80 protein-coding genes, 1 tRNA gene and 2 pseudogenes are annotated in these 105,558 nt (G+C 57.7%); 31 read left to right on the top strand and 52 right to left on the bottom strand.

Annotation, left to right across the window (positions count from 1 at the left end; translation table 11 throughout):
- Both JQ641_RS29055 and JQ641_RS29050 read left to right on the top strand, forming a co-directional pair.
- On the top strand, positions 1 to 962 hold a 962-nt coding region (locus tag JQ641_RS29055), incomplete at its 5' end, for a hypothetical protein (RefSeq protein ID WP_211999294.1).
- 9 nt (positions 963 to 971) lie between these two features.
- Positions 972 to 1,136 (top strand): annotated as a pseudogene (locus JQ641_RS29050) (IS3 family transposase); the annotation flags it as partial.
- A 303-nt stretch (positions 1,137 to 1,439) separates the two neighbouring features.
- Here the strand turns inward: JQ641_RS29050 and JQ641_RS29045 are convergent.
- From JQ641_RS29045 to JQ641_RS38920, 28 genes and pseudogenes are all read right to left on the bottom strand, one after another.
- On the bottom strand, positions 1,440 to 2,975 hold the full coding sequence (locus tag JQ641_RS29045) for a ComEC/Rec2 family competence protein (protein ID WP_211999293.1): 1,536 nt from the start codon (positions 2,973 to 2,975) through the stop codon (positions 1,440 to 1,442).
- 487 nt (positions 2,976 to 3,462) lie between these two features.
- Positions 3,463 to 3,744 carry a hypothetical protein gene (locus tag JQ641_RS29040; RefSeq protein ID WP_211999292.1) on the bottom strand — a complete coding sequence of 94 codons (282 nt, stop codon included), beginning with the start codon at positions 3,742 to 3,744 and terminating at the stop codon, positions 3,463 to 3,465.
- 1,102 nt (positions 3,745 to 4,846) lie between these two features.
- A pseudogene (locus JQ641_RS38165) lies at positions 4,847 to 5,021 on the bottom strand (integrase core domain-containing protein); the annotation flags it as partial.
- A gap of 74 nt (positions 5,022 to 5,095) precedes the next feature.
- Complete coding sequence (locus tag JQ641_RS29030; protein ID WP_211999290.1) at positions 5,096 to 5,422, bottom strand: hypothetical protein; 327 nt, start codon at positions 5,420 to 5,422, stop codon at positions 5,096 to 5,098.
- A 510-nt stretch (positions 5,423 to 5,932) separates the two neighbouring features.
- Complete coding sequence (locus JQ641_RS29025) at positions 5,933 to 6,679, bottom strand: SLOG cluster 4 domain-containing protein (RefSeq protein ID WP_211999289.1); 747 nt, start codon at positions 6,677 to 6,679, stop codon at positions 5,933 to 5,935.
- A gap of 200 nt (positions 6,680 to 6,879) precedes the next feature.
- Positions 6,880 to 8,121 (bottom strand): DUF6519 domain-containing protein, encoded by a 1,242-nt coding sequence (locus tag JQ641_RS29020; RefSeq protein WP_211999288.1) that lies wholly within the window; start codon positions 8,119 to 8,121, stop codon positions 6,880 to 6,882.
- Positions 8,122 to 8,135: 14 nt separating this feature from the next.
- Positions 8,136 to 9,311: a hypothetical protein gene (locus JQ641_RS29015; protein WP_211999287.1), complete on the bottom strand. Its 1,176-nt coding sequence runs from the start codon at positions 9,309 to 9,311 to the stop codon at positions 8,136 to 8,138.
- Positions 9,308 to 12,031, bottom strand: a complete 2,724-nt coding sequence (locus JQ641_RS29010) for a baseplate J/gp47 family protein (protein WP_211999286.1) — start codon at positions 12,029 to 12,031, stop codon at positions 9,308 to 9,310. Before JQ641_RS29010 ends, JQ641_RS29015 begins: the two co-directional genes overlap by 4 nt.
- The gene (locus tag JQ641_RS38770; protein ID WP_211999285.1) at positions 12,028 to 13,953 is read right to left on the bottom strand and encodes a putative baseplate assembly protein; all 1,926 of its coding nucleotides are present in this window, start codon (positions 13,951 to 13,953) and stop codon (positions 12,028 to 12,030) included. Before JQ641_RS38770 ends, JQ641_RS29010 begins: the two co-directional genes overlap by 4 nt.
- Positions 13,954 to 13,992: 39 nt before the next feature.
- Positions 13,993 to 14,352, bottom strand: a complete 360-nt coding sequence (locus JQ641_RS29000; RefSeq protein ID WP_211999284.1) for a GPW/gp25 family protein — start codon at positions 14,350 to 14,352, stop codon at positions 13,993 to 13,995.
- Between the two features lie 10 nt (positions 14,353 to 14,362).
- Positions 14,363 to 14,623, bottom strand: a complete 261-nt coding sequence (locus JQ641_RS28995) for a hypothetical protein (RefSeq protein WP_211999283.1) — start codon at positions 14,621 to 14,623, stop codon at positions 14,363 to 14,365.
- A gap of 86 nt (positions 14,624 to 14,709) precedes the next feature.
- Complete coding sequence (locus JQ641_RS28990; protein WP_211999282.1) at positions 14,710 to 15,222, bottom strand: phage baseplate assembly protein V; 513 nt, start codon at positions 15,220 to 15,222, stop codon at positions 14,710 to 14,712.
- Complete coding sequence (locus JQ641_RS28985; protein WP_211999281.1) at positions 15,219 to 16,295, bottom strand: hypothetical protein; 1,077 nt, start codon at positions 16,293 to 16,295, stop codon at positions 15,219 to 15,221. The genes JQ641_RS28990 and JQ641_RS28985 overlap by 4 nt, the downstream gene beginning before the upstream one ends.
- An 88-nt stretch (positions 16,296 to 16,383) precedes the next feature.
- Positions 16,384 to 16,683: a hypothetical protein gene (locus JQ641_RS28980; RefSeq protein WP_211999280.1), complete on the bottom strand. Its 300-nt coding sequence runs from the start codon at positions 16,681 to 16,683 to the stop codon at positions 16,384 to 16,386.
- Positions 16,684 to 16,693: 10 nt separating this feature from the next.
- On the bottom strand, positions 16,694 to 17,350 hold the full coding sequence (locus JQ641_RS28975) for a CIS tube protein (RefSeq protein ID WP_211999279.1): 657 nt from the start codon (positions 17,348 to 17,350) through the stop codon (positions 16,694 to 16,696).
- A gap of 69 nt (positions 17,351 to 17,419) precedes the next feature.
- Entirely contained in the window at positions 17,420 to 18,829 is a 1,410-nt protein-coding gene (locus tag JQ641_RS28970) for an eCIS core domain-containing protein (RefSeq protein ID WP_211999278.1), read from the bottom strand.
- Positions 18,826 to 19,080, bottom strand: coding sequence for a hypothetical protein (locus JQ641_RS28965; RefSeq protein WP_211999277.1), 255 nt, complete (start codon positions 19,078 to 19,080; stop codon positions 18,826 to 18,828). Before JQ641_RS28965 ends, JQ641_RS28970 begins: the two co-directional genes overlap by 4 nt.
- Positions 19,077 to 21,092 carry an ATP-binding protein gene (locus JQ641_RS28960; protein WP_502755006.1) on the bottom strand — a complete coding sequence of 672 codons (2,016 nt, stop codon included), beginning with the start codon at positions 21,090 to 21,092 and terminating at the stop codon, positions 19,077 to 19,079. Before JQ641_RS28960 ends, JQ641_RS28965 begins: the two co-directional genes overlap by 4 nt.
- A 2-nt stretch (positions 21,093 to 21,094) precedes the next feature.
- On the bottom strand, positions 21,095 to 22,339 hold the full coding sequence (locus JQ641_RS28955; protein WP_211999275.1) for a Pvc16 family protein: 1,245 nt from the start codon (positions 22,337 to 22,339) through the stop codon (positions 21,095 to 21,097).
- On the bottom strand, positions 22,336 to 23,544 hold the full coding sequence (locus tag JQ641_RS28950) for a hypothetical protein (protein WP_211999274.1): 1,209 nt from the start codon (positions 23,542 to 23,544) through the stop codon (positions 22,336 to 22,338). The genes JQ641_RS28955 and JQ641_RS28950 overlap by 4 nt, the downstream gene beginning before the upstream one ends.
- Complete coding sequence (locus JQ641_RS28945) at positions 23,541 to 24,272, bottom strand: T4 family baseplate hub assembly chaperone (RefSeq protein WP_211999273.1); 732 nt, start codon at positions 24,270 to 24,272, stop codon at positions 23,541 to 23,543. Before JQ641_RS28945 ends, JQ641_RS28950 begins: the two co-directional genes overlap by 4 nt.
- A gap of 14 nt (positions 24,273 to 24,286) precedes the next feature.
- Positions 24,287 to 24,802, bottom strand: coding sequence for a phage tail protein (locus JQ641_RS28940; RefSeq protein ID WP_211999272.1), 516 nt, complete (start codon positions 24,800 to 24,802; stop codon positions 24,287 to 24,289).
- Positions 24,803 to 24,815: 13 nt separating this feature from the next.
- Positions 24,816 to 27,155: a phage tail sheath family protein gene (locus JQ641_RS38155; protein WP_249150789.1), complete on the bottom strand. Its 2,340-nt coding sequence runs from the start codon at positions 27,153 to 27,155 to the stop codon at positions 24,816 to 24,818.
- Positions 27,156 to 27,275: 120 nt separating this feature from the next.
- Complete coding sequence (locus JQ641_RS28930; RefSeq protein ID WP_211999271.1) at positions 27,276 to 27,917, bottom strand: N-acetylmuramoyl-L-alanine amidase; 642 nt, start codon at positions 27,915 to 27,917, stop codon at positions 27,276 to 27,278.
- Positions 27,914 to 28,417 (bottom strand): hypothetical protein, encoded by a 504-nt coding sequence (locus JQ641_RS28925; RefSeq protein WP_211999270.1) that lies wholly within the window; start codon positions 28,415 to 28,417, stop codon positions 27,914 to 27,916. Before JQ641_RS28925 ends, JQ641_RS28930 begins: the two co-directional genes overlap by 4 nt.
- Positions 28,414 to 29,493, bottom strand: a complete 1,080-nt coding sequence (locus JQ641_RS28920) for a hypothetical protein (RefSeq protein WP_211999269.1) — start codon at positions 29,491 to 29,493, stop codon at positions 28,414 to 28,416. Before JQ641_RS28920 ends, JQ641_RS28925 begins: the two co-directional genes overlap by 4 nt.
- Positions 29,490 to 29,819, bottom strand: coding sequence for a hypothetical protein (locus JQ641_RS28915; RefSeq protein WP_211999268.1), 330 nt, complete (start codon positions 29,817 to 29,819; stop codon positions 29,490 to 29,492). The genes JQ641_RS28920 and JQ641_RS28915 overlap by 4 nt, the downstream gene beginning before the upstream one ends.
- Positions 29,820 to 30,163: 344 nt before the next feature.
- The gene (locus JQ641_RS38920) at positions 30,164 to 30,877 is read right to left on the bottom strand and encodes an AfsR/SARP family transcriptional regulator (RefSeq protein ID WP_502755009.1); all 714 of its coding nucleotides are present in this window, start codon (positions 30,875 to 30,877) and stop codon (positions 30,164 to 30,166) included.
- Between the two features lie 710 nt (positions 30,878 to 31,587).
- Between JQ641_RS38920 and JQ641_RS28905 the strand changes: the two genes are divergently transcribed.
- From JQ641_RS28905 to JQ641_RS28875, 7 genes are all read left to right on the top strand, one after another.
- On the top strand, positions 31,588 to 32,784 hold the full coding sequence (locus JQ641_RS28905; RefSeq protein ID WP_211999266.1) for a hypothetical protein: 1,197 nt from the start codon (positions 31,588 to 31,590) through the stop codon (positions 32,782 to 32,784).
- Between the two features lie 430 nt (positions 32,785 to 33,214).
- A complete protein-coding gene (locus JQ641_RS28900) occupies positions 33,215 to 33,505 on the top strand; it encodes a hypothetical protein (protein ID WP_211999265.1) in 291 nt (96 codons plus the stop codon).
- Positions 33,506 to 33,750: 245 nt separating this feature from the next.
- On the top strand, positions 33,751 to 34,683 hold the full coding sequence (locus tag JQ641_RS28895; protein WP_211999264.1) for a DUF4357 domain-containing protein: 933 nt from the start codon (positions 33,751 to 33,753) through the stop codon (positions 34,681 to 34,683).
- Between the two features lie 11 nt (positions 34,684 to 34,694).
- Entirely contained in the window at positions 34,695 to 35,315 is a 621-nt protein-coding gene (locus JQ641_RS28890; RefSeq protein WP_211999263.1) for a hypothetical protein, read from the top strand.
- Positions 35,312 to 35,452: a hypothetical protein gene (locus tag JQ641_RS28885; RefSeq protein ID WP_211999262.1), complete on the top strand. Its 141-nt coding sequence runs from the start codon at positions 35,312 to 35,314 to the stop codon at positions 35,450 to 35,452. Before JQ641_RS28890 ends, JQ641_RS28885 begins: the two co-directional genes overlap by 4 nt.
- Positions 35,449 to 37,026, top strand: coding sequence for an AAA family ATPase (locus JQ641_RS28880; protein WP_211999261.1), 1,578 nt, complete (start codon positions 35,449 to 35,451; stop codon positions 37,024 to 37,026). The genes JQ641_RS28885 and JQ641_RS28880 overlap by 4 nt, the downstream gene beginning before the upstream one ends.
- Before the next feature lie 154 nt (positions 37,027 to 37,180).
- A complete protein-coding gene (locus JQ641_RS28875) occupies positions 37,181 to 38,455 on the top strand; it encodes a DUF2130 domain-containing protein (RefSeq protein ID WP_211999260.1) in 1,275 nt (424 codons plus the stop codon).
- Between the two features lie 208 nt (positions 38,456 to 38,663).
- Here JQ641_RS28875 and JQ641_RS28870 read toward each other — a convergent pair whose 3' ends face one another.
- From JQ641_RS28870 to JQ641_RS28860, 3 genes are all read right to left on the bottom strand, one after another.
- Positions 38,664 to 39,974: an McrC family protein gene (locus tag JQ641_RS28870; protein WP_211999259.1), complete on the bottom strand. Its 1,311-nt coding sequence runs from the start codon at positions 39,972 to 39,974 to the stop codon at positions 38,664 to 38,666.
- Positions 39,971 to 42,844 carry a DUF8426 domain-containing protein gene (locus JQ641_RS38145; RefSeq protein ID WP_249150787.1) on the bottom strand — a complete coding sequence of 958 codons (2,874 nt, stop codon included), beginning with the start codon at positions 42,842 to 42,844 and terminating at the stop codon, positions 39,971 to 39,973. The genes JQ641_RS28870 and JQ641_RS38145 overlap by 4 nt, the downstream gene beginning before the upstream one ends.
- A gap of 740 nt (positions 42,845 to 43,584) precedes the next feature.
- A complete protein-coding gene (locus JQ641_RS28860) occupies positions 43,585 to 46,977 on the bottom strand; it encodes a TM0106 family RecB-like putative nuclease (protein ID WP_349628641.1) in 3,393 nt (1,130 codons plus the stop codon).
- Between the two features lie 71 nt (positions 46,978 to 47,048).
- Here JQ641_RS28860 and JQ641_RS28855 point away from each other — a divergent pair, with 71 nt between their 5' ends.
- The 4 genes from JQ641_RS28855 to JQ641_RS28840 all read left to right on the top strand — a co-directional run bounded on the left by JQ641_RS28855 (position 47,049) and on the right by JQ641_RS28840 (position 54,803).
- Positions 47,049 to 48,044 (top strand): helix-turn-helix transcriptional regulator, encoded by a 996-nt coding sequence (locus JQ641_RS28855; protein WP_211999258.1) that lies wholly within the window; start codon positions 47,049 to 47,051, stop codon positions 48,042 to 48,044.
- Between the two features lie 397 nt (positions 48,045 to 48,441).
- Positions 48,442 to 50,349, top strand: coding sequence for a hypothetical protein (locus JQ641_RS28850; RefSeq protein WP_211999257.1), 1,908 nt, complete (start codon positions 48,442 to 48,444; stop codon positions 50,347 to 50,349).
- On the top strand, positions 50,339 to 52,384 hold the full coding sequence (locus JQ641_RS28845) for a phospholipase D-like domain-containing protein (protein ID WP_211999256.1): 2,046 nt from the start codon (positions 50,339 to 50,341) through the stop codon (positions 52,382 to 52,384). Before JQ641_RS28850 ends, JQ641_RS28845 begins: the two co-directional genes overlap by 11 nt.
- A complete protein-coding gene (locus JQ641_RS28840) occupies positions 52,374 to 54,803 on the top strand; it encodes an SNF2-related protein (protein ID WP_211999255.1) in 2,430 nt (809 codons plus the stop codon). The genes JQ641_RS28845 and JQ641_RS28840 overlap by 11 nt, the downstream gene beginning before the upstream one ends.
- A 186-nt stretch (positions 54,804 to 54,989) precedes the next feature.
- Here JQ641_RS28840 and JQ641_RS28835 read toward each other — a convergent pair whose 3' ends face one another.
- Positions 54,990 to 55,325, bottom strand: coding sequence for a hypothetical protein (locus tag JQ641_RS28835; RefSeq protein WP_211999254.1), 336 nt, complete (start codon positions 55,323 to 55,325; stop codon positions 54,990 to 54,992).
- 499 nt (positions 55,326 to 55,824) lie between these two features.
- Between JQ641_RS28835 and JQ641_RS28830 the strand changes: the two genes are divergently transcribed.
- A complete protein-coding gene (locus JQ641_RS28830; RefSeq protein ID WP_211999253.1) occupies positions 55,825 to 56,610 on the top strand; it encodes a hypothetical protein in 786 nt (261 codons plus the stop codon).
- On the opposite strand, the gene JQ641_RS28825 is transcribed toward JQ641_RS28830, so the two are convergent.
- Both JQ641_RS28825 and JQ641_RS28820 read right to left on the bottom strand, forming a co-directional pair.
- Entirely contained in the window at positions 56,607 to 57,701 is a 1,095-nt protein-coding gene (locus JQ641_RS28825; RefSeq protein WP_211999252.1) for a hypothetical protein, read from the bottom strand. The two genes, JQ641_RS28830 and JQ641_RS28825, sit on opposite strands and share 4 nt — an antisense overlap.
- Before the next feature lie 22 nt (positions 57,702 to 57,723).
- Positions 57,724 to 58,056 (bottom strand): S1 domain-containing protein, encoded by a 333-nt coding sequence (locus tag JQ641_RS28820; protein WP_211999251.1) that lies wholly within the window; start codon positions 58,054 to 58,056, stop codon positions 57,724 to 57,726.
- A gap of 542 nt (positions 58,057 to 58,598) precedes the next feature.
- Here JQ641_RS28820 and JQ641_RS28815 point away from each other — a divergent pair.
- Positions 58,599 to 59,132 (top strand): hypothetical protein, encoded by a 534-nt coding sequence (locus JQ641_RS28815; protein ID WP_211999250.1) that lies wholly within the window; start codon positions 58,599 to 58,601, stop codon positions 59,130 to 59,132.
- On the opposite strand, the gene JQ641_RS28810 is transcribed toward JQ641_RS28815, so the two are convergent.
- From JQ641_RS28810 to JQ641_RS28800, 3 genes are all read right to left on the bottom strand, one after another.
- On the bottom strand, positions 59,113 to 59,346 hold the full coding sequence (locus tag JQ641_RS28810) for a hypothetical protein (RefSeq protein WP_211999249.1): 234 nt from the start codon (positions 59,344 to 59,346) through the stop codon (positions 59,113 to 59,115). The genes JQ641_RS28815 and JQ641_RS28810 overlap by 20 nt on opposite strands.
- Complete coding sequence (locus tag JQ641_RS28805; protein ID WP_211999248.1) at positions 59,333 to 59,518, bottom strand: hypothetical protein; 186 nt, start codon at positions 59,516 to 59,518, stop codon at positions 59,333 to 59,335. The genes JQ641_RS28810 and JQ641_RS28805 overlap by 14 nt, the downstream gene beginning before the upstream one ends.
- Positions 59,519 to 59,584: 66 nt before the next feature.
- Positions 59,585 to 59,749 carry a hypothetical protein gene (locus JQ641_RS28800; RefSeq protein WP_211999247.1) on the bottom strand — a complete coding sequence of 55 codons (165 nt, stop codon included), beginning with the start codon at positions 59,747 to 59,749 and terminating at the stop codon, positions 59,585 to 59,587.
- 447 nt (positions 59,750 to 60,196) lie between these two features.
- Here JQ641_RS28800 and JQ641_RS28795 point away from each other — a divergent pair, with 447 nt between their 5' ends.
- Complete coding sequence (locus tag JQ641_RS28795) at positions 60,197 to 60,388, top strand: hypothetical protein (protein WP_211999246.1); 192 nt, start codon at positions 60,197 to 60,199, stop codon at positions 60,386 to 60,388.
- Positions 60,389 to 61,087: 699 nt separating this feature from the next.
- Here JQ641_RS28795 and JQ641_RS28790 read toward each other — a convergent pair.
- The 6 genes from JQ641_RS28790 to JQ641_RS28765 all read right to left on the bottom strand — a co-directional run bounded on the left by JQ641_RS28790 (position 61,088) and on the right by JQ641_RS28765 (position 72,795).
- Positions 61,088 to 63,496 carry a hypothetical protein gene (locus tag JQ641_RS28790; RefSeq protein ID WP_211999245.1) on the bottom strand — a complete coding sequence of 803 codons (2,409 nt, stop codon included), beginning with the start codon at positions 63,494 to 63,496 and terminating at the stop codon, positions 61,088 to 61,090.
- On the bottom strand, positions 63,493 to 65,067 hold the full coding sequence (locus JQ641_RS28785) for a DUF2357 domain-containing protein (RefSeq protein WP_211999244.1): 1,575 nt from the start codon (positions 65,065 to 65,067) through the stop codon (positions 63,493 to 63,495). The genes JQ641_RS28790 and JQ641_RS28785 overlap by 4 nt, the downstream gene beginning before the upstream one ends.
- Positions 65,068 to 65,072: 5 nt before the next feature.
- Positions 65,073 to 67,025 carry an McrB family protein gene (locus tag JQ641_RS38545; protein ID WP_211999243.1) on the bottom strand — a complete coding sequence of 651 codons (1,953 nt, stop codon included), beginning with the start codon at positions 67,023 to 67,025 and terminating at the stop codon, positions 65,073 to 65,075.
- A gap of 17 nt (positions 67,026 to 67,042) precedes the next feature.
- On the bottom strand, positions 67,043 to 68,404 hold the full coding sequence (locus JQ641_RS28775; RefSeq protein WP_211999242.1) for a coiled-coil domain-containing protein: 1,362 nt from the start codon (positions 68,402 to 68,404) through the stop codon (positions 67,043 to 67,045).
- A complete protein-coding gene (locus JQ641_RS28770; RefSeq protein ID WP_211999241.1) occupies positions 68,370 to 71,537 on the bottom strand; it encodes an AAA domain-containing protein in 3,168 nt (1,055 codons plus the stop codon). The genes JQ641_RS28775 and JQ641_RS28770 overlap by 35 nt, the downstream gene beginning before the upstream one ends.
- 427 nt (positions 71,538 to 71,964) lie before the next feature.
- Complete coding sequence (locus JQ641_RS28765; RefSeq protein ID WP_211999240.1) at positions 71,965 to 72,795, bottom strand: hypothetical protein; 831 nt, start codon at positions 72,793 to 72,795, stop codon at positions 71,965 to 71,967.
- Positions 72,796 to 72,975: 180 nt separating this feature from the next.
- Here JQ641_RS28765 and JQ641_RS28760 point away from each other — a divergent pair, with 180 nt between their 5' ends.
- The 7 genes from JQ641_RS28760 (at position 72,976) to drmC (ending at position 90,699) form a co-directional block, all read left to right on the top strand.
- On the top strand, positions 72,976 to 74,559 hold the full coding sequence (locus tag JQ641_RS28760) for a hypothetical protein (protein WP_211999239.1): 1,584 nt from the start codon (positions 72,976 to 72,978) through the stop codon (positions 74,557 to 74,559).
- Positions 74,556 to 77,027 (top strand): phospholipase D-like domain-containing protein, encoded by a 2,472-nt coding sequence (locus JQ641_RS28755; protein ID WP_211999238.1) that lies wholly within the window; start codon positions 74,556 to 74,558, stop codon positions 77,025 to 77,027. Before JQ641_RS28760 ends, JQ641_RS28755 begins: the two co-directional genes overlap by 4 nt.
- A gap of 220 nt (positions 77,028 to 77,247) precedes the next feature.
- On the top strand, positions 77,248 to 80,412 hold the full coding sequence (gene drmD, locus JQ641_RS28750; RefSeq protein WP_211999237.1) for a DISARM system SNF2-like helicase DrmD: 3,165 nt from the start codon (positions 77,248 to 77,250) through the stop codon (positions 80,410 to 80,412).
- Positions 80,409 to 84,494, top strand: a complete 4,086-nt coding sequence (locus JQ641_RS28745; protein ID WP_211999236.1) for an Eco57I restriction-modification methylase domain-containing protein — start codon at positions 80,409 to 80,411, stop codon at positions 84,492 to 84,494. The genes drmD and JQ641_RS28745 overlap by 4 nt, the downstream gene beginning before the upstream one ends.
- A gap of 13 nt (positions 84,495 to 84,507) precedes the next feature.
- Positions 84,508 to 88,035: a DISARM system helicase DrmA gene (gene drmA / locus JQ641_RS28740; RefSeq protein WP_211999235.1), complete on the top strand. Its 3,528-nt coding sequence runs from the start codon at positions 84,508 to 84,510 to the stop codon at positions 88,033 to 88,035.
- A gap of 10 nt (positions 88,036 to 88,045) precedes the next feature.
- Positions 88,046 to 89,887: an MrfA Zn-binding domain-containing protein gene (gene drmB, locus JQ641_RS28735; protein WP_211999234.1), complete on the top strand. Its 1,842-nt coding sequence runs from the start codon at positions 88,046 to 88,048 to the stop codon at positions 89,885 to 89,887.
- Positions 89,888 to 89,892: 5 nt separating this feature from the next.
- Positions 89,893 to 90,699, top strand: a complete 807-nt coding sequence (drmC, locus tag JQ641_RS28730; protein ID WP_211999233.1) for a DISARM system phospholipase D-like protein DrmC — start codon at positions 89,893 to 89,895, stop codon at positions 90,697 to 90,699.
- A 149-nt stretch (positions 90,700 to 90,848) separates the two neighbouring features.
- Here the strand turns inward: drmC and JQ641_RS28725 are convergent, their stop codons facing one another.
- Positions 90,849 to 91,667, bottom strand: coding sequence for a DUF429 domain-containing protein (locus tag JQ641_RS28725; protein ID WP_249150785.1), 819 nt, complete (start codon positions 91,665 to 91,667; stop codon positions 90,849 to 90,851).
- 58 nt (positions 91,668 to 91,725) lie between these two features.
- A complete protein-coding gene (locus JQ641_RS28720) occupies positions 91,726 to 93,021 on the bottom strand; it encodes a transposase (protein WP_211999231.1) in 1,296 nt (431 codons plus the stop codon).
- A gap of 135 nt (positions 93,022 to 93,156) precedes the next feature.
- On the opposite strand from JQ641_RS28720, the gene JQ641_RS28715 reads away from it, so the two are divergent.
- The 3 genes from JQ641_RS28715 (at position 93,157) to JQ641_RS28705 (ending at position 95,039) form a co-directional block, all read left to right on the top strand.
- The gene (locus JQ641_RS28715; RefSeq protein WP_211999230.1) at positions 93,157 to 93,480 is read left to right on the top strand and encodes a hypothetical protein; all 324 of its coding nucleotides are present in this window, start codon (positions 93,157 to 93,159) and stop codon (positions 93,478 to 93,480) included.
- 105 nt (positions 93,481 to 93,585) lie between these two features.
- A complete protein-coding gene (locus JQ641_RS28710) occupies positions 93,586 to 94,413 on the top strand; it encodes a hypothetical protein (protein ID WP_211999229.1) in 828 nt (275 codons plus the stop codon).
- 80 nt (positions 94,414 to 94,493) lie between these two features.
- Positions 94,494 to 95,039 carry a hypothetical protein gene (locus tag JQ641_RS28705; RefSeq protein WP_211999228.1) on the top strand — a complete coding sequence of 182 codons (546 nt, stop codon included), beginning with the start codon at positions 94,494 to 94,496 and terminating at the stop codon, positions 95,037 to 95,039.
- Between the two features lie 160 nt (positions 95,040 to 95,199).
- Here JQ641_RS28705 and JQ641_RS28700 read toward each other — a convergent pair whose 3' ends face one another.
- From JQ641_RS28700 to JQ641_RS28680, 5 genes are all read right to left on the bottom strand, one after another.
- Positions 95,200 to 96,393 carry a hypothetical protein gene (locus JQ641_RS28700; RefSeq protein WP_211999227.1) on the bottom strand — a complete coding sequence of 398 codons (1,194 nt, stop codon included), beginning with the start codon at positions 96,391 to 96,393 and terminating at the stop codon, positions 95,200 to 95,202.
- Positions 96,394 to 96,398: 5 nt separating this feature from the next.
- A complete protein-coding gene (locus JQ641_RS28695) occupies positions 96,399 to 96,653 on the bottom strand; it encodes a ribbon-helix-helix domain-containing protein (RefSeq protein ID WP_211999226.1) in 255 nt (84 codons plus the stop codon).
- Positions 96,640 to 97,359 carry a nucleotide-binding protein gene (locus JQ641_RS28690; protein WP_211999225.1) on the bottom strand — a complete coding sequence of 240 codons (720 nt, stop codon included), beginning with the start codon at positions 97,357 to 97,359 and terminating at the stop codon, positions 96,640 to 96,642. Before JQ641_RS28690 ends, JQ641_RS28695 begins: the two co-directional genes overlap by 14 nt.
- Position 97,360: 1 nt before the next feature.
- Positions 97,361 to 98,974 carry a site-specific integrase gene (locus JQ641_RS28685; RefSeq protein WP_211999224.1) on the bottom strand — a complete coding sequence of 538 codons (1,614 nt, stop codon included), beginning with the start codon at positions 98,972 to 98,974 and terminating at the stop codon, positions 97,361 to 97,363.
- A gap of 274 nt (positions 98,975 to 99,248) precedes the next feature.
- A tRNA-Ser gene (locus tag JQ641_RS28680) sits at positions 99,249 to 99,338 on the bottom strand.
- A gap of 141 nt (positions 99,339 to 99,479) precedes the next feature.
- On the opposite strand from JQ641_RS28680, the gene JQ641_RS28675 reads away from it, so the two are divergent.
- Complete coding sequence (locus tag JQ641_RS28675) at positions 99,480 to 100,340, top strand: alpha/beta fold hydrolase (protein ID WP_211999223.1); 861 nt, start codon at positions 99,480 to 99,482, stop codon at positions 100,338 to 100,340.
- Positions 100,341 to 100,708: 368 nt separating this feature from the next.
- Here JQ641_RS28675 and JQ641_RS28670 read toward each other — a convergent pair whose 3' ends face one another.
- A complete protein-coding gene (locus JQ641_RS28670) occupies positions 100,709 to 101,845 on the bottom strand; it encodes an ROK family protein (protein ID WP_211999222.1) in 1,137 nt (378 codons plus the stop codon).
- A gap of 364 nt (positions 101,846 to 102,209) precedes the next feature.
- On the opposite strand from JQ641_RS28670, the gene rplU reads away from it, so the two are divergent.
- The 3 genes from rplU (at position 102,210) to JQ641_RS28655 (ending at position 103,734) form a co-directional block, all read left to right on the top strand.
- Positions 102,210 to 102,656: a 50S ribosomal protein L21 gene (gene rplU, locus JQ641_RS28665; RefSeq protein WP_211999221.1), complete on the top strand. Its 447-nt coding sequence runs from the start codon at positions 102,210 to 102,212 to the stop codon at positions 102,654 to 102,656.
- A gap of 90 nt (positions 102,657 to 102,746) precedes the next feature.
- Positions 102,747 to 103,016: a 50S ribosomal protein L27 gene (rpmA, locus tag JQ641_RS28660; protein WP_192739055.1), complete on the top strand. Its 270-nt coding sequence runs from the start codon at positions 102,747 to 102,749 to the stop codon at positions 103,014 to 103,016.
- A 124-nt stretch (positions 103,017 to 103,140) separates the two neighbouring features.
- Positions 103,141 to 103,734, top strand: a complete 594-nt coding sequence (locus JQ641_RS28655) for a GNAT family N-acetyltransferase (RefSeq protein WP_211999220.1) — start codon at positions 103,141 to 103,143, stop codon at positions 103,732 to 103,734.
- A 142-nt stretch (positions 103,735 to 103,876) separates the two neighbouring features.
- Here JQ641_RS28655 and JQ641_RS28650 read toward each other — a convergent pair whose 3' ends face one another.
- Positions 103,877 to 104,791, bottom strand: a complete 915-nt coding sequence (locus tag JQ641_RS28650) for a DMT family transporter (protein WP_211999219.1) — start codon at positions 104,789 to 104,791, stop codon at positions 103,877 to 103,879.
- Between the two features lie 267 nt (positions 104,792 to 105,058).
- Here JQ641_RS28650 and JQ641_RS28645 point away from each other — a divergent pair, with 267 nt between their 5' ends.
- On the top strand, positions 105,059 to 105,538 hold the full coding sequence (locus JQ641_RS28645; protein WP_192739052.1) for a MaoC family dehydratase: 480 nt from the start codon (positions 105,059 to 105,061) through the stop codon (positions 105,536 to 105,538).
- The last annotated feature ends 20 nt before the right edge of the window (positions 105,539 to 105,558 follow it).

The following is a 105,558-nucleotide window of genomic DNA, read 5'->3' as shown; positions in this document are numbered from 1 at the left end:
ACATGGACCGTACGACCTCGATGAGCTGGTTTGTGAAGGCGAGCGCTGCATGTGCCGCAGTATTGGCAATGTGCTGGGTAGCTCCTCGGCTCTTCAATGACATCCCGGACTTTCCCTCGACCACGACGGATGAAGTGCAATCCAGGATTGCCGATCGTTATCTCAAAAGTCCGGTTGCTCCGATCGCGTTAACGGGCAGTTCGTTCACGGTGGGCCTGCGCGAAGAGTTTTTTCATAAACTTTACGTTCGAAATCTGGCTCTGCCTGGTGGATCCCCGTTGACCGGGGCAGCAATGATTGAGGCGGCGACCGCTGTTCGGCCGCGGCTCATAGCTATCGAGACCAATACTGTTGCTCGCGGTATCGACCAGGCAATGGTCGAGAGGGTCCGCACGAGTAATGCGGAGCCTGCGCGCGTACCAATGAATTTCAGGCCCCTTCGCACATTAGCCGCGTTGTACCAGCGAAAGCTCGACGATCGGCAGCGCCTTGAAAGAGACGAAAAATCCGTGCGTCTTCAGCAATCGGCTTTAGAAGAGGCAATTCTACGAAAGCCGCCAGCCCCCGAATACAACCCGGTTGTGCTCACTGATATCCTGGCTGAGTGGAATAGTCCGGATCACGATCAGATCATCCGTCGAAATGTAGCCGAACTGAAGCACATCGTGGAAACGCTCGAGAGGCAAAGCATTTCGGTGTTCTTTTACGAACTTCCTCTAGGCCCCGCATTCGCGCGGTCCCGACATATGACGATGGGCCGGTCTGCGATGGCAGAGGTCTTTGGGCACGACCACGGCAAATGGTTATCATTGGACTATCCATCCAACGAGGTCCGATGGACCGATGGAGCACATCTTGACGAACGATCGGCTATCATCGTGGCACGCTCTCTGGAGAGAGCGATCGAGCGGAAAATGGGTAGCGAGGTGGTAAAGCGGACATCCTCAGACCTTACCCGCTAGGTTGGAGTCACCATGAAAACCGAACGCACCGAGCGCAAAACCTATCGCACCAGGAACGAGGCCAGAGCAGATGTGTTCGATCGCATCGAGCGATCCTATAACGCCGTCCGGCGTCATTCGACGATCGGATACATCAGCTCCGTCCAGCTCGAGCGCAAGGTGGGATTAGCTTAACCGGGTGGCCGTCAAACCGGCAGCAGCTCATTCCACCGATTTCAGGTGCTAGTTTCGCGACCGTTCAGTCTGTCGCTTAAGGTAAGCTACTCTTTGATGCGGTTGGCAGCTCGTTAAGCTTTACTGATAAGCCAACCATGTACTGATCCACCTTATCGCCGGTTTCTTCGAGACGGCCACGTCGATACGTTGCCGAGAGTACGGTACTTGCTGGCGAAGAATGCGATGACGTTGTTTTTGATCCAGATGACGGAGTTGGATTCATCAGCCATAGTGTGCCTCCAATGCGCCGGCTTGTTTAAATTAGGCGCGTACAACTACGGCGGGGTCGAGCAAGCCGAGATCGTTGAGGGCATACGCGTATGCCTCCTTCATCTTGACGTTGCCGCTGTCGGTGTAGACCAGAAGCCTTTCGCCGTCGGTCCGTGTCTTGACCATGCCGAAGGCAGTGCGGCTGAACGAGAAAAACTCGCCACGTTTCTTGTCTTTTGCCTTGTCGGTCACCCGCGCCCAGCCCTCGACGTTGAAGAAAGCGACGAGCTCGGTAACGAACACCAACGGTTCAGGCACGCGTGACCACTTGCCGAGCGCCCCCACAAGTGTTGCGCGGGGATGGATATACTCCTTCCGCGCATTTTCATCGCCGCTCGAGACCACGCTGACGATGGGGGCGACCGACTGGATGAAGGCACCCGAGAAATCGGCCGAACCGTGATGAGGTACTTTGAAAACCTCGGCCTTGAGGTTGATTGTGCCTTGGTTGTGTTCGCGCGTCAGGATGCGACCTGCTTCGTCGTTCAAATCGCCGGAAAAGAGGTAGCTGATCTTCCCGTAGGTCATCCGAAAGACGATGGAGTGGCCATTGATGGTATGGGACGCGGAGGCTCCCGTCGAGTTGAGCTCGCCGACGTCCAGTGACTCATGCCCGATACGCGGGCCCTTTGGAGGCGTGCCCAAAAACTTCAGTGCGGGTTTGCCGAAGATCTTCTCGGTAAGCGGACCGAGGACTTCGATCTTGATCTCCTCGTCATCCAAGAAGGAGAAGGCCTTGTCGTCGCCCATCTCCAGTCGTTTGAATGAGACTTTCTTGCGCTTGTTGTATTCCTTGAGTGCATTCTTCCATTTCAAGAAAAACTGGTTCATCTCCTTGTCAGGGACCTTGAGCAAATCATCTTCGAGTCCCGTTATATAGAGTTTCCCATCTTTTTTCTTGGTGGCGCCGAGAAGCTCGGCGTCAGGTCGCTTCTTTTTGTTTGGCTTGGCAGACGGCCTCTTAATGATGCCGTTGTGATAGACGCGCTTGGGCGCGATGAAGAGCCGCTTCTGTGGGTTCGGATTTGATTCCGACTCATGAATCTCGGGAAGTCCCGCGAAATGGTCCGCGTCACCGTGAGTCACGAGAATGCATTCGATTTCCTTGGGCTTGGCTTTCGTTGTTCCGCGGAATCGCGAGGCGAGGTATCGCGCGAAGAGCTGGTTGTCGCCGCCATCAACAAGGATGACCTTGCCCTGCGGTGATTCGATAACAGAGCCGTCACCCTGCTGAACGTCGACGAAGTTGACCTTGAGGACCTTGTTCTTGTTCTTCGGTATGAGGATGTCGCTGATCTTCAGCTTGCTGCTCTTGCGAGGTTCGATGAAGGCTGTGCGTTTGCGGGGAAGGATGCTCCCGTCTTTCTGCTCGTAGAATTCAACTGCGTTTATCTCCGCATAGGTTCCCGTTTGCTTGACGACGCTCACCTCATCGCCCCAGGCCAAGGTGCGAATTAGTTCGCCCTTGCGCTCACGCTTCTCCCAGATGTCAACGAGGTCGACATTGACGGTGCACTTTGTGGGCATAATCGGTTTCCTCAAATGCTCAGAGTTTTTGCCGTATGAATTCCTCAATTCGCAAGCGAGCGGGACCGGCGGAACATCTCGTCTCTGTCTTGCGTTGGCTTCTTAGCCACCGCGTACGGCAGTCGCTGCACAAAGAGTTCTGCTTCGAGAGACTCAATGCGAGCTTCCAGCGGAGGGAGCCCCAGCTTGGCCGCCGAGCGGACGGCCTCGATTTCTTTCGGCAGCCCCATCACGCGATACTAACCCCATGCCTGATACAGAGCCTATCCGCCAAAATATTCCTGTTCAACCCTTAATTGTGCCGATAGTTTTATGCCCGGGCAGGGGAATTTTCCCTCGGGCAACAGCGCGCGAACGCATCGCCGCCGACATGTACGAATCGGACTGACGGCGGCGACGCGTTCGCTCGGTTTTCTGACCAACGCATGTTCGCGTTGGAGAAAACCGGCGAGTGCGCCAAGGGAGACCCCTTGCGTGCGAGTGTGGATCACGCATGGGTCATGGGAGCCGACGTCAGCACCATGGCGCGCAGAATATCGCGGTGGAGTACCCGGGCTTCCTCGACAATGTTGGCGAGATCCTCGAAGCCGATGAAGGCAAAGAAGGTGAGCAACCCGCCCAAGGCGATGCCGGACAGCGCGGTTGCGTTGATCGACGGCAGCGCCGTAACCGCCGCCATGAAGGACAGGTCGCTATAGACCGTGCGTTTGCAGACGAACCAGATTTTGAAGCGGGCAAACTTGACCGCGAAGAATTCGACCAGAATCACGGCGCGTGGTTCCCGTCAAAATCAACGGCACGTACCTCTCCCCATACTTTACGCGGCGGAAGATTCTGCTCGTGGCGAGAATCTATTTCTCGCCTTCCAAAAATTATTAAAAAATATCAAATAGTTATGCGGACTTTACTGGCGGAGAGGGAGGGACTCTGCGCCAATTATCTTCCGTACCCCAATTTCGCAGGCGTTTCGTGCAGATGGCAACGCCGCTGGTACGAATGCTGGTACAATGGCTGGTACTTCGGCGAAACGCAAGCCCTCGCCGCACTCGGCTTCGTGAACCGGCCCAAGCCCGCGGCAACCGGCGCCTTGCCGGGCCCGGCCGGCGGCGGCCCGGTCGGGCCGATGACCGTCGGCGGCCGGCCAGGCCGGGCAATGCTCGCCACGCGGCAGGCACGACCCCGGTCGCGGCGCCGGCTACTATCTTGGTGGATTGCTAGCTTGTCAGCTTGCTAACAAGCTGACTTGCGAGCTTGCTCATCTGCTCGCTTGGTAGCTTGCTCGCTCACTGGCTTGCCCGCTCGATAGCTCGTCAGCTTGATCGCTTCCTAGCTTGAAGACTTGTTCACTCGGTAGCTTGCTAGTGGCGCCGATACTCGCCGGCGCCCACGGCGGCGCCGCGCCAGACCGGCCCGCCGGCGTTCTGACCGCCTTGCATCAAGCCAGCGCAGACGCGCCGTCGCCTCAAGCGCCGCTGCCGGCTACCCCCATCGAACCAGCACACACGAGCCAGCGACATGCCCGACGCAGAAGGAAGGAAGCCCGTCACGCTCGGCCGCGAGTACCTGTATGCGCAGTCTGGGCAACTCCGATGAGTCGCCTGGGAGCTCCAATACGACTCCTCCGCACGACCTCGCCAAGATCTGTCGGCGTCGTGTGACGTGCCATATCCTCTACGAGGCCAATGGGCCCGTGAGGCGGCGGGCAAGAAGCTCATCCAGGCGCGCTGGCCGGCGCCCAACCCGGACACGCTCGCGCAGATGACGATCACGCCTACACCCGGCCATGGATCATTGCCGACTCTCTCATGCCGATCGTCTTGCGCGTGTCGAGATGACAAACCGCTTTTGGGGCTGCACAACTGAAGACATAGCAAAGTCTCGTTCAACCGCTCGTCACGTAGTCGTCCATTGAAGCGTTCCACAAAGGCGTTTTGGTGAGGCTCGCCCGGGCGCGATGTGGCGCCACTCGATCGGGGCGAGCCGGGACGAATGCAGGATGGCCATGCTCGTAAGCTAAGTCCCGTCGTCGCCGATGACCATCGTTGGAAGTGGCATTGACAGGCTCGTCAAGAGTCATCGCGTTCTGGAGATCGTCTTTCTTCAGCGAACGGTCTCGTCACCTACGTCGAAGGATGCTTCGCCCGAGAATCCAGTTCTTCCAATAACGCGACGATCCGATACCTAGCACTCAACGCGCACGTATACGGGTCGACTTCTTTGCAGAGTTCCTCCCCGTGAAGATCCCAGGCAACTTGGTAGCGCGCGAAGGTATCAGGTCCGAAGGACGACTGAATCTTCTGCTCTATTGTCTCCCGCCAAGTATCGTCTTCCTTCCTAGGCACCCGCCGGTGTGAAGGCAGGGCGTCTCGCTCTGACTGGGTGAGGCGACTCTCGGCTTCGAGGCGACGAATCATGTCGCGTCCCCATGCAATCTGCTCTTCGAACATGCGCTTCCATCTCCTCCCCATGCGCCGAATCGTACTGCCCCCTAGCCGACGACTTTACTTCAGAGAATGCGACCATTACACACTCAGGCGCCTTGGGTCAGGCACCGCAACCTGAGGCCCCCGGTCGCAGGAAACGATCGCGCCCCCTACCTACCAGCATCGCTGGTACATCAGATGCTACCCGTACTTGTGCTGTGCCCTTGCCACCACCCATAGGCTGACCGCCGACCTCAAGGTACCCGAAGGCTTCAGCACCAGCACCGGATCGTCGCCAGTTAGGTCGAGCGCGCGAGCAAGACGACCGCCATTTTTGGAGCCGCGACGACCAGCCGAGACAATGGAACGCAACCGGCTTCGTCTCCGGGGCACGTTGCACATCGCGATCGCGAAACACCGCGTCACAACGAAAATGGACGACCGCGGACGGTTTGCCGATGCAAACCGACAGGGAGCCTATTTCGCCCCGATGCTGATCCATTGGCACGTCCTTTCTTGGATCGATCCGTCACCTTAGTCTAATGGACTCGATATGCGTTTGATAACCGCTTCAAATAGAGGTTTCGTCTCGGGATGGTCAGGCAATCCTGGAAACCCCGTTGGGCCGCGCGCTGCGTCCTTAGCCGCAGCAATACATGCCTTCACGAGCTCGTCAGGTGCAATAGCTGTGGGCGCAGTCTTCAAGAAATTATCCAGTCCGCTTTTCAAATCATCGACGGAAAGCGAACGCTTCCACGCATCGTGATAGGCCTGTAAGGGCGATCGAAGATACAAATCAACATCAGTACTGCTGTTCTCGCCGTCGACGAAATACTTGCTGAAATTTTTAATCAACCTGTCGCGGCTGGCCGGCAGATCACAAAAAAACATCGGCTTGTTTGCAGCCACTGCAAATGCAGTCTCCGCCAGAGTACCTCTACCGCCACCAAAGACCACGAGCGCGTCTGGCGTAAGACCATTGATTACATTTCTGACGTTGTGTTCTAAGCCAGTATCCAGAAACAGGCGCCTGCTAGTTGCGACCCAAAGCTCTTTGTTCTTCTCACTCGGCAGTATGCCGACGAGCCGCGCTGCCGCACCTGTGGCCTCGGCGATACTCGCACCATACATGGCAGCGTCCTTGACTTCACCGCTTTCCCGAAGCTTTCCCCCAGTAAGCAGAATGCAACCATGTTCTGCTACCGCCTTGCCCAACACCATCGCGGCGTCCTTGTGCCTGTCTCCCCCGATCGCGCCTATCACAATGCGACGCTGAGCCATAACTACACCTGATCTTTTGCAATTGTCGCAATAAGCCTTGGCATCTACTCGAGAGGCCAACCGCACATGAGCCCGCATGAGGCCGGACGCATGATTTCTCCACCAGACAAGGTTCTCGCGCAAACCCCCGAACAGCTCCATTACAATCGATCGCAGCGATAGTTGGTCCGAGTGACAATCCTCAAAATGCCCGCGAAATGCTAGTTCGGTAGGTCTATATCTTCATCGATTTCGCGCCAGGGAACGCCCATGATTCGCTGGAAGCGCTGTATCACCTTAGGAATGCGGTTCTCATTCGTACTAACCAATGCCAGCGGCGCAAACACACGAGAAGGTCTTTTCAGATTGGCCGTATCGATTGTTGACGCTCCTTCGCGGCCGGAAAACTGCCAGTAGTCGCCGGGTTCGGCGCCTTGAGGGTTAGTTATCTCGAACATATCGTTCCAAACTCGTACAAATGCGAACTTTGCGATGTCGTTGACAGGCTTCTCGAATTCTATCGTTCTGCCATCAACGGTATCGACATTGCCGTGGCTTGTTTCGACAACGTCCTTCACGGCCAACAGCAGGCCGGGTTCATTGAATTTTACATTCTCGTGCGAGAGAAGCTCAACAAAGTCGGATTTGACCGGAATCCAACTTTCGAGAGCTCCGAGCCGGATCGTAATCTCGTTCGATGACGTCTGCGTTTGCCCCGGCAGATTCGCGATCCTAAACAACACGAATGCATTGTCGGTCGAAACTTTCCAGGTGCTTTTTGACCAACCCTCAGCTGAATTCCACTCGACTGAATGGCACTCGACGCGCAACAGCTGGTTTGGGTTCTTCCTGGCCAACTCCTTCAATTCATGCTTATGCTTAGCCTTCCCTGCCAGATTCTTGTCCTCCGGAAACGTGATCCCGGGGGACTCCTGTATCTTGCATTTCTCCTTAAGCCACGAGTTCACCATCTCGTTCACACCGCTGCACCCGGTATTATCGTTCACCCATTCCGACCAATCAAAATGATGCACCCGCCCCATCACTTGACCGCGGGCCGCCACGTCGATCCCCGGAAGAGCAGAATCCAGCAGGCTTTCTTGTTCGGCTGCCGTTACTTCTCTTTCAATGGCTTCAAGATAGACTAGATAGGTCTTTTTTGCTTCCAGAGTGGCCATGTATCCTGGGCCGGAAGGGCAAATTAGCATCAGCCCGTCGATCGTGTACCAACCGCTCCTGAGACCGAGCTGTTTTTCACCATCGATCGGGATGAACCCGCACTCGCCGCCGGCAGGCCCGCCGTGCCGGCCGTAAATCGAACGGGTGACCGCACGCAGGCGATCCAGCACAATCGCCGTTTGTTCGTTCCAGTCGCGATCGAGGATCGGTCGGCCCTGCTGCAGCAGGACGCGCGTGTATCCCTGAACCAAGTTGAAGCTGTCACTCGATATATCTATTCGCATTGGTATGACCTCTACTATGAACGGTGAACAACGCCCGTTCGCGCCTCCATCGGGACATGCTCATTCAGCCTGGTTCTCACGGCGCCTTCAATCTCGGCACTCGCGCTGCTGTTGCAGGCAACGTAGCACCTGAGAAAAACCGGATCGCGGTTGCCATGAGGCGGCTGAATCCAGCCGCGCTCGGGGTCGATAACCCAACCTCCGGCGATGGTCGTATCCGCTACGTTGCCAAACGTTACCAACGCGGCGTCAATTGCGACGGGCGTACCGGGCACCGCTGCCGGGCTCCCCACGGGCGCTGACTGATAAAGACAGATGGCCCGGTCCGTCCCATACAACCGTTCCTTGAGTGCAATCTTCTTTTCTTCAAAGCAGGCCTTGTCGCTCCCCACGAAATCGCTCAGGTAGACGGCCCGCGCAGATTCCAGGATACGCGTCGCGTCCGCGAATTCGTTCGCGGGCGCGTAAAGCTTCTGTTTGTGTCCGTTTTCGCGCACGGCGAGATAGCTCTTGCCGGCGATGGCATGGAGCCTCCAATTTTCGTTAAGTCTCGCACGTTGCGACCGGGCTTCCACCACCACATCGAGCGGATGCCACCGGCCGCGCGCGCCATTGGCATCGACGCGCCGGAGCGTCGCAACTCGCGGAATCAATCCCGGTCCCTGGTCCCTGTGATTGCGGCCAACCAGTTTGCGAAGATCCGGCGTTCCCTGCGACCTCGGCGCGCCATCGGAGCGGACTGACGGCGTCGTAACGACTTCCCTGTTGTTCTCGAACACCGCAGTGTGCCAGCCGGTTATGAAGCTGACGATGGAGCCTAGGACCTCAGGTGTTCCCTTGCGCCGTCGCGCCCAGATCGTCTTTGCGACATCCCTTCGCAAACTCAGCTTCGGAGGAGGATCGGGCGGCGGCACTATCTTCGGTTGGCTGGCATCCTCCTTGGGCTGCAATGGCAGGATTGGCCGATAGCCGATCAGGTCCGCGATGTAGGGCAATGCCTGCGGATCGCAGGTTTCGACGAAGAAGTTAGCGTTGGCTTCCTCAATTTTCTTTTCCAGCAAATCGGCCTGCTGGCCGAACTGCTTCAGCACCTTCTCCAGCGGCTTGCCGTCGATCTGCGAATCTCGATGCCGAACGACAGCCGGCAACAGGCCGTACAAAGCGCCTTTCTCGAAACGAGCTTTGGTCATGATAATTCCTCCGGCACAAGCGTGATGCTGCCTGGGATATGGGGCTGGACAAGCAGAAGCTCTGCGCCCACGAGGCGACTGTCCTCGCAAACTCCCTCGGAGGCCTCGATGCAGGACTGACGCTGCCGGCGCGTCACCGGATCCGGATCATACCGTTGGAAACAGTCAATTGTAGCGAACTCCACGGTCTTGACCGATTGGATTGCGGCAAGCGCCGCGCTCGCATGGGCAGGTTGAGCAAGCTCTCGACGCTGGAACCCGAAAACGTCGATGAGCGCCGCGCGAACCATCGCCTCGGTGTCGTCCCACGATACGCCGGGCCGCGTCTTGACCCTGGCCACAATCGAGATCGGGCACAGAACGCCCGGCACCACAAACACCGCGGTGGCGCCGTCCTGGTGGTTTGTCATCGCGGCCTGTAACGCCTTGCAGGGCGTGCTGTTCGCTTCGAGCGGGACAACACCATCGCTGAGAATGCTGACGACGACGATCGTGCGAGAACGAACGGATAGGTAGCTGACCTTGGCCTTGACGATGCCTGGATAGACCCGCGCCATATGGAGGAAATCACCCTGCGAGACCAGCCTATCGAGGGCAACTGTCGAAAGCGGTGTATTGGACCTGACGAGACTGATCGGCTCGCGGTCGGACCCGCCGGAAGCCCGGGTATTGGATACCTCCTGGACACCGAGCGGGTGATCGACCGCAAGCTTCAGCCTTTTTGGCGCAATGTTGCCTGCTCGGCCAACGCCGATGCGATAGGTGGCCTCGACGTTTTCCCGGCCTGTCGGCAACCGTGCTCCGGCAACTCCGTTGCCGAAATATACGCGTGCGGTAGCCATATCGTCGATCCAAAGAGAGAAAACCCGCTCCCCATGGCTGGAACGAGCGAGTGTATCCACGCACGTCCATTCCTCGTCGCCCACGGTCACACTCAGTTCAGGCCTGGCTCCGGGAAACGTCTGAACCGGAAGCTGCGTCAGCGGACTTCTGGTCAAGCCAAACGACTGGTGCTCGCGCGAGCCGGCGCCGCTGCCGAGCACCTCCCTGTAGGTCTCGCCGTGCGTCGCCTCGACGACGTTGCCGTAGATTCTGATCGATCCCGGGGCGTATGAATATTTCAGTTTCTCCTTGAACGTCAGCGTTGTGCGCTTCGACCGGGCGCCCTGGTGCGCTGCTTCCTTTCGGACATCGCCATAGGGATAGGGCGGATGGGATACACTCAAAACCGTCAGGAGCTCCGGCTCCTGGCCTTCCGCAGGCTCGTTTCCCTCCGGTGGATCACCGACCAGAATCACCCGCCGTCCCGGATTGATCCCAGGATATATGCCGTCCAGTTCGATAGCGTTGTCAGGTCGGGCTCGCTGCTCCATCTCGGGCGAAGCAGCCATCTTGACGAATTTCGGTTTAACCCCGATCCAGTCGATCGGCTTCTTGCCGATGTGCAAGTCTGCATCATCGAGGTGAACGATCGCGCGTTGAACGACCTCTTCATAAATCTGTCGGGGATCAAGTTTCTCGCTCAGAACGGCCGGCTTCCACGGACGATCCAGTTTGACCCGCGTAATGTCGCCGGTCATTCCATAGGCAGTACGCGACGTCAGTTGCACCGCGGACACACTGTAGAACTCCAGATCCTCTCCATGAACCGACCGGCCGGGAATCTCGATGCACAGCCGGCTCGACGGCACGACGCTTGGCTGGTGCCCCTCGAGATCAATGACATCCAATTGCGTTTTGTCCTCGTCATCGATGGCCCAAGGCTTGTCCCCTTGTTCGGGACGGCGCGGGTCGATCGGGCGGCGCGGAGCGCTGTGCCCGAACACCATGATCCGCCTTCGAAATCCGATGACCTTGATCGGCTCGTCAACCGCATCGGCCGCAAACCCGGACGCGAGCGCCTTCAAGGCATTCCCTTCGATCCACGACTGGCCCTTCATCTGCATCTGATAGTAAGCGTCTGTGCTGCTCGCCCCGATCGCCGGCGGTGGCGGGCTCAGGGGCTCTGTCTGCGTTTCTTTCTTTTTTTCAGACACCGGAAACGCACCCATCTGGCCGTAGCGCAAGGTGACGGATGCCGTCGTTTGGTCCGCCTCCCGGTTCACGTCGATTTTGCTAACCAGGAAATAGATGTCGCGCTCACTTTGCGTAGTCAGCATCAGATCACCGGGCTTGAGGCCGGTCATGGTCCCGCGAAGATAGAGGGTCAAAGTCGCAGGAGAGACTGGAAAGTCTGTGGTGGTCGCAGCGCGGATTGCATTCCAGCTCGACCGGGCAATCAGGTCCTTGCTGGTCTCGAAGGTCTGCGGTTCCTCGTCGGGCTGGGGAATAGCCCTGATCTTGCTGCGGGCCGGGATGCGAACGTCGCGCATCACGCTTTCATCGATGGTGTAGTAGACGTAGCAATTGGCGGCGAGACCCCAATCGGGCGCATAGCCTACCATTCGGGCAAGTTCGAATACCGACCGGTCCTCGACGGCTGTTCCAATATAGCTCTCGTTGATCAGCCGCTCCTGATAAAAGCCGAGCACGTCGGCAACAGTCTTCCAGGCCTGCAACAACGCCTTGGTTGGATCGGAGATGACCAAACTATCGGTACTGATTTCTGCGGCTTCAGAAGGGGGTCCTTGATCGACGATTTGCGGCCGCACCGGCGCCAGCATGGTCCCGATCACCCGAGGAGGCTGCAGCGGTTCACTCTCGTTTGCGAAGGTGCTCATGGCCCAACCGTCTCAATTGGGGTGACGTCAAGATCTGACGGCTTCAGCACAGCAATTTCCTTCGGTCCGATTTCGATCTTGTCCGTCGGCGAAGGCGTTGCGTCGTTCCGTGGCAAGCGATCCTTTCGCGCGAATTCGACCTGCTCAACGCTTGCGATCCCCGGGATCGCATGGAGAAGCGAAGCGACCTGGCTCCAATAGATCGACTGCCCGAATGTCAGCTTGTCCGGATCAAAGAACGATTTTCCTTTATCATCAATGAACTCTCGCTTGACTTGGGCCACGACGGTATCCTTCAGGTAGCTCGGCAGTAGTGTCACCTTCAAGCGGATCGTCAGGTCGACATAATCGGGAGCAGCCACGATGACATCGTGATTGATGCGGCGGACCCCCCCCAGCCGCTGCAATACGCGCTCTTTGAGCGCCTTCCATCGAGCCCACGCTTTGGGGTCTGAAGTTTGATTCGGTGCCTGTTCGCCCTTTGGATCGATGGCCACGCGGACGACTCGGCGAGTGCCCTCTTGCATGATTGTGGCAACAGCGTTTGCAACACCGCTCACACCGCGCGCAAACTCTGCATAATCGTCAGCGGATATCGCTCGATGCTGATGAACCCGCATATCCCCCGGCGCGAGCAGACGTGCGGTCGCCGTCGACTCCGGTTCAGTTCCGCCGACGGCGCTCATCGGGTTGGTCACCGCGATGTTGTTGATGCCACTGGAGGCCGCTCCGTTCTTCAGGATCACCCGCCTGATTGCGCCCGCCGAAACGTTTCCGGCTGCGCCGTTTCCAATGCGATACGTCGCTACGAAATTCGTACCGTCCGGTGGACTTTCTCCGACACCGGCGCCATCGCCAAAGCGAATCCATGCTCGTCCGCCATCATCGACCTCAACGCAAAAATGCCGATCGGTCGGCAAACTCTCCAGCAAATCTGCTTTGACCCGCCCCCAGGGTTCCTCCTCAATCGCCAGTGCAACCGCCGGCATCGCCTCGTGCGGATTTTGGACGACCATCGCAGCCGCACTGTTCGCCGTCGTCTGCGGCGGCACGCGATGCGTCAGACCGCGCCGCGACAGCGGTCCTGCCGCACCGGCCTTCACGGTCAGGTTCGGACCGCCTTCCGATACGGAACGACCATGGTCCACGAGGACAATGTTGCCCAACGCGACAAATTTGTTGAGACCGGCCATGGAGGCGGGAATGGCGTCGTCGATATCCCACGTGATCGAATGGGTGGCTGATTTTCCCCTGGCGGCCCTGCATCCCGTGAGCGCGACGGCATGGTAGCGAGCGTCAGACGAATTCCCACCTGCGCCAGCGGTTGTTCCCTTCAGGATAAGCACAGTTCCCGGCTTCAGAACCAGACCGTCCGCCAGCGTCACCTCTCCGTCCGTAGCGCCTTCTTCGAACTTGCCGGTGATCGCAATCTCGTTGAGACCGGAATCCAGACTGATCTTCTCGCTGCCCACGGGCTGAAAGATCTCGAAGCTGGTCTCCGGCAGGACCGTCAAATCGCTCTCGGTGAGAAGCGGCAACTCCGCGCCGGCGCGATCCCCGATCGCCACGAACATCACGCCGTGAGGATCGAGGCTGACTTTTCCACCGCCCTGCACCTCGCAATGAATCCATGCGCGCGCATTGCAGCCCTCGTGGAGAACGTAATCCAGTAACCGCGCGTGCCGGCGGACGGAAATCCGCTGACGCGCGGTGCCAAGATAGGCTTCGGTAGCGACCGCATCCTGATAGTAGCTGAGATAATCGGCGACATAGGCGAGCGCCTCGACCAGCGCAATCCCGAGGTCAGGCGCATGTCTCTCTTGCCAGCCAGGCAGCGTGGCGGAGAGCCGATCCAGCATCAATCGCCGGAAGCTCTCATAGTCCTTCGCCATGTAATCGATCAAGGGCTGCTGTTCTGCCACTCTACCTTCTCCACCCATTCCGCACAGGTCGAATTCGCTTTAGACGGCGGTCCGGTCGAAACGCTCGGTCCTCACCACGGTGTCGCGTGACAATTGGTACTCCACCAGCACGCGAAGCGTCGCATCTTCGGCCGTCACTTCGAGTCTTCGCAGCGATATGACGTCCCCCATCCATCGATGGATTTCCGATTCAACCAATGCCTGCAGCGTAGCCACCACTTCCGTACTCTGCGGCGCGAACACCATCCGCTGGATGCCGCACCCGAAATCGGGACGGTTGACCCGTTCGAAGGGCATCGTGAACAACAACTGCTCCAGCATCTGCCGCACATGCGCGGGTTCATCCGCCAGGCCCGTCACCTGATTAGTGTCGAATACATAAGGGAAAGCTATTTGCATGACTTCTGTCCTATGTTCCGGTGGCGCGGATCTGGGTCCGGAAAATCTGCAACGGTGTCCCGTTCGGCGTGCACTGGGATTGGCTGTTGACCAGCACTACATTGTCACCACCGGCAAACAATCGGGTTGCGGCCATCGTCCAGCTCGCGGTCGAACACGGTGGAGAACCTCCGAGCGTCCAGGCCGGAAACTGGCAGCCCGTAACGCTGAAGGTGTTCGATCGAATGACGATCGGATTTCCGCCAACGCTAACACGCGGATAGGTCATCATGGGCTGCGCCGGCCCGAGATGCATGCACTTCACGTCGGCTCCTTGATGCAATATGTAACCCGGCATCTCAGTCCACTCCTTCCTGTTCAACGCACGACCAGTCCATCGCTGTTGATCTTCACTTCGGACGAAGAAATTTCGATCGACATCTTCGGCCCGCACGAGATCTTGATCGAAGATTCCGTCATCACGATTCGCGGACCTTGCTCGCGGCTCGCCGTCTCAATCACCACGGGGTCTCCACCGCTGCCGGCCAGAACCATTCTGTGCCCGCCCGTCGAGTGCATGATCACGGGCAATGATAAAAGTGATGTGCCGCCGCCGAGTGCGCCGCTGAGTTCACCGTCTTTCCACCAGCAACCCGTCCATATCGGCTTGTCGACATCTCCTTCCGCGAATTCGACCCATACTCCGGATCCGACGGGCGGAATTGCATAGAAGCCGTTCTTGCTGCCGGCATACGGGACACAGGCTTCGGCCCAAACCTCCACCGCCGATCCACCCAATGTAATCTGGACCATCAGTCGACCGGCATTTTTCGTATCGGCGGTAGAGACTACCTTGCCCTTGATCTTGCCGTAGTGAGCGCGACCGGTCATATCGCCACCTGTTGCGCCGCTGCGCCCAGACTTTCCCGGGTCAATGTACAGCGCTGCGTATAGTCACCGCGCCGGATCGAATGCGTCGCACGCTTGACATAATAGATGCCGTCCAGCTGCCGTCCCGCACCGCGCACTCCGACGAGACGGCGCGGACGAAGCACATGGCCGTACTCGGCCACATCGATATCCGCGGTGGCTGTCAGCGCGTCTTCCGATCGCTGTGCCGCGGCATTTCCTCCGTCCAGCACGTCCATGATGTCGCCGCCGGTCCGATAGCGCGCCAGCGTCTTGCGGACGATGCCGCGCTGGAAGTCGCGTGCCGGTTGGCGAGCGAGCGTACGGCCGATGTCCAGCAGGGCGCTGACCGGTTGCAAGGTGCGGGACCTCGGATCCATCGCCGTTCCGGCGGAGGTCTCGAGCTTGAGCGCGTCGTAACTGAAATGAATTCTGGCGTTGGAATCGGGGCCCATGTTGACGGTCAGTGCAGGCTGCGGCGTGGAGATCTTTGGCGGCGGCCCCCAATAGGCGGCGTTTATGTTCGGAGCCGCGCCCGGCTCGACATAGAAGACGTGCGCGTAATCCTCCGCCAGCTTCCGCAAATACTGAAGATCCGTTCCGTTCTGAACGGGTATCCGCTCGAGCGGCGACGGCGCCCGGCTGTTGCGCGCCGGACGAATGACGGGCGGGCCGCCAAGAAATCGCTGATATTGGGAGAGAATCCTGAACACCCGCATCTCCGGGCTGAGCCCGACGTGGCTGACGGTCCGCTCTTCGATGTCCATCATCACGCGGATGTCTTCGCCGGTGACGGTCAAGGCTGCACTGCCCGGTTCGCTTCCCGGAGATGCCTGGCGATGGGTGATGAAGCCGTCGATCAACACTTCGTACTGCGCCCCGAATGAGATCTGGACGATCACGCGCGAAAACGGCGTCAACAGAGGATGGGCGAATACCGGGCTGTCCGTCGTCAGTATCCCGGCCTTGCGGCCGGCACCGAACGTAAGCTGGAATCCATCATTGCCCTCGTCTCCCAGCTCGATCTGCACATCCTGCAACGCCTCGGTCAGCATCGCGGGAGCAGGCACGGCGATCGTTTCGCCCAGAAAGAGATTGAGGCGAATACCGAGCAGCCTTGACGGATTCCAGCTCATGTCGAACTCATGACGTTTGCTGTCCCGGCATCGGTATCTTGACGACTCGGCCGACGCTGGACATCAGGTCGAACGGATTGAGGCCGTCGTTGGCGTCACAGATCTGCCAAAACAGTTCCGGCGCTCCGAGCGTCGTCGCGGCGATCGTATCGAGCCGCAGACCATCGGTGAGTTGCACCTCGGCGAGCGTGGCGATGTTGTCGCGGGAGGGTACTATCCGCCGGGCCACGTACGAAATGACCCGTCCGTCCGGCCGCCGGTACTGAAGTTTCTTTTGGTTATAATATCGACTGGTGTGCTCGAACATAGCCGCCTCCCTAGACCAACCGTACGCCGCCACCGAGAACGTTTGCCGCATTGACCACGCCGCGCATCGTCGCCAGGCCTTCCTTGGCGACCTGATGGGCAATGAAGGCGTAGTAGCCGGGGCCGCCGTTCGGCAGATCGTTGTAACTCAACACCCTCAATCCGAGACTGACCTTGGCGCGAATCGGATTGAGGTTCGGATCGTGCTGTTCTTCCGTGACCGAGAATTCGGTGAGCCTTACCGGGATGACGCGCTTGAGGCCCCAGACCAGGAACGTCATTGGTGCTGCGGGCGGCAGAATTTCCAGGCTTCCGGCGTTGATCTGCAGGTTGTTCCAGCTCACCAGCGAGCTTTTCGGATAGAGCAGCAGCTCGAGCTGGGCAAGTTGCGGATGAATGCCGACCTGATGCGACACCGCATCCCCCGATGCGAGATAGTCGGTGGCATCGATCTCGATGTCGAGGCGCATGGTCTCGATCGGCGCGCCCTTCAGCCGCGCATAGTCGGTGGTGTCACCCGCGCCCTCCGCCATGAACTGCGGCTGCAGCGTGCGCGTCATGCTTTCCGGATTGTATTGAAACACGATTGCGCTGGAGGCCGAATTCTGCAGCTCCATCACCACGAGCGCGGCCTTGCGGAGTTTTGGGGATGCGGAGAGGCCGGTCATTTGCAACTTTCTCGTTGGGCGCACATCGTTCATATGCATCAAGTGCTACGCAGGTCGATCAAAAATCCACTAGGTCTTCCCAGAGAAGTGAGTGGCTCGATAGTTTTTTCCATCCTTTCCTTTTCTGTCACAACATTCGCACTCAAAGACAGATACATCCGGCTCTACAACCTTCGGCTTGCCGCCCAATGATTGGATCCGTACTTGCCGATGCCACGCCTTGCCTCCTGCTCCTTCGCAGTCAGAAATGCCCAGACGCGAATCTAAATTCTTTGGAGTGTACTTTTCCCAATGCCCTACGGCCTTAGCCCCCGGTCCATACCTCCTGATCAGGAAATCGCTAACCACTTTCTCGCGGTCCGATAAATCCGCGTAACAGTTCATCGGCACTAAATCGTATTTGCTTTTGCATTCTTTGCGCTCAGGCGTTTCTTCATCCTCATCAACGCTGGGACTTTCCGTAGGCAGCGCGCTTTCCTCGCGCTCAACGCCTTGTTCCTCTTGGGAGGATTCTTCTCTCAAGGCGGCAGCTTCCTCGACAAGCGAATCCCACACCTGGATCATGTCCCACACCATCCAAGCTGCGAAGCCGAGCTCCAAGAGCTGACCAATAAGCGGCACCGTATTGGTCACCAATGAGGACGCAATCACAACTCCGTATCGCTTCGAGAGCACCTTCAGTAGGGACTTCAAAGCCGCACTCTCAACACGTTTCGCGGCCGCCTTCTCGGTTACCTTTGCGACGAGCCGCAGCTCTGCCCCTGCGCCTCTGGCAACCGTGCGTAATTCAGGCGCCGCACTCCCCGAAACAAGGCGTAATCCCGATCTACCACTAGCACCCACCTGCATTCTCGAGCTGGCAGAAAGCAGATCTGTAGCCGCTTGACGAAGCGTGAATGCACCTCCGGTTATCCTCGCTCGAGTCCGAAAATCGTCTCCAATTGAAACATTTTCAGCCGCTGCTCTCGCCTCATCTTCCGCTTCACGCGTTCGCGCACCATCGATCACGAGGCTCTCGGTCGCCAAATCGTCGTGATTGTATTGCGTGACGTGCGCGAGCTCATGAGCCAGAAGGCGGCGCCCTTCGAATCCGATGGGCTCATATGCGCTTTCAGAGAATGCAATGTGCCCCCCCACCGTGTACGCCCGCGCATTCACCGCCCGCGCCGATTCCGCCGCGCGGGCGTCCGTGTGCACGCGCACCGTACTGAAATCATGGTTAAAGCGCTGCTCCATGAACTCCCGCGTGCCGCGGTCAAGCGGCTGGCCGGGGGACTTCAGGACGTCGTAGACGATATCGGGCACCTCCGCCGGAGCGTGCTCCTGCACCGCCGCGCGCTGCAGCACGCCCGCTTTCTTTGTGCACTCCTTGCATTCGCACGCGGACTTCACCGCGGAACGCTGCAACGCGCGCGCTCCCAGTTGGTGCGAGGAGGTCGTCGGCTTGCGCGCCATCGCGCTTTGGGCACATGCGCTCATCGTTTCATCGCCTCGTAAATTCGCTTTGCCACATCGCGCGCCAGGCGCGCCTCCTTGCTCGCGCTGCCGCTCGCCGCGTAACCGCTGGAGGTCAGCATCCTGGCAGGTGCGCCCGGAAAAGTCCGGGTGCCGCCGCCTTCGATCATCGCTGAAAGCTGACGTTCAACGGCAGCCCTCAGTGTCGCCGGGTTGATGCGCTGTCCGGCCGCCGCGTCGATCACCAGGCGGTCGATGCTCAGTTTCACCGTCATGTCTGATGCTCCGATTCCAGACGAAAGTCGGCCTCGTTGATCGGTAGGCCGAGTTTAATGAGTTCGTTGCGAGCGCAGCGGAGGATCATTTGCATGTCCACCTTCCTGTTGCCGCTGGCGGCAGCGCAAAAGGCCGCGTTCAGCGCCACCGACTGAATGTTACCGCCGGACAAGGCCAATCGTCCGAGACGTTTCGTGTCGAGTTCCGCCTTGGGCGTAGCGGTCGGAAATACGTCTTTCCAGATTGCAGCCCGCTCCTCGGTGCCCGGATAGGGAAATTCGACGATGAAGCGAAGCCGGCGCATGAATGCCGAATCCAGCGCCGCCCTGCGATTGGTCGCCAGAATCACCAGTCCGCGATAGGACTCGATGCGCTGCAGCAGATAGTTGATCTCGATGTTGGCGTAGCGGTCGTGGCTGTCCTTTACCTCGCTGCGCTTGCCGAACAGAGCGTCAGCTTCATCGAAGAACAGGATTGCTCCGCCGTCCTCGAAGGCGTCGAACACACGGCGCAGATTCTTTTCGGTCTCGCCGATATATTTGTTGACCACGGAGGCGAGGTCGATGCGGTACAGATCGAGCCCGACAAGCTGCGCCACGACTTCCGCGGCCATGTTCTTGCCAGTGCCGCTGCCGCCGCAAAACATCGCGCTGATTCCGAGACCGCGATTGGCCCGATCGGCAAAGCCCCACTCCCGGTAGACCGTCCACTGGTGCCGGATCTGCTCTGCCAGTTCTTCGAGCAGCCTTTTCTGCTGTGGCGGAAGCATGAGATCCTTCAACGTCGCCTTGGCGTCGATCCGCTCAGCCAATCCCGAAACCCGCGGCCGCGCCGCCTCGCGCGCGCCGCGCCAAAGCCCCAGGTCGCTGTCAGCCCCTGCCGCGCTCCGCAACTTCGCCTGTGCCACAACGCGTTCGATTGTGACGAGATCGAGGTCGAACTGGCCGGCGAGGCGATTGGCTTCGTCGCGCCGTTTTGCCCCGATCAGACGGATCCAGGCCGTGCGCTGCTCGGACGTGGTGGGCTTGCCGACGAGTTCATATAGACTCGCCTGGTCGATACCGTGCACCGGCTCTGCCGTCGCCAGAAAGACAAGCACATCGTCGAGCCGGTCGAGGAAACGCGTCAGCGACGCCGGCATCGGCGGCCGGTGCTCGGCGAGTTCATCGTCATTGTCAACATACACGGCAGCACCGACAAGAATCGATTCCCGGAGCAACAATCGGCAGAAAAGGTCCTGTTCGCTTCCGAGCTCGGATACCGAGATCGCGGAAATGCGCCACAGTCCGTAACCGAGATTTCTCGATACTTCGGCTGCGATTTGCTTCTTGGCCGAAAGGGGAGAGCCCAGCAGCTGAACCAACGGCCGTCCTGGCGTATTCTCCTCTGCAACCACGAACGAGTGCATTCGATCGCATATTTCCCTGTGCGAAGGCGCAAGCTCACCGGCAGAGCCAGGCGCAACAGGCCTGATCCAGTTCGCCACCCGATCGTCGAGATGGTTGAGACCTTTGAGATAATTGACGATCCTCTCGTCGGCCCTCAAGGCGCTGCTGATCAGCGGCTCGTTTGCGGCCTGGTGAATCTCAATTAGACGCCAGTAACGGAGTGCACCGGACGGCGCGAGCGCCTCCCAGGCCGGGTTGTCGAACACGCGCATGGCGAGGGCGAAGGTCGGATAGGGCTTGCCTTCGCCGCTGGCAGCCGCACACAACGCGCCCATCCCTGCATCGAGCGCGCTCGCCGCGCACAGCAGAAGGACGTCCTGCTCGAACGGAGACAAGTTCAGCTTTCGAGCAAGTTGGACCAACGCCGGAACATTTTGGGTTTTCCTTGCTCTCTTCTCCAGTGCAATGCGCGGGTCGGATGCGACGGCGGCCCTCGCCTTCGCAGCACCTTTCGACCGACCCCCGTCCGCTGGAGCCAGCGCAACCAGTCGTCCGCGCACCCAGGCAACAGCGCTGGCGAGAAAGGCGGTGTTTTCGGCTTGCCAGGTTGTGACGTCGGGCATGATTACGTCACCGTAATCACGTTGAGGAATGGTTGTTCGAGGTTGGGAGATCCGTCCTCCGCATTTGAATTCACGCCGAAACTATCGACGCCATCGACGCGAAGCCGGATCGGAAGCGGTCCCTTTGGCGGCTTCAGGCCCTCCAACCTGAAGATCAAGGAAGAAACGCCTTCCGCGGGTTTTGTCGTCGGGAGAAGCTGTCGTTCGCCGAAAATCAACGCGACCACCTGATTGCCGACGAGGGGTGGATCGAATGTAACACTAACATCATCGGGAATCGTGATGCTTTTGGTGGACGAGATTATTTTTGGCGCCACCGAGAACGGAACCGCGTTCGTTAGATAGGTTTGACTATCTTTCCGCTTGATTCTGAGCGCAATGCTGCATGGCCCGGCTGGTATCTTCACTGGCTTATCGCCGGATTTCGTTTCCGATAAATCCACAACTAATGCGCCACGGTCGTTAGTGGTGAATTTGTCTATCACCATAGGTTTTTCAGTATCCGGCACCGGATGCCGCAGTGACTCGATAACCACGGCATCGACCTTGGACAGCCCCTGCCCATAAATAAAGATGGTATCGTCTATCTCCGCGGCGGCTCGGCCGGGTCGCGAACCGCGTCTGAGCCATTCGTCGAACTTCTTTTTTCCAATTTCGATGCGCTCAATCTCCGGCAACGATTGCAGGTTCGGCTGGACCGCTATCGAGTCCGGGCTCCCGGTACCGCGCCTGAGCACCGGCGACGCCGAGCGGACCGGCCGTTCGCTTTCAATGAGCACAACCGAGACTTCGTAGGCGACGGAGAGCTTACGCGGCTTCAGCACCCCGGCCCACAGTTTCTCCATTTCATCGAGTGAAAGCGGATGCATCGTGATACGTGCTCGCTCAAATGGGGCAACTGCGCCTTCACCGGGATCAAGAAATGGATCATCGTGCAACGCCCGCATCCCGGCACCGAGACTTTTTTGAGCAACCGCCTGTTCGGCCGACGTCGCAGTCAGGAGATAATGGAGATCAAGGGCCAACGGCGCCTGATAAGGTTCTCCGGGCTTGGCCTTCCATGGAACGTCCATGTTACGCCAGTTCGCATTTGGCGAGATTTGATAGAGATGCAGATTGAGCGCGTTGTCGTGGTCCGCCGGCGGCAAATCATCCAACCGGTTGGTCGACACCCATACCTTGCTTGCTGCAGATAATTTGGCCCGCAGCTTGCCTGTAACCGTGGCAATTGCGTCGGCGTTACTCATGACGTCCCCCCGCGCAGGCGCCGGTTCAGATACTCCTTCAGATCCATGCGGGGCGATTGGGCGCGTCTGACAGCGGCCGGAGGTGCCAACCGCTGTTCCCGAATCTCGATCCTGCCGACATTGACCTGCACCGAGGGATGCGCATCCTGAACCATCAGATCAGCCGGAGTACCGCGGCCGCTCCGGTCCGGCGCGGATTGTGGACGGCCGACGTGCGCTGAAACGACAGGCAGGCGGTTTTTCTCCTGGAGTTCGGAAGAAAGAAAGACCGTCTCTTCCTGGTGAACGTCTCCGGTCGCTTCCTTGAGCTTTATCGCGTTCCTGAGTTGGGGCTGGATCGCAATTCTTGCTCGACCTCCTGTTACCCGAGGAAGCTCCTCGGCGCGCGCCTCGGATGGCGCATCGGTCGGGGCACGCGCGGTCGAGTTTGCGGGGTTCGACGCCAACACGACGGTCGTTAAGCCAGCATGCGGTGGCGTGGTGGGATCAGGGCGATCCGTCACGGTTGAGGCGGCAAGCTGTGAGATTCTCGGAACATTCCGGGCGGCGTTCGCTTCATTCGTAGCCGACCGGTGCACGGCATTGGCCGGCGCGCTATCGAGAACGGACTCAACCTCATCGGCTGGTTTGATCCGCGAATCTGCCTCCGCGCCGAGGCGCCGGAGGCCCTGATCGACACTCTTGAACTTCGGTCGTTCAGCCTGGCCCGGTTGAGCGCCGGGAACGGGTGCCGCCACGCTGGCGACGTCACTGCGATCCGCCGCCGAATCGCCCGTCAGGACATTTGACGACGGCCGCGCCTGCTGCGGCCGATCTGCTGTTGGAATCGCCGACACGCCGACCGTGCGCCTCGCTGCATCGCCACGATTTGCAACGCGCTGCTCCAATGCGTAAATCTGCAGAGCCATTGCCAACGCAGAACGATCGTCGCGAGAGAACTTTCCCTCGGGATCGGCTCTATAAGAGTCGCCTTCCCCAGCTTCCGCCGACGCCTGGATCGCATCGACGGTGGTCCCGGGTTGATTGACGGCATCCCCCACAGCGAACTCGCCCTGGTCGCGCGTTGCCGCGGCTTCTGCAATATGGCGGCCGGAATCGAGGCCGTCCGCGGAGCGCGGCGAGCCATACAGCACCTCTCGCCTGGCGCGGATACCGATTTCGGCGCCGATCGCCTTCGCTCCGAGCATGGCAAAGTAGTTCCTCATGCCCCGATCATCCCAAGATAATGCTGGCGCCGCGCAGCGCTCAATTGAAGCACGTCGCGTTCGGTCCAGCCGTAGGCACGCGCCAACAGATTGACCTCGTGCAGAAGTCTCCGCGCCCATCGATCGACATCGGCCCAGAGAAGACTGGCGATATCGAACAGACTCGGCCAAGCATGTCCGCATTGCGCGCAGACAAGATCAAGCCAGACCATCGCGAGCGGGTCGCGCCGCTCCATTTCCCTGGCCAGCAATTCGACCAGATCCTGTGGAAGATTTTCCAGTTCAACGCTTCCGTCGCGCCCCTGAACATCGATGACGCAACGACCAACAATTTTCGCCCAATATTCATCCGGTTTCGAGGCAAGACCGGGGAGCGCCATCAGATCGGTGGAGTCGGGTACGCGAAAGTGCACCTGATGATGCGGCGCTTGCAGCCAATGGTCATTGGCCGCGGGCTCACCGGCCTGTTGCAGGAGGTCACCGGCCGATACGGTAAACTCGAGTTCAGCTCCGCAAGCTGGGCAGGCGGTCAGACAGTCCAGGCTGTCCCCGAACAACGCCTGCCGCAGCCGCAACAGGCGGGCATCGCGAATACCGAGAGGAAGCCTTGCCAATTCCTCAGCATCGGCCTTTGAAAACGCCAGTGACAACAGCGCGATCGGCCGCGCAGAAGGCTTGAGCGGCAACGCCTGCTCCCACACTTCCAGTAACGCGACCGGCGCGACCATCACCTACCCCACCATCACGTAAACGACGTCTCGGAAGGCTCCTTGACCTCGGAGTCGCGGTCCCACCCCTCGTTCTCGAGTTTGAGATGCTGAATCGCGACCGCGTTGGTGTTGGCGTCGAGGTCCGGAAGCGCTTGGAATTCGGAGACCCAGCAGCGGAACACCTTGTAGGCGATGGCGAGCTGCCCCGCCTCGTTGTAAAGCTCGATGAGCAGATCCTTCCGGAAATCCTTCAGCGAGATTTCGGAGCCGAGGCCCGCGCCCTGGTGCCAGATCTTCTTGGCCCAGTTCTCGAACTCCTCGTCGTGGGTGACGCCGCGCTCCAGTGTGATCGCCTCGTAGCTGGTGCGGCCGGGCGACTTGCGGCTGGCGCTGGGATCGCCGCCTTCGCGATGCGTCACCACTTCCGTGGTGCGCTTGAGCCCGCTGATCTTGCTCACACCGGCAACATACTTGCCGTCCCACTTCACGCGGAACTTGAAGTTCTTGTAGGGATCAAACCGTTTCGCGTTGACGCTGAATTGAGCCATGTTCGAAATCTCCTTACGTTTGTATCTGACCGGCGATCTGCTGCAGCTGTATCACGACGAACTCCGCGGGCTTCAGCGGCGCAAATCCAACGTGGATGTTCACGACACCCTTATTGATGTCATTCGGCGTAGTCGTTTCGCTGCTGCATTTGACAAAATAGGCATCGCGCGGCGTCTGACCTTGGAATGCACCCTGTCGAAACAAATCATTCATGAACGCGCCGACGTTCAGACGAATCTGCGCCCACAACGGCTCATCGTTAGGCTGGTGAACCACCCACTTCGTTCCGCGGTAGAGGCTTTCCTCAATAAAAAGCGCAGTACGGCGTACTGGAACGTATTTCCATTCATCCGCCAATTGATCTGCGCCTCTCAGTGTGCGTGCGCCCCATACCACTGAACCAGCGAATGGAAACGTCCGCAGACAATTGAGACCTATGGGATTGAGTTCGCCGTTTTCGGCGTCGGTGAGATTGACTTCGAGCCCGAGGCTTCCAGCAATAGTCGCTTCCAAGCCCGCAGGCGCTTTCCACACTCCTCTCTGCGTATCTGTGCGGGCGATAACACCGGCAACGGCTCCGCAGGGAGCAAATGCTTCTACGTGCCCGTCGCGAAACGGATTAGATTGCATCAGCCTTGGAAAAAACATGGCCGCGTTCTTACTCGCGACCCCCGGGAATGCATCGCTACCGGTGGAGCTAAATTGAGTTCGGGCGAATGCCTTGGCTTCGCTACCACTCCAGTTGCTCGGCGAATCGATCAAAAGCATCGCCCTGCGGCGTTCGCAGTATGAAGCTACTTCACCAAGAACGCTCTTGTCGATATCGAAATTAATGCCGTCAGTTGGGCTATACGGGGGAATGCAGAGCAGATTAAACAGATCGGCCTGTTCGAGAGCGTAAAGTCCCTTTTTGTTTGCTAGTCCCCCGACGGGCAAGATGTTCTCTGCTTCGAGATGCGCTCCATCGCTTACCTTAATGGCAATGTTACGCTCGCTCTTCAGTTTATCTTCGGCCTCCGAAATTTGTCGCTTCGCAGCATCGAGTTCGCTCGCGGCGTTGTCACGGGCATTCTTTACGTCTTTCGTTTCCTGCTTAGCCTCTTGGGGATCATCCTTCTTTGCGACCTCGAGGGCCTTATCCCAAGAGTCGAGTTCGCGCTCTTTAGCGTCACAATTTTGCTTCGCCTTGTTGACCTCGGTTTCAGCAGACGAAATCACATCCAACCCTGGCGAGAGAACGGGAGGATTAGCAGGATCAAAGCCGTCATAGCGGATCAAATTGGATTGAGTCGCGAGGATTCGGTCAACTCGCCGCGAACTCTCCTTGACCGTGAGATTCAAGAAGCGTTCGTGCTGTGGGCCGACCTGCACTTCAAGATTAAAGAGGTCCGCAGAGGATGGCACGCCAACCTTGTCAGCGATTTCCTTGGACCCATTCTCTTGGTCAATCTTTATGCGAATCTGCGCCCCCCACTTACCTTCTGAGGCTGCCGTGAATGTCATATTCCCGACGCGTATCTCAGCTTTAGAGCGTGGAGGCAGATCGGCCACGCCAGCATCCCGAGCCAATGCGTTTTGTTTCTTAGCTTCGGTTTCGGCAGCTTCCTTTACCATTGCCACATCAGTACCCGCTATCGCTGCCGCAGTGACCGCATCAATCACAGGCCCCGCGCTCGTCCCCGCAGGACTGCTGTTGTCCTTCTTCAATTCGGTGGCCTTGTCCTCGACGGCTTTCCTTGCGGCAGCAACGTCGGCGCCCGCCGCCGCATCAACCAAGAGCTTGAGTTTCTCTTCTATGAATTTTTGATCTTCCGCCTTGGGATTCGCAGCATACTGCGCGGCTACATTGACCGCAGTAGTCACCTTCTCCACAGTCGGCGATTGCGTCACAGCCTCCGCAGCTACGACCACCGCCTTGATAGCCGCAATCGCACCTTGATTGGTCCTGTACTTCGGGCTCTCGATCAGCGCTTTAGCTTTGGCCTTGACAGCTTCTTTCGCTTTATCCGCACTGGCAGGAGCGCCCAAGTCTTTGATCTCAGCCATGGCGCTATGAAGATCGCTCCGATCCAACTGTTCTTTGGCTGGCTGATACAGTCGAACAATAATAGCTTGTGCGCCTCCATTGAGGTAGAAATCCCGTACAGCAAAGCTGAGCAGGCTTCCACTCCACAGCCCGCCAAAGATGCGCTCGAAATCTCCAAAGCTATTAATCGTTACAGCCGTATCCGTCGGACCTCGCGCGGCGCGTCCGACAAAGGCGGTTATCGAGGTCGCAACGCCCGTGATCGTTCGAACCCCGCTCGGAATTTCTTCGATATAGACGCCCGGATAGGTCAGCGCTGATGGCATTGGATTCTCCTGGAGTTCCACCGTTGGACTGAAACACAATGATCCGCTCGCACGCCGCCGCAACACGCGCACTCGCGGGTTTTCTTCCTTGACTTGGCGCTGTATCCAGCTGGCAGCGGTCTATGCATGTGCAGATTCCGATTTGGCTTGCGCGGCCGGTGGCTGCTCTGGCAGCGCCTTCTCCAGCTTATCCCCAACCGCTTGCTTCAGTTTCTCCAAATCGGATCCTGCCGCCCGCAACGCCCGATCCGGATCCTTGCGGGCGAAGTCAAGTTCGCCGGCACCCCTCACATCCGTATCGGGGCGCAGGTTGAATCGTTTGCAGATAAAGGCCGTCAGGCCGACGCAGGCATCGTAAGCAGCCGTGGGCTTAACAGCCCCGCCGAAACAGAGATTGATCGCCAGCGTAGTCTCGTGAGCATCGAGCTCCCCGGCCGACGTTCTTGTCTCGACGAAGCGGGCTTGTTCGACGATACCGACCCGGCTCGTCAGCGCTGGAACGCATTCAATGATGACTTCGTGGTCGACGAGGAAATGCCCATAAGCCTGGCCTGTATCCTTTGCAGCTTCACGTGCGGTCAGACCAAGCCATCCGGTATCACCGATCACGATCTGGGTGAATCCTGTCAGCAGCTTTCCCGTTCGCGAAGTGACCGGACCGTTGGGCCTTGACTTCGGAATCCACTGACGGACGACTTGATGGCTACCGAACTGCTTCGGCAGGCAATCGAGGATACCGGCGCTGATCTCTAGAGCTCTCATTTCGCGGCGATCCGACTTTGGATGAATGCTGTTGCTTTCTGAACCAGGGTAGAGATCTTCCCCACGCCCAGCGTTGCGGCATCAGCGACGAAGTAGCCGAAAACAACAATACCAACCGCGCTCATTTTTCCTGTAATCAAGGGCGCGGCCGAAATCCCGGCAACGATTGCCGCGATCGTCACTGTCACGAGCAGGCTGGGAACCAACACTCTTGGCCTGCCTTCATTCAATTGTCCTGTCGGCCACTCACCGCGCCACCATAGTTGGATCAATAAACCAATAATCCCCAAGACCGCGCCGTACGCGGTGTCTTTTGTGAGATTGTCCCTGACATTGGCCAGGCATTGGAACGGGTCCTTCACGCACGTTACTATCCCGCTGAAGATATCGGCCAAGGCTGGCTGCGGAGCAGGAATGAACTTGGAGATCAGAGCGAAGACAAGCAGCCAGAACAGAAGTCCAGCAAAGAACCCAAGAATTCCTTCCCTTGTGGGCATCATGCTTTGTCCTTGTTCGGTTGCGCCGCGCTTTCATTCGGCGCCTCCATGGCAGCGACAGAGCCAGCTGACTGTGCAGGCATTGTTTCCGTCAGCGGATCCGCGACTGCAATCATCGGCGATGGTGCATCAGCTTGAGGCAGTGTCATCAGGGTCTCGCCCCTCGAGCCCTTTAGTTCTGTGCGCCTGACCACGAAGAAAATGCCGGTCGCTGTGACAACAAACGCGATTATAGTCGCCCATGGCCTCTGAGTGCCGAAGGCAATGCCAGCGAGATAGGCGAATGCGAAGCAGATCGGCAGCGCCCCAAGCGTGATCAGAGCGGCGCCCGAGCTTGCCTTCTCTCCCACTCTGTTCAGGATCCGATTGCTGTAAGGAAACTTGTCCGACAGTTGATCGTAGGATTGAAACCTGACCAGCGAGCGGTGCTGACCCAGTAAACCGGCATCTTCGCGCCCGAATGCTCTTTCGCGGCGGCCGAGATCGAGCAACAGCCCGCCAATTAATAAGGCTGAAATAACGGAAACACCATCAGCGGCGTATGAGAGCGATGGGTGCGGCACCCAACCAAACAGCGGTTTGCCGAACCATCCCAAACTCGAGCTCAGACACAAGAGCAGAATTAGCAAGAGCGCCCAAAGCAGTGGCGCAATGAGGTTCGATGGTTGCGCGACGAGCAGCAGCTCCTCGCTCGACATGGTTATGCGCCCATCGCTCGTCTGGAGCACGGCCCGAACGCGGTAGATTCCCGTGTGGCGACCTTCAATTTCGAACTGATAGTCCTTGGGTTCGCCAGCAACATGCTGGGCGTCGCCAATTTCCTTCCGGTCGACCTCAAGCGCTAGTTTTCCGGGTTGGAAACATCTGTTGCCCAATTTGACATTGACGACGACCGGAACACTCTTATTTTCCCTGACGCTCCCGGCAATTGGCTGAAGCGTTACGCGATGCGGCGATGCCAGCGACTTGCCGCAATTGGGGCATGCGACCAGCAGCTCACTCCACAGCGGCACCTTGTCATCGGCAACCCGGCAGTCGCCAAAATTCGTGCACACTATTGATATGGACATCGCGGTCACGGCTTGCCCTTCAATTCGGGTAACGGAACGCCGTGATTGAGACGCAATCGATCGCTTATGAACTCGAGCACGGATTCGCCGTCATCGAAGCAATGCACACCGGGGCCATCGCTTACTTGACCGCAGCCCGCCTCAACTTCCAGCAAAAGGCGAATAGTGCCGTCATTCAAGCGCCACCGCTCGCCTATGAACTCGAGCAGAGATTGACCGTCCTCGAACCAATGCTCGCCGTGGCCATCAGTCACGTGTCCGCGCCATCCCTCAACTTCCAGCCAAAGGTGAATGCTGAAACTCCTTTGGTTTGGCGGCCCTTTTTGGTTGTCCATGGGCGCTCAAGGAACGAGGTGCTGATTTGTCGATTGGCAGGATAGCCGAGCACTCCCACCCGCCCGGCACCTCTCACCAACATGCGTGAAAGCCGGGGGAAACCCGTACGTTACCGACCAGCCACCACTTGATCACCGCAGCGTCACCACCCACGCGGCGGTGGTGATCGGCGGAAACGACCCATCGACGACAGCTTCAAGTAAAGGGGGGCAATCCGGGCGGCAGCCCTCGACGCGTCACTGGAACTCAATGACCTCAGGATCGAATCAATCGCCCTGAAGCTGGCTCCAGCGTGTGGTACGCAACGATTGAAGTCATTCCCGGCAAGATGCAGATCGACGTACTAAAGCGTCTGGTCAATGCGTATACGTTCAACCAAGGCCCGTGTTGTCCTGGAAGGCGCTACACCAAGTTCATCCTTCAGGAGTTGCGTAAGTCGTTCGTACTGACGCATGGCCGCGGCCCGTTGCCCAGATGCAAAATAGAGTTCGATCACCTGTTGTTGAACCTGCTCCTGCAACGGCTCAATCCGGAGCGCCGCCAGACCCGCCGCAAGCGCGTTCTCGATATCCCCGACGGCGGAGTAATGCCCCATCAACCGCCGATGACCGCGCAACAAAAGCAGGCGCAGTCGCTCACGCTCGATCAGCACCCAATTGTCGTACCAGCCGAGCAGGAGATCACCGCGATAGTGGCCAAGCGCGGTACTCAGTCGATGCGCCAACGACGGCTCCAGTTCACCAGGTGGAGCCGCGAGCGCGAGAGAAATTCCGGTCTCGAATGCGACAATGTCAAACCAGATTTGCGATGAAACACAAATTCGCGGTTCGCCTCTGGGTGATACTTCAAGCCAGCTTGATCCGCCGACCTTCAGGGCATTCCGCAGTCGCGACAAGGCCGTCCCGAGACATGACCTTGCACGGGCAGGCTCGCTTGACGACCAAAAGTGTTCGATGAGAACTTCGCGAGGGTGATCAATCTCACGAAACAAAACAAGGTACGCCAAGAACGAAATGCTCTGACGCGACAACGCAATCTCGCTATCGCCTGCCGACACGCGCGTTCGGCCTAAGAACTCTACTGAAACCTGCACGCACTCCCCCACAAAATCGCAGGAAGACGTTATTCAATGCTTTTGACTTTAATATTGAGCCAGACTAATCGTGTCGTGGACACAATGCAATCTCTGAATGTATCCTGTGGTTTTCTGATGCGATGCCGACGGCTTCTGCGGTCGTTCGCCCTCCTTACTGTATCATGGGGCATAAAGGAGGACTCTGCGCCAGTTACTTTCCGTACCCCAATTTGCAGGCGTTTCGCGCTGGTCACGGCGCCGTCTGATACGAATGCTGGTACATCGGCGAAACGCCAGTCCCGGGGCGGACCGGCCGACGGTATCTAACGCCTGCGGCCGCCGGGACTGCCGCGTCCATCTGCCCGCCCGACGCCGCCGCAGCTTGCCTGGCTCGCTTGTTAGCTTGCTGACTTCCTAACTAGTTAGCTTGATAGCTCTCTAGCTTGTCCACTTTGCTGACTTGCTCAATTGCTAGCTTGTACACTTGTTCGCTCGCTGGCTGCCAGCGCCTGAACGCGGCGGCGCCCACCGTGACGCTGGGCGGGACCGCCAGCCGGACGGCGCCGCGGCGCCAGGACAGCCTCGCCAGCGTTCTGAGCACCTTCCTTGCATCAAGCCAGAGCAGACGAGCCGCGGGCTCAAGCGCGGCGGCGGCCTACACCCACCAAACAACCACGAGCGAGCTAAACGACATGCCCGACTCAAAAGCAAAGAAGCCCGTCACGCTTACCCGCGATGAGTTGTATGCACAGGTCTGGACCACTCCGATAAGTCGCCTAGCGGCTCAATACGGGGTTTCCGGCAACGGTCTTGCCAAGATCTGCGGGCGCCTTCACGTGCCCTATCCGCCACGAGGCTACTGGGCCCGGAAAGCGGCCGGCAAGAAGGTCACCCAGGTGCCCCTGCCGGCGATCCGACAGGGGACGTCGGCGCAGGCAACAATCAGCCCGAGCCTGCCGGCACCACCGCCACCCCAAACGCCGCCCGAGCTATTGGAAGCACTCACCGTAGCCCGTCGGCTGACCGCCGGGCTCAAGGTTCCCGGCAAGTTAACCCACCCGCACCGCGTCGTCGCCGGGTGGATCGACGAGCGCCAGCGCTGGCGCGAGCAGGCAAAGCAGACTTCCTGGGACCGCGGCGAATACATGCCGCCTGACTTCACGGCGATGGAGCGCCGCAGGCACCGCCTCCTCAGCGCCTTGTTCATTGCGCTGGAGAGGCACGGCTACACGGCGAAGGTGGATGAACGCGGTCGCCCGACGGTGGAACTCGAAAGGCTGCCGGTCGTCCTTACCATCAAGGAAAAATATCGCCAGGTACGCCGGCTGCTAACCGAGGAGGAGGCAAAACGCAGCTCTAATCCAAAGCGCCCCTGGAGGCGGGAAATGCAGCCCACCGGCCTGCTGCAGCTATCGATCGAACCCCGCCTGCATCCTGCCCTCGCCCAGTCCTGGATCGACACACCCGACCAGTCGCTCGAACGGCAGTTGCCGGAGATCGCGGCCGTCTTCGTCACCGCGGTGCCGATCCTTCAGGAGCGTCGCCGACAATTAGAGGAAGATGCGCAGCGGCGACGCGAAGAGGAAATGCAACGCTACCAGGAGCGCCAGGAGCAATTGCGGGAGCGCAACCGCCTGCAGGGGTTCCTGGAGCTCGCTTCACGCTGGAAGCAGGCACAAGACGCGCGCCTCTTCCTGCAGGCGTTGGCGGCGCGTGCGGCCGGCGAGGCGACCGGACCCGTCGGCGATCGGACAATGGATGAATGGATCGCATGGACGCGTGAGCGTCTTGTCGAGCACGATCCGCTTGAAGCCGGCGCGGGCGCTATTTTTCAGGCAATCGCCGCCATCGATCAATGGACCTATCGCGAGGACCCGCGGCTGCGCTGACACTGCGAGCTTTGCCGGTCCGCCCATAGTCAGATCGCTGACTTGTGAGCGCTCCGGTCGAACTCATCACGCTGCACACCTGCCGCTCTTTGCGTGATAGCTCACGCCCACGCCGGCTGGCTTAATAGCTTGATAGCTTGATAGCTTGATCGCTTGCTGGTTCGATAGATTGTTCTCGTGCCGGCAAACTTGCTTGATAGCTTGCAATGTTGCTGTCGCCACCGGCGGCGCGGGAGGTGTCGAGCCCGCGAACGCTATTCGTAAACGCGAAGTAACCATGTCGCGCGGCGGAGCGGGGCGGAACTTGCAATTCGGAAACAAGGCACCCCATATTCGTCGTGCCGATCGCAATCCCTGCGAAGGCGGCCGCTGCCGGTGCTACCAACACACGACAACGGCCTGACCACAACCGACTATTGAGGAGTCGATCATGGCTAAGAGCCAGTATAACGGCGATTCGCCGTTCCCGTCCCCGTTCTTGGAGCACCCCGGCATGTCCGGCAGCCCCGAGACCATTCCCGTCACGACCATCCCGTTCCCGGCCCTGCCGGCGACCGAAGCGTCGTCCATGCCTGCGTTCTACATCCTGAAGGACAGCGGGGCCATGTACGTCGGCGAGACCGCCCACTGCGTGAGCCGGCTGCGAGACCATGACGTCGACGGCGCGACGACGCGCTTGGGCGAGGCCTCCCCCCCCCCCACCACCACCGCCATCGACTAGCCGGATCGCGAAGCCCGACGTCGGCGACGCGCAAGCGTTGCACGGACCGGTTCGTCTTCCGTCCAGCTCTCCACGCAAGGTCACGGCGCATCAAACGCGGTGTCGACCATTGCCGAAAGGGCGAATGTCGGGACGACCGGGCATGCCCCCCGCCTTTAGCGGCGGGGTTGCCGTGCTCGCTCAGGTTCGACGGTGCCGGGCTCTTCGATCTCTCAAACACAACTGACGAGAAAGAGAGAACCACCATGACGCTTTTTTCTGCCAACAGCTCGGTGCAGACCGCTTGCACCAATGTCCACCGTCCGATGGGCGGCATCGAGGGCTTGCGTGAGGTGCACGATGATGTCGGGCGCCTCACCGTGTCCGCCTTCCCGGCGGCGATGATCAAGGACATGTCGATGGCCCGCGCCGCCGTGCCGGCCTGCTACGTGCTGGCCGACCACTGCACGGCCTATATCGGCGAGACCGGCAACGTCGGCCGCCGCCTCTCCGACCACTACCGCGACCAGAGCAAGTCCTTCGCGCGGGAGGTCTACGTGATCTCGGGGTACGAAGGCGCCTGGTTCGACACCACTGCGGCCCTGTATCTGCAGTATCGCCTCACCAAGATCGCGGAGCAGGCCGGCCTCGTCGATGTCATGAAGGGCACCAACCCGCAGCTTCTGGAGTTGCCCAGCCACAAGCGGGCATCGCTCGACATCTTCGTCGAGCACGGCGACCGGCTGCTGTTCGACGCCGGGTGCCGAGTGCTGCGCTCCAACTTCGCCAGCCAGCGTCGCCCGGTCGTCGAGGCCGACGCCATCGGGCTCGACGACACGGGCCCGATGCAGATCGGCGTGGTCGCGACGCCGCCGGTCGGCAGCGAGCTCGAGCTCGCCTACGGTGAACTCTGGGCAAGGGGCTATCCCACGCCCGAGGGCTTCGTGGTGATGGCGGGCTCCGAGGTCCGCAGCACGGTCAACCCCAGCGCGCCGCAGATCGTCGAGACGCGCCGCGACGAGCTGATGGACGCCGAGGCGCTGGTGTCGATCCCCGGCGTGGAGGACCGAGAGCGCCTGTGCGTCGCCGTCCGCTTCCCGTCGGCCGCCATCGCGGCGAAGGTCGTGACCGGGGCGCATGTCGACTCGAGCAAGTGGCAGCCGCCGCGCTACCCGCGCCCGATCCTGATCGCGTGGTAAGGGTGACGACCATGACCGACGAACCGAAGGTGCCGGAGCGCAAGCTCCGGCACGAGGGACCCCACCGCGCCGACGCCGCTTGCTCCCCGCTCCCGATCGATCGTGGATCGATCGCAGCGAACGCATTCATCGACAACCCGGCCTGGCGGATCAAAAGGCCGCCCGATCGTCCGTGGCCGTTCAAGGCCGCGGATGTCTCGCCCCTGCACTGGTGGCGAACGCTGCCGTCCTATGCGTTTCGCGACGCCGAGCAGATCGCCCTGCTCACGACTGTGAATCGGATCGGCGTGCTCTATGGCGGCGATGATCTCACGGCCGCGCTCGCAGGCGACGCGGCAGCCGCCATCGGCGTCGCGTTCTCCCTGATGCCGATCGAAGAGACCACGCTCACCATCGACATCGCGATGACGGCGCTTTGCCGCTGCGCGCTCGCGCGGAACGCAGCGGCTGCGCTGGTCCTGGCTCAGGTCATCGGCTTGACCGGCCTCGATCACGGATTGGCCACCGAGCTGGCCGCGTCCTGGTACACACACGGGCTGCGCCACTCAAGCAATCCACGCAAGTTCCGCGCGGCCGAGACCGTGTTGTTGACGGCCTTCCGGGAACGTCGCCACGATGGAGAGAGTGCATGAGGGTTCAAGTCTTTTCAGACCTGCATCGCGACGTGCTGCCGATCAACTGGGCTACCGCCGACGGTATCCCCCGAATGCAGAAACTGACGGCGACCTCCGGCATGACCAGCAACTACACCTCGGAGGACGAGGCATGAGCCGAACCGACGACGCCGATGAGATCGATCTGCCGGAAGTGGGCGACGCGGTCTCGACCGGTGCGGCCGCGGACTCGTCGGATGCAAACGAGCGTCTCAAGGGCCTTCCCCGGCTGCTGCGTTACGCCATGCTCATCACCGACAAGACCGACTATCTCGAGCAGCGGCTGGTCGCCGAGATCGACGAGCTCTGTCCGCAGCTCCCTCATAACGCGACCTGGGCCGCGGCCGTTGGCGCCGATACGGGACTTGCGCTCGCCGCCGAACTCGACCACCGAGCCGTCGTCCAGAACGAGCCAACATTGCGCAGCCTTGCCGACTGCGTGCGGCTTCTGTGCCTACCCACACCGCGCGATCGGACTGACTTCGAGGACTATCGCCGGGTGGGCAAAGCGCTTGTCCATGGCTTCCATGCGATCGCGCGCCACGCCGAGGAGCACCTCTGCTGCGATCTCGAGCGCTTCGTCTTCGGCTGGGCGGCGCTGCCGGCGTGCACCGACATGCTGTCGAGAGGAGTCTCGGCGGCGCCGAACGCGGTCTACCTCGGAAGGTCCATGGCAGAGCATCGCATCGTCGCGGCCGCCAGGGCTGCTCGGCGCAAACTGAAGGAGGAAGAAGAACGAAAACGGTTGGAGGAGGCTGAAGACGCCGGCGAGGAGGCCGCCGAAGGCCCCGTGCAGGCAGCCGCTGCCGCGGAAGCCGTGCCCGATCATCATCTGGTGGTCGTACGCTTAAGCAGCGAGGCGATGAAGAACACCAAGCTGAAGGACATCCTCGGCCCGCTGAAGGGCGTCATCAACACTCCTTTGCCGCTAGTCCAAGTACCCCCTCTGCAGGAGGTACGCTCCACGCTTTTGTTCGAATTCCCCTACGCGACCGACGTCATCGATTTTGCGCTCGCTGACCTTGTTGGGCGCGTAACGATCCATCTGCGCCCACTGTTACTCGTCGGAGATCCCGGCGGCGGCAAGACCCGATTCGCGCGGCGCCTCGGGGAGGTGCTGGGCCTCACAGTCTGGCGTACCGACGCCAGCCGAAGTGACGGCGCCGTGTTCGGCGGTACCGACAGGCGCTGGTATTCGGCCGAGCCTTGCCATCCCTTCCTCGCTGTCGCTCAGGGCAAGACCGCGAGCCCACTGATCCTGCTCGATGAAATTGAGAAGGCACCGGTACGAGCCGACTACGGTCGGCTGTGGGACTGCCTGCTCGGCTTCCTCGAGTCCGAGACTAATGCGCGCTACCCTGATCCGGCATTGCAGGCGAACTTAGATGTCTCCCAGGTTTCCTACATCGCCACGGCCAACAGCCTCGATCCCCTGCCCTCGCCGATCCGCGACCGGTTTCGCGTGGTGAGGTTTCCGAAGCCGGCCGCCAGCGACCTCGATGCGCTCTTGCCAGCCGTGATCGCCGATCTCGCCAAGGAACGCGGACTCGATGCGAGCTGGGTCCCCTCGCTCGACGGCGCCGAACACGCCGCCGTTGCGCGCACCTGGCGCGGCGGCTCGGTCCGACGCTTGCGCCGTACCGTCGAGGCGATCCTGCGCGGGCGCGATCTCCATGCAACGAGGAACTGAGATGCCCCACGAGACTGACAACAACTCGAAACCGATGCCGCCCAAGGCGTTGCCCCTCCGTCCGATGCGATTGCCGGGGATAACGCGGCCGGACGCCTCAAGGGTGGTCCGAAACATCGATACAATTCAAGATATCCACAATAGGACCGATACCGTGACCGACCCTCAGATCGTCTGCCCCGAGTGCCGTACCGAAATCAAGTTGACGGAATCCCTTGCTGCACCCTTGATCGCCGAGACGCGCAGGCAGTTCGAGGCGCAGCTTGCAGCTAAGGAGGCCGACTTCGGCCGCCGCGAGGCCAAGCTCAGGCAGATTCAGGACGACGTCGCCAAAGCCCGCGAGAGCATCGACGAGCACGTGGCGGCCAAGTTGAAAACGGAGCGCGCCGCCATCGTTGAGACCGAGGCGAAGAAGGCCCGGACAGCCTTGGCCGACGAGCTTGGCCAGCGCGACGAGCAGCTTAAGGAGCTGCAGCAAACGCTAACGACGAATAACGCGAAACTGGCGCAAGCGCAGCAGGCGCAGACTGAAGTGCTGCGCAAGCAGCGCGAGCTGGATGACGCCAGGCGCGAGGTCGAACTGACTGTCGAGAAGAAGGTTCAGGAGAATCTTGTCGCCGTTCGCGAGAAGGCCAAATTAGAAGCCGAGGATACCCTCAAGTCCAAGGTCGCCGAGAAGGAGGCCCAGATCGCCGGCATGCAGCGACAGATCGAGGATCTCCGGCGCAAAGCCGAACAGGGCTCGCAGCAGTTGCAGGGCGAGACGCTCGAGATCGAGCTTGAATCCCTGCTCCGTAGCCGCTTTCCGCGTGATGTAATCGAGCCCGTAGCCAAGGGCGAGTTCGGCGGCGACGTGGCGCATCGTGTTCTTAGCTCCGCGGGTCAGGCCTGCGGCACCATTCTCTGGGAAATGAAGCACACCAAGAATTGGAATGATCACTGGCTCGGAAAACTGCGCGATGATCAGCGCGCCGCAAAAGCGGAGATCGCCTTGATCGTTTCCCGTGCTTTGCCCAAGGGTGTCGAGACATTCGATCTCATCGACAACGTTTGGGTCGCGGAGCCGCGCTTCGCCATCCCGCTCGCGGTTGTCCTTCGCCAGTCGCTGATCGACCTCGCCGGCAGCCGACAAGCACAGGAAGGCCAGCAGACCAAGATGGAGATGGTGTACGCCTACCTGACCGGTCCGCGCTTCCGCCACCGCATCGATGCCATCGTCGAACGGTTCACCGACATGCAGCAGGATCTCAACCGTGAGCGCAAGATGATGATGCGGTTGTGGGCCAAACGCGAAGAGCAGCTTCGAGGCGTCCTCGATTCGACCGCTGGCCTCTATGGCGATTTCCAAGGCATTGCCGGCAGGGCCATGCAGGAGATTGAGAGCTTGGATGTGCTGTTGATCGAGGCGGCAGGAGAGGCTGCGGAGTAAGGCCCTTTCGGGCACGACTTCGCTGGCCTGCGATAGCATTCCATATCCGCGCGATGAACTTCGAAGGCGGATTGCTGTCTACACGAGAATTCCGTAGGCTCTCAGACAGGCCAGCGGGATGACGTTCCAACTATTTGGCAGCCAATCAACCTCTTGTCTCGCGCGCAATCCGTTTTCTTGACCCAGGAGACAGGCAACAGCAACGTTACTACATTGTCAGATTAAAAACTTCGGCGTCTCCTAGCAGAAGCCTTCTCAAACGCATTCCGACGGACTTTGGATCAGACAACGCTATCGTCGCAATCGCAAGACGGCTGTCCTGCTTATCAGCAATGCGGTGCAGCGTCTGGAGCCCTTCGCCGATGCTTAATTCGTCATGGTGTGGATAGAGCAACATCAAAGAATTACTATTATACACATGGGCATACGCCATCATTTGATAGATGTCGGCCTGTCCGACGCCGCGCTTGGCGTCATCTATCTCTCCCTTCAAACGCTTCCATTTGGTGTCGATGATCAGAAGGGGTTTACCGTCCTTGCTCACGACGATGTCCGGCCTTGTTGCGAAACGACGAGCGCCGGTTGCATGATCAATCAACGCGTAGCTTTGGGGCCCTTGCAGAACGACTTGAAAGGCCGTTCCGGAGAGTGCCCGCCTGAACATTCGACCGATGAATTCCTCAAAAAGCGTGTTCATCTCAAAAAGCAGAGAAAAGCCTCGAGCATTGCCTCTTGTCGTTGTTTGGAAGCGATCTCCCAACAGCAACCTCGCAAAGCGAAACAACTCAAGCCACCCGCTATTAGTTCTATCAATAACAACCTTGTTCCAAGGGAGCTCCTTGACCGCGACCGCGCTCACCTCATCGAATGCGAAGGCAAGCTCCGTTAATCTTCGGCGATTTTGCTCCGAGCGAGAAGTTGTCGTTAACCGCGCGACTGCCGCCTTCATTATTTGATTCAACGCAATATCGGCGCTGAGATTTTCAAATTGGCAAGCAAGCTTTTGAGGTGTGGCTCCCAACACTGTAAATTGACGTACCACGTCTAGCCGGCCCCGTAGGGTCGAGAGATCATCCTGGTTGCCGACGTACCGCCGCGGCATTCCACGATGAAGCACTGCAAACAGTTTATCGCAGAACAATCGAACGAGGATCTCCAGAAGGTCATCCTTCTGCCAGCTCAAGTCGGCATTCGCGCCGGGGGCAATTTCTAGATCGAGCACTACCGCCAGCATGTGGACTAGGCTTCGGCGAGCCGCGGCATTATCACTGGTCGAGCCATCTATTTTGGGCAAGATTTCGAGTGTCGCGTCCTCCGTGGCCAGAATGCCGACCACCTGTTGAGCGCGAAGCCTTGAGACGCCGTTGACGAGGATCTTCTCTCCATCCTCACCTCCGAGCGCCGTATTGCGCGCTGCTTTCAACAGTCGGTCGGCAACTGAGCGACTTAGACCGGCCGGTCCGCCGATAGGCGGCTCAACAGCTATGTAATCCCACTCGCGGACTGTTCGATGGATCATGACATGAAGTGATCATATGCATTCGCAGGAAACTCGGGACGCACGTCATAGCGGTAGCGTTCGATGTCAGAATCCATTGCTCCCGTGGTTGGAGGCCGCAGCTTGGTCCGAACAGTGAAATGCCCCTCATCACTAGTCTCACCGAGTACCTCGCGCAGCTTTTCCCAATTGTCGTAAAAGTATTCGGACAGAAGCGGAATGATTTTGGTGCGCATCACTCTATCCAAGTCCGTTCGGGACTGACATTCCATGAAATAAGCATGCCCTATCTGATGTTCCCGATCGAAGAAATACTCAATCCGCTCGTTCAACGCGGACAAAAGGGCCCGAATATTCACTCCACCCACATTGTCGCCGAGAAGAGAGGGTTGGGGCATCAATTCCTTAAATTGGAATCGCCGACGTAGAGCTGTATCCAACAAGGCTATCGACCTGTCGGCCGTGTTCATCGTACCTACAATGTGGAGATTTGCTGGCACGCCGAATTCCTCGTGAGAATATGGCAGCGTCACCGTTAGCGCATTGAGACAGCCCAACCGCTTGTCTGGTTCAATCAGGGTAATGAGTTCTCCGAAGACCTTAGAAATGTTGGCCCTGTTGATTTCATCGATGACCAGAACATACGGATCCGGATCCTTGTTGAGGTCTGTGGTGGTAGTAGCTCCCTGTTCACCCAGTATTGTCTCAAGGGCAGCTCGCTTTATCTTTTTGGGATCAATTCGATAAAGCGACATCATCGTGAATTTGCCATCGAGAATAGTCTCGACCGGCAACGATTTCTCAAGAACACGTAACCAACGTACTTTTCGCCGATGTCGATAGTCGGTGGCGTCCTTCGCAAATTCATAGGGTCCGATGATTTCGCCAATCGCGCGGAACTGACTGTTGCCATCAGATACGATTACGATATCGCCCTTTTGCATCATTGCACGTAACCGAAACGTCTGGGTTACATCACCCCGGTTGCTGCTAATATCTGGCTCGACGGATCTCCACTTTTCCAAAATGGCATCAAATTTTTCGAAGATTGGATCACTCCAATCCGTGTCTCCACCCCAGCCCAGCGCGACATATCCTCCGTCAATTGCGGCTTGGTAGATCTCGCTCTGATCGTAAGCTCGGCCGAGTGACATCTTAAAAAAATTGCGGCCATCAAGATCGAATGCGGACGCTGCCGGTCTAACTGCCCCAGCCTGTTCGGCAAGTGCAGAAATGCGTTTGAAGACGCCATCGGTTGGCTTGAGCCGGAAACCTCCAGAGGAGGATTGACCACCTTCATCCTCGGCGGCGGTTTCCGGCCTTAATCCCTCAATGAAATCCTCGTAGCTGTAGCTTTGGTGAAATGTTACAAAGGCTATTCGACCCGCATCCTTTAAGGCGTTAAAGCGCTCCATTAGTTTTTGTCGGTCCTGTTCATCGGGAGCAACGCCGTCGCACAGGAGGACGGCCTCTTGCGCGCTCCTATATGTCTTGCCGGTGCCGGGAGGACCGTAAAGGATTACATTGGTCGGCGCCGCGCTCTTTTTCGACGACTCAGCGACAATCGATTTTTCATCGGAGACCGCCTCATCCGCATCAGAACCGTTGCACGTGACCCAGATAAATCCTTGAACGTCCCAAAGATCACGGGGCTTCCATCCCCAATCGTCGCGCATGACATTAAGTATGGCTTCGCTCATCGCAAGCACATCTCCATATTCGGCGGCAGAGAATGGAGCATTTTTGAGCAACGAGCGGTGTAGTAGACGCATCCCTGCCGTATAGATCGGCTTGTATCGAACTCCGATCGCCCGTTCAGGCTTGGCAAACGCCAGCAACATCGTCGGAATCGTGCGCATATCCCGATAGGGCATATTGCCCTCCTGTCCCTCCGAATATTCAGGCCACGTTTTCTGTACGAATTCTTCGACGGCTTGAGGCGGATCCAGAGGACTTCGAAGCAATGCCCCTGCTGCTTCGTTGATCAGCGGCGTAGCCGTTGAGCGCACAATTCGCAGCCTATCTGTCATCCTCCAGCCAAGAAGGTTTGATTCTGGAGATTCAAGAATGGCCAGAACATCATTGCCCACTTGGGCATTTGACAACTCATCTCCTCGCCCTGTGACTTCTGCTACTCGCTCGATAAGAGCCTGCTTATATTTGCGCTCTTCATCCCAATAGCTGCCGTGCGTCGCGTCGAAACCGAGCGCTTCGAAATCTGGAAAATGAGAAACAAAAGCAGCTTTTAGCTTGCCTAGCGCTTCAAGATCTAACGTGTTGGGCATCTGGCTGTACCAATCGAGGATATTTGTGAACTCATTTCGGTTACGCGCGCGCACGCTCAGAACTGGTCGAGGAAATCCCTGCTGGCGAAGCAGTTCTGGGGGATTGTGTTTTAGCCGACCCGGCAGGTTTGAGTGCCTCCCCCGGTCAGCCTGGTAGAGTTGCATTTCCCAACTCGATGGGAAGGTACGACCGCTGCTCTCGAGCCAAAGTTGAACATTTTGAATGTCGCGCTGAAGCGCAATTGCGCGCCCATCAGGCAGGTTGAATGATAGAATTTTTTCGTTATCAACATCGGGATTGCCAAACCGCGCTCGCAATTCTTTCTCGGCGGCCGCAACGTCGATCGTAGACGATTGATCAATTGCGAACGTAAACACAACGGTCGAGCTATTAGCGGGGCCATCCCTTTTGGTCTCGCGAACACCCGCCTCTGTCCAGAACTTGCTGCTGCCTATAGCGCTGCAAACCGCGGGCATTGAGTTTGAGAGATCCATTTCGCGGTGCACATCACCGGCTCTCACCGAGACTTGGGCGTCACCGCGGGAACGAGCCGGAGAAATATGGTTGACGATGACAAACTTGCGAATATCGTCGGCTTGGCTCAACTGGCAACCCTTCTTCGGCAAAACAAGGAGCGCGTAATGGCGCTGGTACGCATCAGTACTCCCAAGATCATGACAGCTCAGCGGCTAAAAAGGCCATGACAAATTGGGTTTGGGTGCCATTAGACTACGAGCCGCTTCCGGGATCCAGCGATGTATTCGTCAAAGCGACAAGCACCTTTGACGCAAACTCTCTTGCAAAGAAAACCCTTGCTCGTGACAGGACCCGACAAACGCATTTTGAAACGCAATTGAAGCATGTGGCATGGCATCTCGGCACTAAGACCGTACCGGTCTTTTTGAATTTTAATGGCGTCCAACTTCGTATGGACAAGGGATGCATCGGACACGCAGCCGCTGCCGGGTTTCTGCGAACCCCCGTTAATGGGCCGGATGGTTATGTTACCCATGTTGAACTGTCGTCCTAATTACCCTCGTTAGCCTCCCTAGATGGCGAGCCTACGCAGCCGGATCGCAGCAGTTACTATTTGGCCGTCATCCCCCAGTATCAGATATCGATCCAGTCGACCCTCAATTTTGGCGTATTCTCTGCGACCAAGCTCGGAACGAGCTCGTTTTCGAGATGAGCTATCCATGAAGTAAACGTCCGCGCCGTGTCGACGCTTCTGACACCCATAATCCAGGAGGGCATCGACGACCTCGGGTCGAATTGCTCTTTGCTGGCAGCGGGTCTGTGCATGGCGAGTGTACATTTGGTCCCTCCCTTTCCTGGTCTAGGAAGGTTAGGAGGGTGAGGTGACAGAAGTTGGCATGCCCTGAGATCGATCACCGGTGCGGGCGGCCGTACCCGCGCCATATTCTTTGAGCGCACACAAGCTATTGACTAGACGCATCTCCATAATATTCGCACAGGGTACGTCGAGCAGGCGCGGGCTCGCAAAGACCAGCGAGAGAACTTGCGCCCTTGAAACGGCGACGTTGATGCGATTGAGGCTGAAGAGAAAGTCTACTCCGCGCGGAATTTCATCAGCTGACGATGTAGTCATTGAAACTATGCAGACCGGAGCCTCTTGTCCCTGAAATTTATCGACTGTTCCGACTCGCGCGCCGGAAGGAAGGCCTGCCTTCAGTGCGTTAACTTGCAAATTGTAGGGAGCCACAACAAGGATATCGCTCAGTTGCAAGCACCTTTCATTGCCGTCGCGATCCCTAAATCGCTTTCCTAAGAGTGAAGTGATCTGTCGCCGGATCCCGACAACCTCCTCTAGCGATGATTGGCTATTGCCCGCATGGGGAACCTCAACCAGATGGACCCCAGACAGGGTATGACCGGAATCATCGAGGATTCTTTGTCGACCAGCACCCTCATCGTTCGCAAGACGGCCTTCATAAACGATCATCGAAATAAACCGGCAGACGTCGGGATGCATCCTTCGAGATACCGGAAGAAATATCCCACGATCCGCGGGCACCGTATTATGACCCGCAAGCAGATACTCAAGAGCCGATAGCCCGCTATCGCCGGGATGAGCACCCTGAATTGGTTGCGGTAATTGCATCGGATCACCCACGAGCACAATATTTTTGGCGCTAGTCCCCATCGCTACGACATTTGCGATCGATACCTGCCCTGCTTCGTCAACGAAGAGGTAATCGAAGGCTTGGTCAAATTCGGGCCGGGAAAAGAGCCATGCCGTTCCACCAACGACAGACTCCGTAAGCAGCTTCGGATCCTTATTGTTGTCAGTATGAGAAATTGCTCCGGCATGGGGGCCAGTTATCGGCTCGCTACCCTTCTTAACCGCACCAATTTTTTCACCTGCCTCATTTGCTCGGTCTAGAACAGCACACAGCAAATTATCAATCGCCTTATGACTGTTGGATGCGACCCCCACTCGTTTGCCCCGCCTCACCAATTCGAGGATAGCGCACGAACTGACATAGGTCTTGCCGGTGCCTGGCGGTCCCTGGATTGGCAGAACGCTGCGATCAAGGTCGCCAACGGCAGCAACGATCTGGGATACAAGGTCTCCGTTCGGGCCGACAATGGCATTCTTCCGATTTTTCGTTTTGAACCTCGGCAGGACGTTACAAATAAAATCCAAAACCGCAGGATAGCGCAGATCGTTGGCGACGGCAGATCCTACTACGCGAACGATGGCCGCCTCGATTGCATCGGTCTTTAGTGGTCCGGATGGCAGTAGAGACAGTTGATCCGGCGCTGTCGGGAAGTACGCCTTCGGAAACTTGACTATTGCTACTTGCTTATCGCGGTCAATGTCCATCACGGTTACGACTGCGGGCATTCCATTCAAGTCCGTATGGCACGCTCCAACGTCAAGCTTTGATTCCTGCTCGGGGAAATCAAACATTCTCTCCCAAAACTTCCCTCCATCCACAGATTTTGATTTAGCCACAAGGCCAGCCAAACAATCAAAGTCGTCAATAAGGTCCTCGGCATCCTTGCCGATCTTGTCAAAGATCGACCACCAGGTAGGCTTCTTCTCTCGCCTATGAAAGTAAGTGAGATCAAAAAGAAGCTCTGCAACTTTGCCGCCCAGGCGGGCACGGACAGGCTCCAGTTTTTTTCGCAAGGCGTCCGCGGCAGCCTGCTGCTCAGCAATGATTTCTGAGTTGAACGTCTTTTCGGCACTCACCCCTCCCTTCTTCCACCAGGCCATGCCAGCAGGTCTTACCGAAGCGACGAGCCAGTCGCGTAGCTGCTGCGTCGAAATACAATCAATTTTGTTGTAGTCGCGTACCTCTTCCAGAATTTTGTCATCCTTGGTTTCTCTCCACGTCTCGTACGCGACAACGCTGCCGCCAGCCGTTTTGACCGCGCCCGTTCGTTCCGCCATGTAAAATACTTCGAGATTTTTTAGCGAATAGGCCGGCTCAGATGCAATAATTCCGCCGGAGACAACACTATAGAGGTCGACAAATCGGCCCTCTTTTAGCATCTGGTCGAGCAACGCTTCCCCAATGCCGTGAGTACTCGTAAGTCTACGTAAGGCTGATATTTCATAAGCAGCGTAGTGATAAATATGAGCCTTGGGAGATTCTCTGAGGCGAGTTTCGAAGAACGCCATGAGCCGACGGAGCGCTTCTCCCTCCTCTGCGCGATCGTGTGCCCAGAAATCTTCAAACCGATCATGACCACTGTCCGAGAACCAGATGCCGTGGAGATATTCGAGACCGCCGTCGTAAAAGGGGTCGCCTTCTATATCATAGAAGAGATCACCGGAATCGGGCTCGGGAAGTAACGCGAGACCACGATCGGGAGCGAGCGCCTTCAGTTCAAACGTTGGGGGACCTCCGGCGCGCCTTGCAGACTGCAGACGCGCTTGCACCGCCAATTTCGCCAACGTCGCTTCTGCGAGGCGCGGAACGCGTTTCGCGCGCCGTCCTAGCTCAGTCATTGTAGTCACGCCGGATGCGAGCAGCTTATTACGCTGACTTCGAGATATGCCCGCCACGAGCGCGAGGCTGTCAGTCTCTTCCCACTGCTTGTCGCAATCCTCCCGCCAACGGCAGAGCCCACACATCCTAACGGGCTCTGGAGATGTGGCAGCTGGACGGACTACGAAATCTCCAAGTCGAGCGCGCGCGTGACGGGCATAGGCTGCATATTCGGGAAGCCGAAACGAGAAGCGTGTCCCATCACCCAATTCGATGTGGGCTTGGTCGGGCTCACAGCCTTGAATTTCGGCCAGGAGGTCAGAGTAGAGTACAAGCTGCAGAATATGCTTCGGGTCTGGCTTACGTTTTAATTTGGTGTCGACAACCTCGTACGAAAAATCTCCCAACTTTGAGGGCTTTTCAGTTCTTATCAAGAAATCGGACCAGCCACCCCATGGAGGGGAAAGGAACGCTCCCTGAAATAAGACCTCCGCTCCTTGGGCGAGGGCGTCACGCGTTGCTCGAGCCGCTGCGCCTAAATTTTCCTGTCGGCTAAATTCGATGACTGAACGATGTTCGGTTTTTAGCTTGGAGAGAAATCTCAATTCGTGGTCGTCACCCTGCTTCTGGAGGATCTTAGCATCTTCGGAATCCTCCGCAGGAACGAGCGGATCCCCCCTTGCGTAACGAAGGTCCATCGCGGTCGCATGTGCGCAACCCATGAACCGCATCAGGTCCGATGCGGAAAGCAATATGTCTTGGCCCTCGATTTTCACGTGCAACCCCCCCGTGTACGGTATAGTTATAGGCAGGTGGTGACAATATGTGTCACCCCGGTCGGGGAGCCATGTCTTTCGAGAAAGCCCAGCAATTACTTGAGCTTGCTACTTTCGTAGCATCCCACCGCATGGGCGTCACTTTAAATGACGTCGGCGAGCGATTGGGCATTTCCAAGCGAACGGCGCAGCGGATCCTGCACACTCTGGAAGTGCAATTTCCGGACACTCAGGCCAGCTTTGACGAGAACGGCCACAAGCGCTGGCGGCTCCAAACCGGAGCGCTGCGCGATCTTCTGACGCTCACGCCTGACGAGCTGGCCGCACTCGACCTATCAATTGAAACTCTCGAAAGAAACTCCCTGGGTGTGGAAGCTGATCAGCTTCGTTGTCTTCGAGAAAAAATATTGGCACTTGTGCCACGCAATAAGGTCGCCCGGTTGGAGACGGATCATGAGGCCTTGCTTGAAGCGCAAGGTCTTGCGGCCCGCCCGGGACCAACCGCACGACTGACGCCTGAAATATCTTCGAAAATATCGACGGCTCTGAAAGGTTCGGAGCGATTGAAGATCGTCTACCACTCTCGCCGGAACTCTGAAGCAACTGTGCGGGTGGTAGAGCCTTATGGCGTATTGATAGGAATGCGTCGGTATCTCGTTGCGAAATCTTTGAGCGATCCCGACGGACCCCTCCGCTACTTCGTGGCGGACAAGATCCAGAGTGCGGAACTTACGGGCGAGTTCTTCGAACGTGACCACGATTTTGATATTGACCAGCACGCTCAAAAGGCCTTTGGCGCATTTCAGAACGAACAGGAATTTGACGAAGTAGTGTGGAAATTTAGGCCTTCAGCCGCAGCCCATGCCCGTGACTTTCTGTTTCACCCGGCACAGGTACTCGAGGATCAGCCCGACGGCTCGCTGGTAGTTCGTTTCAATGCTTCCGGGCACCTCGAGATGTGCTGGCATCTCTATATGTGGGGCGACCAGGTCGAGGTGCTGGCGCCCTTGGCATTGCGAAAAATGATTGAGCATCATCAGCGAACAGATTTTCATGCATTGCCCTAGGAGTATCGCCTTCGCGCAGGGAAATCGCAACACGGCATCAAGCGTTGGTGCAACTTCATGGATCAGGAGAAACAGTCTGGCTTCCATTCGAGCGTTTGCGTCGCATCATGGACTCGGCGATCAGATACAGACGCTCCGAGTCGGCGGAAGAAGACGCCGCGGAGCGCGTGGCATTAAATGTCCTTGCCACGCCGTTAAAATTGGAACGAGGCAACTGGCGTACTGGACAGGTTGGACGTGGATGGCTTCCAAATCGGTCAATTGGGTATCTCGATGACAGATTCTGACACCTCAAACAATTACTTGATTGGGCGAGAGTAACGGATCTCGCACCGGTGCCTACACCGCGACTTCTTTTATACGTTTTTAAACCTATTTAGACTGAGGAAATTATTTCATGCCGGGAGCACGGGGCGATCTGATCCAGATGTCGGAGGACGATTTGGTCGCCGGCATTTCTGTGCGATACAATGAAACCTCGTCGCGCTGGTTCGTTGGCGTTCTACGGAAGATTTTCCCCACAGAGTGCGAGCTTGAATATCTCGACGGCACTGTTGAACGAGTTTCGATCGGCAAGGTTGAAAGCTTTGCCGCCTACCTTCGCTCACGCGGCCGCGTTCTCTCCCTAACACGCAAGGACCTAAGTTACGTTTTTTATGCTCAAGCCTTGGAACGCATGCGGTCGAGCCGAGCGAACAAGATAAAACACTTCCTTCGTTCGCACGGTCTTCAATTTCACCCAGAGGAATGGACGGTTAACGAACGGATCCAGATATGGCCCGACGATAGTTATGTTAAAACCGGATCATCCGCTACCGACGCGGAATTGAAATTGCTTATTCCGAAGTGGCTAGAACCACAGCGATTACCGGCTGGCTCGCGTGATCCACTTGGATTTCAAAACCATGCAGAACAGATTGCGAATGAATTACTTCCCGGACTTACCGTTTTCACAACACGCATAGCTTATTATGGTTTTATTGCCTGGGCCGTCCAAAAGCTAGGCCAATCGAACCGAATCCCGGGCGGCGGTCAAGCTGAACAATTTCATAGGTTGGAGCGAGCTTACGTCCTCTGTGAATTCATTCATCACGGCAACACCACCGACGACTGCCGTGTACTCGGTCAGCGAAGTAAGAGCGAAGTACTGCAATCTGCAATGAGCAATAGATTTAGGCCGCCAGCGAAAATATTGCGAAATCAAGAGTCAGCCGGTGCCCTTCGGCTCTATTCCAACTCGATGAAAAGCATGGGCTTTGCGGAACAACACTCTAACAGGGTTATAGACGGGCTACTTGCACTTACGCTGACCGACTTGGGTCAACGTCTCGCTCGCGAATTCGAGAAAGCCCTCCCCGAAGACTTCTTTGATTTCGCTATTTCTGAAAAAGCGCTAAGCCGCGAGATTCTGCGTGGTTGGGGAAAACAACTATGCATGTCGAAATTTGGATTGGCAAAATTTCGCAGGCCGTTCCTCGCGGGATTTCTGCTCGGTAATAGCCAAGCAGCTCAATCTCGTTATCAGACCGTCAGCCTCCTCTTTAAGGAGGGACTGTTGGGCGGAGGAGCCAAGCAAAAGAAGGAACTTGGGTTAGACACGCTGTCTGAAGAATTTGCGATCCTTGCTGAGGAAGAGCCAGAAAGCGGTGGAATTACAAACGCAGACATACTTCTCAAATTTTACGAGGATGTCCCGACGCCCAATGCCGCAATTCTGCAGAGGGCCGCCGTATATGAACTCCTTTCTCTCGCACATTCATCAATTTTCAAATGTGCTCTAGATGGAATCGCGACGCCGGGACAATGTCGCATCTCCGACCTTCGTGATGCAATCGTCACAACGAAGCACTTCGGAAAGTTTTGGCGAACTCCGTTCGGAAAACATGCAAATCTGCCGACCATTCGATCTCTACATAAGGCTCTTTTTGAAGCGGAAACCTCCGCGGAGATGGCCGCAATTGGGGGCGTTTTGTTGCGCCGAATTCAGACTGACGCGGCTTTTCTGACGAGCGCTACTGACTTGCAGACCGCGCCGCCCTTTATACTTATGCGCGGTATTCCGCCTGAACGACCTCTCGCAGAGTCTTTTAGGGACTTAATCGAAGCGATGGTCGTTCGTCATGAAGAGGTGTCCAGTAATAAGAGCCGCCAAAGATGGTGCTATCTGGATAAACCGGCACAACAGCTTATTCGCGACGATAATCGACCGCTTGGCATCGGTTGGCATGCGATGCGTTTTCCGCAATTGTTTTCTCTCTGTCGTGATCTACGTCTTACGAAGGCTGACCTTAGTCATGGCGGATGATGAAGGCATTCTCGTTCGAGACATCGTTGGAAGCTTTGCACCCGGGCAAGGACTTCGTGCCGCGTTGTTGCTCACATACAGTTTCGACGGAAAATGGCTTGAGGAAGGATTTATTCCTGATCTATTCGATCGGCCGGTCGCCACTTCGCTCGTGCTTCGCGATCAAAACAGCATAGTTTCAGAGGCATCTTCCGTACGCTACCATCGCGCTAACGCCAGATTCAGCACGCGGGTATTCCATCCGAAGCTTGCCCTCTTCGTCGCCGAAGACCGAGCGTTGGCTATTATTGCAAGCGCAAACCTTACTCGCGGGGGCCTGGAGCGGAATCTTGAGCTTGGATCCGCCTTCGAAGTGAGTGGCATGGGTGGCCCACGATCGCTGTTTAATGAGATCCTGCAATACATCGCTGGACCGCTCACGAATGAGGTCGAACCTGGTGGGACCGCGGCTATATCACTCCGAGAAACGACCATCGCGCTACGGGAAGTGCTCGAAATTATTCCCCAATCAGAGACGAGGCTCCATAGCTTCATTCATAACTACAATGAAACGCTTTGGAAGCAGGTGCTTGATGCATTGCCCCATCGTCATGTAGCTCGACTAAGCATAATAAGTCCGTTTTTCGAGCCCAACATCGCCCAGTGCGAAGATCCGGACTCGCCCGCGGATGTTGGTATCTTTTCGCAAATGTTCAAGGAACTTAGATTCGAGCCTCCCAAGGGAGAGAAGCCGATCAACGTCTTTTTTCAACAATCTGACGGAAAGACCTTACTCCCAATTGATAAGCTATTGCAGTGGAGGGCGAACATTGACATTTTTCAACGGCTCACCATCAGCGACGATGCCAGGCCGTTGCATGGCAAATTTCTCCTATTTGAGGGTGCAAGGGGTCGGGATCGAGAGCCATATCTGCTTGCAGTCTCCGGATCACCAAATTTTACCAGCGCCGCCTTTCTTTCCGGTCCACCAATGGGAAATTCGGAAATCGCACTAATCACACGACTCCCTGTGCGACGTAATGCATACGACAAAGTTCGTTCGATAATGCGCTTAGACCGGATGTTTGGGAGAGTGATCGATTGGACGACACTTACGCATACCCCTTCCAATCCCAACCCTTCGCGACCCATCGGGGACTTTCGGGTTCTCGACGCGACATTGCGTGTTTCCGAAACAAGACTAGACATTACTTGGGAAGGTCGCTTGCCCGGTGCAGTTACTGCACGAGTGCAGATTAAAGCGAGTGGGGCTTGGATTACCGTGGGCACAGCACCCTTGGGTCTCGATCAAAAATTGGTCCTCGATGTACCGACGATACTGGAAACGGATTCTTCACAAATTTTATCGATCAGATCAACTCACTTGCGTGTTGAACTTCTTGATGCCGCTGGTGCAGTTTTGGGGAGTGCCCTGGCGCCAATTAATGTGGATTGCCCCAGCCAATTCTGCGGCACCTCTTTGATTGGCGCAGTCATGTCGACTTTGGATGAGCGAATTGCATTTGAAGGGTGTGGCGTCCAACAAACCTACAGGAAGCAAATCGCGTTCCTAGAACACTATAGGGGCCTCAATCCGGACACTAATATCCGCCGTGTTTTAGGTCATCAAGCGGACCTCGATCGCTTTTTCCGGAATCTTCAAACCGGCATCAGAGGTGTTCGCTCTCGCTCGATCACGAGACCAAACTCGGAGTATACTCTTCGAAAGACCTTGGGCGACCTTAGTCGGTGGCTACAGGACAGCTCCGCCCAGGAAGGAGCGCGTCTCTCTTCGGAATGCCGTCTCTTCCTCATCGACAGGCTGGCTCGAGAATTGCTGCGGACCTTGGAAGTCGGAGGACGCAGTCATCTTCTTGCGCCAAGACTCAGATCAATCACATCCGACATAAAACTATCAACAGTCCTGATTTCTCTGTCGGTTTGGATGGGCGAACTTCGGGACCCCCATCTACGCCCCTATGTCACAGACACAAATCTATGCTTAGCCTCCGTGGCGAAGCTGATCAACAATTCGGGTTTAGACGATGGCAATTGACCCCGATGAGGTCAGCAAGCTTTGTTCTCGGCTTCGACTGGGAGAGGGTCATGAAGCACAGGAAAGCGCTGTCCGCTCTGCGCTAACCTCCCTTCTGAGTCGAGGCCAGAGAGGCGTAGTACTTGCAGACGAGGTCGGGTTTGGGAAAACGTACGAGGCCTTATCGATCATGGCGCTGCTTTGCGATCACGCTCGTGCATCGCGAAAGGCGTTCGATCGCGTTCTCATTCTGTGCAAATCATCTCTTCTCGAAAAGTGGCGGGAGGAGCTTAGCACGACCCATCCGGAGAGAGGATTTCCACAGTATCTAATCGGCGATGCATGGCCCGCACGACATCCAATTTTTCGGCTACTTGGCTCGGTTCATGTGGTAGGTCGCCGGGCTTCGGCGGATGAACACCAAGCCGTTCGCGATGGTGGAAGACTTCAGGCCGCGCCTGGCATCTACATTGTCAACCAGACCGTCCTAACCCAGGTCAATCGGAATACACGCTGGTTTCTAAGGCGATTGTTCGAAACAGAGTGGGACCTAGTCATAGTTGACGAGGCTCATCACTACGCACGGTGGACCAAGCCTGCATACATATTTGCTCCAAATGGTCGAATGACCGACTACAATCAAGGCTTGTCTGGCGGGAAATTCGGTAAGATTCTCGCGCTCACAGCTACACCATTTGAATTGACGCCTCATGAGATGGTCCAACTTTTCGCGCTGGTTCGAGCGGAACCTGAACACTTGGACCTAACAAAGAAGGCCCTCGACCTCTATGTCCGTAGATTAGAGATTTTCTTCTCACTTCGGCAACGAAGCGTAACTGATCCGCTTCGCCGCGAGGCGGTCAAAGCGCTGAACATACTACGCGATAAGGACGCCCTTGCGGGTAACCTCGCCGGCACGGGGCTTGAGGCTTTGCTCCGCAGGTACATGATCCGGAATGTCAAATCGCAAAACGAGCGACGGTACTTCCTTGTCAATAGGGCAGCCGGCACCTTCACGATGCAGCCATTTCAGAAGCTCGATGATTTACAGAGTACACTAAAAGCTGCGGCCCTCCTTCCGTTCGAGGGGCCTGATGCACTGTACTATCTCGAACTACGAGCTTTGATCGATGAAAAGAATGAGCGAGCGCGGACTGGAGAAGATCAAAGGACATTTGTTACCATGGATCTGCGACAAGGCCTATCGTCCTATCCTCAGCTTTCTCAATCACAGCTTCTAAATGGCGATTTCGAGAGTGCTCGCCATTTGAGGCATCTCATCAACTCTTGGACAAAAGGTAGAAGCCAACGGCTGCATCCAAAAGTCTTAGCCCTTTCGGATCTAGTCGAGCTGATTGCGGTAGCGGAAATTGCGAAAATCAGCAAGGACCCCGACCGGTGGCTTTCTAAGGTGCTGGTGTTTAACAAATTGATCGGGGGGACCGCACCGCATCTGCGCGATGTATTAACGAAGCGACTGACCCCCATTTTCGCCAAATATCTCGACGAAGTCCTGCGTGACAGCGGCTTTAGCGCTAGAGCGCAATTCGCTTCGAAAGTTCGAGCATCCTTGAATAATTCGCTGGCGCGCGCCAAGGCAGAGCTCGAGACTTTGCTGAGCGGTTCCCTTTGTCTGGTACCGCCCGACTTTGAACATGAAAACTTCCGGCCATACATAGGAAGAAGTTTGGTGGAGGCATATCGCACAACGATTCTGAGACGAACAGAGCAGTTGTTATTTTTGCTGCGAGCAGCAAGGGGAATCTCGCAGGCAACAGAGGAGGCAATAGATCAATGGCTCTGGACTACAATTTCAGAACCGCTCGTACAAACCCTCTGTAGAGTTATTCAAAATTCTTTCGACGATGAGGTTCATGAAGAGAGGCCGCGATACGAGCGGATTTTTATGGCCGAACGAGAGTGCCTAGTGCTGATGGAGGAATGCAGTTCTGTTGGCATTGTCGGACGATACGACGGTTCTAACGTTCTAGACCGTGAAGCTCATCGACGAAATTTCAATCAGCAATTTAATCCCTTCGTACTGCTCGTAAGCCGAGTTGGGGAAGAAGGCATAGACCTTCAACATCAATGTCGCTACGTGATCCATTATGACCTGGAGTGGAATCCCGCAAGGATGGAGCAAAGAGAGGGGCGAGTTGATCGCGTGGGGTGGGGACCGTCCGATGAAGGGTTTATTGACGTACGGTTTATGCTTCTGAAGGGCACCTACGAAGAGCGCATCTTCCATGCTGTGATGCAACGCGACCAGTGGTTCCAAGTTTTGATCGGATCAAAGCGCAATGAATTGGGTCGTCCGCTTGGCGACGATGCGGCATCTATCGGCCACGATATTGATGATGGCCCGATCGATACAACCGAAGAATTGGGCCGGCTGTCGCCGGATGAGAAGGCAGCTATCATGATCGATCTGCGGCCGTGAATCGGCGCCCGGAAAATCGAAGCTTTGTGTTTGGCTACCAAAGCATCCGATACCTTCGATCCGACAAGCCTCAATGTCTAGAGTGCTTTGCCATGGGGCGACTGCTCCTCAGCATTGAAGGATTGTATGCATGGTCGTGACGCGCCACCCAGAGCCCATATCCGCCGCCTCCCATCGCTCCCCAGATTAGGGCAACTCAGCCAAGCTGACACCCCCATGAGTGAGCAACCCTGTAAGGAAGTTGAGCACCATCGGAACCGGATCGCCTGGCGTAAGGCCCAGCTCCGGTGCCAGACCTACTTCACCTTGAATCAAACCTGCACCCAAGGCCAGATCTGGACCGTTCACCGTCCATGAGATGGAATCATCTTCGAGGCGAATACCAGCAATACCCGGAGCCAATAGCCACACTTGATCTATTGCCCTCGCGTAAAACCCGCGCCGCTGCATCATGAACTCGGGGATGCGAGCGATGGCCTTGGCTATCCTTGAGCAGGTCGCTGACAGACGGTCGTTATCCATCCGGCGACACCGTACTGGTATCGTGACGGTGCGCATGACGCCATCTACACGGTTATCGGGTTCCTTTTAAGTATAGCATCCTTTCGCGTCCGGTATACGTTGCCAAACTGCAACCGCTGAGCATGGATATCACGGGCTCCAAATATCTGTAGAGCTCGGGGCACACGGGCAATTAGTCTAACCAGTGCTCTCTCGGCACCGCCGCAATCCGCTTTTCCTTCACCTATTCCGATCCTCTCACACCGAACGCTCGATGCAAGAAAGCTATCCACTTTACGCGGAGCGCGACAATCGCGCCGCCTTGTCAAGTGACCGCTCTTGGCCGCAAGCGCAAGTCGTTTAAAGCTGGCGCTGATTTCTGCCTTGCTCTTCCTCCGGTGGGCTGCCCGGGATGCGTCACCGAGCGCGACGGCGGCGGGGTTTTTATCCTCGTCGTTTTTCATGCGGTCAGTGTACCATGCATCGACCGCTCGCCCGAATCGGGGTGTGGAGATAGGCGATGAGCGACTTCTCAAATTTCCGGGCCGTTTACAACGAGCTGACCGATGCCGTCACCAGCGCCCGTCATCAATTTTTCAAAGACCACCTGGCCAACTTCTTCGACACCATCGACCAGACGCCGAATGCCGCGCGTATCGTTGCGGATTTGGAAAGCCGCGTCGATCTGAAGAAATGGTACGAGGAGGCAAAAGAGAGTGTCGGCAGTTTCGTCGGCAGCGGCACACTCAACTGGCCGAAGGGCCGTACCGAAAAGCTGGCCATGCGTGTCGCCCTGCTGCGCGCCTTCAGCACTGAAGCGATTGACCCCATCGACTTCGCTCACGATTTCCTCTACTCGGAAAACAATTTCGACATCAATATTTCCGACATCAGCCAGCAGCTTTTTTCGCCGACCGGGCGCGAGCTGCTGCGGTACATTGAGACCCACTTCGATAATCCGCCTGGCGTTCCCGCATCCGACCGCGTCGTCACGGTCAACCACAACAGCCCGGATTACGCTGACGCTGATGCGGCGATGGAAAAGCTGGAGAAGGCGATCCGTGAAGCCAACGATTTCCCGGAGCCTGAAGTAAAGGAACAGCGCGAAGCCGAGGTGAGCGCAGCCCGGCGATTGATGCGGGCTGTCCGGGTCCGGCTCGAACCGCTGGTGGCGTTGCTGAAGCCGCTCCTGGTGCAGTACGGCACAAAGGTGAAGGACGGCCTGATTGCAGCCGCCGCCGCGGCGACCACCGCCGCGCTCATCACGCTGTTCGGGCTGATCTTTAAATCCCTGCTCGGGCTCTAACCCGCCAGCGACTTGGCGTAGTAGTCAAAGAGCTGTGCGCAGTTCAGCTTGTTCTCGATGTGGATGTGCTGGTGCAATTTCAGTACCGGCGGGGAACGCAGCCCACTCCCGAAGATGCCGGTGTCAACGTCATCATCGTCATCACCGGGTTCCGGGAACAGGTCCTGTAAATTGCTTTCCACTTCTCCCTTGTCCGCGTCGGACATGCCGAGCGCCGTGGCAAAGATCGGCTTCTCCACCTTCGGCACGACGTGGTTCCGGAATAGCAGCTTCATGTTTTGTTTGTGGTAGGCGAAGCCAAGGAAAACGACGCACTCGGTGTTCCGTATCGCTTTTTCCATACTGGAGACTGTCGCCTCCTCCTCAACCTGCTCGGTGTAGGTCTTTATCCGCGTCGAGAGGTCGAGGTAATCGTGCCGGCCGTGCTGGTTGCCGCCGAACGGCACTTTGTCGAGCGGACCGACCCACCCGTAGGGGTGGATGATTGAGGCACCCCTGACTATCGCAGTCGCCTGCTGCTTCGGTATCCCGTACAGCAAATGCAGGGCGTGCATAAAGAAGTGCTCAAGGCAGCGGTCGTAGTTGAAATTGATAAACGACACATCGTCCAGCACCCGCTCGACATCCGGCGCTTTCCGTCCGGGGCCGAGCACCTGCATGAATTTGACGAACCAAGAGCCGACTATCCTGTCCAGGTCGAGCGTGTTGTTTGCGTTTGACGGGCTGACGAACAGATAACTCTCTCGCTCAGCGTTGAGGATAGAGCGGATGATCGCCGACTTACCGACGGCGACGACTTCCGGCGAGCCCTCATGGATGTTGAGAAAGTCATCAATGGAATTTGAGAGCAGGATGCCCTTCCGAATAAGCTCAAAGGCATCGAAGTAGGCTTGGTCTTTGCGCAACCCCTTCTCGAAAAAACTCAGCGCCAAATCCTCGTCGTAGGTCCCCTTCTCCAATCGCCCGCCAAAGTGGGCGATACTCACCTTGGTCCGCTTCGCGATATCAAGCGCAAGCCCGCGACCGACCGGCATGTTCACATCTGCCCCGGCGCCTGCACCAACAATGAAAAGTGTCTTGCGGTTAAACATCACGCGAAGGTAGCACGAATCTCTACGCTGCCATCAATTTGTCCACGAAGGCCGAATAGCCCACGGTACCCGGCACCAGCCCCTCGTACCTGGCCAGCGCTTCGGCATCTTCGTAGGTGCACCTCGATGCTTCCGTTTCCATGAGCAGGCACATCTCCCGCAGCCGCTTGTCCAGTTCCGAAAGCGTGTAGACGCCGGCAATCAGGCGCCCTTCCCGAATGAGCGACGCATGAAAGTCCCGGGCATAAAAGCCGAAGTCCGGCACGATGATCTGCCCCTTAAATTGCGAAATGAGCAGCGCGCCCAAGATCCTCGCGTCGTGGTCCCCGAGCTCGGCCGGGTTGATGCGGGCCACGATCGAGCTCCCGACAACTTCCACCGCGAGGTGGGCTTGCACAGCACATCCTTCAGGACCGGCGAAAGTAGGAAGTCGTCGATTACTGCCATCGCCTCTTGCTCATCGTCGCTTCTGCCACCGTCCAGGTGGTCCAGCTTTTTCGCTTTCAGGAGCCGCCGAGCAAGCGCCCGCTTGCCGTTCGTCACGGTCAGGGTGTCCTTGCCGGCGTCGCCAAACACCACGTCGGCGAAGTCGCGGGCTTTTCGGTAATTCATGGGGAGCGGATTAAGGCTGTCCGAGCGCGGGTTGAATGCTCGGCGCGTTTGAACTTCTGCAAAAAGGCGTCAGCAACGGGTCCGTCATCAATTAAGAGAAAGCCGGCTTCGCAGGTATGAGCTCCGCTGTTTTATCGGCAAGGCCGATGATCAGTTTGTCATGGTCGGCAGTCACGGCAGGTCGGTGCCCATGCCGTGACAGGACGTAGCTGCGGGACCGCCGACCGGAAAATAGAACTGCCCACCAAATCATGTCATGGTTGCCCACAACCGGGGAGGGAAACTATGGCCGACGAAGAGAATTGGGTTCTTGCCCAAGAGCCAGAGCCAGAGCCGACCGAGCGGGAAAAGCTATTTGAGGAGACTCACAAGAAATCGATGGAGCGCGTTGCTCGCATCGACGACATGATGCAAGCCGTCGTGAAGGCCCAAGTCACTGTCGAGGGGTCTCTGATCGAGATGCTGGAAGCGTACGGAAAAGATCCTGTGCACTACTTCTTCACGTCTAAGAAGATTAAGGCGCTAAGGGACATTGACCCTCCCGCAGTCGGCAGGCCGTTGTGGGACCTTCTCTTGCAAGCCTCGTACGTCCGAAACGAGCTCGTGCACTCCCTGAACGAAGCAAAAATTAAAGAGGAGAGCGACAAAACGCGGGAAGCGTACCTGGCGATCACACAAAATGAGCGGCAGAAGCAATCGATCCGAGACATGACCGACACTCAAATGGTGACAAGCGCCATCTATCATTGTGGCAGCCACATTGTAGTCGCTACCGACAAACTGGCCGCCGACAAGAAAGCTAAAACGAAGCCGGGATAGGCGTCCGGTGAACCGTCGCCAGCGTCGTCACCTTTCGTTCGTCGGGAAACCGCTCCAGCGCCAGCAACGCCAGCTCGACGAGGCGCGGCAGCGGCTCGATCGATTTCTCCCAGGTGATGATGGTCTGGCGGGATTTTACGCCGAGCGCCATCCGCAGCGTGTCCTGGGTGAACCGGTTACGGCTACGCCATTCGGGGAGTTCAGTGCCGAGCATCGGTCGGCTCCACGGTGGTGACGCTCTCCTCAACGGCGACGTTGCCGCTCCACCAATTCATCCTGACCTTCCGGGTGCGGATTACCAGCCGGTGCAGGCCGGTGGCCAAGGCCGCGCGGATGTCCAATTTATGGACGTCAGGTTTTTGGACATTCCTGTTTGATTCGCTCATGGACGCCTCTGAAACTGCAAGGGAAACGGATTTCGGCACCATCACCATAGGGGTAAATGGTTAAATTCAACTTAAACGCCGAGAACTTAATTTCCTGCGAACATCCGGCTTCACCCGCCGACCCGAGACGTAGGCAGCGGCAAGCTCGCCCGCGACCAAAAGGACGAGCGCACCGAAGGTGTAAACATCGTGGACGGTGTAAATAATTGCAGCCCAGCCAATGGTCTTCATAGGACAATCCCCACGTGCCAAGGCTTCGCCAAGGCGAGTTACGTGTTGGGATCATCCCTGCGCAATCGAGGCCCATTGCGCGTGGTGCACAGCGTGCGCACCAGGAAGATCATTCTAAAGCCGGCGGCATGCCGGTAGTCATTATTGGGATCGCTAGTCCCTATTCTCCCCGTATTTCGATCCGAGGTGCGAGCAATCGTAGCCCACTGGGCTGTGGGTCTGACTATGCTCTGATGCGAATTTCTATATCCGACCGATTCATGGCGGATTCGCGGCGGCGCAGTCCCCGCTATCCACAAAGCGAATCGGAGGCGAATCGCGTACCCTCTCCGGGTCACTGATGGGGGATCACGCTATGCCAGTCATCCCACTGCTCTACGCGCTCGCCGCCCTCTGCTACGGGGTCGGTTATTTGATACGGTCTCTCTCGGATGCAGGTTCTTTCACATGCTCTATGAGATCGACTGGTCCGCGATGATGGATTGGTTTCGTGCAACTCCGGCAATAACACCGCAGCTCAACCTCGGAAGTGACGCGCTGTACTCGCAATTCCAACAGCTCATGGACATGCAGTTTCAGATGGGCGAACTCAAGCGCCACATGCTGACCATGCCCGCGCTGCCAAGCGAAGGATTTTAGCGGCTCACGTGACGCCGGCGGCATAATGGACGGCTCCTGCCGTTCCATTATCGACGTTGGTGTTCGTGAGACGGATGGATTGAGCGAGCGAAGGCGACTTTTTCTGACTGTCCCGGGCCAGCTCCGACGAGACGAGCGCGACCGTCAAAACCCGCCGCTCGAAGGGGTCAAAATTGGACGCCGATCCGGGGTCAAATTTGAACGCCGATTGACATTGGGATCCGCCGCCAGGCCCGGTTGCGCTGGAGCAGCGCGAAGGCCGGGTGGACCGGTACGCTTCACTGGCCATCCGACGTGCCATTGCCAAAGATGCAGGAAGAGAAGGCGCCCAAGGCTCGTTAAAGGCTAGTCCTTGGGAAAACATCGCAAAACGGGCAGTCGACGAAACTACCGACCGTAGCGGCCTTCAGCCATGGTGGATCTATCGGTCCGCACGTCCGCTGCACCTGCGTTTTGATCTGGCGAACAGCGAGATTTCCGAGCGCTGGAACCAAGCTCACGAGGAACGTGGTCATTACCGCCTGGTGTTGGGTATGCCCAATCAAAACGATCTCCGATGCTCAAAGCACTAGCGACTAGGATTCCAGCCGTAGAAGGATGGGCCAGATCGCAGCCACCGGCGCATTACTTCGGTAGTGCAAGAGCTGCTATTGTACTACCTGTACCGCCGGGATCAAGCTACGCGACACACGGGGTATACTAGCTCTCTTCGTTAACGTCATCGTCTCCCAAATCTTCAATCCGCACAAGGATCGCTGGGTCCCCAGAGCCATCAAGAAAGTCCCTGATGCTTGAGACAAGATCGAGCTTTTCGTCAAACCGAGGAACTCTGTTTCTGTAGTGCAGTAGAATGGCTTGTGCCTTTTCGAGATTGTCGCGCAGCTCCTGCGCTGGGGCGTCCCGCCCAGCGAGAAGCGCAAATGGTTCGACTTCACGATATCGAAACAACGCCGCGGTTGCAGACAGCGCATTTCTGAATCTGGTTTGGAAAGAGAGCTTTTCGGTGAGATGGACAAGCTCGTTCGATGCAAGGCCCACGATTTTCTCGACCAGGGCCGCAGTCAGTGCCCGCGGAGCTTCCTCTCTGCGTGCGAGAATCATTGACAGAGCATTCATCGTGTCAGCGTTTGCAGGGCGCGAAACCAGAGAATGCAAGACGCGGCGAAGTCGCGATACACCCGTCACCGCGCGACCTGCGCCTTGTATTAAAACCTTCCTAGCGGATCGAGGTCTCAGGAGCGGGTGCCCTCCTCGGTTCAGGTCCGCTTCCAGGGCCTCGACGACCATATCTTGTATATCTTCCGGGCAGAGGGTGAACGTCCACGTCAAGCAACGGATCGGGCCGTTATCAGAAAGAGGGCGTCGAGACACATCGAAAATCTGTTTGGTGCATCGCTCGAGGGCCGTGACTAGGTGTCCCTTGGTCTGTTCAGATAATTCGTTCGGCAATGTACCATCGGTCCCTACGGGCCGGACAAGCACGTGCGTCGTGGGATCTCGTTGCGTTCGTGAGAGAAGCGGCGCCAGGACAGTCGGATCATAGTCCGCAGCGCGATGCATTTGCGCCAGTACAGAATTCAAACCTTTGAGGCGGTCGCTGCCGGTCCAGAACTCCATCGATGGAGATTCAACGATGCGGATCGGTATCGTTGGGGGTGGCGTTCTCAACTTCTCGAGTATTTCTTTAGGCAATGCGTTGATTGGATCGAGCGCGGTCCAGTCTAGGAAGATGGGAGCTCTTTGAAGCGGCTCCCATTCCAAGGAAGTCAAGGAAAGCTTCGCCCAGCTTTGACCTGGCGTCTGTCTGATGCGCAACTCTACGGCAACATCCGTCTTTGGAGCTTCGTTTAGATGAACGCTCCAGAATCGAACTTCGTCGTCTCCCTTGAGAACGTAAAATTCGATATCACGTTTCCCGGCAATCCATTTCAGATTGCGATAAGGAGGCGAAACATACTCCCTGTTTGCTGGCAGGGTTGCGTTGCTTCCGATTAGATCATCAAATTGCGGCTCGTCTCTCTTCATGACAGCGAGACTTATCGGGGTAAGCCGGTCAAAGTAGTGCGGCAATCCCTTCTCAATCAACCGCCCAGCGCACAGACAACCGCGTGCTGCTGCTTCCCAATCTAGGAGAGCTACATTTGGGAAAAAGGCTTGAAGCCGGCTTGAGAGGACAGACGCAAAGGCGGGAGCTAAGGGTGTCAGCAGGAAGGTAGAGGAAATTGTTTCCGATGTCCCGAAGTCCAGATCTTTGAAATCGGTGTTTGGGAAGAGTTCTCCCTCAGCTATCTCGGGCGCGACAATGTCGATCCAGTTGCCATTATTCAGACGAAGTATCTCGACATCGCCTGCCTTGCTGTTACCGCAGATCAGTCTCAGTCCAAGCGTACTCTTCTCGCAAAAGCCTTCGTTTAACAAGGGGTTGGCTTCTACCACACTGGCGTGAGCCCGATCAGCAAGCTGCTTCAAGCCTAGATTGCGCAGGATCTTGAGGCCATAACCATCGCGTTCCGGAGCGACATGGTCTGGATGTTCTGAATCGCGGCGAAGCCGAAGCGTCTGGAGCTCTATGCCTTCACCGGAGTGAATCAGAAAGCGGAACACTGCTCCGTCGGCATTCGGAGGTATTGCATGGCAATCGAGCGCGTGAAGGAACACTGCAACCGGCTTCCAGAGCAATCGGATTTGTCTTCGATCGCGACGGAAGATTGACAGCGTCCGAAACTGGGCTGCCTCGTCGAATTCCTGGACATCTGGCACGCAAAGTATGACATCGTCAGCGAATCGTGCGAGGGCGTTCACGGTTGCGCCATAAATCTCATCGACCGCGCGCGAGTTGCCCGATCGTAGATCGTCCAACAATGGAGCGAGCGACACTCGGCGCTCTGAAGTTCCCAGCTCCCCCCAACCCAATCCTCGACCATGGGGAGCAAGGAGCGCCTGCGGTCCGCCAATCCAATCGCCCGAGCTTTGCTTGACAGCAACGGTGCCAAGACCTCCGTCTACAATTCGAGCTGCCTCTAATCGGACGTCGGGCTCCTCCACATTCCAATCGCGCGCGGCAATATCTCTCCATCCATTGATGTCAGCCCCTGAAACTCGCCTCATTTACGATCCCCGGGCGTTAAAGTGGAGGTAAACAAATGCGTCAACTCGCTGAGGCCCATCCACAGCGCTGTGCTTTGCGTTCCAAGCGAGAGGCAGAGCGCGCCTTTACTCCTTTCAAAGTCGCAGTGCTCATCGCTGCGCGAGGGACGAAGAATGGCGGCGGCAAGGATATTTGCTTTCGTTCCAATTGCCAGAACGCGTTCCAGTTCTGTAAGTTCTCCATCGATCAGGCCGCCCTGGATAGCCCAAATTGGCCAGACAACGACGTTCCCTAAGAAGCCCGCGACGTCACCAATTCGTCCGAACCGTATCGATATTGGCGCCGCGAAGTCCGACAGGCGTTTCTCTGGTTTCCGCATCCTGTAACGGACTTCGACGATCAGCTTCTGCTGCGGGAGATAAAAAGCGGCCAGTGGATTGTCATGAGAGATCCAAGACCCTCGGTTCTGTTCCTTGAGGAAATCGAGCGGTGCCGCAGCTATCAGCTCGGCTCCTGGGATGCCCGCCAGCGCAACCACGACGGCAAGAGTACAGAACTCTTCCCATGACCGACCTTGCCAGCGCCAGAGCTCGTCGAGAACCCGGTCGCGATCGAGCAATTCCTGCCATGAGGTCCAGACCCGGTGATAATTAACGTTATGTTGAAGCACGAAATTGGGCGTCACGCCGGGATCGGCGAGTCTCACGCCATGATCGGCTAAGTATCGCGCCAGCCGCCGACTTGACCGGCCGAAGGCATCAACCTTCCGCGCGCGCGTCGTCAGGCGCTTCGTTCTGTTCAGTTCGAGATAGTCCCGGGCCGCGTGCGAGGCCAGTTCGCAGTAGGCACGAAGTACTCGGTTCTCGAGGGTATCGAAGTTTTCTTCGCGCGCGACCGCTAATATTCGCTGTTGGTCTCCGGCCCGCTCAGCCAGGGTTTCTCCCGGCTGGCGTACTAGCCAGGTCATGGCTCGACGGTCGAGTTCCTGAACCCTTGATATCGGAATGTGCTGGTGTGTTCGTCGCAGGATACGACGGGGTGAACGGGCCAGCTCTTCGATTGTGCGCCAAAGCGCGAAGGCGTGCTGGGCAACGACATCCATGCTCGGCGGGATACTGTCTCCTTTTTCCGTCCACCGTCGGCGCAATTCGTGCCAAAGCCTTGCTGGATCGCCCAGGGCCGTCTCTACGTCCCTGAGTCGGCCCCAAACCGCCTGGGCTCGTAACATAAGACGGTGCGCCTCTTTTTCTTTTTCCGTCTGCGGTTCGAGTTTGGTTGGCGGGCGCTCCGGTGCGCTTGGCCATTGAACTCTAGTGTTCCGGTCGCCATTTGAGATGGATATGCCGGGCGTGTTTCTGATCGACAATGGAATGACCGAGAGACGTCGTCCTTCATCTCCAGATTCAAAGCCTGAGACGGGTTCTGTCGCATCCTGCTTGCCATTTACGGCCGCTCGTTCACCATTGGTCTCGTAAAGCCAGATCGAGGCTGCATGGTTATCACCGATTTCAATGTCTTGACCACGCAATGCAATTCGGTGAACCTGGTCAGGTTGAACAAGGGCCCACGGCCTCAACCAGATCTCTAGCACTGGGCTCACCTTTCGCGCGTTAGGCCGCGCCAGACGAATAGCCCAGTCCCTCTGGCCTGCCGCTCGCGCAATTCTGCAACCCGTTCTGCCATAACGAGGTCGTTTAATTCCTCTCGCAGCAGTCGATCAAGTTGATCGAAGGCTGTGCGATGACTGTCAATCTCGAGACCTCGAAGTTTCGGTAGAATGCGAAGCTCGATCTGATCGGCGAGAGGAAGTCGGTAATCATCGCCCTGAGTTTTAGGGTAATTGGCGACATAGGCTATCATTGCATCCCGCAGTCGATGACCGAACGGGCGACCACAGTCTTCCATGATTTCGGCAAGCTTGTTGATCGCAGCGTCAACTGCGCTTCGTGGCGCGCCATTGAATCCGGTTGCCGGCCGAACCCAGGTCCGCCATGACTTGAAAGACTGGGCGTGCGTGGGACGGTCGCCTCCGTCCGCGCTATTCAGGTTGTGGAACTCATGCGGAGCCGCGAACTGGAGGATATTGCTTCTGTCCAGCACCTTGTCTGACAACGATTGCGTGCTTTCGTCGTCGTTCATGGTCCCCACAAACAGTACATTGTGGGCAGGGAACAGCGAGATTGGCGTCTTTAGCCCCCGAATATCGACCGGGATCATCGCATCTGCCCGTCTGCGCTCATCACCCGCTTCCTCATAACGGGGTCTTGCCTCAAGACGACTCAGGAATTCGGAGAAGTAATACTCAACGCGAGCCAGATTCATCTCGTCCAAAAGGACAAGCGAAATGTGATCACTGCGGTCCATGTGCGAATTAGGAACCGACTTGTACGGGTCCATGTGGACCAGAAGACGAGCGAGGTCGGTGGCCCGATAGTTCTTCTCGATGTAATTGTAGAAGCCGAGGAGATCCTGTGGACTGTCCCAACGCGGCTCGACCGCGATTTGCAGGAAGTGAATGCCCATTGCTTCAGCATATCGTCGCGGCAACAGGCTCTTGCCTGTACCCGAAACACCAGCAAGGACTGTCAGCTGTGAGTGATCATTGATTTTGAGCGCAGTGTGAAAAGACAGGACCGTTCGAGTACTGTATTTAAGATTGTAGGCTTTGAGGTACTGGCTGACGGAGTGCAGCGCTTCAGCCTCCGTGCGAGGCGCGCCTTGCTTGATTGCGGGAAACTCGAGACTGAAAGGCACTTTGATCAAATCATCAAGCAGCTTCTTCTGGTCGCTTTCCGGGATTTCGCTGTCCGTTTCCAGTTCCAATCGTGCTTTGCGAGTTTCTAAACGCGCGATTTCCTCCGTGAGTGCGTCACGCGCCGTTCTGACACGATCCGCCTCCTTTTCCAGCCCCTCGAGCGGTTCCTTTCGTCGCTGAAGATCCTCGATTTCTCTTGCGAGATTATCGCGTTCGATCTTTCGCGCGGCGTCGAGCGCAATGCTCGTTTTAGCTTCCTCGATTTGCCTAAGCGCATTGTCACGCTCAGCACGAAGTGCCGGAAGTTGCGACGAAATTGCATCGTGTTCCAATGTGGTCCGAGCAAGCTCCCTCTTAAGCAATTCGAGCCGATCGGGGCTGCATTCGTCCGTAATCTTCTGAAGCTCGGCCTGCTTTTCAGTCAGCTGCTGCGATACCTTCGCTAGTTCGCCAGCCGCTTCCGCTGCTTGTGACATTACCTCTTCGATTTCACGGCGAGCCTCCTGCAGGGTTGCGTGCTCTGCCTTTATCGCAGTTCGCTGCTCTTCGAGGCTGGCAACTTCGGCGATCAGACGGTCGCGCTGCTGGATCTTCTGTTCGACAACGCTCAGTTCGGTCCGTCTTTCAGCCAGAAGGCCCTCTTCCTGAGCTCTCAGCTCACGTATGTGTTCGAAGCGGGTTGCATCCGGAAGGCGATCTCGCCGGATCTGAAACATGATAGCTATGCCGCTCATAACGAGCGCCAAAGCCGTCAGCATGATAATCGCTGCAAGGACGAATTGTGAGGCTTCCACGGCGGGTCTCTTCTCCCTTACGGCTGTGTTGAGGTTCTTGGTGCCGTGTTAGCAGGTTGTCGTGGGGCTACTCGGTTCGGAGCTGGGCTCGGGCGCGGACTTGTAGTTGACCCCGGTGCCGGAACTCTCGGCTGCGGCGCCGGTTCGGCTAGTGCAGGGGTATTGCTTGTCGCGTGCAATTCCTGGAGGCGTCGATTTTCCTCATCCAATCTTCGCCTTAGTTCATCCAGCTGAGCGACGCTATTGTCGCGGCGCTGCTGCATATCCGCAATCTGCCCCTGCAGGATCATGAGATTTTTCTCTGCTTCAGATCGGCCTTCCTGGGCGCGTCTTGCCGCCGTCTCGTCAATCGCCATTTGCTGCCTTCGCTGTTCCAACCCAACGAGTTCCGTTCGAGCCGCCGCCAGCCTCTTTTCTGCGGTAGTCAGTTCGTCACGCGCTTTAGCAAGGGAGGTTTCAGCTTCCGTTCGGACGGCCGCCGCTCGTTGAACCGCAGCTTCATCAACGGCCTGCGTGGTTCGAAGCTGCTCGTACCGGGACACGTCGGCCTTAACTTGGATCAAGCGTTGCTGCGTGGATTGGAGTTCATCCTGTGCTTTCGCGAGGGATCGCTCTGCTGCAGTCCGAAACTCATCTGCTTTCCTGGTAGCTGCCTCATTGACGGCAACGGTACTCTGGTTTGCCTTCAAACCTTCGACCAAAAGTCTTAAGCGCCCCACCTCGGCCGATCGTTCTTGCCACTCCCGATAAGTACTGTCTCGGTCCGCTTTTATCTTGGCTGCATCGGAAGCCTCTTTGCGGGCGCTTTCAGCTTCCCGATCGAAGGCAAGTTTTCGGTCTTCCAGCTTTTTTACGTCAGCGGTTAATGTGTCACGTCTAGCCTCTAGCGACTTAAATTCTTCAGATCTGGTCGCTGCCGTTTTGCTGGCGGCCGCATTCTCGGATTTGAGAGACTCAAGCTGTCGTTTTTGGCCCTCAACCTCGGCTGTGATCTTGGACAAATCAGCTTCGACCGTGCGTTTGTCGGCAAATAGTCGGTTGCGTTCGGTCTGAATTCGCTCAGCGTCAGCGGCACCCTTCTCTGCGTCATCCTTTCGGCGTACCGCTATCGTTCGGGCTTCCTCGAGCGAGGCTATCTCAAGTTTGACCGCACCTAGCTGAGCTTCCTTTGTTGTTGCTTCTACAAGACGTCGACGCACGTCATCTTCCCGTGTTGCTATTCCACGCTCGTGTTGTTGCACAAGGATGAACAATGCTGCGTTGAGGCATATGACAAGAAAGCCGAGGCAGCCGACTAGGCCTACCCACTTCCACGAGGCCGGTGGGATTTGAAGTGCCGGCCTATCAGTGACGGCCGAGCTCTCGTTCAATGCTGTCAAGGCACGTCTCCATATCGTCTGCGAGCTGGTGGACCCAGAAGCGCAGCACTTTCCAACCGCGGCCGACGATTTCTCTGTCCCTCAACCGGTCAGCGGTCTTTCGATTTCCGGTCACATCCGTGTGCCAGCGCACTCCATCTACTTCGACGTCGAGCTTTATCTTTCCGGCAAAAAGCGCGAAATCTAAGTATCGTGTACCGAGCGGGTGCTGAGGATGTGGATCGAGGCCGCGCGCTTGCATCGCGGTGTAAAGTCTTCGCTCCCAACTACTGTCGAACTGCTGTGGCCGAGGAGGCGACCATGGTTTGGTCGCCCGGTCTGCCAGAAACTCGATGTGTCTGATTCGACATGTCTTCGCGTTGGATAGGTCACCCAATACGATGCAGAGTGCTCTCGCACGGCTTACGGCGACATTGAGTCGACGTCGCTCTTTCTTCAGGAACGCGTAGGTCGATTGCTGACTGTTTGCAGCTATCACAAGAGACAGAACAATGAGATCGGCTTCACCGCCCTGAAACTTGTCGATCGTTGAAATTCGCAGCGAAAGTCGATCGCGCTCGGTTTCCGTAAGGCGCGACGTGACGATCTTCTGAATTTCCGCGACCTGGGCGTTAAACGGTGAGATAACGCCGACCGATCCGTTAAACGATTCGTCCTCAGCGAACTTTTTGAGTAGTAACGAAACCCTTTCTGCTTCTGCCGTGTTGACTGGACCACTGTCACCTCTTGTCTCGTACCCAGCTACATCCTCCCAGGCGAGACCGGGACGGTAGTCCTTGGGAGGTCGAAACTGTTCATCCCACCTTCGACCGATGAGCTGGTCGTTATAGAAGTCTGCGTTGAGATAGTCGACAATGGCCGGGGCTGATCGGAATTGATCGGCGAGCAAGAAGCGCGTTGCAGCCGGGCGGCCGGCACAGAAATCAAAGAGGGAATTGATACTCTGCGCGAACGATGATCGTCCCTTCTTGGGAAGCCCAGCAGCATCCATGAGTGCATGCTCGGTACCAGAGCCGAGCGGCCGAACAAAGGTAAGCTGCATCGGATCGCCGACGACGACGGCCTTTTTTGCTCGGACCAACAGCGGAAGAGCGGACGCAATGTCGCTTTGGCTCGTTTCGTCAAAGATGACGTAGTCAAAGAGACCCGGCGCGAGAGGGATGCGTGATGGCACAGAAAGGGTGCTGACCGCCCAAATCGGGCGATAACGAAGCACCATTTGCGCATCCGCAAGAGGCATTCGGCGGGCGCTCTTTATGCTGTTGAATTCGAGCTCCTTTGCTTGTGTTGCAATTTTCATACGCTCTTCGTGTGCTGGCTTCGTCAGGCTTTCGGCCAGCTTCGGTAAAAATGCCGCAATATCCTTGCTTAGTGAGGCGTATTCGGAATCAATTTGAGCCACCCTCTGGGGAGCCTTTTGCAGTTGATACTTCAGGTTTTCGACCCGATCGTTGATCTGTCGAAGTGATGCGTTCTGGGGTAAGGGATCCAACGAGTCGCTGGATCTCCCGCTAAGGCGCCGGATGGCCATCAGTATCCGATGAATCAAGCTCGGTCGTGTCCCTCTGAGGGCTCGAGACTTTCTCTGTTTGCCTGTCAGGTCACGAAGCTCCGCCAATTCAGAAAGTGCAAGATGCAGGTCAACTTCATGTTTGCCCTTTCGGCGCCAATCATGGTGTTCGGTCGCGCGGCTATTGAGTGAGGCCGTTGCCGCCTCGATTTCCTGACATTTCTCTGAATCTCTCGTATCTTCGTGGGCAAGCTCACGAAAGGCATCTAAAAAGCTGACATCACGCTCACCATCAGCATCTCGGGCGCGGGTCAAAAGAGGGAAATCAGGAACGATGGCCTTCAGCCGCCTCTCGATTTCATCGACGGCCTGATGATTCCTCGCGGAGAAAAGAACGGATTTGCCAGCCATCACGGCTGAAACAAGTAACGTGAAAATGACCTCGCTTTTGCCCGAGCCAGGCGGCCCCTGAATAACCGTCAGACCTTGTCCAAGTCCCGCCTCAGCTGCGTTCACCTGGTGATCGGTCAGCGTCCCGCGCTCGTTAGGAGACATCACGTTGATGCGTTCATTGATTCCGACACTAGGCGCGTCGTTGGACAGCACCGCCGCAAGGGCGGTATTGACAAGCCTCTCTCTGGTCCATTCGCGAATTGATTCGAGATCCTCAGCGACGGCCTTGGTGAAGCTTCCCTCCTCAGGAAGGAACAGGGCGGCGGCGTTTCGGAGACCGCTACCAGACAACGAAACTTCGAAAGCCAAATCGCCCGGGCGCAAATTCATGCCGCCGATCGTTGCAAGCGAGTGACGCATGCGATCGCTGATGGCGCCGATAGTGTTGTCCTCTCCTTCCGGACGGAGCTGCTCCATCAATTCCGTGGCTTTCCACGAAGTGGACCGGCAGACCTCCCGTACCCATGCCGGATTGAGTGCTGGCTCAGTCGCTTCGATTTCGAGGAAAAGCTCCTTCCCTTCCAAGCGGAAGTCTACCGGCAGGATGAGTGCCGGCATGAACAATTGACCTAGCGAAGAAGAGAAGATGGAAACAGGCCAACCGATGGCCGGGGATGTGAGATTTCGTTTTGATAGCGCCTGAACGAATGCTTCTGGAAGGAGTTCCGTGCTGATACGGATCGAAGCGCCAGACCACCAACTACCTGTCAATCGAAGGAGCTGCCAAACTGAGCCATGGCGGTCCGCAAACGTTTCGATCTTGCCGCGCGGGTCCTTACGCTGCGTTGCAGCGTAATATCCGAGGAGCGGCCCCCATTCCGGCAAAGAACCTGAGCTCTCGGGTTCAGTTGAAAGGACGTCTTCGGGAGAATGCCGCAAAGGGTACCAGGTAGCCTCAACGGCAGTCAGCGTGGCGACGACTGCTTCACCACCTTTGGTGGGCTTGTCTTCGGCGCTCGCTTGCTTGGGCTTTATCTCTGGACGAAATACCTGCCAACGACCGGCAGGATCGCGAACGATTTCTCCACGCTGGGCCAGAGTACCCAGACCAGCTAACAACTCGGACGCATTTAACCGGACGCCGGATGCGCTGAGGCGCCAAATAAGCTGATCGTCAGTCGCCCCCTTTGGAAAAAGCGCAAGCAACTGATGAATCGTCCGGTCGAACACTTATGGCCTCTCGAATAGCATCTAAAAATCAACCGCAAGGCAATGGCTTAGCTGATTGCATGCGGTGGGAAGCCAAGCCTTCTCTAGGCCAGCGTTGATGCCGTCCCGCAAGCTCGCCAAGGGTCTAAGTGCAAGAAAAACGGTACACAATTGCGGATTGTCTGTAAACGACTGGACCAATCTCACGGGAATGAAGTCGACATGACTGGGGACGGCTAACTCCGCGGTCTGCAGTGCCGTCGCGCCGGAGCCAAGACATGCTCTCCTGATCTTGCCATGACGCCCGTTCCGTCGATAAGGTCGCGGGCGACGACACTAGGAATGATGTCGAATCGTGCACCCGAACAATTGGGCAGAAGTCTCGACTCTCATCCGATACATGGACCGAGGCACACCTCTTCGAGGGAACGCGATGGGCGCGAAGTGCTCACTGGTCAGAGACTAGGACGGAAATATCGCTGCGCAACTCCACCAGACTTCTGACTACAGCACACACCTCGGTCGCCTGTTCTGGCGAAGGTGCATAGTCGTTGGCATGGGCTACAAAGTTTCTTAGCCTTTCGATCTTGTTCAAGGCATCCTTAAGTGATGCTTTGCTTCGCTTTCCCCGATACTTTTTAAGTACTAACTGCTTCTTATCGCTAAATTGAGTGAACAAGAGCGCTTCTACAAGAGTGTCTCGTGCTAAGGCTGCAGCTTTTTGTTGTTCGAGTATCTCTCGTCTTCCCTCACTAAGGCTGCTCAACCATTCCTCTTCGTCACGATACCATTTCCTGATCGCGATCAGCAGCGTAATCTCGAAACCCGTAATCAATGCGAACAGCGCAGCGCGGACAGGTAGCCTCTGCAGGTCAGACAGGCTGACGAGGCCAACGATCGAAGCGCCCGAAACCACCAACCGACAAGGTTTTTGGTCGGCATCTGAAACGAATTCCAGGATACTGGAATCGGCGCCGATAATGGTGTCTTCCGAGAGTGGTATTAAGTTTTGAGCGACGCTGTCACCCTGTAGCGCGCCAGCCGGGAGCGCCTTGGTGTGAAATAGGCCGAGTATCTTCAGATCAGATACGGATCGAACTACAGGAAGATAATCGTAATTTTGAATGTTTTGTTCTATCACATCCGCAACTCGATCATCAGCTCGGCAAACCTGGAGATGTTCACGCGGTGTCGACATCAATTCCACTGTCAGGCCGGCGTGGAGCGTGTCAAAGCCGTCCCGATGGTCTCCAAAATTTGACCTCGCCCATCCAGTCATTTCGAACGCCTCTCGATTAGCTTTGGTTTCTGGTGGTCGCCTCGTTTGCGACCTGGGTCCGACCCCAGAGAGTTGAAATGAGCCGAATCAAAGCGTCACTTCGCAAATCAGTTGTCGGTCGACATCGACAAAATCATAGGTTACCTGAAGATAGCGGGTGGTTAAACAAACATAGAGGGCTTGCAGCTGCAACAGAACGAAGCCATTGCGTATCCGGAGTGGACTGAGTACCGCAAAAAGAACGGGCTTGATCCTCTTGGTATGCAGACTGGAAGCGTTAACATCTATCAGCGCTTACTGCCAGGCATTAGCAATGTCACGTTGCGCATACGCTATTACGGACTCTACGCTTGGCTTGCTCGTACCTACGCGAAGGAGAGTGGCGATACAAACCCCGTAAGCTGGCAACGTTTCGTTCGACGAGCGGAAGCGCTTTACGCTCTCGTTGCACAGCAGAAAGGCGATGAAACTGGGGTCGCCGGCGTTGATTGGGCTAATCGCACTCTCGAGCCAACAAATGGCCCAGTGATCGATTTTGCAGCAGCCGCCGAACCCGGCAGCCCCGACTTCTATCTGAAGCAAGCATGGGGAGCCTACGGAGCCGCTTATGCGAGTCAGCTTTATGAAATCGGCATATTCGCGGAAGGTAAGGGGCACACGATCCCGGTGCCCGGCGAAAAACTTGGCGACCGCGCAGCCAGCGCCTTCGCAGAGGGTCTGTCCGATCTCGCAACTCCATACTTGGCGGCGATCCGGAATGGAAAGGTGTCACGGACAGAACTGGAAAGGCTTGCTGCCATCACGCCTTCAGAAATCCCAGAAAATAGTAACGAGCGAACCTGTTACGAAAACATCCTGTTCGCCAATGCCGGCATTGAACGTCCTGATGACGTCGACCGCCGCCGGAGTCTCCAGCTCCTTCTCGCGGTAACAAAACAAAAGGGCGGAGTTCCCAGCATTTTCGACGTCAGGTGGGCTCTTTACGCTGGATACGATGCTCAAAACCATCCACTTCAATTGCCCGGCGATGAGCTGATCGCGCAACGCTGGCGCTGGTGGGTCTATCAGGCGAACGACCTGCTTCACGTCTGCTACGAGGGACTTCTGAAATACAGTCTCGATGTGCTTGGTGAATATCCCGCTGGAATCAGCCTTTCCCGTCTGATCGGCGAATGCACGACGCGTCTCATTGCAGCCCGCAATGATAAGTCTGCCAACTGGAAAGCTTTCCGGGAGTGTCATCCTGCTCCACAAAACTGTCTGCTACCAGATGATCAATCCGGTGAATTACACCTGCAGCGCGAGCTGATTCGTAAGACGCGACCTGACGGCGTCTGCGAACCAGCAGATGCGATGCTTGCACTCAAGCTGCTCGCAGTCCTGCACAATCGAGTCCGCTCATCACCAAAGGACCCAGCCGATGAGCTGGGCAAGCTCGACCGTAACCTTGTGCATTCGCTCGTGACTGAACTGCGGTTCCTTGAAGCACATGAAAACGATAGCATCGCTCAATTCATAGCGCGCCTAATCGAAGAGCGTGTGATCCGGCGCCACCTGTGGGTTGGTTTGCGGAAGTTCCGATATCAAGGGGACTACACGTTCCTGTTAGAAACCGATGAAGGTCGCGTCCGACTGCGCGCGGTGGATGGCCCGGTCTACACCAATCCGCGCCTTGGCCCCGCGCTGACTTTCCTAAAGGACATACATCTAATCGATAATAATGGCCTGACTTCGCACGGGAAAAAACTAGCGGGGTCGGTATGAAACTCTATGACCGTTTCGGCGCAAAAGGCTTCCACTCGTCCCTCATCACCACATTCGGGATCGATTTCGATACGTACGAAAATGTGTGCCTCAATCGACTGCGGGGTGCGGGATGTACCAATAATCTTATCTTGCCGGATACCGGGATGCTTTCTTACGCGCTCAATGGTGCTTCCGCGCTACCGCGCTACGCTGGTAGGCTATACTCCGCGACAGGCATAAGCGCGTCGAGGGGAGGGGTATTTCATAGCAAGGTTTTTCTGCGGCTCGGCCGCCGTTCTGGTGAGCTGTTAGTGGGCTCGGCAAACATGACGGCTCCCGGCCTTGCCGGGAACCGCGAACTGATGGGCATGGTTGAGTGTGATCGGGAAGAATCCGGCGAACGCAGGATTATCGCCGCCGCTTGGTTATATCTGGTGTCGCGCCTCGATCAGACCTCGAAAGCGATTGCCCAGCAGATCGCCTGGATGCAAGCACGCACACCTTGGCTGATGGATACTGAACCCGCCACCGGGCTGACCGTTTTGCGCGACGGCAGCGGGTCGGCGTTCGTTACAAGCGGGAATCAAACAGGAATTGCGCAACAGTTCATCGATCTTGTCGGCAAGCAGCCGGTTGCCCGTCTCATTGTAATGAGTCCCTATTGGGACCAAAGCCTTGCTGCGCTGAAGTACCTTATCATGGCACTAGCACCGCAAGAGACCATCCTATTGATTGAACCCAAGCGCGGCCTCTTTCCTACCAACGCACTGAAGGATCTACCCGATATCAAGCTGATGGACATAAGCGCACTCGATCCAACGCGTTTTTTTCATGCTAAGGTTATCATCGCCCAGACGCAGCAGGCAGATCACGTCCTGTTTGGAAGTGGAAATTGCACGATAGCCGCGCTCGGCAATGCGTCCAGTGTCGGCACTAATGACGAGGCCTGCCTCTACAGACGCCTTCCGCCGCAGGCTTCCATTAAAACGCTCAAGATCGAAGACCTGATCATTTCGAGCGCGGAGATCGATCGCAGCCAAATCAAACCTCTCGAATTCGAGGATGATCTGAAACTCTCCGAGTTGAGGCAACGAAATCCTGGTCGCTTCGAATGCGTGTACGATATGCTGATCTGGTGGCCGCCAGCAAATGTCGACGACGACTCTACCATCGAATTGCTCGACGCGGACGGCAATTTGGTCCAGTCAACGCTGACGCTCGTTCACACGGAACCCGCCGAGCGGCGTTTCCGTCTCACAAGCATGAATGAACGACCTGCGCTGGCTCGACTAAGATATCCGGACGGAAAACTCTCCAACCCATCCATCGTCGCTCTCACCGACGCATTAAAGCAGACAGCAAAGGAAGCGCGCGGTAAAAAAGCGGAAGGCGCTGCGTCCCTGCTCGCCGAAGAAACAAATGAGGGGTTTTGGCTTCTTGAAGCGCTCGACGTGCTGGAAGCGGCCGAACAACGGCAAGCTGACGACACTAAGACTATCTCGCGGAAGCGCCAAAATGCGGACAAGCCCACCCCACCGCAAGGGCAGTACCGCACTCTCGACTATGAGCGCTTCATTGCTGGACGCCACCTGCGTTCCGACGGGAGCGCGATGGCCCCGAGCAGCCTTACCGGAAGCGAACTTTCGCTGGTACGGGGTTTTCTGAACCGGATACTGGGCATGGACCGGCCCGACGAGACGCCTGCCGACCTTATCAAGGATGAAGAACTGGCCGGTGCTTTCGACATGGGTGATGAAACCGCCGACCCACAAGGTGCTTTGGAAGGCGGCGAAGAGTTTCCGAAGCGGCCTTCGAAACGGTTGGATGACAATGACGAGGAGACGAAGAAGGAAAGGCTAAGAAGGGAACGGCGCAAGGCCCATGCCGGCCAAATCATCGCCGCTATAAGATCGTTTGGCGAACGAATCCGAATGCGTGCAGCGGCAGGCCAGCTCAGCGGTATCGACGTTCTGCGCCTTCGCGCATTGATTACAGTCGTGGCCGCCGCTGGCCACAGCGACACGCTTTCAGCAAGAAAACCGGACCAAAGCACCTTACAGACATTTCCGTCGGCAGGTGACGTAAACTCCTGGCCGCGACTGCTAGGGCGCGTTCTGTTTGTATTCTTTGGCGGCAGCAGGCCCGCGATCCGGGATTTGCACCTAGACGCGTCATTCGACGAATTAACCGCAGATATTAAGGAAAGTTGGGCAACCTGCTTCTGGACAATTCAGGTGTGTCTCGACGCGGTCCGAAAACATCGTGAGAACACTACTTTCGTTAAATCATTGCAGTCGCTTGCTCGAAGACTCTATGCCGTAACGCAGCTCCAAGAAATTGAACTCGCCGGCCCAGAAATAATGGGCGTCATTAACGCCATGAGCCAGCGCTACGCGAAGCGGCTTGGGTTCGATCCGGAGCGCATTGAGAGCGCGCACATTAGTGAAATTCGAAGTCTGCTGACTCAACGAATTTCCCGGCCATAAATACGCGTGCAGAATGGTAGGGAAGAGCCCTTTGGGCGCCATAAGCCGTTGCGGTTATATGCAATTTGGCCGAAACTCAATCTTCCATTGTGGATATCCAGACGCGCACCTTCGCGCCGGCAGGCGGAAAAGAAAAATTTGGCGATGCGACAGAAGGTCTAGACCCCAGTGCGGTTGCCTTCTGATCATCATGAGTAGTTAAACTAGCGAGGCTTGTGCGGTGCAAACGGTCCCAGAAATCGGCCAACTGGCCATTGTTCGCAAGCGTCCTTTCGTTGTCACCGAGATCATTCCTTCGGCCCCCGGCTTGAACGGTGAAATGGCGCAATCAAACCATCTAATTAAGCTCTCCTCTGTCGAAGACGACGGCCTCGGTGAGGAACTGCAGGTCATCTGGGAGTTGGAACCAGGTACGAGCGTCCATGAGAAGTCCACCCTTCCCAACCCGGATTCATTCGATCATCCGATACGCCTGCAGGCCTTTCTTGATGCCGTGCGTTGGGGTGCTGTCTCGCAGGCCGACGACAAGGCGCTGCAATCCCCGTTTCGCAGCGGCATCGAAGTTGATGAATACCAACTCGACCCGGTCGTTCGTGCACTCTCCATGCCGCGGGTCAACCTGCTAATTGCCGACGATGTAGGCTTGGGCAAGACCATCGAGGCCGGTCTGGTTGTTCAAGAGATGATCCTGCGCCATCGGGTTCGGACCGTTTTGATCGTCTGCCCGTCCTCTCTGCAAGTGCAGTGGCAAGAGGAAATGCGAGACAAGTTCGGTCTCGAGTTTCGCATTATCGACAGTGAAGCGATCAGTATCCTGAGACGCAAGCGCGGTATCCACGTCAATCCATGGTCCCATTTTTCACGACTCATCACATCCATTGATTTCCTCAAGCGAGAGCGCCCACTACGGACCTTTCGCGAGACATTGCCATCAGGCGATCAGCCGACCTACCCGCGGGCTTACGACCTGCTGATCGTTGATGAAGCCCACAATGTCGCTCCATCCGGCCGCGGCAAGTACGCTACAGATTCGATGCGCACTTTGGCCATCCGCTCCATGGCTCCGCATTTTGAACATAAATTGTTTCTCTCGGCGACGCCGCATAACGGTTACCGAGAAAGCTTTGCCGCATTGCTCGAACTACTCGATAACCAGCGCTTCGCTCGAATTATCCTTACTCCGGATCGTACACAGCTGGATGCAGTCATGGTTAGGCGAATGAAGTCCGAGCTCAAGTTGCGATGGGACGGCAGCCGGCGGTTTGCCGAACGTATCGTCAAGCATCTGGCGGTGCCTTACACCGATGAAGAGCGGAATGCCCATCGTGCTCTGCAATCGTATTCCACGCTGCGCCTGAAGCACGCCGCCTCAAATGGTGAACGAATGGCTGCGGAGTTTGTTCTCAAATTACTCAAGAAGCGTCTCTTCTCTTCACCCGCAGCTTTCGGCAGTACCCTCGAAAAGCACATTTCCACAGTTGGCGGCCGCAAAGCTACAAGTATTGCAGCCCGAGATATCGAAGATTTTTCTGACGACTATGCTGACGATGAGGAATACGAAATTCAAACCGACGAGGTCGTAAGCTCCGTCAGCCAGGCCCTGTCCGCCATCTCCACCGAGGAAAAGGCGCTGCTGCGACAACTCAGCGAATTCGCTGCCAAGTCTAGCCAGCGCCCCGATTGCAAGGCAAAGACCCTAATTGACTGGCTGAAGGCCAACCTACGTCCTGGCGGCAAATGGAATGACGAGCGCGTCATCATCTTTACCGAATACCGCGCCACCCAGAAATGGCTCTTTGACTTGCTGGCCCGGGAAGGCTTTGCCGAGCAGGGTCGCCTTGAAATGATCTACGGTGGTATGCCCAACGATCAGCGAGAACCGATCAAGGCCGCTTTTCAGACCAATCCTAAGGATTCGGCAGTGCGTATCTTGCTGGCAACCGATGCGGCTTCGGAAGGCGTAAATCTGCAAAACCATTGCTCCAAGCTGATTCATTTCGAAATCCCCTGGAACCCGAACCGCATGGAGCAGCGCAACGGCCGTGTGGACAGACATGGGCAGAAGGCCGATGAGGTGCACATCCACCATTTCGTTGGCCGCGGCTTCGATACTGCGCGCACCTCCGGCAAAGTTGGCGATCTTGAAGCCGATCTGGAATTCCTCATGCGGGCAGCGCTGAAGGTAGAAACAATCCGAGAAGATCTCGGGAAAGTCGGCCCGGTCATAGCGAGCCAGGTCGAAGAGGCGATGCTGGGCCGTCGTCTACATCTCGATACCACGCGTGCGGAGCAGGAGGCAGAGCCGGCGCGGAAGATGCTCAAGTTCGAGCGCGATCTGCGACGCCAGCTGGAGAAGCTTGCCGCCCAACTGCATGAAACGCAGCAAGATCTTGATCTCACTCCTGAGCATGTCGAGAACGTTGTCCGTGTCGGGCTTGAGTTGGCCGAACAACCTGCGCTTATTGCTACCGAAGTCGAGGGCATTTGGCCCGACCCCACCGGGGTAAGAAAGAGTTGTCCTGTTTTCCGCCTGCCTGCTCTTTCCCATAGCTGGGTGCAATGCGCCGAGGGGCTCGCCCACCCGCATACCAGGAAAGTCCGGCCTATTGTCTTTGATGCTGCCCTCGCCAACGGCCGGGATGATGTTGTACTCGCCCATCTGAATCATCGCCTCGTGCAGATGTGCCTGCGTCTGTTGCGTGCTGAAATCTGGTCTCTGGGCGTACAGGCCAAGCGCCTGTCCCGTGTCTCGGCGTGCGTGGTAGATGACTCGGCTCTGACCCACCCTGTCGTCATCGCCCATGGTCGCATCGTTGTGTTAGGCGGCGATAACCACCGACTTCACGAGGAAGTCATCACCGCGGGCGGCGCTCTCATTGAGGGTCGCTTCAGCCGCCTCAACGTCGGCGAGACCAAGGCTGCATTGCAATCTGCCACCAACACTCCGGCCCCAGCTGCCATTGAGGCCCGCTTTCAAGCCTTGTGGGGTAAGCAGCGCGATTCGCTATTGGCGGCCCTCGAATCGCGTCGCGTCGAGCGTACAAGAAATCTTGAGAAGAACCTCGACGAACTTGCCGAAAAGGAGGTGCACAAGCTTAGGACAGTTATGACAGAACTTCAGCGGGCCATCGAAGCAGAACTGGAACGCAAGGATGGTCCGCAATTGATGCTCGATCTGGGCGGCGACGAGCCCGGAAAGCAACAGCGCGAGCGCGACCTTGCAGCATTGCGCGACCGCCTGAAGGAAATACCTGGAGAAATCGACCAAGAGTCCAGTTACATTCGCTCCCGTTTCGCCAATCCCAGCGCTCGGTTGTTCCCGGTAGCTGTTACCTGGCTCATCCCGCGCAAAGCAGTCCTTGCGGTCACGGGAAGCACGCGATGAGCGGACCGAGCGTTTCCCGCCACCACGCAGATTGGTTGTCTCTTGTCGAGGTATCCGGCCCGTTTGTTTCCTTGCCGGTGTTGATGCGAATTTTCCCGCAGGGACTCGAGCCGCGCGATTCCGCCCAAGCAAAGGCGCTCCGCGCTGCTTACGAAGAATGGCAGGACAACCCCGCGGTTCCTGGCAGCCAACGCGCATGGGTGATACATGTGCTCATCGAAGTGCTCGGATACGCGCGAGAACAAATCGCGGAAGGCCAAGCGTTGCCCGCGGGTTTGGAGGCAAAGGTGCCTGAGATGGGCGAAACCCTGCGTCCCGATTTTGCCCTCGTGGGTCCCTCGGGCACCGATACTGCCGGGCAAGCTCAACTCCTTATTGCGAACTACCCGGCTGGGCAGGACCTCGACAAACCCGTCATCGATAGACATTGGAAGGCCACGCCCGCCACCCGCATGATGGAGCTGCTTCACGGGACCGGTGTGTCCCTTGGGTTGGTCACCAACGGTGAGCAATGGACGCTCGTCTACGCGCCACGAGGCGAAACCACCGGCTATGCCGCCTGGTATGGCTCGCTGTGGCTGGATGAACCCATCACCCTGCGGGCGTTCCATTCATTGCTTGGCGTGCGTCGCTTCTTCGGCGTCGCTGCAGACAACACACTGCTGGCAATGCTGAAGGAAAGCGCGAGCGATCAGCAGGAAGTGACCGACCAACTCGGCTATCAGGTCCGAGAGGCCGTCGAGGTGTTGGTGAAGTCTGTAGACACGCTCGATCGGGAAAACCATCGCGCGTTATTGAGGGGCCTACCAGAGACCATACTTTACGATGCCGCGCTCACAATTATGATGCGGCTGGTATTCCTCTTTGCCGCCGAAGAGCGTGGCCTGCTGCACCTCGGCAAACCGCTCTACGATGATAACTACGCCGTTTCCACGCTTCAGGAGCAGCTCCAAGAAACTGCCGATCAACATGGCGAAGAGGTATTGGAGCGGCGGTTCGACGCTTGGACGCGATTGCTCTCCACATTCCGGGCCGTGCACGGCGGCATCCAACATCAAGACCTTTTGATGCTCGCTTATGGCGGGTCTTTGTTTGATCCTGACCGCTATCCATTTCTCGAAGGCCGCGCCCCTCAATCATCGTGGAGGACATCGGCGGCTGAGCCATTGGCGGTCAATAATCGCATCGTCCTACACTTGCTCAATTCGTTACAACGGCTGCAAGTCAGAGTGCCAGGCGGAGGGCCTGCAGAATCCAGGCGGATTTCATTTCGCGCGCTCGGAGTTGAGCAGATTGGACACGTCTATGAGGGTCTTCTTGACCGAACAGCCGTACGAGCCAGTGCTCCAGTCCTAGGTATCAAAGGCTCGCGACACAAGGAAAATGACTTTTCACTCGCAGCACTAGAATCACTATTCATTCAGGGCAGGGACAAGCTTCTTGAATTTCTCAAGGAGAAAACAGGCCGCTCCTTGTCAGCATTGAAACGGGCAATGGACGAGGGCGGTTTGATCGACGATCACAGGCTGCTGATAGCGTGCGGGCACGACAACGAGCTGTTGGAGCGCGTCCGGCCCTTCGTCAATCTGATCCGCGAAGACTCCTTCGGTCGACCGCTGGTGACTTTGACCGATAGCATTTATGTAACAACGACCACAACGCGTCGAAGCACAGGTACCCATTACACACCGCCATCGCTCACCGAGCCGATCGTCCAGCATACCCTCGAGCCGCTAGTCTACGAAGGATCCGTCGAGGGCTGGCCGCGGGAGCACTGGAAACTCAAATTGCCCAAGGCGATACTTGACCTCAAAGTGTGTGACATGGCGATGGGCTCTGGCGCCTTTCTAGTGCAAGCCTGTCGCTATATGTCGGAGCGGCTCGTCGAAGCGTGGGAAAATCTTGAAAACGACCATCCTGACGAAGTCCTGATTACGGCAGAAGGTACCTTTTCGACCGGCTCTCCAAGAGAACGCCTTATACCTGCGGACACCAATGAGCGGATCGCAATCGCTCGGCGCGTGGTCGCCGACCGTTGTCTATATGGCGTGGACATCAACCCGATGGCCGTGGAAATGGCCAAACTCTCCCTCTGGCTCGTCACGCTTCAACGTGACCGGCCCTTCAGCTTTCTCGATCACGCACTCAAGTGCGGCGACTCTTTGCTTGGCGTAACATCGTTGAAGGAGATCGATTACTTCAGCCTCCGTTCCGGCGAACGGCAAGTGACATTTGCGACCGCCAACTTATCCCTCTATGTGGAGGACTCCTCCACAAAACGCCAGATTTTGGAAAAACTGCCTTCCAACGATCGCGCTCAGATCGAAGCGAAGTATCGCCTACATACCGAAGCCGAAGCGGCGACCGCCACAATCAAGGCGCTGTCCGATTGGCTTATCGCCTTGGAACTAAACGACCTTCACGGTAAGGCATACGAGGATCAGCGTATTGTCGTTGCTGAACGCGCCGAAGCAGCGATGAAGACGTCGCTCTTGGAATTCAAAGCACGCGCAAGCGAGCAACTGCGGGGATGCCGTCCATTTCACTGGGCATTGGAATTCCCGGAAGTGTTTTCTCGTGGCGGCTTCGATGCGTTCGTCGGCAACCCACCGTTCATGGGTGGAGCGAAATTGGAAACCGCTTTCGGCAGAGATTACCGTGCTTTTATCGTAGCGCGAATAGCGAACGACGTTACTGGAACAAGAGGCACAGCGGATATCGCTACTTATTTTTTACTTCGCGCAGAACGGCTTACACGTAAAGCAGGCATTTTTGGTCTGATTGTAACGAATTCTCTTGGCCAAGGGGACGCGAAAGAAGTGGGCTTGAGCCAAGTTCTCAAGCGGGGGCATAAAATCATCCGGAGTGTTCCGAGCCGCAGGTGGCCAGGTACAGCCACGGTATATTACGCGATGGTGTGGGTTTACGTGGGTGAGTGGCAAGGGGCTTGCTACGTTGATGACGAGCCTGTGGCGCACATCGACGCATCGATGAAAGCGGCGGACTCCGCGAACGCTGAGCCGACTAAACTGAGAGCAAATGAGGACATCGCCTTCGAGGGCGCGAAACTTTCGGGCGAAGGATTCGTAGTTCCAAGCCAAAAGGCGCAGCAACTCTTGGAAAGCGATCCACAAAATGCTCAAGTTCTAAGACCATATCTAACAGGAGCGCTGCTGAACGGTCAATCAATCCAAGCACCAGAAGATTATGTCATTACTTTCTACGATTGGCCCTTGTATCGGGAATCCGCACCGCCTGAATATGATGGGCCCGTCGCAAGCGACTTTCCGCATTGCCTCGAATGGGTCGGTAATCATGTGAGGCCTCAGCGGGAAAAGCTTCCGCCAACTACCGCTTGGAATAGAAAGCTTCGTGCGGCCTGGTGGCATTTCGGTCAATGGAGATGGGCGCTAGATGAGGCACTTACAAAGGTAGAAAAGGTACTCGTCCTTTCGCGCGTAACACCGCATGTGATGGTTGATTGGGCAGAGAAGTCTTGGGTCTTTTCCGACCGTTTGACGGTTTTCGCGACGGACGATGCGGCCATGTTTACCCTCCTGCAATCCAGCTTCCACAGCGTGTGGGCCTGGCGTCATGGTACAACAAACCTTTCACTCCTCAGTTATTCGCCCGCAGCTTGTTTTCTCACGCTTCCAATTCCTGCCCATACCACTGAATTGAGAGCTATCGGCGAGCGCTATTACGAACATCGCCGCCGAACAATGCGCGCTCGTGATGAAGGGCTGACCGACATCTACAACCTTTTTCATAATCGAAGCGAAGAATCAGATGATATCGCTCGACTTAGGGAACTGCACATGGAAATGGATCAATCCGTCGCCGTTGCTTACGGCTGGAGTGATTTGGATTTGGGCCACGGTTTCCATGAAACGAAACAGGGGATTCGTTTCACCATTAGCGAGTCAGCCGGGCGCGCCGTGCTCGGTCGCTTATTACTCTTGAACCACGAACGCTATGCGGAAGAAGCGGCCGAGAATACTGCGCTGGCTATTTCTGCTCCTGTTAAACGCGGTCGGAAGAAAAAAATCACGGCTGACAAATTAACGCTCGACTTGTTGTAATCTGGGGGGCTTCATGAGCGCATTTAATACAGCCGCTGCGCAGGGTCTGGGTACGACGGCTCTCGCACGCCGGACGCCGAGCGACTTGCGCGATGAGCTCACAGAAATGGTCATCCGCGATCTTCTTGGTCCCGCGGGTGGCCCTGACGAGGAACTAAACCAATACGAGGACCACGTTTATCAACGCTACTTGGTCGGCATGCTGGCCCCCAAGGACGAAGAAGTTGACGCCGGCGCGCTGGATGAGCTCGCCGCCGGCGATGGCGACGATGGCGAAGAGGGAGCACCGGATTCAGGAGTACCAGCAGGGGGCACTTATTTTCCATCATCGATGGGCCTGAGTTTCGTCGTCTCCGACGAAGCAAAGGAAATCGTCGTAGAGGCGGAATGGGGTCAATATCTTCGCGTCAAAAGCGATGCGCAAAGCAAAAAAGACGGCAACCCTGCCAACGTCTGGAAGAGGATTCGAGTTGTTTCACCTCCGAGAGTTTTGTCCCTCAAGAACGAAGCAATTGAACCTGACGCATTTCACTCCGAGCACCCGCTAGTCCAATTGCAAGGGAGGATGCGGTTAACGGTCGATGGCTGGGTCGTGACGTTGTTCATGGTCAACCAGCAGGAGGAGCGCACCCGCCGCGGCGAGCCGAAGGACGAGGTTTGGGTGTTTCAGCCAAAACTGCGCGTGCATGGATCTCACGGGGAGCCGATTTTCGTTCAACGCAAAAGCTCCAAGGCTGACCTTTCGCGGATGGACCCGTTGACCCGCGACGAAACAGAAACCCTGGAGATGCTTTACCGGCATCAACGCGAGTTCGCTGTGGGGCACGGCATTTCGGTGCACTCCACACTGGCCGAGCCGCTGGCTGAGCGCGCCATACAAGTGGAAACCGAATGGGTGCCTACCTTCGAAGTCCCACAGCAGACCCCTCGTTCTGCGGCCGACGACGCGAATCTCTCAAGCCTAACGATGGACATGAAGGCGCTCGCCGAGTTGCCAAAGAACGAACTGATTACCAGCCTGCGATATATCGAGACGGCCTACACAGCCTGGATCAAGATCGAGGCCGCCAAGTTGACGCTACCTTCCGAGAAGCTGCAAGGGCATGAACAGGCTGCCAAGCGATCGGTGGCCTCATGCACGCGAGCACTCGAACGCATCAAGGCCGGCATCGATTTGATCGAGACGAACGCACGGGCCGAAGAAGCTTTTCGCTTTGCCAATCGCGCCATGTGGCAGCAGCGCGTTCATTCCACGTTTGCGCGTAGGGTGCGCAAGAAGGAAATGAAGGTTGAGGATGGGGTAGCAACCCTGGACGAGGCAAAGAACCGAAGTTGGCGTTTGTTTCAGCTGGCCTTCGTTCTACTTAACCTGCCCAGCCTGAGCGATCTGCATCACCCGGACCGAAGCCATGAAACCGATGCCGTGGCTGATCTCCTGTGGTTTGCCACGGGTGGCGGCAAGACTGAGGCCTATCTGGGGCTGACAGCTTATACGTTGGCGCTGCGCCGGCTGCAGGGCGAGATCGAGGGTCTTCGAGGCGATCACGGGGTTGCCGTGCTGATGCGCTACACGTTGCGGCTCTTGACCTTGCAACAGTTCCAGCGTGCCACGGCACTGATTTGTGCTTGTGAAACCATCCGTCGTGCCGAGATAGCCAAGTGGGGCGAGACGCCGTTCCGTCTAGGCCTTTGGGTAGGTAATAAGACCACACCCAATACGCTGGCCGCGGCAGCGAATGCTTTGCGCCAGCGCAGCGTTGGCGGCCGGCCATCCTCCAACGGTAACCCTCACCAAATTACCTCATGCCCGTGGTGCGGGAGCGAAATCCGAGAACAGCATCTCCGAGTCTATGAGGCGCCCAGCGATATCGGCCGTTGCGTTACTTACTGTGGAGACAATCTGGGTCGGTGCGAATTCACGGAGCGGAACGCGCCCAAGGAAGGGCTCCCGGTGATGGTGGTGGATGAGGAAATCTACCGTCGTCCCCCGTCCCTGCTGATCGCCACGGTGGACAAATTCGCCCAGATGCCCTGGAACGGCCGGACTCAAATGCTGTTCGGCAAGGTGACGGAGGTGTGCGATCGTCACGGCTTCTTGTCACCCGAAGTTGAGGACGGAAAATACCACCCAGCTCGCAATAATCTACCCTCCGTCAAAAACCGCCCGCATAGCTTCCTTCGTCCACCTGATCTGATCATTCAGGACGAGTTACACCTCATCAGTGGGCCACTTGGCTCGATGGTTGGACTTTATGAGTCCGCCGTGGATGAGCTGTGTTCCTGGGAGGTCGACAGCAAGAAGGTGCGTCCCAAGATCGTTGCATCTACCGCTACCATACGTCGCGCTCCTGACCAGGTTCAGAAGCTGTTCGTCCGCAGGCTGGAAGTGTTCCCACCTCAAGGCACCAGCATCCGCGACAGCTTCTTTGCTATCCAGCGTCCAACCGGCGCCGACTATCCTGGGCGTCGTTACCTGGGCTTTAGCCCGTTCGGACGCCGCTATCCCGTGGCCATGATCCGCGGCTACGTTGCCCATATGGCCGCGGCCCAGGTGCTGTATGACAAGTACGACCGACTAGCCGATCCGTGGATGACGCTGACTGGCTATTTCAACTCAATCCGCGAGCTGGCTGGTACAAGACGGCTTGTCGATGACGACATTCGCGCTCGCCTTCGCGATGCAGATCAACGCGGACTGGCCAAGCGCCGCATTCGAGCATTGGAAGAAATGACGTCCCGCAGGTCGGGCACAGACATTCCAAAAATTTTGGAACGATTGGAGGCGACCTTCGACAAGACGCTGGAAGTTCAGCGGGCCGCCGAACGTAAGGCAGGCCAGAGAACAAGCTCGGCGGTGCCCTACGATGTCGTCCTCGCGACTAATATGATCTCGGTCGGCGTGGACATCGACCGCCTAGGTTTGATGCTGGTAGCCGGCCAGCCAAAGAATACCTCCGAATACATTCAGGCGACCAGCCGTGTCGGACGTTCTGCTGATGGTCCGGGTTTGGTTACTACGGTCTTTAACTGGGCGAGACCCCGAGATTTATCGCACTACGAACGTTTCGAGCATTACCACGAAACTTTCTACAAGCATGTCGAAGCGCTTTCGGTCACTCCCTTTTCAGCTAGGGCGCTGGATCGCGGATTGTCCGGTGTGATGGTGGCTTTGACGCGCCTATGGGACGATCATCTGAATGCCAACATGAGGGCTGGCGAAGTGCTGGACACCGATCCGGTGTGGGCAAAGCTGTTCGATATTTTGGGTAAACGTGGTGGCAATGCTACCCATGACCCTGCAGTCGCAGCGCGCATTAAAGACATGCTCGCTCGGCGTCGTGACGAATGGCTTCGTCGCGTACACAACCAGAAAGATCACAAGCTCGGCTACCGATCGGAAGGAGGCGCCACAGTAGGTTTGCTGGAGCAGGCCAGCGAAAGGGACTGGGAATTGTTCACCTGTCTGAACTCGTTGCGCGATGTAGAGGGCACTGTCGACCTGGTTCTCGACCAACACTTCACCGGGCTCCGAGCCGACTAAGGATCATGCAATGAACGAACTCGGTGAACTCCGTCCCAGTCAAATAATCTTCACCTTCGGTGTCGGCTCGCTCGTCGACCTGCCAAACATGTCCGCAATGGTGATGGGGCTGGACGATTGGGATACCCGCTACTGCAAGGAGCTGGAGGAGGACCGCCTTGTCGCCGCGGTCCAGAAGCGCCTTGGCTCGCAGATGAGCAAGCTCTATTTGCCTCCGATCAAGTTGGACAGCGCGGATCGAGATCCGGCTGCACCAGCAATTGGCGTGCCTGTTGTGCCGTTTCCGCGCTGGATGCGGTGCTCACTGTGCGACACGCTGTCCACCGTGGAATCAGGCGTCTTCAAGTTGATACAAGATCCGTGGCGTCCAGACAAAACAGCCTATGTCCATCAAGGCTGCCTAAAGAGCCAAGGTGGAACGCCGCCCTCAGCACATTCAGTGCGTTTCCTTCTCGCTTGTCGGGAGGGCCATCTCACCGATTTTCCTTGGCTCAATTTCGTACATAAGGGCAACGTTCCTTGCCGGCCCGCGACGTTGAGCATGCGCGAGTTCGGAGCGTCCGGTGACGCCTCGGATATCATTGTCAAATGCCACACATGCAACGTTGAGCGCCGGATGGCAGATGCATTCGATCCTGACGCGCCATTTGACTGCCCCGGCCATCATCCGCATTTACGACTAGTAGAACGGAACTGCGAAGAGGACGCAAAGACGATCCTGTTGGGCGCTTCGAATGCCTGGTTCCCAATACCTCTTTCTGCACTTTCGATTCCAAGAGCTACAGACAAACTTGGAAAATTGATCGAGGAGCAGTGGGCGGAACTGAAGGATACCGAGGATGTCGATGAAGTCCGTCTGCTCCGCAAGAAGCTCCAGAGGTTCCAGTCGCTAATTCCGCTGTTCTCGGAATACACGGATGAAGCTATTTGGGTAGCGATTGAAACTAAGCGCACGGGTACGCAGCAAGCAACCACTCCGCCAGAAGACCTGAAACTTCCGGAGTGGCAGGTTTTCTCCAAACCGGATTCTGCTGCTGAGAGCCGCGACTTTAAGCTGAAGCGGGTTGCGCCCCCAAAAGGATTTGAACCTTTCTTTGAGGACGTACTGTTAGTAGAGCGAATTCGCGAAGTACGAGCGCTACTAGGATTCACCAGGGTCGAATCGAACGCCGACTTCGCTGAGGCGACAGTTGTGGCAGATGGCCGTCTGACTAAGCTTTCGCGCGAAAGCCCCAAATGGCTGCCCGCATCCGAAGTCCGAGGTGAAGGAATTTTTCTTCGCATTCGCGAGGAGGCATTACAGAGCTGGCAAGTGAAGCCGGAAGTACAGGAGCTTGAGCGGGAATTCCTCAAATCGCACCAGGCCTGGCGGACGCTCAGAAAACTAAAACCTGCAAACGAAGGTTTCCCTGGGATCCGGTTAGTGCTGCTGCACTCCTTGTCTCACGCGCTGATGCGTCAAATTGTGCTCGACTGCGGTTATACGGCAGCAAGCGTGCGTGAGCGACTTTATTCGCGGAACGCGAACGAAGTTGGCGGTCCTATGGCTGGTATCTTGCTCTACACCGCAGCGCCCGACAGCGAAGGCACCTTAGGTGGCCTCGTGGAGCTGGGTACACCCCAAACACTTGGTCGTCATCTCCAACAAGCTTTCGAGAGTATGCGCATCTGCGCGTCCGATCCCCTTTGTTCCGAACATCGACCAGATGTCCACGGTCGCGGTATCCAAGGAGCCTGCTGCCATGCATGCCAATTCTCGCCGGAAACATCGTGCGAACGCGGCAATCGGTATCTCGATCGCTCTGTGTTGGTGAATACGTTCTCTGCCCGCGGCACAGCGTTCTTTGATTGAATGCCATGGCGGACGAATTTTTCATTGCCATCGAGAACCTAATTCGGAGGGCGCCGACAAATTGGATTGCGTCCACTTGTGAAGTTCTCCGCAACGTTCCGTCCGCTTCCAACGTGGAATTCGTCCTCAAAAACATACCGAATACCAACAACGCCGATCTTTCATTCTTGATGTCCAAGGTCGTTCGTTCTTGTGTAGGAACGATGTCTTGGGAAGCCTTAAGCTGGGCGCTCAACACCTCCTTCACCACCTTTCAACACTTACGGGCTGAACAACACATAGAGCTTCTTTGGTCGGGTCCGTCACCAGCAAATCAGATATCAGTCCGTCGGATCGATCAGGCGCTCTATGACCTGATAGCCAACGCTAAGCGTGACATTCTGTTGGTTACCTTCGCTGCGGCGAAGATCGAACGATTGACCGGTGGACTCCAGAAAGCTTCAAAGGCCGGGGCAAGAATTCGATTGATTCTCGAATTTGAAGGGTCCTCGGAAGGCCAGCTTAGTTACGACGCGCTGAGAGCCTTTCCTGCCGCTCTTATCCAAGTGTCGGAGATCTACCACTGGCCTGTTGACAAGCGTGAACGAAATCAAGCGGGCCGTCCTGGAAAACTTCACGCTAAGGTGGCCATTGTGGACGATATTGCGCTGGTTTCCAGCGCCAATCTCACGGACGACGCATTCAATCGTAACCTGGAGGTCGGCCTGCTGGTGAAGAACGCTGAGCTGTTAGTAACAGTTAATCGCTATTTTGATTCGTTGATTGCAGCGGGAACGCTTGGCCGGCTGCACGGGAGTTCTTTAAATTATTGAGCAAGGTGACCCACCGAATAGATTTCAAGCACAATCAACATCGACCCCAACCCTTTTTTGAGAAACTTTTATTCCAGCATGACTCCGAAACAATCCAACACTTCCACGAAGAAGAGCCTTCTCAAATTGGCCGCCGATCACAATGGCTATCAGCGCCCTGTAGTTTGACAAAGGTTTGGATCAGCTATCCAACCCTCCAGTGGATCGGTATCACGGGGAGCCCCATAACCGTGCTCCCTCATCGTAAACGCCCAAGCTGCTTGGACTGCACATAAGAGAGCATCCAATTGGTCGGCACTGGGATCTTCTGCCAAGGATCTTGGTGCCTCAACCTGCAGACCGTATCTTGCTTCGATCTCACCACCCAGAATGCGATCAAGCAAAGAGCCGCGGACTTGGTACTGCTTTTCAGTCTGTTTTCTTACGCTGTCATTCTTATATCCGTCGCGCCCGACAATGTGCCTTGCCAGTATGCCTGGATAGGCTTCGACCACTATTCTGGCCGGATCGCCCATGCAAAGCACGGGGATCGCGACACCTGATTGGAGCAGCCGAGGCGCGCCCTCAAGAAACATTAATCCGACTGGTACGCCGTAAAGCTTCTGGGGACTAATCGAGGAGGCCGCGATGTCTGTAGCGCGCCGATGCTCTTTATCACCAAATGAACGCTCCCTACGGTAACTGTCTAGCGCGTCACGAAAGCCCTCGCGGCCAAGAGAGCCAGCATGCGCAACATATTCTGGCCAAGTGCTAGGCCAACCGATATTTTCGATGAATTTGCGCGATTGCCCAAAAGGGAAGTCGATGCCTGCAATCCACGGACCCGGTCTTTGAAGCGCGAGCTCAAATTGATCAAATTCTGTCCATTGTTCAAGACGATCCGCGCGAAGCACCCGTTTCTCTAACATGCAATGCATGCAGACGATTGGCTTCTTGCGTGTTGGACGCGATGTGAGATCGATTCCCATGACCCTCATTTCACTTCGGAATCTCCTTCCTCTTTGGCAATGGTCGCGCGTGGCGTGGCTAGATTTTGCCCGTGGCCATCAGCTCGTCGGCGAACTGACCGACAAGCTCGTTGAGTTTCTCTCTTTCCTTCGAGAGGCCGCGCATAAGCAATGCGGCACGTGCTGCCGAGAAGCTTCTCGCACTTCTGTTCTTGTCAAGTGAGGTAATCGCGCTTAGCCGCTTATAGAAGCCATCAAGAAAGTCGTATCTTGAAAAGGCGAGTATTTGGCGCCGGTGTGAGAGCATCATGAAGACAAGAGCGTCGAGCCGCAAATTGGAATGGCGCACAGCTCGTTGTATCCAAGCATCAAACCGATCTTCCGAAAAAGACTTCGCTTGCCCTTGCCATATGTCCAAGAAATCTTCCTTGAGCATATAAGCTGCGTAGAGCTCAGGCTGCAGCATCTTTTCCCAGACTTGCAGGTGCCGTCGCGCGATCTTCTTCATCGAGCTCCGCCTCCTGAAGAACACTGCCCGGACGGATCGCCACGTGTGTCTATCGGGATATTTCTGGTCAAGCAGCGGTTCGCACAAGCCCCAGATTCGATGAACCACTTCGCGCTCTAGCGAGGCTCTGCTTATCAGGCGTTCGACCTGAGGTCCGAAAGCCTCATCAAGGAGGCGGGGCGTCCCCTCGTTTCCTGGAAAAAGGGATAAGTCGGCGACCACCATTGGGTGCTCATGCTGACGCAAGTAGTCGCTCGCGAATGCTGGCAGCCGCGTTTGCATGTCCTGTGATGAAACGTAGACCTCAAACACAAATTCCCCTCTCGCATCGATGATTGCAGGTCGCTTGCATCCCGCAAGATCGATCAGCTCGATCGCGATCGCGTCCGACAGCAGCCCGACATCCGCGCCCAACTTTTTTTCTGTTTCGCGAAAGGCACGACGCGCGACCTTCGGATTGATCGACGTCTGCTTTGCGACGGCGGTGAACCCTCGCTCGGCGGCCTCCTTCCCGACCCACTCGACGAACCGAACCGTCATATCGCGGCGTCGATCGAATGCGGCGTGCTGGTCATGGGACGATCGATGGCAGAGGGAGCAGACGAACTTTTGCCTGAGCCAATCGATGACGACCGCTTGTCCGCAGGCGGTGGGAATGTCGCGAAAACGTACGATGCGGGTGCCGTTCTTGGTGCGCGGTCCACCGCAATGCGGGCAGGCCAGGTCGATGGGGCTCGTAGATCGCAGTTTCACGACCATGAGTCCGGCCGCGCCAGCTTCATCCAAACTGACCACCTCGGTGCCGGCGGGGGCGCTGAACTGCCAAGTCATGTGAAGGTCATCACCAAGTTCGATCAGGCGGTTCAATCCGTTAACCAATAATCGCCTTCTACCAGTCGCCAAGGTCTAAAGTAAGCCCCTAACTTGACGGGCAGGAGCCATCCGCGATAGGATACCAGTCACCAAGGTCCAATTAGAAATATTAGATAGAGAGGCGGGAAGATGCGAAATGATCTCCAGATTCGCAGAATCATCGGAGGGCGGGCCTACGACACGGAGACCGCGCAATTCGTGCACGTCCTCTGCAACAACGGCGGCCACGTCGCACTGGATTTCCACGCCGAATACACGGCGCTGTACCGGACCCGCCGCGGGGCGTTTTTCGTCGCCGGGGAGAGCGGCGCTTGCGGTCGCTGGAAGCATTTTCGGAACGGCGGCTACGGCCCCGGTTGCGGCATCGAGGTGATCGGCGACACCGAAGCTCGCCGGCTTCTTGAGCAGGCGAACGGCCCGGTCGAGACATTTTTCGACGTGGTCGAAGGCTGAGGGATCACGTCACCCACTCCAGCCGACACTGGCCGAACGATTATCCGACCGCAGGCCACGCGAACGCCTCGCGCGCCGGTCTACCAGAATTCCCGGAGACGAGAGATGACCCGCAAATATATGCCTTTGCTGCGCGAGGCGACACACGCCGCGCTCATGGCCGAGAACCTCGCGGTTCCGATGCGCGGACGCAACGCTCCGTTACCTGATGAAGTGAGCGAGATCCGCTACCTGGCGCTGGGGGAGCCGGCGGCGAAGATCGAGTTGCACCTCGACAATCAGCGCAACAGTATGCCGTGGGAACGCCACTGGATTTGCGATCCGACCCACCCAAACTCAGTCAAGGTCATCGCCTTCGTCTACCGCAGCGTGGCCGAGAGCGCGATTTCCATGTACGCGGAATTCGGCGTGCCCACCATCGAAGTGACGGAGAGCGATCTTCCCTTTCTGGTCGAGGATTTCCACCAAATTCTTCTCGCGGCGGAAGACAGAGATCCGGTCCTGCTCGTGGTCGGATTGAGGCTGGGCCTCGTTCAAGAATGGCTGCGTCGGCACCGCCATGACGAGATCGTTCAATGCCTCAAGGATCCGAAATCGGCACGTCACGCCTGCTGGCTCCTCAACGAACGCGACAAGCTCTTCGGGCGCAAGGTCGTCGCCGACATCAACGAACTGGCCTGGTCCCTTCGGGTGACGGAGTGGGACATCCTCCAGTGCAAGGCGGTGCATCCTGACGGCAACGCCATCTTCTTCGAAGGCGAGTGGAGGTTCATGCCGCTCACCAACTTCTGGCGCCGCTACTGCAACCCCGCGCTGTCTCCGCACCGCGACCTCCCGGACATCTGGCGCTTGGAGCTAAAGCTGGCCAATCGCCCCAGGGAGGAAGTCGTTCTCAGCGACGACGACGACGAGGACCTGGCCGTTTTCATCTAGGAATCCGACGTCACCGATCCTCGGCTGCAAATACCTGATTTGCGGATGACAGCACCGCCGACGCCAACCTAGGAGTCACAATGACCATCAAGACTGCTCTCGAAGTGAAGTCCATCATGCCGGTGTCCTGGATGGGGCCGGATGTGTTCCACGTGACGTCGACCGGCGACGTCGCCGTGCTGATGCGGCTCGACCATCAGGGGTGGCATGCCTGCTCGTCGAGGGAAGAGGTCTTCGACGGTGGCGCCATCGTTGCGGGCGGCCGCGCGGATATGCTTGAAGCGGCTGCAAAGGCACTCGCGACGGCGGGTGTTCCAGCGACGCTGCTTCGGCTGCAGGAGGAACGCCGGGCCGCACGCATGCACGCCGCCAAGAGCTGGACCTGGTACATCGCGCGCGGCGCGAGCGGCAAGGGCGCCGTGGGGACGGAATCGACCGGGGAGCGGCTCATCGTCGATCTGGCTGCCACCCTCCTGCCCTGCGGCAAGCCGGCGCTTGAGCTGCTTGATCGCTTCTCCAACTCCGAGATCGAGGCCATCAGGGACGCCATGAAGGCGATGGGGCCTGACGGCTGGTACTGGCCGGTGGTGGCCGGGCGACGTCACGACGAAGCGCCGGCACCGTAGAGCATGACCGGTTCTGATTGGATCAGGACGGGTCATGCTCTCCGCGCCTACGACGCCTCTCCTCGCCGAGACCAGCCGACCCCATTGGTAACCCTCCGGTCAGCGACAATGTCTAGCGCGGCGCCTTGCACCGCCGGCAAGGTTCAACCCGATTCAGACCTCACTCGTTATCGCGACCGGGCTTGTCGCGCCGACGACGCCCCAAGGCGCGAGCACGTTCGACGTTGCCGCAACGCGGACGACGCAATGCCGTAATGCTGATGATCCCCTCGCGTTTCCGGCCATAGGCGGCGCCGGCGTAGTGGGACTGGGTGCTATCGGTCCCCTGCCCTGCGGCCGCCGCAACGTCTTCACCGCCGCCCAGCGTCTTCTTGAAATCAGCGATGAGCTGATGCCGGAAGACGTAAGGCGTCAGCATGACGTTGCCGAGTTCCGGCAAGGCCCGCTTCCCGATCTTCGCCATCGCCTTGCGGACGGCATTCTTGGACTTGGTGCAGATCACGATGGTGTCGCCGGCGGCCTTACAGCGCGCGGCCAGATAGCGGGCCGGCTCTCCGTAAGCCACGGGATCGACCCGGATCTCCGTCAGGCCCGTTCCAAACAAGCCTTCTTGCGACTTGACCGGCGCGAAGGTGATGGACAGGCAGCGCTCCGTACGGAGGGTGAGAACCACTCCGGGGGACCAGCCATGCGGACGATCGCCCGGCACCGTCTCTTCGGGACGCATCGGCGCCACCACGTGTACTGCGATCACGTCGCGATGGATGAGGTCCTTGGTTTTGACGACTTCGTTCCAGAAGCGAATGTCCCAGGCCGGATCATCCTTCAGCAGTTCGAGCACGCTTTCCTTGCTGTCCTGGCCGCGCTCGCGCGTCGCGTTGGACGAGGTATGCCAGCGCGAAGGCGGCCGTTCGAAGGGTAGGACGCCCTCCGGCGCCGGCGGCTCCAGCAACAGGATCGGCGCCAGGCGTTCGACCCCCTGCCGCAGCCGCAAAATCCACCGGCGTGCCGCCATCTCGTCGCCGCGCCTGACCGCCGACAGATATTCGATTGCGCTACCCAACAGAAACTCCCGCGCGCCGAAGTACAATGACGCGCGGCGGTGGTAGTAGGTGTCGAGCGCGATGTCGTCCTGCAGCGGATCGAGGCCGTTCGAGTTCCACATCCGCAGAAACTCGTCCCGGTGGATTTGCGCCGTTTCGTCGTTGACGTGTCGCGCTGGAATGAGTTCGTACAGGGCTTCGGCCCGTTTCAGCACGTCTTCGCTATCCATCATCACTGCCACCTTGTTATTGTCGGCCCACTTTTGCGCACTTGTCGGCCCAACTTGTCGGCCCGTCTTGTCAGCCTGCAATCTGCTCACGGCTTCGGCGCCGACGGCGGTTCCTCGAGCACAGCCACGATCGCCTTCAAGAGCAGCGCCTGCACTGTGGTGTCGCGCGCGGCCGCTACGATCTTCAGCTCGCGCCGAAGCTCGGGCGTGACGCGGACCAGAATCCCGCAACGTTCGGCCTCGGCATCGCTGGCGGCCGCGCCGGTCCCGAAGCCTTCGTCCGAAGCATGATCGAGGGTGGCGGCGAGCGCCGCGCTCAAAGTTTCGTTAGGCGACTTCATGGATGGGTCCCTCCAGTTTCAGGTCGTTGCGAACGGCATTCCAGAGCGAGCCGAATTCTTGTGCCGCGAGGCCTTCCGGCTCGGTCTCGACAACGGTTGCGCCGCGCACCGTGGCGTAGGGCACGGTCACGCGATGGGTGATCTGGCGCCGCCAAAGGCGCGAGCCGATGTCGGCCAAGGCCTCGCGCGCCTGCCGTACCATCGGCGGCTCGCCGAGCTCACGGAGCGGCGGCGCGGCGTTTAGGATGACGGCGAAGCTGCTGTTTGCGGAGTTGAGGATCGGGACGAGCATCCGCGTGACCTTGAGATCGAACAGGGTCGGCCTCATCGTCACCAGCACGAGATCGGCGAGACGCGCGACATTGGGCACGTGGCGCCAGTCCGGCGGCATGTCGACGAAGAGGATCTCGATGCCGGCGCGCCGCGCAGCCTCGATCGCGTCCGCGAGCGCCTCGACGACGCAGCGAACCACCGGAACGTCGCCGTTGGCGCGCACGCACTTCCACGCATAGCTGGATGCTTGCGGATCGGCGTCGATGATGGCGCTCCTTCGACCCGACAGGCAGGCCATCACGGCGAGGTTGGTTGCGACCGTGGATTTTCCGGCGCCGCCCTTGCCGACGCAGGCGACGATGGAAAGCTGGGAGCCTGACCTGAGCGGCATCGCTCCGGGCGCAGCTGCGGACTGAAGTTGAATTGCTGACAAGCTAGCTCTCCTTCGATTTGGGGCGCCGGCCCCGCGTACGGCGGCGCTTGGCCATTGCGTCGAAATCCAGCCCGCGGAAAATGTCCCAGTCGATTCCCTCCTGCAGCGGCAGGCTGGCAAGGTACTGGCACTGTTTGGCCGTGAGCGCGCGGAAACCGTACTTGTCGTGCACGTCACCGAGCTCGTGTCCGGACTGCAACCGCCGGGCACGACCCTCAACGTCCGCATCGCGCATCTCGTCGATCGCATCACCGCGCAATGAGTGGAACACCTCGCCGCCTTTGGCGCCGCAGCGCTTGAGGATGTTCTGCATGGTCTTGCTCATGTACTTCGACGGATCGGGATGCTCGTGCGCTGCCTCGAAGATGAAACCGCTGCGCGATCGCATCCACGTGATGAAGCCGATCTCATCCAGGTAATTGTGCAGCACGTAGAAGGTCATCGACTCGGACGTTTTGATCGGAACGCGCCGCCATTCCTTCTTTCCCGTCGTCCCGTTCACGACCTCGACGATGCCGTCGGTCTGCGCGATCCAGACGCCGTGCTTCTCGCGGATGTCGGAGCCCTGCAGATAGGCGAGCAGGCCGAGGCGCCGCGAGGTGAGCTTGCCCAGCAGCGGGAACATCGCCTCGTCCAGAATGCCGGACCTGACGCCATCGTGGAAGAGACGGTTGACGACCGCAACCGAGACGCCCTCGCGCGGCTTCGACGGCAGATAGGCCTTGGGATAGGAGAGCTTCGCGCCGGCGAATGGATCGTGATAATTGTAATCCAGCATGGCATGGCGCATCATCGTCTTGACGTTGGCGACGTAGCCGTCGGTCATGGTCTTCTTCGCCATCGCCGGGGCGATCGTAAAGTCCTTGTTGGCCTCGAGAATCTGATGCGTCGACATTCCGGCGACGTCCGAGCGCTTGCTCACGTTCGAGGGGAAGTGCTGCATCTTGTTGACGAAGGCCTGCAGGTCGCGCGGAAAGTATTTGTCCGGCGCGCGGTCACCGATCAGGTCGAGGAATACCTGGCGGCGCAGGATCAGTCTCGGGATCTCGTCGTGATCCTCGCCGTCTCGCGCAACGCGCATATCGATGTAGCTTTGCGATATCTCGCCGAAGAGCGGCAGCACGCGATCGGGCTCCGTCTTCTGCCGCACCGCCGGCGAGGCGGGGCCGCATGCCGCCTGGACGGTGGGCCCGACCTGCTCGACTGCGGCGAGCGCCGCGCGCGCCTTTTCCGGCGCGGAGGCGAGCTTCAGGACGTCGTTCAGCGCGGCGCGCGTCAAGCATTCCGCGTTTTCGGTCACGGCGGCCGCCCCCGCCTCACCCTTGGCAACCTCCCGTTCGACGAGCTGCAGCGAGGTCAGTGCCGATTCGATGCCCCGCGCCAGGCCGATCGCCTGCGACGGATTTTCGAGCGCACGCGTGATGGCATTCTGGCACGCAGCAATCGTGTGCCTGACCAGGTCGTTCTCTCTGTCGCCGAAGTTCAACGTGTTCATCGATGTCCCCTTCCAGATATCGGCCGCGAAGCTGCAGATGGTCTGGCAGAGGCTCGCAAGCTGTACCGCCAGGCGTTTGGCCTCGCCGCGGCGGCGCGGACCCAACGTGGCCCGGACCATAGGGGCGGACCCTGCAAGACGGGATCCGGCCGAAGTACCGTTTCCGAAGAATTGCGGGGAAAGCCGCAACTGAAAGCGCCAGCCGGAGGGGTCGCCGGTCAGATAACGCGGCGGCCGCGGCCCCGCGGGTTGCCGGTCGCGGCGTCTTTTCGCTGGTACTTTTGCTGGTACAGACCTTGGTACAGTCACGCGCCTCGCCTCTGCTTGGGGCGTCGAACTGCGCGAAACACGGGCCTAGGGGGCCCTTGGACTGCTAATTGGGGTGCGGGCTAATTGGCGGAGAGGGAGGGATTCGAACCCCCGATAGGCTTGCACCTATGCCGCATTTCGAGTGCGGTGCATTCGACCACTCTGCCACCTCTCCAGGCGCCAATTTGGGGGTGATTCCTCGAGGCCCCGCGGTCGGGGCGAGTTCTAGGCGAGGACGGCGGGCCAGACAAGGCGCGGGGGCAAGATTTTCGCTGACACCCAGGCGCACCCAGGACCTGAAAAAAGGAGCTGAAAAATGGAGCATTTGACGATTCGTGCCAATGGTGCGGCGTTCCATGTCGCCCGCGCCGGGAAAGGACAGCCGCTGTTATTGCTGCATGGCTGGCCCGAATTCTGGCTGACCTGGGAGCCTGTCATGGCGCGGCTCGCCGATCGCTTCACGCTTTATGCGCCCGACTTGCGCGGTTTCGGCGACAGCGACAAGCCCAACGGGCCGCACGGTCCCGATCAGCACGCCGCCGATATGCTGGCGCTGATGGACGCGCTCGGCCTCGATCAGGCCGGCATTGTCGGCCACGATGTCGGCGGCGGGCTGATGCAGCCGATGGCGCGCGCCGCGCCGGAACGCATCGCCGGATTGTTCTTCTTCGATTTTCTCTATCCCGGCATCGGGCGGCGGATGGCGGAGCCGGACCGGCTGAACCACATCTGGTACCAGTCGCTCAACCAGCTGGAGATCGCACCAATACTGATCGGCGCCAGCCGCGAGAGCTGCCGCGCCTATATCGGCTATTTCCTGAAACACTGGAGCCATCGCGCCCGCGCGTTCGACGACGTGCTCGAAGCGTTCGTCGATAATTTCCTCAAAGACGGCAACCTCGCAGGCGGCTTTGCGTACTACCGCGGCGCGCATGCCGGGCGGATCCGCATGCTGAAGGGCGAGGCGCCCAGGCTGGCGCCGATCGATCTGCCGACCTGCGTTCGCTGGGCCGAACACGACCCGCTGTTTCCCTACGCCTGGACCGATCGGCTCGGCGAGACCTTTTCAAATCTCGATCTTGCGATGTTTGAAGGCGTCGGTCACTTCGCGCATCGCGAGGATCCCGATCGCGCGGCATCCGAGATCGCGGCGTTCTTTCAGCGGATCGGCTGGTAATGACTCTTTTTTTGACGCGTTTTCTTCACGCGAACCGGTACCCACTTCGCTCGAAAACGCTATGAGTGGAAACCGAGATAAAGGTGGGGCCGCCAGACGCGACAAAACACTGACGGCCCCGTGCCGCTACTTTGAAATTCTGGCCGGGAAGTGCGGCTTCGCCGGTCAGCTGGAGCGACGATTTGACGGTAGCGGCGCGCGCGGAAAGGGCAACGCGATCCCGGTTTTAACCTAACCAGTCAACCTTACCGCGCGCCGGCGGAACTCTCATCGCGCGCAGCACTGGATACGCGAAGATCGCTCCGGCCCCTTGTTTTCAGGGGTTTTGCGCGATGTGCGCCGGCATTAACCGAACTCGAACGCGCCCGTTAATCTTTACCCTTCTTTGCTTTCTTGTCGTCCTTGTCGCTGTCGCCCTTGTCTTTGGCCTTTTCGCCCTTGCCGTTTTCTTTCCTGCGATTGGTGAAACGCGCATTGCCGAGACCGGTACCGATGGTCAGCACGCCCCATCGCTCGACATCCTGCATGTAAGGGACCTCGGAAAGCCCCTGCACGACGCCGTCATTATGCATCAACACCGCCGTGTCGTGATCGCCGATCATCGGTATCGCCTCCACGAGACTTGCCGGCAGGTTGAATTTGCTGCTCTCCCAATTACCCGGCAGGTTCTGCGCGCCTTTTTCGATCGAGCCATCCCCGTTGATCACGCCGGGACAGGCGATGCCGATGAAAGGCGCCAGCTTGTGGCCCTCTGTTTCAGCCTCGGTGATCAGATCCTTCAACATCTTGACCAGCCGTTTCACGGCGCCCTCGCGCGTCGGCTCGTCATCGGCATGACGCCACAGTTCGGACTTCCACACCTCGGCCTTCGAAAGATCGGGCGCCTTCTTCCAGCGCGTCTCGACCACGCCGCAGCGGATGTTGGTGCCGCCGATATCCACGCTCAGGATGCTGTCATAGCCCTCGAAAATCCATGACGGCGCCAGGTGCAGCGCGCCGATCAGGCCGGCGTCATCCGGATGAAAACGGATCGGCACCAGTTCGACGTCATGCTCCTCGGCCTTGAGGAGAATCGCGGTGCGGGCGATCGCGAGTTCGCCGACCCGACTTTGCCGGAATCCGCCGCCGACCACGATGCGCTCGGTATCGGCCCAGGCCTTGGTCTTGAGGAAGCGCCCGGTCACATAGGCCAGCTCCTGCGCGAATTCCTCGATCGCGCCATGCACCAGCGCGGCGGCAGCGACATCGTCGCCCACCAGCGCCTCGTCGAGGTCACCCTTGGCGATCTCGTCGGTGGATTTTTTCCCGAGCGGATCGTCGCCGTTTTTCTGCAGCGGCTTGCGCAGCGTATCCAGTATCTTGCGAAACGCGCCCTTGCTGGCGCGGTCGCCGAGGAACCCGTCATCGTCCTTCAGCTCGATATTAAAACTGTCGACCTCGACGGACGGTAGACGGCCTGCGCCGTGGCGGGCGATGCCCGTTGTCGTGACTGTGTCTTCTGCCATTTTTGCCCTTGCCCAACCGGATTTCGGTTACACAACGGGCGGGGAACCCATTGGTTTCACTGGGCGGGTGGCCAATGGCTGATGGCGAGCAGCGAACAGGCTGCCCTGTTCGCCGTTTCCTGACCCAAATCCTTCATTTGGCCCGGTTTTTCGGCTCCTTTGCCTTGACTCGGGGCTGCCAGCGGCTATAAGTCCCGGCATCCGGCGCGGGATTTCTCGCGCCGCTTGTTTTTGCGCGAATTTGAGGGTTTACGCCCCGACCGTGCGAAAATCGTACCCATAACGACTGACCAAAAAGCCGACCCGGACATGACCCTGTGGGGACGACGTCCGAGGCCGGGATCGAACACGAAGGAATAAAACGATGTTCGCAGTCATCAAAACCGGCGGCCGGCAATACCGGGTCGTTCCGAATGATGTACTCGAGATAGGCAAGATCGCCGGCGAAGTCGGCACGATCGTGCAACTTGGCGAAGTTCTGGTGCTCGGCGGTGACACGCCGGTGCTGGGCATGCCCACGGTTGCCGGCGCCTCGGTCGCGGCAGAAGTGCTGGACCACAAGCGCGGCGCCAAGGTGATCGCGTTCAAGAAGCGCCGCCGCAAGAATTCGCGCCGCAAGCGCGGTTATCGCGACGAGCTCACGGTGCTTCGCATCACCGAGATCCTGGCCGATAACGCCAAGCCTTCGATCGGCCCGCGGCCGAAGAAGGAAAAGGTTGTCGCGGCGCCCGCCGAGGGCGACGAGGCACCGGCGGCCAAGAAGGCGCCCGCGAAAAAGGCTCCGGCCAAGAAGGCCGCAGCCAAGAAGTGATATCAGCGCATCCAGATTTGATGCGTGACAAAGCGTGAAATGATTCCGTCAAGGAATTGATCCAGATTACGGCGAAGTTGGAGACGGGCCATGGCTCACAAAAAAGCAGGCGGTTCATCGCGGAACGGACGTGATTCAGCGGGCAAGCGCCTTGGCATCAAGGCGTATGGCGGCGAGCACGTGATCCCCGGCAACATTATCGCGCGTCAGCGCGGCACCACCTGGCATCCCGGCCTTAATGTGGGCATGGGCACCGACCATACTCTGTTCGCCAAGATCGAAGGTCACGTCGAGTTCCGTGCAAAAGGCAATGGCCGCACTTTCGTATCGGTTGTTCCGATGGCGGAGGCGGCCGAATAGACGGTGGACAACATGAGTCCGCCGGGTCCTGTTGAACCGGCGGAGTCAAAAAGGGCTCCAAGGGGAGGCGGGAAACCGGCCTCCCTTTTTGTTTGCGTAAGTTTTCGCATTTCAGGAGCCCGACATGTTGCAGGATATTCCGACCCCGACATTGCGTGAAGCGAGTCCATGCGTCCTCGAGACCGAGCGGCTGACCTTGCGCCGGCCGACGCTCGCGGACGTAAAAGCAATTGCCTACCTCGCCAACGATCGCCGCATTGCGGAGAACACCCGCCGCCTGCCGCATCCGTACTCAAGGGATCACGCCGTCGAATTCGTGCGCGCGTTGGGCGGCGGCCGCGCGACCGTGTTCCTGATCGAGAACAACCACTCGCCGCTCGGCATGGTCGGCATCGATTGGCGCGAGCAGGATGCGCCGGAACTCGGCTATTGGCTTGGCGTCGAGCATTGGGGCCAGGGCTTTGGTACCGAAGCTGCGCGCGCGGTGATCGATTTCCACTTCGAGGAGTTCGATGCCGAGCACCTGATATCAGGCGCCCGCGTCGCCAACCCCTCCTCGCGCAACATCCTGGAGAAATGCGGCTTCCAGTGGAGCGGCGTCGAACTGCACCGCTTCGAGGCGCTGGGATCGTCGACCCCGGTCGATTGTTTTCGGCTGTCGCGCAGTGTGTGGTCGTCGCTGAAGAACTGGGGCACTTCGACGCGGCGGGAGCGGTAGCTCGTTTCTTTGTCGTCCCGGCCTTGAGCCGGGACCCATACGCCGCGGCCTCTCGATCTGCGAAAGCTGTTCAACGACTTTGGTGTCGACCACAGGCGCCTGTGGTTATGGGTCCCGGCTCAAGGCCGGGACGACAACGAGGCTACGCCGGCGGATTAACCACCGTCTCCTCGCGCCCCAGCTTCTGCTCGCGCAGGAAGATGTAAAGTCCGGCGCCGATGATGATCGCGGCACCCACGATGGTCGCCGGTGACGGCACGTCTCCCCACACCACGAAGCCGAAAATCACCGCCCACACGATCATCGAATATTGATAGGGCACCACGACGCTGGCCGGCGCCAGCTTCAGCGAACGGTTGATGCACAGCAGCGCGCACACCGAAATCACCCCCGCGGCGGCAAACATGCCGAGGCTGCCGAGCGTCGGCGTTACCCAACCAACCGGCGACATCACCGCGCCGAGCAGGAACGTGCCGCCAAACTGCGTCGTGGTCAGTACGATGTCCGGCGTCGCCCGCAGCGAGCGCGTGATCAGCATCAGCAACGCGAATGAAAAGCTGCCGCCGAGCGCGATCATCGCGGGCCAGCTCACGGTCTGCGCCGACGGCCGCAGCGCGATCAATACGCCGACGAAGCCGATCAGAATCGCACTCCAGCGCCGCCAGCCGACGCGCTCGCCCAGTACCAGCCCCGACAGCGCCGTGACGAAAATCGGCGCCGCCAGATAATAGGTGATGACGTCGGCGAGCGGCAGATAGACGGTCGCGATAAAGAAGGCGGCAACTTCCAGCGTGGAGAGCGTCACCCGGAGCAATTGCAGCCAGGGCCGTTCCAGGCGCGTGAATTCGGCGCGCTGCCTCCAGATGATCGGCAGCAGCACCAGCAGCGCCGCGCAGGCCCGCAGCCACAGCAATTGCCCGACCGAATAGGTCGCGACCATGAACTTGCCGAGCGCGTCGCCGAACGAAAACATGAAGATCGACAGCAGCATCAGTCCGATGCCGGCCAACCGCGCCGAACGCTCGTCATAGGTGGATGGTTTTGCGAAGAGGCTCATCGATGAATTCGGCGTTTCCCGACATGGCCGGACTTGCTCCGGCCACCGACGTCTTTTTGTTGCTGCGATGTTTTAAAGACGTAGACGCCGGTGATGTCCAGAGCATCGGCGGTACACCTCGGGTGCCCGGATACAAAATCGCGAAAACAACCCCATGCAAAGATAGAATGGAGCCCGGTTCGGGACTGTCGAACCGAACCAATTGTCGCAGCCCGACCTCTGCGCTACCGGTATTCCTGCAATCATCCCATTCCGCAGGAACCCGCCATGACCGACTTCGACCCCGCACAGCATCGTATGGTGCCTGAACAGCGCTGGTTCGAGGATTTCAAACTCGGCGAGCGTTTCGTGATCCCGAGCCGGACCCAGACCTCGGCCGTGTTCGCCGCGTTCCAGACCGCGAGCGGCGATACCCACCCGATCCACTACGATGTCGAATATTGCCGCGCCCGCGGCATGCCGGACCTGCTGGCGCATGGTTTCCAGACCCTGGTCCACACCGCGCCGGGCGCCGGGCTGTTTCCTTACATTGTCGAGGAATCGCTGATCGGATTTCTCGAGCAGTCGAGCCGCTTCCTCAAGCCGGTCTATGCCGGCGATACCATCTATCCCGCGCTTGAAGTGACCGAATTGGTCCCCGGCCGCAGCACCGGCGTGGTGACGCTGCGCTCGACCGTGTTCAACCAGCGCAAGGAACTGGTGCTGGAGGGAATGCAGAAATTTCTGATCCGCAAGCGACCAACCTGATCGCACCGTCTCATTCGATC

The sequence above is a fragment of the Bradyrhizobium sp. JYMT SZCCT0180 genome (assembly GCF_018130165.1).
Lineage (GTDB): Bacteria > Pseudomonadota > Alphaproteobacteria > Rhizobiales > Xanthobacteraceae > Bradyrhizobium.
The sequence above is the reverse complement of the archived record's forward strand: the minus strand, read 5'-3'. Positions and strand labels throughout refer to the sequence as shown.

What these genes read in the sequence shown, in the direction of transcription:
- JQ641_RS38155 (WP_249150789.1), bottom strand. Translation starts at nt 27,155, where the DNA reads ATGCCATCAGCGCTGACCTATCCGGGCGTCTATATCGAAGAAATTCCG.
- JQ641_RS28805 (WP_211999248.1), bottom strand. Translation starts at nt 59,518, where the DNA reads ATGAGCGAATCAAACAGGAATGTCCAAAAACCTGACGTCCATAAATTG.
- JQ641_RS28825 (WP_211999252.1), bottom strand. Translation starts at nt 57,701, where the DNA reads ATGTTTAACCGCAAGACACTTTTCATTGTTGGTGCAGGCGCCGGGGCA.
- JQ641_RS28710 (WP_211999229.1), top strand. Translation starts at nt 93,586, where the DNA reads ATGACCCGCAAATATATGCCTTTGCTGCGCGAGGCGACACACGCCGCG.
- JQ641_RS29045 (WP_211999293.1), bottom strand. Translation starts at nt 2,975, where the DNA reads ATGCCCACAAAGTGCACCGTCAATGTCGACCTCGTTGACATCTGGGAG.
- JQ641_RS28675 (WP_211999223.1), top strand. Translation starts at nt 99,480, where the DNA reads ATGGAGCATTTGACGATTCGTGCCAATGGTGCGGCGTTCCATGTCGCC.
- drmA (WP_211999235.1), top strand. Translation starts at nt 84,508, where the DNA reads ATGAGCGCATTTAATACAGCCGCTGCGCAGGGTCTGGGTACGACGGCT.
- drmB (WP_211999234.1), top strand. Translation starts at nt 88,046, where the DNA reads ATGAACGAACTCGGTGAACTCCGTCCCAGTCAAATAATCTTCACCTTC.
- JQ641_RS28685 (WP_211999224.1), bottom strand. Translation starts at nt 98,974, where the DNA reads ATGGTCCGGGCCACGTTGGGTCCGCGCCGCCGCGGCGAGGCCAAACGC.
- JQ641_RS28765 (WP_211999240.1), bottom strand. Translation starts at nt 72,795, where the DNA reads ATGACTGGATGGGCGAGGTCAAATTTTGGAGACCATCGGGACGGCTTT.
- JQ641_RS28670 (WP_211999222.1), bottom strand. Translation starts at nt 101,845, where the DNA reads ATGGCAGAAGACACAGTCACGACAACGGGCATCGCCCGCCACGGCGCA.
- JQ641_RS28830 (WP_211999253.1), top strand. Translation starts at nt 55,825, where the DNA reads ATGAGCGACTTCTCAAATTTCCGGGCCGTTTACAACGAGCTGACCGAT.
- JQ641_RS28880 (WP_211999261.1), top strand. Translation starts at nt 35,449, where the DNA reads ATGAGCCGAACCGACGACGCCGATGAGATCGATCTGCCGGAAGTGGGC.
- JQ641_RS28980 (WP_211999280.1), bottom strand. Translation starts at nt 16,683, where the DNA reads ATGTTCGAGCACACCAGTCGATATTATAACCAAAAGAAACTTCAGTAC.
- JQ641_RS28655 (WP_211999220.1), top strand. Translation starts at nt 103,141, where the DNA reads ATGTTGCAGGATATTCCGACCCCGACATTGCGTGAAGCGAGTCCATGC.
- JQ641_RS28800 (WP_211999247.1), bottom strand. Translation starts at nt 59,749, where the DNA reads ATGAAGACCATTGGCTGGGCTGCAATTATTTACACCGTCCACGATGTT.
- JQ641_RS28890 (WP_211999263.1), top strand. Translation starts at nt 34,695, where the DNA reads ATGACCGACGAACCGAAGGTGCCGGAGCGCAAGCTCCGGCACGAGGGA.
- JQ641_RS28870 (WP_211999259.1), bottom strand. Translation starts at nt 39,974, where the DNA reads ATGATCCATCGAACAGTCCGCGAGTGGGATTACATAGCTGTTGAGCCG.
- JQ641_RS28725 (WP_249150785.1), bottom strand. Translation starts at nt 91,667, where the DNA reads ATGGGAATCGATCTCACATCGCGTCCAACACGCAAGAAGCCAATCGTC.
- rpmA (WP_192739055.1), top strand. Translation starts at nt 102,747, where the DNA reads ATGGCTCACAAAAAAGCAGGCGGTTCATCGCGGAACGGACGTGATTCA.
- JQ641_RS28970 (WP_211999278.1), bottom strand. Translation starts at nt 18,829, where the DNA reads ATGAGCGCATGTGCCCAAAGCGCGATGGCGCGCAAGCCGACGACCTCC.
- JQ641_RS28905 (WP_211999266.1), top strand. Translation starts at nt 31,588, where the DNA reads ATGCCCGACTCAAAAGCAAAGAAGCCCGTCACGCTTACCCGCGATGAG.
- JQ641_RS28835 (WP_211999254.1), bottom strand. Translation starts at nt 55,325, where the DNA reads ATGGATAACGACCGTCTGTCAGCGACCTGCTCAAGGATAGCCAAGGCC.
- JQ641_RS28645 (WP_192739052.1), top strand. Translation starts at nt 105,059, where the DNA reads ATGACCGACTTCGACCCCGCACAGCATCGTATGGTGCCTGAACAGCGC.
- JQ641_RS28845 (WP_211999256.1), top strand. Translation starts at nt 50,339, where the DNA reads ATGGCGGATGATGAAGGCATTCTCGTTCGAGACATCGTTGGAAGCTTT.
- JQ641_RS28925 (WP_211999270.1), bottom strand. Translation starts at nt 28,417, where the DNA reads ATGATGCCCACAAGGGAAGGAATTCTTGGGTTCTTTGCTGGACTTCTG.
- JQ641_RS28745 (WP_211999236.1), top strand. Translation starts at nt 80,409, where the DNA reads ATGAGCGGACCGAGCGTTTCCCGCCACCACGCAGATTGGTTGTCTCTT.
- JQ641_RS28985 (WP_211999281.1), bottom strand. Translation starts at nt 16,295, where the DNA reads ATGCTGACCGAGGCGTTGCAGGATGTGCAGATCGAGCTGGGAGACGAG.
- JQ641_RS28960 (WP_502755006.1), bottom strand. Translation starts at nt 21,092, where the DNA reads ATGCCCGACGTCACAACCTGGCAAGCCGAAAACACCGCCTTTCTCGCC.
- JQ641_RS28850 (WP_211999257.1), top strand. Translation starts at nt 48,442, where the DNA reads ATGCCGGGAGCACGGGGCGATCTGATCCAGATGTCGGAGGACGATTTG.
- JQ641_RS28855 (WP_211999258.1), top strand. Translation starts at nt 47,049, where the DNA reads ATGTCTTTCGAGAAAGCCCAGCAATTACTTGAGCTTGCTACTTTCGTA.
- JQ641_RS29025 (WP_211999289.1), bottom strand. Translation starts at nt 6,679, where the DNA reads ATGGCTCAGCGTCGCATTGTGATAGGCGCGATCGGGGGAGACAGGCAC.
- JQ641_RS28755 (WP_211999238.1), top strand. Translation starts at nt 74,556, where the DNA reads ATGAAACTCTATGACCGTTTCGGCGCAAAAGGCTTCCACTCGTCCCTC.
- JQ641_RS28795 (WP_211999246.1), top strand. Translation starts at nt 60,197, where the DNA reads ATGCTCTATGAGATCGACTGGTCCGCGATGATGGATTGGTTTCGTGCA.
- JQ641_RS28950 (WP_211999274.1), bottom strand. Translation starts at nt 23,544, where the DNA reads ATGAGGAACTACTTTGCCATGCTCGGAGCGAAGGCGATCGGCGCCGAA.
- JQ641_RS28840 (WP_211999255.1), top strand. Translation starts at nt 52,374, where the DNA reads ATGGCAATTGACCCCGATGAGGTCAGCAAGCTTTGTTCTCGGCTTCGA.
- JQ641_RS28695 (WP_211999226.1), bottom strand. Translation starts at nt 96,653, where the DNA reads ATGAAGTCGCCTAACGAAACTTTGAGCGCGGCGCTCGCCGCCACCCTC.
- JQ641_RS28955 (WP_211999275.1), bottom strand. Translation starts at nt 22,339, where the DNA reads ATGAGTAACGCCGACGCAATTGCCACGGTTACAGGCAAGCTGCGGGCC.
- JQ641_RS29030 (WP_211999290.1), bottom strand. Translation starts at nt 5,422, where the DNA reads ATGTTCGAAGAGCAGATTGCATGGGGACGCGACATGATTCGTCGCCTC.
- JQ641_RS28900 (WP_211999265.1), top strand. Translation starts at nt 33,215, where the DNA reads ATGGCTAAGAGCCAGTATAACGGCGATTCGCCGTTCCCGTCCCCGTTC.
- JQ641_RS29020 (WP_211999288.1), bottom strand. Translation starts at nt 8,121, where the DNA reads ATGCGAATAGATATATCGAGTGACAGCTTCAACTTGGTTCAGGGATAC.
- JQ641_RS28965 (WP_211999277.1), bottom strand. Translation starts at nt 19,080, where the DNA reads ATGACGGTGAAACTGAGCATCGACCGCCTGGTGATCGACGCGGCGGCC.
- JQ641_RS28945 (WP_211999273.1), bottom strand. Translation starts at nt 24,272, where the DNA reads ATGGTCGCGCCGGTCGCGTTACTGGAAGTGTGGGAGCAGGCGTTGCCG.
- JQ641_RS28715 (WP_211999230.1), top strand. Translation starts at nt 93,157, where the DNA reads ATGCGAAATGATCTCCAGATTCGCAGAATCATCGGAGGGCGGGCCTAC.
- JQ641_RS28650 (WP_211999219.1), bottom strand. Translation starts at nt 104,791, where the DNA reads ATGAGCCTCTTCGCAAAACCATCCACCTATGACGAGCGTTCGGCGCGG.
- JQ641_RS29015 (WP_211999287.1), bottom strand. Translation starts at nt 9,311, where the DNA reads ATGACCAAAGCTCGTTTCGAGAAAGGCGCTTTGTACGGCCTGTTGCCG.
- JQ641_RS29010 (WP_211999286.1), bottom strand. Translation starts at nt 12,031, where the DNA reads ATGAGCACCTTCGCAAACGAGAGTGAACCGCTGCAGCCTCCTCGGGTG.
- JQ641_RS28885 (WP_211999262.1), top strand. Translation starts at nt 35,312, where the DNA reads ATGAGGGTTCAAGTCTTTTCAGACCTGCATCGCGACGTGCTGCCGATC.
- JQ641_RS28975 (WP_211999279.1), bottom strand. Translation starts at nt 17,350, where the DNA reads ATGACCGGCCTCTCCGCATCCCCAAAACTCCGCAAGGCCGCGCTCGTG.
- rplU (WP_211999221.1), top strand. Translation starts at nt 102,210, where the DNA reads ATGTTCGCAGTCATCAAAACCGGCGGCCGGCAATACCGGGTCGTTCCG.
- JQ641_RS28705 (WP_211999228.1), top strand. Translation starts at nt 94,494, where the DNA reads ATGACCATCAAGACTGCTCTCGAAGTGAAGTCCATCATGCCGGTGTCC.
- JQ641_RS28995 (WP_211999283.1), bottom strand. Translation starts at nt 14,623, where the DNA reads ATGATGACCTATCCGCGTGTTAGCGTTGGCGGAAATCCGATCGTCATT.
- JQ641_RS28810 (WP_211999249.1), bottom strand. Translation starts at nt 59,346, where the DNA reads ATGCTCGGCACTGAACTCCCCGAATGGCGTAGCCGTAACCGGTTCACC.
- JQ641_RS28815 (WP_211999250.1), top strand. Translation starts at nt 58,599, where the DNA reads ATGGCCGACGAAGAGAATTGGGTTCTTGCCCAAGAGCCAGAGCCAGAG.
- JQ641_RS28940 (WP_211999272.1), bottom strand. Translation starts at nt 24,802, where the DNA reads ATGGCTCAATTCAGCGTCAACGCGAAACGGTTTGATCCCTACAAGAAC.
- JQ641_RS29000 (WP_211999284.1), bottom strand. Translation starts at nt 14,352, where the DNA reads ATGCAAATAGCTTTCCCTTATGTATTCGACACTAATCAGGTGACGGGC.
- JQ641_RS28915 (WP_211999268.1), bottom strand. Translation starts at nt 29,819, where the DNA reads ATGGACAACCAAAAAGGGCCGCCAAACCAAAGGAGTTTCAGCATTCAC.
- JQ641_RS28895 (WP_211999264.1), top strand. Translation starts at nt 33,751, where the DNA reads ATGACGCTTTTTTCTGCCAACAGCTCGGTGCAGACCGCTTGCACCAAT.
- drmC (WP_211999233.1), top strand. Translation starts at nt 89,893, where the DNA reads ATGGCGGACGAATTTTTCATTGCCATCGAGAACCTAATTCGGAGGGCG.
- JQ641_RS28790 (WP_211999245.1), bottom strand. Translation starts at nt 63,496, where the DNA reads ATGAGGCGAGTTTCAGGGGCTGACATCAATGGATGGAGAGATATTGCC.
- JQ641_RS28990 (WP_211999282.1), bottom strand. Translation starts at nt 15,222, where the DNA reads ATGACCGGTCGCGCTCACTACGGCAAGATCAAGGGCAAGGTAGTCTCT.
- JQ641_RS28930 (WP_211999271.1), bottom strand. Translation starts at nt 27,917, where the DNA reads ATGAGAGCTCTAGAGATCAGCGCCGGTATCCTCGATTGCCTGCCGAAG.